Below are 111,968 nucleotides of genomic sequence, written 5' to 3'. Positions count from 1 at the left end.
GTGGCCAGCGGGAGCAGCCCGCGGGGCATCGGGGTGCGCCGGGCCGGCCGGTAGGTCACGTAGACGTCGGGGTGGTCGCTGAACCCCTGCCCCACTCCCGGGACGTCGGCGACGACGGCGACGCCGGTGGCCCGCAGGTGGTCGGCGGGGCCGATCCCGGACAGCAGGAGCAGGTGCGGGGAGCCGACGGCGCCGGCCGACAGCACGACCTCCGCGGCGCGCACCGGGCCGCGGTCGGTCTGCACGCCCACCGCCCGGCCGTGCTCCACCAGCACCCGGGTCACCCGCACGCCGCCCCGCACGGTCAGCCCGGGCTGCCCCCGGCGCGGGGAGAGGTAGGCCATCGCGGTGTTGACCCGCACGCCGTCGGCGACGGTGAACGGCACCGGCCCGTGCCCGGGCGGGCCGTCGGCGTTCTTGTCCGGCTCGGGCGGGAAGCCGAGGGCGTCGCAGGCGCCGGCGAAGGCATCGGTGACCGGGTGCGGCTCGTGCACCCGGGTGACCGGCAGCGGGCCGGTCGAGCCGTGCCCGGGGCGGTCGCCGTAGTCGGCGTCGCTCTCGCACCGGGCGAAGGCCGGGCGCAGCGCGTCGGCCGACCACAGGTCGTTGCCGGCGGCGGCCCAGCCGTCCAGGTCGGCGCGGGTGGCCCGGATGAAGTACGTGCCGTTCAGCGCGCTGGAGCCGCCCAGCACCTTCCCCCGGGGCACCGGCCAGCGCAGGTCGTCGGTGAGCTCTCCGGTGAGCTCCCAGTTGGCGGGGTGGCCGGGGGTCGCGGCCCCCATCGTCGCGGCGTCCCGGATCGTCGCCGGGAAGTCCTCCGGCAGCGGGTGGTCGGCGCCGGCCTCCAGGACCAGCACCCGCCGTCCGGCGTCGACCAGCCGGGCGGCCAGCGCGCACCCGGCGGACCCGGCGCCGACGACCACGACGTCCCACTCCCCGGCCGGCTCCACCCTCGGAACAGTAGGACGGCGGCCGGTCAGGCCAGCCGCACCCGGTCCTCGACGGGCTCCACCCGGCCCTCGGCGGCCAGCTTGGCGAGCGTGGCCCGGGTCGACTGCGCAGCGGCCGGCCGGACGGCCTGCGGCACGCCCGCGTAGACCACGGCGACCAGCTCCTCGACCGTCCGGGCGCCGGCCGCGAGGGCGTCGAGCAGCTGCTGCTCCCGGTACGCCCGGTGGGCCAGGTAGAAACGCAGCACCGCCCCGGGGTCGGTGGTCAGCTCGGGCCCGTGGCCGCAGTACAGCGCCGAGGGCCCCAGGTCGTGCACCCGGCGCAGCGACTCCAGGTAGGCGAGCACGTCGCCCTCGGGGTGGGTGACCACGGAGGTGCCCCGGCCGAGCACGTGGTCGCCGACCAGCACCGCCCCGGAGGCCAGCCGGAAGGCCAGGTGGTCGGCGGTGTGCCCGGGCGTCGGGACGACGTCCAGCGTCGTGCCCGCCAGCTCCAGCCGCTCCCCCGCCCGGAGCAGCCGGCCGCCCGGGCCGGCGACCGCAGGGGTGGCGGCGGCGACCGGTGCACCGAAGTGCCGGCCCCAGGGCAGCGCCGCCTCGGCGTGGTCGGCGTGGTGGTGGGTGACCAGCACGGCCACCACCCGGGCGCCGCGGGCGGCCAGCGCGGCCTCGACGGCGGCCAGGTGGGCGGCGTCGTCCGGGCCGGGGTCGACGACGACGGCCTGACCCGAGCCCGGCTCGCCCACCAGGTGGGTGTTCGTGCCGTCCAGCGTCATCGGCGAGGGGTTCGGGGCCAGCACCCGGGTGACCAGCGGCTCGGGGTCCGCGACCGGGGCCATCTCCCCGGGCGCGGGCAGCGCCCAGCTGGTCCGCGGGTCGACGGGGGCGGTCACGCGGAGCACCGTAACCGGCCCCCCGGCGGGCCTCGGTGCTCACCGCCGGCAGCGGATACCGTCGAGGTCATGCGCGCACTCGCCACCCCCTTCCGCGCCGGTCTCGCCACCGTCGCCGTCGTCCTCCTGTCCGCGTGCAGCAGCGACGACGAGCAACCCGACGCCGCGTCGACGACCAGCAGCCCGACCAGCTCCGCCGCCGCCGAGGCCACCACCTCCGACGAGGAGGTGCAGGCGTTCTGCACCGAGGCCGAGGCCGTGCTCACCGCCCCCGATGCAGCCGAGCTGACCCAGGAGGAGCTGCTCGACCAGACCATCGCCGAGCTGGAGCAGCTGGACCCGCCGGCCGAGATCAGCGCCGACTGGGACGTCCTGGTCGACACGTTCGTCGGCATCCGGGACACCCTCGGCGACGTCGACCTGACCACCCCGGAGGGCCAGGCCAGCGCGGAGCAGGCGCTGGCCGAGATCGAGGCGCAGGCGACCGAGTCCCAGACCCGGCTGGACACCTGGATCACGGAGAACTGCGACAACGCCTGACCCCCGACGCACCGCGGCCCGGCCCCCTCCCCAGGGTGCCGGGCCGCGGTGCGCTGCACCGGTCGTCTCCCCGGGCTCAGCCGCAGCCCCGGATCGTGATGCCGCGGGCCCGCAACCACGGCACCGGGTCGACCTGGCCGCTGTGCATCGCCCCGCCGGGGTGGACCTCGAAGTGCAGGTGCGGCCCGGTCGACTGGCCCCGGTTGCCCACCTCGGCGATCTGCTCACCGGCCGCGACCCGCTCCCCGGCGCGGACGAAGGACCGGTTGACGTGGCCGTACACGGTGATCGCACCGTCGTCGCCGCGGAGGTAGACCGCCAGCCCGAAGCCGGTCGCCGGCCCCGCCCGCTGGACCACCCCGGCCGTGACGGCCCGCACCGGCGTGCCGATCGGCGCGCCGATGTCGACGCCGAAGTGGGTGACCCCCCAGCGTGCGCCGAAGCAGCTGCTGGTGATGCCGACGGCCGGCCGGGCGTAGCCGGAGCCTGCGGTGTCGGCGTCCGCCAGGAGTGCCTGCCGGTCGTCGGCGAGCGCCTGGGCGCGGGCCTGCTCCTCGGCCAGCCGGGCCGCGGCCTCCTCGGCCGCCTTCTGCTGCTGCCAGACCTCGTAGGCGTTGCGGGCTCCCTGCAGGGTGAGCAGCTGCACCTGGGCGTCCTGCAGCTGCTGGTCCAGCGCCGCCTTGTCCGCGGTCACCTGGGTGTACACCGACTGCTGGTTGGCCAGCTGCCGCTCGGCCTCCACCCGGGCCGTCTCGGCCGCCGCCTCGGCCGCCACCTTCTCGTCCCGGGCCGCCCGCGCGGCCGCGTCCGCCTGGGCCTGCGCCACCCGGGCCGCCTCCATCACCCCCAGGACGTCGACCTGGTGGTCGCCGACGTAGGACAGCATCGCGGCCTTCTGCACCAGCTCGGCCGGTCCACCGACGTCCAGCAGCGCCATCTCGCTGGTGAGCTCGCCACCGTTCTTGTAGGTGTCCCGGGAGAACTCGGCGATCCGGGCCTGGGCGGCGGCGACGGCGTCGGCCGCGACCTGCAGGTCCTGCGCCGCCCGTGCGGCCGCGGCCTCGGCCTGCACCCGGGCCTCCTCCGCCGCCAGGTAGACGGTGCCGGCGGACTCGGCCAGCACCTGGACCTGCTCCAGCTGCGCCTCGGCGGCAGCCACCTGCGCGGCGATCCGGCCGACCTCGGCCGCAGCTGCGTCCTGGGCCGACTGGGCACCGGCCAGCTGTTCGTCACTCGGGTTCACCGGTTCGGCCCGCGCGCTGCCGCCGCCGGCCCCGACCAGCACGGCCGCGACCGCTGCGGTCAGCGCACCGGCCAGCAGTCGGGCCGGTCGGCGGCGTCCGGCGCGGACCGGGCAGCCGGCCGCCGTGGCCGGGCGCCGCACGTGCTGCGTCATGGTCGCTCCCTGGGGAAGAGGGATGGACGGGTGGGCTCAGCGAGCGTCCCAGTCGCACCACCAGTCACAGATGCAACACGCGCAGCTACGACGCAGTCCGTCTCAAACAGCTCGGTCACCGCCGCACCCGGTCCCCCTGTGCCCATGTCGACCCGGCAGGTCAGGGTGCGCCCGGCCGCCCCAGCTCCTCGGCGAGCCGGCTGAGCTCGTCCCCGCCGGCCATCATGTCGGTCAACTGCTCCCGGGTCACCTCCGCCTTGGCGAAGTCGCCCATGCTGCGGCCGCGGTTGAGCAGCAGGAAGCGGTCGCCCACCGGGTGCGCGTGGTGCGGGTTGTGGGTGATGAAGACGACGCCGAGCCCTTGGTCGCGCGCCTGGGCGATGTAGCGCAGCACCACGGCGGCCTGCTTGACGCCGAGCGCCGACGTCGGCTCGTCCAGGATCAGCACCCGGGCCCCGAAGTGCACTGCCCGGGCGATCGCCACCGACTGCCGCTCGCCACCGGAGAGCGTGCCGACCGGCTGGTCGGGGTCACGGATGTCGATGCCCATCGCCGCCAGCTCACGCCGGGTGACGTCCTTGGCCGTCGCCCGGTCGAACCGCCGGAACGGGCCCCAGCCGGTCGTCGGCTCCGAGCCGAGGAAGAAGTTCCGCCAGATCGACATCAGCGGGATCATCGCCAGGTCCTGGTAGACGGTGGCGATGCCGGCGTCCAGCGCCTCGCGCGGCGCGTCGAAGTCGACCGGCGCACCGTCCAGGAACAGCTGTCCCCGGGTCGGCCGGTGCACCCCGGAGAGCACCTTGATCAGCGTCGACTTGCCCGCGCCGTTGTCCCCCAGCACGCAGGTGACCTGCCCGGCGCGCACGCTGGTGGAGATGCCGTCGAGCGCGATGACCGAGCCGAAGTCCTTGCCGATGTCGCGCAGCTCCAGCAGCGGGGTGTCCCCGGGCGCGGCCGGCCGGCCGGCTGCCGCGCTCATCGCGGAGCCGCCTCGGCGTAGCGCCGGACCAGCCGGTTGGTGAGCACCGCGAGCAGCAACATGGCCCCGAGGAAGAAGTAGAACCAGTCGGCGTCCCAGTTCAGGTAGACGATGCCCTGCTGGGTCATGCCGAAGATCAGCGCGCCCAGGGCCGCACCGACGGCCGAGCCGTACCCGCCGGTGAGCAGGCAGCCGCCGATCACGGCCGCGACGATGTAGATCAGCTCCTGTCCGGTGCCGGTGTTGGCCTGCACGGAGGTGAGCCGGACGGCGGTGATCGAGCCGACCAGCCACGCGGCGGTCGCGGTGGTCATGAACAGCACGATCGTCGTCCGCCGCGCCGGGACCCCGACGTTGCGGCTGGCGACCTCGTCACCGCCGGTGGCGAAGACCCAGTTGCCGAACCGGGTGCGCAGCAGCACCCAGGCGGCCAGCGCCGTGACCAGCAGCCACCAGAGGACGGCGATCCGGAACGGCTGCCCGAAGACCTCGACCGTGGACGCCAGCACCAGCTCGGCCGAGTGGTAACCGGGCGCATCGGCCAGCCCCCGCACCTGCACCGTGCCGGTGAACGCCTTGGTGAGCCCCAGGTTGAGCCCCTGCAGCATCAGGAAGGTGCCCAGCGTGATGATGAAGCTGGGCAGGCCGGTGCGGGTGACCAGCCAGCCGTTGAAGGCGCCGACCCCCAGCGCCAGCACCAGCGCCGCGGCGATCGCCACCCAGATGTTCTGCTGAAGCTCCACCGCCACGATGCCCACGGTCAGCGCGGTGGTGCCGGTCATCACCCCGGCGGAGAGGTCGAAGTGCCCGCCGATCATCAGCAGGGCGACGGCGACCGCCATGATCCCCAGGATCGAGGCGACGTCCAGCCAGTTGGCCACCCCGGCCAGCGACCGGAAGACGTCGGACTGGGCGGAGAAGAACCCCAGGATGACGACGGCGCCGATCAGCGACCCGAGCTCGGGCTTGACCAGCAGCCGCCGCCACGGGCCGACCCGGGCGACGCGTTCGTCGGCGCGCGCCGGCCCGTCGACGGGCGCCTCCCGGGTCGCGCTCAGCGGGTCCCTGCCGAGGCGAGCTCCGCGATCTCGTCGACGTTCTCGGCGTCGACGATCCCCGGACCGGTCAGCACGGGCTGGCCACCACCGACGGTGTTCAGGTTCTCCGCGTACAGCTTGAGCATCACGATCGGCAGGTAGCCCTGCTCGTACTGCTGCTGGTCCACGGCGAAGGAGATCGTGCCGTCCTGGATGGCGTCGATGACGTCGGCGTTGAGGTCGAAGGTGGCGATCGCGGCGTCGGAGCCGGCGTCGGCGGCGGCGGACGCCGCCACCGGCGCCACCGCGGAGTTCAGGGTCAGCACGGCGTCGATCGAGGAGTCGCTCTGCAGCTGCGAGGTGATCGTCGACTGGGCCGCCTGGATGTCGTTGATGTCCACCTGCAGCAGCCGGACGTCGGTGCCCAGCCCCTGCGAGGCGCCGGCACAGCGCTGTTCCAGGCCGATGTTGCCGGGCTCGTGCACCACGCAGAGCACGTTCTGCGCGCCGTCGGCGGCCAGCTGCTGCCCGGCGCCGATGCCGGCGACCGTCTCGTCCTGGCCGACGTGCCCGATCGCGCCGAACTCCGCCGACCGGTCCGCCCCGGAGTTGATCGTGACCACCGGGATGCCGGCGTCAGCTGCCGCGGTGATCGAGTCCTGCAGCGCGTCCGGGTTCGCCATCGAGACGACGATCCCGTCGACGTCCTGGTTGACCGCGGCCTCGATCAGCTGGGACTGGCGCTGCGGGTCACCGTCGCTCTGGTAGTCGACGCCCACGCCCAGGTCCTCACCGGCGGCCTCGGCACCGTTCTGCACGACGTCCCAGAAGGCGTCACCGGCCGACCCGTGGGTGACGACGGCGAAGTCGAGGTCACCGGAGGCGGTCGCACCGCCGCCGTCCCCGCTCTCGTCGCCCGCGCCGGAGTTCTCCGTGGAGCAGGCGCTCAGCAACAGGGGTGCCGCCAGGGCGAGTGCGAGCAGCCGCTTGGGTCGAGCCATCGTGTGCGTGTCCTCCTGTGTGGCGGCGCAGCGATGCCCCGCTGATGTCCTCCGCCGACCGGGCCTCGACTCGGCCCGCCCGGAGGAGTGTGCGGCACCGGGATCGGCCGGTGCCGTCGTGAGCCCCCGATCATGCCCGCCCGGGGGACCGGACACGGCACGGACCTCCGCACCGAGACCCCGTCGTTGCCGGGGCACGCCACCCGGCACCCCGACCCGGAGGCGGGCGGACGCAGGCGCAGCGACCCGCGGCTGCCTAGGCTGCCGGCGTGGACGTGATGGGCTCCGGGCACGAACAGGTCGTCTTCTGCTCCGATCCCGGGTCGGGGCTGCGCGCGGTGATCGCGGTGTACTCCACCGCGCTCGGCCCGGCGCTCGGCGGCACCCGGTTCTTCCCGTACGCCTCCGAGGAGGCCGCGGTGGCCGACGCGCTGGCGCTGTCGAAGGCGATGGCCTACAAGAACAGCCTGGCCGGCCTCGACCTGGGCGGCGGCAAGGCGGTGATCATCGGCGACCCGCGCACCGACAAGACCGAGGCCCTGCTGCGCGCCTACGGCCGCTTCGTGGAGAGCCTGGGCGGGCGTTACCTCACCGCCTGCGACGTCGGCACCTACAACGCCGACCTGGACGTCGTCGCCCGGGAGACCCGCTTCGCGCACGGTCGGTCCGAGGCCTTCGGCGGCTGTGGCGACTCCTCGGTGCTCACCGCCTTCGGGGTCTTCCAGGGCATGCGGGCCGCGGCCCAGCACCGCTGGGGCTCCCCGACCCTGGCCGGGCGCACCGTCGCCGTGGCCGGCGTGGGCAAGGTCGGCAGCTGGCTGGTCGACCGGCTGGTCACCGACGGCGCGTCCGTCGTCGTCACCGACGTCGACCCGGCCGCGGTCGCGCGGGTCCGGGCCCGGCACCCGCAGGTCTCCGCCGTCGCCGACACCGCCGCGCTGGTGCGCACGCCGCACGACGTCTACGCCCCCTGCGCCCTCGGTGGCGCCCTGGACGACGAGACCGTGGCCGTCCTGCCCGCCCAGATCGTCTGTGGCGGGGCGAACAACCAGCTGGCCCACGAGGGCACCGCCGAGCTGCTGCGCTCCCGGGGAGTCCTCTACGCCCCCGACTACCTGGTGAACGCCGGCGGCGTGATCCAGGTCGAGGACGAACGGCACGGGTTCTCCTTCGCCCGCGCCGAGTCCAAGGCCACCTCGATCTTCGACGTCGCGCTGCGGGTGTTCGCCGCAGCCGACGCCGAGGACGTCTCCCCGGCCGTCGCCGCCGACCGGCTCGCCGAGGAGCGGATGCGCTCGGTCGGGCGGCTGGCGACCATCCGGCTGCCCCGCTGCTGAAGGACCCCCTCACCCCCGGCCCCGTCCCGAGGCTCGTCCCGAGCGTGCGAGGGATGAGGAGGACGGGGTCCTTCCACTCGCGGCGGGCCCCTGCGAGGGGGCCGGGACAGCCGGATCGAGTGAGACCCCGGTCACATCCACCTCCGGATGAGGGTCCTGCGGGGTGCGCCGTGTGCTCGTGACCGATCCGTGTCGTAAGCTCGGCCAAGGACACAGTCACTCAGTCGGGGTCGCCACACGGGCCGTCCAGCCCAGTGCTGGAGACGACCCGCACTCCGTCACGAGGGGGTCGAGCCATGGGGCGCGGCCGAGCGAAGGCCAAGCAGACACGCGTGGCCCGTGAGCTCAAGTACAGCTCACCCAACACCGACCTCACTGCCCTCCAGCGAGAACTGGCTGGACAGCCGTCGTCGTTCCCCTCTCGGGGGCCGAAGGACGACGACGAGGACGACACGCACGCCGGGAGCTGGTCGCAGGAAGACGAGGACGACGACTGGGCTGCCAGTCGTTGACCCGCTGAGCCCGCGACCCATCCCCTGAGACACGGCAGCACCGCTCCTCCTCCGGGAGGAGCGGTGCTGCCGTGCGTGCTGGACCAGCCGGCCCATGCCAGGGCCGGCCGGTGGCCGGCTCAGCGGTAGGAGCCGACCAGCCGGGCCGAGGCCTCTCCGTCGTGTGCGCCGACCGTGCCGCCCACCCATGCCGGGACGCCCCGGGCGACGAGCAGCTCGACCGCCCGGTCGGCGTGCTCGGCAGCGACCGCGGCCACCATGCCGACCCCGCAGTTGAAGGCCCGCTCGGACTCCGCGCGGGGGACGCCGTGCTCCTCCAGCAGCCGCACCACCGCAGGCAGCGCCCAGGTGCCCCGGTCCAGCACCGCCTCCAGCCCGGCCGGGACGACACGGACGGTGTTGCCGGCCAGCCCGCCCCCGGTGATGTGGGCGAAGGCGTGCACCGTCTCCACGCCCAGCTGCTCGACCAGGGCCAGGCAGTCGCGGGCGTAGATGCGGGTGGGCTCGAGCAGTTCGTCCCCGAGCGGGCGTCCCAGGCCGGCCGGGGTGCCGGTCAGGTCCAGCCCGGCCCGGTCGACGACCCGGCGCACCAGCGAGTAGCCGTTGGAGTGCAGCCCGGAGGAGGCCATGGCGACGACGACGTCGCCGGCGCGCACCCGCTCCGGCCCGAGGACGGCGTCGGCCTCCACGACCCCGACCGCGGTGGCGGCCAGGTCGTAGTCGTCCGCGCCCATGAGGTCGCCGTGCTCGGCGGTCTCCCCGCCCACCAGTGCGGCACCGGCCTGCGTGCAGCCCTCGGCGATCCCGGTGACGATGGCGGCGATCCGCTCCGGCACGACGCGACCGCAGGCGACGTAGTCCTGCAGGAACAGCGGCTCGGCCCCGCAGGCGACCAGGTCGTCGACGACCATGGCGACCAGGTCGATCCCGACGGTGTCGTGCCGGTCCAGCGCCCGGGCCAGCGCGATCTTGGTGCCCACGCCGTCGGTCGAGGAGGCCAGCAGCGGCTTGCGGTACTTGGCGGTGTCCAGGGCGAACAGCCCGGCGAACCCGCCCAGCCCGCCGACGACCTCCGGGCGGTTGGTCTTCTCCACCGCCGCCCGCATCAGGGTGACGGCCCGCTCGCCGGCGTCGATGTCCACGCCGGAGGCGGCGTAGGTCAGCTCGCCCTCGGAGGCCGTCACGGCCGGCTCAGCGCGTCGTCGGCCCCGCCGGGGAGCATCGGGCTGCCCGCCTGCTGGCCGGTCCAGCCGGTGACCGCGGTGGCCTCCTCGGTCAGGGCCCGGCGGCCGATGCCCTCGAGGAGGTGCTTGCCCAGCACCTCCGGCTGCCCCAGGGAGATCGGGTACTCGCCGGTGAAGCAGGCCGTGCACAGCCGGTTGGCCGGCTGCTCGGTGGCCGCGATCAGCCCCTGCTCGGAGACGTAGCCCAGCGAGTCGGCGTTGATCGAGGCCCGGACCCCGTCGACGTCCAGCCCGTTGGCGACCAGCTCGGCCCGGCTGGCGAAGTCGATGCCGTAGAAGCACGGCCACTTCACCGGCGGGGAGGCGATCCGCACGTGCACCTCGAGGGCGCCGGCCTCGCGGAGCATCCGGATCAGCGCCCGCTGGGTGTTGCCGCGCACGATCGAGTCGTCGACGACGACCAGGCGCTTGCCCCGGATGACGTCGCGCAGCGGGTTCAGCTTCAGCCGGATGCCCAACTGCCGGATCGTCTGGCTGGGCTGGATGAACGTGCGCCCGACGTAGGAGTTCTTGACCAGGCCCAGGCCGTAGGGGATCCCGGAGGCCTCGGCGTACCCGACCGCGGCCGGCGTGCCGGACTCGGGCACCGGGATGACCAGATCGGCCTCCACCGGGTGCTCCTTGGCGAGCCGGCGGCCGATCTCGACGCGGGCGGCGTGCACGCCGCGGCCGGAGATGGTGGTGTCCGGCCGGGCGAGGTAGACGTACTCGAAGACGCAGCCCTTCGGATCGGCGACGGCGAAGTGCTGGCTGCGCAGGCCGTCCTCGTCGATGGCGATCAGCTCACCGGGCTCGACCTCACGGACGAACGAGGCGCCGCAGATGTCCAGTGCCGCCGTCTCGCTGGCGACGACCCAGCCCCGCTCCAGCCGGCCGAGGACCAGCGGCCGCACGCCCTGCGGGTCACGCGCGGCGTAGAGGGTGTCCTCGTCCATGAAGGTGAAGCTGAACGCCCCTCGCAGGCGTGGGAGCACCTCCATCGCCGCCGCCTCGACCGACATGTCGGGCTTGGCCGCGATCAGCGAGGTGACCAGGTCGGAGTCGTTGGTCGCGACGAACGCCCCGGCCACGCCCTCGTCGGCCGCGGCGCTGGCGAGCTCGGCGGTGTTGACCAGGTTGCCGTTGTGGCACAGCGCCAGCCCGGTGCCCGCCCCGGTGGTGCGGAACGTCGGCTGGGCGTTCTCCCAGGTGGAGGCCCCGGTGGTGGAGTACCGGGCGTGGCCGACGGCGATGTGGCCGCGGAGGCTGCCCAGGGTCGGCTCGTCGAACACCTGGCTGACCAGGCCGAGGTCCTTGTAGACCACGACGGAGGAGCCGTCGGACACCGCGATGCCGGCCGCCTCCTGACCGCGGTGCTGGAGGGCGTACAGGCCGAAATAGGTCAGCTTCGCGACCTCTTCCCCGGGAGCCCAGACCCCGAAGACGCCACAGGCGTCCTGGGGACCAGGGTCGTGGGGGTCGAGGTCGTGCGTCAGCCGTCCGTCACCGCGAGGCACGGGTGCGAGCGTACCGGCTGCGCCGACCTCCCCCGGGTGGGACCGCTCACTCGGGGGAGGACGACGACGCTCGCTCAGGCGATGTTGCCCAGCTCGGCGTTGACCGTGGTGTCGTCGCCGTGACCGGTCTTCACCACGGTGTCACCGTGCAGCGTCATCAGCCGGTCGGTGATCGAGCGCAGGATGGTCGGCTTGTCGCTGAACGACCGGCCGGTGGCCCCGGGACCACCGCAGAACAGCGTGTCGCCGGTGAAGACGGTGGCCAGGTCGGGCGCGTGCAGGCAGGTGCTGCCCGGGGAGTGCCCGGGGGTGTGCAGCGCGTGCAGCTGCACACCCGCCACGGTGAGCCGGGTGCCCTCGACCAGGTCCTCGTCGGGTGCGGTGTCCGGGTGGACGACGTCCCAGAGCATCCGGTCGGCGGGGTTGAACCAGATCGGGGCCCCGGTGGCCTCGCGCAGGGCCACCGCCGCGGTGATGTGGTCGTTGTGCCCGTGGGTGAGCACGATCGCGGTCACCCGGCGCCCGGCGATCGCCTCGATGATCGGGGCGGCGTCGTGCGGGGCGTCGATGACGACCACCTCGTCGTCGTCCCCGACCAGCCAGACGTTGTTGTCGACGTCGAAGTCCTGCCCGTCGAGGCTGAACACCCCGCTGACGACGGCCTGGTCGATCCGGACGCTCACTTCTCGGCCCCCTCGAAGACGACCACGGAGCGCAGCACGTCACCGGCGTGCATCTTGTCGAAGGCGGCTTCGACGTCCCCCAGCCCGATCGTCTCGCTGACGAAGGCGTCGAGGTCGAACCGGCCCTGCAGGTACAGGTCGATGAGCATCGGGAAGTCGCGGCTGGGGAGGCAGTCGCCGTACCAGGAGGACTTCAGCGCCCCGCCGCGGCCGAACACCTCGATCAGCGGCAGCTCGATCGTCATGGTCGGGTTCGGCACGCCGACCAGGACGACGGTGCCGGCCAGGTCCCGGGCGTTGAACGCCTGCTCGTAGACCGCCGGGTGCCCGACTGCGTCGATCGCGACGTCGACCCCGAAGCCGCCGGTGAGGGCCTTGATGGCCTCGACCGGGTCGGTCTCCTTGGAGTTCACCGTGTGGGTGGCGCCCATGCCCTTGGCCCACTCGAGCTTCTTGTCGTCGACGTCGACGGCGATGATCGTGCCCGCACCGGCCAACCGGGAGCCGGCGATCGCCGCGTCGCCCACGCCGCCGCAGCCGAAGACGGCGACGGAGTCGCCGCGGCCCACGCCGCCGGTGTTGATCGCGGCGCCGACGCCGGCCATCACGCCGCAGCCCAGCAGGCCGGCGGCGGTGGGCTTGGCCGCCGGGTCGACCTTGGTGCACTGGCCGGAGTGGACCAGGGTCTTCTCGGCGAACGCGCCGATCCCCAGCGCCGGGGACAGCTCGGTGCCGTCGGCCAGCGTCATCTTCTGCGCGGCGTTGTGCGTGTTGAAGCAGTACCAGGGCTTGCCCTTCGTGCACGCCCGGCACTCGCCACAGACCGCGCGCCAGTTCAGCACCACGTAGTCACCCACCGCCACGTTCGTGACGCCCTCGCCGACCGCGGAGACCACGCCGGCCGCCTCGTGACCCAGCAGGAACGGGAACTCGTCGTTGATCCCGCCCTCCCGGTAGTGCAGGTCGGTGTGGCAGACCCCGCAGGCCTGGACGTCGACCACCGCCTCACCCGGGCCCGGGTCGGGGACGATGATCGTCTCGATGGTGACCGGAGCACCCTTGCTCAGGGCGACGACGCCCTTGACCTCGTACGACATGCGGCCAGCCTAGGGAACAGGACGGCCGTTCCGCGCCCCGCTCCCACACCGTGGAAACAACGGTTGTGCGTGCAACGAATTGGTCTCAGCCTCACCCTGCTGGGGCCCAGGATGCAGCCGGAATCGTCACAGCGTCGTACGGTGCCCTTCGGCCGCGACCTGTGTCACACCTGTGGACGGGCCGCGATCGGGTTGCGTCCGTCCGGGCGCGCCGTTCCCGTACCTCGGAGGTCGTTCCGTGGCAGTACCCAGCTTCCTGGCCCGGGAGCGCATCATCGCGAAGCCCGGGTTCAACCGGTGGCTCATCCCGCCGGCCGCACTCGCCGTGCACCTGTGCATCGGCCAGGCCTACGCCACCAGCGTCTACAAGGCCGCCCTGGTGTCGCACTTCGACTCCACCCTCACGGCCATCGGGATCATCTTCTCGATCGCCATCGTGATGCTCGGGCTCTCGGCCGCCGTCTTCGGCACCTGGGTGGACCGCAACGGCCCGCGCGCGGCGATGTTCACGGCCGCCTGCTTCTGGTCGGTCGGCTTCCTCGTCGGCGCCCTCGGCATCTCGACCAACCAGCTGTGGCTGGTCTACCTCGGCTACGGCGTCATCGGCGGCATCGGCCTGGGCATCGGCTACATCTCGCCGGTCTCCACGCTGATCAAGTGGTTCCCCGACCGCCCGGGCCTGGCCACCGGCATGGCGATCATGGGCTTCGGTGGTGGCGCGCTGATCGCCTCGCCGCTGTCCCGCCAGCTGATGAACTGGTACGACCCGGCCTACGACGGCACCATCGGCACCACCCCGGACGGCGGCGCGGTCGCCGGCCTCTTCGTCACCCTGGGCCTGATCTACCTGGTCTTCATGATGTTCGGCGCCTTCATCGTCCGGGTGCCCGCCGACGACTGGAAGCCGACCGGCTTCGACCCCTCGGCGGCCAAGCCGAAGGCCATGGTCACCAGTGAGAGCGTCTCGGCCGGCAACGCCATCAAGACCCCGCAGTTCTGGCTGCTGTGGACCGTGCTGTTCTGCAACGTGACCGCCGGCATCGGCATCCTGGAGCAGGCCGCGCCGATGATCCAGGACTTCTTCCGCAACGGGGAGACCTCCACGGTCGCCGCTGCCGCCGCCGGCGGCTTCGTCGGGCTGCTCTCGCTGTTCAACATGGCCGGCCGGTTCGTGTGGTCCTCGACCTCGGACTTCATCGGCCGCAAGGGCATCTACATGGTCTACCTGGGCGTCGGCCTGGTGCTCTACGTCCTGCTGGCCACCATCGGCAGCAGCGCCATCTGGCTGTTCGTCGCGCTCGCCGCGATCATCATCAGCTTCTACGGCGGTGGCTTCGCGACCGTCCCGGCCTACCTGCGCGACCTCTTCGGCACCTACCAGGTCGGTGCCATCCACGGCCGGCTGCTGACCGCTTGGGCTGCCGCCGGCATCGCCGGCCCGCTGATCGTCAACGGCGTCCTGGACGCTCAGGGCACCCCGGGCCAGCTCGTCGCCGCCGACTACCGGCCGGCGCTGTTCATCATGGTCGGCCTGCTCGCCGTGGGCTTCGTCGCCAACCTGCTGGTGAAGCCGGTGGCGGACAAGTGGCACGAGCCGCACGCCACCACCCCCGCCACCGCCCGCGCCAACCCCGAACGGAGCACCACCCGATGAGCGAGCAGAGCAGCACCCCGACCGGTCTGGTCGCCTTCGCCTGGGCCCTGGTGGGCCTGCCGCTGGTGTACGGGCTGGTGCAGACCATCCGCACGGCCAGCGCGCTCTTCACCGGCTGAGCCAGCCGCACCACCACACAGCGCCCCCTCTGCCCCTTGGCAGAGGGGGCGCCGTCGTCTCTGTGCCGTCGAGTGCGCAGTACCGGTCGCCCGACACGGCGTGTCCGGCCGTGTCGGCGACCTCAACTGCTCAGTCGGTCAGCGCAGCGGGCGCAGCGGCAGGTGCTCGGAGAGGTCCGCGCGGTTGCCGCTGGCGGTGACCTTCCCGTCGGCGAGCGCCTCCGCCCAGGTGAGCCGGCCGGTGGCCAGCCGCAGCCAGGTCGCCGCGTCGGTCTCCACCACGTTGGGCGGGGTGCCGCGGGTGTGCCGGGGCCCGGGGATGCACTGGACGGCGACGAACGGCGGCACCCGCACCTCGACCGAGCGGCCGGGCACGTGCTGGGCCAGCCAGCGGGCCGAGGTCTTCACCGCCGCCCCCAGCGCGGCCCGGGGCGGCTGCTCGCCCTCGCCGGCCAGCCAGGCGGCGGTGGGGGCCACTGCGGCCTGCAGGTCCTCGGCCGAGATCGGCGGGACGCCGGCCATCAGCCCCGCACCGCCACGGCAGTGACCGCCACGACGGGGTGGGCGCCCAGCGGCTGGACCAGCACGGCAGGCCGCGGGTCAGCTGGTCGGGACGGTGCCCGCCGGCACGGTGCCCACGGCGACCTCCGGGCTGCCGAACAGCGCCGGCAGGGTCGCCGTCCACGCCGCCCGCAGCTCGGCCAGCGGCAGCTCCAGCAGGCCGTCGAGCACCAGGGCGTCACCGCCCGTCGTCCCGAGCTCGGTGACCGGCACGCCCGCCGCATCGGCCGCGGCGCGGACCCCAGCCGGGTCGGTGGTGGTGACGACGACCCTGGCCACGGACTCACCGAACAGCGCCGCCGTCGGGTCACCGGGCACGGTCAGCCGGGCGCCGGTGCCGTACCGCAGCGCCGACTCGGTCAGCGCCTGCGCGAGTCCGCCGTCGGCCAGGTCGTGCGCGGAGCTGACCTGCCCGCCGGCCGACAGGGAGGCCAGCAGCTCGCCCAGAGACCGCTCGGCGGCCAGGTCCAGCCGGGGCGGCAGCCCGCCCAGGTGGCCGTGGACGACCGCGGCCCAGGCCGACCCACCGAACTCCGGCCGGGTCTCCCCCAGCAGCAGCACGGCCTCGCCGTCGGCCCGCCAGCCGGTGGGCACCCGGCGGGTGACGTCGGCGTGCACGCCCAGCACCCCGATCACCGGGGTCGGGTTGATCGCCACGTCGCCGGTCTGGTTGTAGAGGCTCACGTTGCCACCGGTGACCGGCAGGCCGAGCTCGCGGCAGCCGTCGGCCAGACCGCGCACGGCCTCGGCGAACTGCCACATCACCTCGGGGTTCTCCGGAGAGCCGAAGTTCAGGCAGTTGGTGACCGCCAGCGGCCTCGCACCGGAGACGGCGACGTTGCGGTAGGCCTCGGCCAGGTTCAGCTGCGCGCCGGTGTAGGGGTCGAGCCGGGCGAACCGGGCGTTGCCGTCCAGCGACAGCGCGATGCCCAGGTTGCTGGTCTCGTCGATCCGCAGCACGCCGGCGTCCTCGGGCTGGGCGAGCACGGTGTTGCCGCGCACGTAGCGGTCGTACTGCTCGGTGACCCAGCTCTTGTCCGCGCCGTCCGGGCTGGAGACGACGGCGAGCCAGTCGGCGCGCAGGTCGGCCGAGGACGACGGCGGGGTGTCCGCCTGCAGCGCGTCCAGGTCGGCCGGGCGGGCCATCGGCCGCTCGTAGCGCGGCCCCTCCAGGGCGACGGTGCGCGGCGGGACGTCGACGATCCGCTCGCCGTGCCAGTCGATGGTCAGCCGCTCGCCGTCGGTGACCTCACCGATGACGGTGGCCAGCACGTCCCACTTGCGGCAGACGGCGAGGAAGTCCTCGACCTTCGCCGGCTCGACGATCGCGCACATCCGCTCCTGCGACTCGCTCATCAGGATCTCGGCGGGGGTGAGGGTCGAGTCGCGGAGCGGGACGGCGTCCAGGTCGATCGCCATGCCCCCGGAACCGGCGGCGGCCAGCTCGCTGGTCGCGCAGGAGATGCCGGCGCCACCGAGGTCCTGGATGCCGGTGACCAGGCCGGCGGCGAAGATCTCCAGGCAGGCCTCGATCAGCAGCTTCTCGGTGAACGGGTCGCCGACCTGCACGGCCGGCCGCTTGGCCGGGCCCTCGGCGTCGAAGGTCTCCGACGCGAGGACCGAGACGCCGCCGATGCCGTCACCACCGGTGCGGGCCCCGAAGAGCACCACCTTGTTGCCGGTGCCCTCGGCCTTGGCCAGCTGCAGCTCCTCGTGCCGCAGCACGCCGACGCACAGGGCGTTGACCAGCGGGTTGCCCGCGTAGGTCTCGTCGAAGAGCAGCTCGCCGCCGATGTTGGGCAGGCCCAGGCAGTTGCCGTAGCCGCCGACCCCGGCGACCACGCCGGGCAGCACCCGGGCGGTGTCGGGGGCCTCGGCGGCACCGAAGCGCAGCGAGTCCATCACGGCGATCGGGCGGGCGCCCATGGTCAGGATGTCCCGGACGATGCCGCCGACCCCGGTGGCCGCGCCCTGGTAGGGCTCGACGTAGCTGGGGTGGTTGTGCGACTCGACCTTGAAGGTGACCGCCCAGCCCTCGCCGACGTCGACGACGCCGGCGTTCTCGCCCATGCCGACCAGCAGGACGTCGCTCTTCGGCAGGTCACCGAACCTGCTCAGGTGCACCTTGGAGGACTTGTAGGAGCAGTGCTCGCTCCACATCACCGAGTACATCGCCAGCTCGGCGGTGGTCGGCCGGCGGCCGAGGATCTCCCGGATCCGGGCGTACTCGTCGGCCTTCAGGCCGAGCTCGGCGTAGGGCTGCTCGTCGTCGGGGCGCTGGGTGGCCAGCTCGACGGTGTCCAGGCGGTTCGTCCGGCCCGGGGCGGTGTCGAGCTCGGAGAGACCCTCGGTGGCGCTCACGCGGCGACCATCGCGGTGAGCACGGAGGTGAAGAAGCCCAGGCCGTCGGTGCTCGGGCCGGTGAGGGCCTCGACCGCGTGCTCGGGGTGCGGCATCAGCCCGACCACCCGCCCGTCGGCGCTGGTGACCCCGGCGATGTCGCGGGAGCTGCCGTTGGGGTTGCCGTCGACGTAGCGCACCACCACCCGGCCCTCGCCCTCCAGTCGGTCCAGGTCGGCGTCGGCGGCCACGTAGCGGCCCTCGCCGTTCTTCACCGGGACGACGATCCGCTGCCCCTGCTCGAACGACGTCGTCCACGCGGTGTCGGCCCGCTCGACGAGCAGCCCCTGGTCGCGGTTGCGGAAGTGCAGGTGGCTGTTGCGGGTCAGCGCCCCGGGCAGCAGCCCGGCCTCGCAGAGCACCTGGAAGCCGTTGCAGATGCCCAGCACCGGCAGGCCGCCGTGCGCCGCGGCCACGACGTCGGCCATCAGCGGCGAGCGGGCGGCGATCGCCCCGGCGCGCAGGTAGTCGCCGTAGGAGAACCCGCCGGGCAGGACGACGGCGTCGACGTCCTTCAGGTCGTGGTCGCCGTGCCAGAGGGACACGGGCTCGGCGCCGGCGAGCCGCACGGCGCGTGCGGCGTCGACGTCGTCCAGGGAACCCGGGAAGGTGATGACACCGATGCGCACTGGGTCTCTCTCAGTCGGTGGTGCGAGCGGGGAGGTGCAGCTCGACGTCCTCGATGACGGGGTTGGCCAGCAGCGTCTCGGCGATCTGCCGGAGCTCGGCCTCGTCGGGTTCGCCGTCGACCTCGAGCACGAAGTGCTTGCCCTGGCGGACGCTGCGCACCCCGGTGTGGCCGAGCCGGCCGAGGGCGCCGAGCACGGCCTGCCCCTGGGGGTCGGAGATCTCTGGCTTCAGGACGACGTCGACGACCACCTGGGACACGCCGATGAGGGTACCTGGGGGGCCAGGAGCACCTCGACGACCGATCGGCCGGGCATGACACGCCGCGTTCGCGCTCTCCTCCCCAACGGAACGGGTCTGGACCGATACACCATGCGCGAGTGCCCCGGTCCGCCGCAGAGCTGGCCCGGACACCGACTGGGATGGGTCAAACAGCGGCACATCGAGGAGACACGACATGGCAGCAGGCGGCGTTCCGGGCGAGGACCATCCCGAGGAGCGGGGGCTCGTCGAGCTCCTGCTCAGCGACCGGGGCGTCGTCCTGGTCAGCTGGGTGGAGCGGCTCGAGGGCAAGGAGATGGTGGTCACCGCCGGACGGGACCGGAGCCAGCGGTCCGTCCGGCTGGACGTCGGTGACCGGGTCGAGATGATCTGGAAGGGGGCCGGCGAGCTGCGTGCGGTGCCGACCCGGCTGGTGGCCGTCGAGGGGGCGGGCAGCGACACCTCCTGGCGGCTGGCCACCACCGGTCCGGCCGGCCGGGGGCAGCGACGGGCGGCCGTCCGCGCCGCCATCGCACTGCCGGTGACGGCCACCCACGGCGGCACCACCCTGACCGGGACGACGGTGGACATCAGCGAGGGCGGCATGCGGGCCGTCTTCCGGCCACCGGCCACCGGCGGTGTCCGGCTGCGCGGGGTCACCAGGTCCGACGGCCTGCCGGCCGAGCTCGCGGGCGGCGACGCCCCCGCCGCGGGAGTGCGCGCCTTCGGCGTCGGCGACGTCCTGGACGTCGTCGTCCAGCTGGGTGCCGGGGAGGTGGCGGCCCAGGTCGAGACCATCCGCGTCCACCGGCGCGAGGACGAGTGCTCCGAGCTGTCCGTCCGGTTCATCGGGCTGTCCGAGAAGGACCAGGACTCCGTCCGCGCCCGGGTGTTCGCCGGGCTGCGCGAGCTGCGTCAACGCGGGCTGCGCTGACCGGCGGCAGGCCCGGCCGGCGGCCCGACGCCTGACCCGAACGGGTGCGGCCGACCGCCGCGGGCCTGCCCGGACCCGGTCGTGCGGGCGAGGATCCCTCCACGAGAGCACTGCTCCACGTGGAGGAAGGGGGACTGTCAGGCATGGTCGCGGGACAGCCAGGCGTCGACCATCCGGCCACCTGGACGGGGCTCAGCGTGCTGCCCCTGGGCCAGGACGAGGCGCTCACCGCCCGGGTCCGCCGGGAGAGCGAGTCGTTCCTCTTCCTCAGTGCACCGCGCAACGCCCTCGGGGAGATCGCCCCCTTCGTCGAGCGCGACATGCTGGAGGTGTCCTGGCAGGCCGACGACGGACTCCGGTCCGTCCCGGCCGAGGCGGTCGCGGTCGCCGCCGACGGCCTCTGGAAGGTCGAGGTCACCGGCCCGGCCAGCAGGATCCAGCGACGGGAGGCCGTCCGCGCCCCCATCGGGCTGTTGGTGACCCTCTCCTGGGACCGCGCGACGCTGGTCGGGAGCACCGCCGACCTGAGCGAGGGCGGTCTGCTCGCCGTCTTCCGCCCGCACGGCGACCTGGGCGTCAGCATCCCCTTCCCGAGGAAGGGCCAGCCGCTGCTCCTCACGCTCGACCTGTACTCCGACGAGCTCGTCACCGAGGTGGCGGTGGTCCGCCGCCGGCCCCGCGAGGACAACCTGCACGAGTGGTCGCTGCGCTTCGTCGACCTGCCCGAGCGCGCCGCCGACCTGATCCGCTCGCACGTCTTCACCGCGCTGCGCAACGCCCGCGCCCGCGGCATCACCGCCATCTACTGAGCCACCAAAATGGCCATTCTGGTGGCGAGGGTGGCGGGGTGGCTCAGCGCCAGGGGAGGCCGGTGAGCTGTTCGTATGCCCTGACGTAGCGGTCCCGGGTGGCGGCGACGACGTCCTCGGGCAGCTCCGGCGGCGGGGACGCCCGGTCCCAGCCGGAGGTGGTCAGCCAGTCCCGGACGTACTGCTTGTCGAAGGAGGGCTGCGGGGCCCCCGGCGACCAGGTCATCGCCGGCCAGAACCGGGAGGAGTCGGGGGTGAGCACCTCGTCGCCGAGCACCAGGGTCTCCCCCGCCGTCCCGAACTCGAACTTGGTGTCGGCCAGCACGAGCCCCGCCTGCTCGGCGATCTCCGCCCCCCGGCGGTACAGCGCCAGGGTGAGCGACCGCAGCGCCTCTGCCCGCTCGGCGCCGACGGCCTCGACGACCTGGGCGAACCCGATCGCCTCGTCGTGCTCGCCGACCTCGGCCTTGGTCGAGGGGGTGAAGACCGGCTCGGGGAGCCGCGAGCCCTCGACCAGACCGGCCGGCAGCGGGACGTCGACGATCGCGCCCGTGCGCTGGTAGGCGACCGTGCCCGACCCGGACAGGTAGCCGCGGGCCACGCACTCCACCGGCAGCATCTCCAGCCGGCGGACCAGCATCGACCGGCCGGTCAGCTCCTCCGGCACGCCGACGGCGAGCAGTTCGTCGCCGGATGCCAGCAGGTGGTGCTCCGCGCCGTGCTCGGCCAGCACCGGCGCCAGCTGCTCGAACCACCACACCGACAGTGCGGTGAGCACCCGGCCCTTGTCCGGGATCGGCGTGGGGAGCACGTGGTCGTAGGCGGAGACCCGGTCGCTGGCGACCAGCAGCAGCCGGTCGTCGTCGACCGCGTGGACCTCGCGGACCTTGCCCCGGGCGACGAGGTCGAAGGGCAGGCTCACGACAGCGCGGCCAGCCGGTCGAACAGCGGGCCCAGGTTCGCCACGTACTGCTCGGGCCGGCAGATCTCGTCCAGCCGGGCCTCGTCGAGGGCGACGTCGTCGGCCGCTGCCCGCTCGCGCAGCGTCTGCCGGAACGGCGTCCCGTCCTGCCAGGTGCGCATCGCCGCGGACTGGACGAGCGCGTAGGCCTGCTCGCGGCCCATCCCGCCCTCGACCAGCTCCAGCAGCACCGACGAGGTGTAGATGAGCCCGCCGGTGGACTCCAGGTTGGCGCGCATCCGGTCGGCGTCGACGACCAGGTTCTCCACCAGCCCGGCGGTCAGGTCCAACAGGTAGTCGGTGGTGATCGCCGCGTCGGGCAGGAACACCCGCTCGGTGGAGGAGTGCGAGATGTCCCGCTCGTGCCAGAGCGGGATGCCCTCCATCACCGGCACGATCGCCGCGCGCACGACCCGGGCCAGCCCGGCGATCCGCTCGGAGCGGATCGGGTTCTTCTTGTGCGGCATCGCGCTGGAGCCCTTCTGCCCCGCGCCGAACGCCTCGCTCAGTTCCCGCACCTCGGTGCGCTGGCCGTGGCGCACCTCCAGGGCGATCGCCTCGCAGACCGTGGCGATGATGCCCAGCGCGGACACCCACTCGCTGATCCCGTCGCGCAGCACCACCTGCGTGGAGGCGTCGGCGGCGCGCAGGTCCAGCGCCTCGGCGACGGTGACCTCGACCGAGGGGTCGATGAGGGAGTACGTGCCGACGGCGCCGGAGATCGCGACCACGCCGACGGCCTCGCGGGCCCGGCGCAGCCGGTCCCGGGACCGGGCGGCGGCGAAGGCCAGGTCGGCGACCCGGTGGCCCCAGACGTCGGGCTCGGCGTGCACGCCGTGGGTGCGGCCGACCTTGATCGTGCCGCGGTGGGCCAGGCCGTGGTCGCGCAGCGCGACCACCAGCCGGTCGGCCTTGGCCAGCAGCACGTCGGTCGCGTCGGTGAGCTGGACGGCGAGCGCGGTGTCCAGCAGGTCCGAGGAGGTCATGCCGTGGTGCACGTAGGCCGCGGCCGAGCGCGGCTCGGTGTTGTCGGCCCAGGCAGTGAGGAAGGCGATGACGTCGTGCTGCGTCGTCTCCTCGATCTCCGCGACCCGCTCAGGGGTGGGCGGCGGCGCGTTGCGCACCGGCTCGACGACGTCGGCGGGCACCCGCCCGGCGGCCGCGTGCGCCTCCAGCACCAGCGTCTCGACCCGGCACCACAGCTCGTACTTGTGCTGGTCACTCCAGACCCGGCCCATCTCGGGCAGGGTGTACCTGTCGATCATGCGAGTACCGCTTCGGTCTGCTCAGCTCGGCGCACCACGGCCCCATCCTCTCGCACCGCTGCGGGCGGGCCCCCATCAGCTCGGAGGAGAAGGATGTTGCAGCGGGCCAGGCACGTCGTCGACCGAGCCAGGGAGCGCATCCGGGCCGCCGCCGAGCACGACCCGCACGCCTGGCCCGACGGCACCGTGCTCGTCCTCCAGGACGGCAGCCGTGCCGTCGTGGACCACGTGGAGGAGCCGCTCCCGGGCAACGGTCACCACGCCACCAGTGCACCCCGCGACGCCACTCCTCTCGCCCTCGGCAGCCCGCACCCCGACGCCCCGGACGTCGACGTCGCGGGCGGGGTCAGCGGCCCCCCGACCCCCGGTGGTGCACCGCCGGCGCCCGGCCGGGACCGGGCCCGGGGCAGCCTGCTGGCCCCGAGGGAAGCGCCGCGGGCCGTCGAGCGGGACGTCCCCCGCGGGTTGCGGGTCGCCGCGGCCTGGTCCTGGCGGACGGTGGCCGTGGTGGCCGCGCTGTACCTGCTGCTGCGCGCAGCCGGCTACGTCGCCGTCGTCATCGTGCCGGTCATCGTGGCGCTGCTGCTCGCCGCGCTGCTCCAACCGGGAGCGGCCTTCCTGCGGCACCGCGGCTGGCCGACCTCCCTGGCCGCGCTGACCATGCTCGTCGTCGGCGTGGGCGTGGTCGCGGGGATCGTCACGCTCGTGGTCGAGGAGTTCGTCGCCGGCTACGCCGACCTGGTGTCCCAGGTCGACGAGGGGCTCACCCAGGTCCAGGACTTCGTCACCCGCACCTTCCCGGTCACCGACGGCCAGATCACCGATGCGCTGGAGAGCGCGAGCCAGTCCATCGCGGACAACCAGGACGTGCTCACCTCCGGCGCGCTGACCACGGCGGCGACCGTGGGCGGGGTGCTCACCGGCGCGCTGCTGACCCTGTTCACCCTCTTCTTCTTCCTGCTCGACGGCCGGCAGATCTGGCTGTGGGTGGTCGGGCTGACGCCGCTGGACTCGCAGGCCCACCTGGACGAGGCGGCCCGGCGGTCCTGGCGCACGCTGATCTCCTACGTGCGGGCCACCGTCGGGGTCGCCGCCTTCGACGCCGTCTTCATCGGCATCGGCCTGGTCTTCCTCGGGACGCCGCTGGTCGTGCCGCTCGCCGCGCTGGTGTTCCTCGGCGCGTTCGTCCCGATCATCGGGTCGTTCCTGGCCGGCACGGTGTCGGTGCTGGTCACCCTGGTCGCCGTCGGGCCGGTCCGGGCACTGATCGCCCTGGGGATCATCGTGCTGATCATGCAGCTGGAGAGCCACGTGCTCCAGCCGCTGCTGCTGGGCCGCGCGGTCTCGGTGCACCCGCTGGCCGTCGTCCTCGGCATCGCCGCCGGGCTGCTGATCGGCGGGGTCTTCGGTGCGCTGATCGCCGTCCCGGTCATCGCCTGCGGCAACGTGGCGGGCACCTACCTGTCCCGGCGGCACGAGGGCCCCCGGCCACCCCAACCGGACACCCGCCGAGCCCGCCGGCCGGTCACCGCACGCTGACGCCGGCGGTTCGACGGGGGCTGAGCCGGGTCAACCCGCCCGGGACGACGTCGAGCCGCGGCAGCACGCGGCTCAACCCCTGCCCAGGCGGCTCAACCCCTGCCGGCGCGGCTCAACCGCCCTCGCGGAGGACGGCCGACCGTCGCTCAGGTGGTGATGCGGCCCTCGACGGCGGCGAGGGCGATGTCGGTGCGCCAGTGGGCGTCGGCCAGCCGGACCGAGGCCAGCCGCTCGTAGACGGTCTGCCGCGCCGCAGCCAGGTCCTCGCCGACCGCGGTGACCGAGAGCACCCGGCCACCGGCCGAGTGCACCAGGCCGTCGGGACCCAGCGCCGTCCCGGCGTGCAGCACGCCCTCGCCGTCGGCGCCGGTGATCGGGTCGCCGACGCGCGGCCGCTCGGGGTAGCCCGAGGCGGCGACGACGACGGTGACCGCCGCCCCGTCCCGCCAGCGCAGCGGCGGCTGCTCGGCCAGCGTGCCGGTGGCCGCGGCGTACAGCAGCCCGGCCAGCGGGGTCTCCAGCAGCGGCAGCACGACCTGGGTCTCCGGGTCGCCGAACCGGGCGTTGAACTCCACCACCCGCACGCCGCGCGAGGTCAGCGCCAGCCCGGCGTAGAGCAGGCCGCTGAACGGCTCCCCGCGGCGGGCCATCTCGTCGATCGTGGGCTGCAGGACGGTGGCGCGGACCTCTTCGACCAGGCCCGCGGGCGCCCAGGGCAGCGGTGCGTAGGCGCCCATGCCGCCGGTGTTCGGGCCGCCGTCGCCGTCGTCCCGGCGCTTGTGGTCCTGGGCGGGCAGCAGCGGCACCACCGTCGTCCCGTCCGACAGCGCGAACAGCGACACCTCCGGGCCGTCGAGGAACTCCTCGATCAGCACCGAGTGCCCCGCGCCCAGCACGGCCTGCCCGTGTGCGACGGCGGCCGCACGGTCGGTGGTGACCAGCACGCCCTTGCCGGCCGCCAGCCCGTCGTCCTTGACGACGTAGGGGGCGCCCGCCTCGTCCAACGCCGTCTCCAGCTCGGCCTCGCCACCGACGGCCGAGAACTGCGCCGTCGGCACCCCGGCGGCGGTCATCACGTGCTTGGCGAAGGCCTTGGAGCCCTCGATCTGGGCGGCCTGGGCCGAGGGGCCGAAGCAGGCGATGCCCGCCTCGCGCACCGCGTCGGCGGCGCCGGCGACCAGGGGCACCTCCGGGCCGACCACGACCAGGTGGGCCTGCCACTCGACGGCGAGGGCGCTCACCGCGGCCGGGTCGGCGGCGTCGAGGGGGAACGCCTGGGCCAGGGTGACGGTGCCGGCGTTCCCCGGCGCGCAGGCCAGCGCCGTGACGGCGGGGTCGGACTGCAGAGCCACGCACAGGGCGTGCTCCCGGGCACCGGAACCGATCACGAGGACGCGCACCGGGCGAACCTACCCACCCCGCCGCCAAGGGCAGAAATGGCCATTTCTGCCCGGGGGGTCAGCGGCCGGGGCGGGCGCGTCGCTGGCGGTGGAGCGCGCGCACCCGGGCCGACTCGGCCGCGCGGGCCCGTCCGGGACGAGGTCCCGCACGGCGGCGAGCCCGCTGCCGGTGACCGCGCTGACCGGCAGCACGTCGACGCCGACGGCGTCCTCGGCCACCTCGGCGACCGCCGCCGGCACGTCGGTGCACAGGTCGGCCTTGGTGAGGACGACGACCGGCGTCGCCCCGCTGGCCCAGGCCAGGGCGAGGTACCGCTCGATCCGGCGGAGCCGCGCCGCCGCGCCCAGGGCGTCGACCACGAACACGACGTCCACGTTCGCCGCCACCACCTGGGGTGCCGAGCTGCGGCCGGCGGCCGTGCGCACGACGGCGGTGCGTCGCGGCAGCACCCGCACCGCCTGGTCGCCGCGCAGCGGGACCCAGTCCCCGACCGCCGGCGCGGTCCCGTCGTGCAGCCCGCCGGCGCAGCTCACCCGGCGTTCGGCCCCAGCGGTGAGCACGGTGAGCAGGCCCCGGTCGACCCGGGCCACCTCGCTGTCGTCGTCGGCCGCGTGGGCAGGCACGTCGTGGTGTCCGTCGACTGAGAGATCACTCACATGGGGCATGCTCGTCTCCAGGTGAGCGGCTTGTCCCCCGATTTGTCCCCATGAAGTCGGCGCGCGTTCAGACCCCGGACAGGGAACTGGGTTTCCCTGGAGCCATGCAGGAGACCGGCCTGAAGGCCGTTCACTCGCCCCGCCGAGAGCGCTCACCGCGCATCATCGGGCACCGTGGTGCACCCAGCTACCGGCCCGAGCACACCGTGGCCAGCTACGAGCTGGCGATCGACCTCGGTGCCGACCTGATCGAGCCCGACGTCGTGGTGACCCGCGACGGCGTCCTCGTGGCCCGCCACGAGAACGAGCTGTCCCGGTCGACCGACGTGGCGCAGCACCCGGAGTTCGCCGACCGCCGCCGCACCCAGGAGGTGGACGGCGAGGAGCTGACCGGCTGGTTCAGCGAGGACTTCACCCTCGCCGAGCTGCGCACCCTGCGCGCGGTCGAGCGGCTGCCCGGGATGCGGCCGATGAACACCGCCTACGACGGCCGGTTCGGGATCCTCACCCTGGCCGAGGTGGTCGAGGTGGCCCGCCGCCGGTCCACCCCGGGCCACCAGGTGCGGGTGCAGGCGGAGCTGAAGTGCCCGTCCTGGTTCGCCGCGCAGGGGCTGCCGATGACCGAGCTGGTCGCCGCAGAACTGCGCCGGCTGGACGCCGCCCGGGTCGACGGCTCCGTCGTCGTCATGGCGTTCGAGCAGCAGGCGCTGCGCGAGCTGCGGACCGACCTCGGCAGCAACGGCCCCCGGCTGGTGCAGCTCATCGAGGAGGAGGGCATCCAGGACGCCCTGGTCACCCCCGCCGGCCTGCGCGAGGTCTCGACCTACGCCGACGGGATCGCCCCGCACAAGGGCCGGATCCTGCTGCACGGCGCCGACGGCGGTCTCGTCGGCGTCTCGGACCTGATCACCCAGGCGCACCGCGCCGGTCTCACCGTCGAGCCGTGGACGCTGCGGCCGGAGAACGTCTTCCTCCCCAGCCACCTGCGTCGCGGTGGGGACCCTCTCGGGCTGGGCGACGCCCAGACCGAGGCCCGGCTGCTCTTCGCCCTCGGCGTCGACAGCGTGATCACCGATGCTCCGGAGACCGCCCACCGCGCCCGCGCCGAGCTCTCCGCCACCGCCATGGCACCGGTGCGCCCCCGGGTCTGACCGGCCTCGCCCGGCGGGCGGACCGGACGCGGTCGATGGCGGCGGCGATCGTGCGCTGGTTGACTCGCGCCATGACGTCGATCCCGGAGCCGGACTCCCCCCTCGACCCGGACCAGCCCGTGCCCGACGACGCGGGCGAGCTCCTGCCGGACACCCCGGAGACGCTGCCGCCCCCGCCGATCGAGTCCACCCCCGACGACCCCGGCGGCGACCCCGGCAGCGTCCCTGAGCCCGCCTGACGCCGACACACGGGCACGCCGGGCAGCCCGGGGACGGGTCGAGCCAGCCGACGACGCAGGCCGAGGACGCGCGGGTGAGCCGACCCCGGAACGCCACCCCCGCGTCGCCGCGAGGCGACTTTGGGAGGACGGCACGCGGGCCGGAGGCCCCTGCCTTCATCCCACCAAGCGGCCCACCTCAAGCCGGGAACGGCTCGGTTGAGTCGACGCCGAAACGCCACCCCCGGGTCGCCGTGAGGCGACTGTGGGAGGGCGGCACGGGGGCCGGAGGCCTCCTGCCGTCATCCCACGAAGCGGCTCAGCGCGGCCGGGAAACGGCTCCTGGCCGCGGTGCGGCCCGGAGGGTCGCCATGAGCAACGTCGCCGCGAAGCGGCTGTGGGTCGGGGACGCGGGGGCCGGAGGCTCTCCGGCCCCGACTCACTGAGCGGCTCACCGCGGGCCGGGGACGACCGCTGGCCGCGGTGAGGTCCGGAGGACCTCAATCCCCCGTGTCCGGGGTCCCACCGCTGAGGTGGCGCGCGTAGGCCGCCTAACGGCCTAGCTAGCCGCTCGCTGGCCCGGCGGGCCGCTTCACGACCGCGACGTCCGGTAGTACCAGCCCGCTCTCGCCCATCCGCCAGGCTCCGATCTCGACCGCTCGCTCGACGTAATTGTTGGCCCATATCGAACCGCCGGGCCGGTAGGCGCCGTGGTCGCCGCGAGCCTCTAGACCATCCCGGAACCGCGCGGTGTACGTCTCGCGGGCTGCGATGAGGCCAGGGGTCGCCGCGTCATCTGTGGCCGCGCTCATCAGCCGCGCGCGGATCTCGTCGGCCTCGGCCTCGAGCTTCGCCGTTTGAGCGGATTGGGTGCGTACCTGCTCCTCAGCCAGATCGGCTTCTGCCGACTTGGACCGGGCGGCGGCCTCCGCACGTTCCGTCACGCCGATGCTGCGCTCCTGCGCCTCGATCTTCATGGTCGACCCCTCGTGCCAGTCCTTCCGGAACTTCACGAGCGCCGATGCACCGCCTCGACCCGCGCCCAAGAGAGCGACCACCCAGGCGAGTGCCAGCCCGACGGACGGCACCACCTCAAGGTCGATCACGAGTGGGGAGCCGTATCGGATCCTCAGCACCGATGGACGGTCGGTCTCCACGAGAACATCGACCGTGGGCAGGCTCCCCTTCATGGCGCCATCTGGCCAGATTCCGTACCGGCGGCGGGGATCACGCCCGCGGGGTTCGCCTGTCGGGCCGTGCGGGCGCCCCTCGGGCACCGGGGCTGCCTCGTAGCCCGGCAGAGTCGCCAGCGCGCTCAGGGCAAGCAGGCCCTCCACGACGCTTAAGACTTCCGCGACGGCTCGAAGCCCAATCTTGGCCGGAGCACCGGGCCAGCTCAGCCGTAGGGCGTCACGCGGCGCGGTGCCGGTCGCGTCCCGGACAAGGCGAAGCCAGTCGCGTGCCGAGTCGCCTGAGGCCATGGGCCTGAACTCCCCCCGCCGATCCCCAGTCTGGCGGACCGCCGGGGAGCAATCATTATGCGGCGGCGCGCCGCCTGCGGAATACGGCCCGAGGTTGGCATCGCCCTCTCAAGGCGCAAGTCACGACCGCGGCGCCCCGCCGCCAGGTGGCCTGGCGGCGGGGCGCTTCCATGCCGCCAGCATCGTGCGGCCTGCCCCATCGGTCGGAGCAGGTCGAGCGATCACCCGAAGCCCGCGAGGTCGCCCGCGTCTGCGATGCAGATCACACAACCACCCGCTGACCGCCCAGTCCCCCAGTCGGACCGCCTAGTTCCGACACCCCGTGAACGCGTTGACCTGCACGTCTTCGCCGTCATCTGTCACGACGGAGCGACAGTCCGTCATGACAGGTATCTATTCAGCCTGTAGACCAGCGGAAACGCGATCCGTCCACAGGCGCGAAACAGCTCCTGCTTCCTGCTAGCTTCGAGAGGTCAAACAGGGGAGCAGCTGTGTCAGATGACATCGAGGTCGCGGTCGCGGCAGGGGTCACCACCCGCGCCCGCCCGAGATCGCGGCTGTCGCAGGCAGATATGCCGCTCTACCCGCTCCTGGACCTCTACCCCATCCCCGAGGCCCTTCTCCGGCTCGGCGCACCGCATCGCGCGGTGGACCCAGCAGAGCTAGCCCAGGAGATGGGCGAAAGCTCTACTAGCTCTGTGTTCCGCAGCACCACGGCGGCCTGCGTCGCCTACGGGCTGACGGAAGGGGGGGCACAGGCGGACGCGATTAGCCTTACCGACCTCGGACGGCGGTTGATCTTGCCGGCCAGCGCTGAGGAGGCACACGCGGCCGCACTTGAGGCGCTGCAGCGGCCGCGGCTGATGGGCGACATGCTGCGCAAGTACGCAGAACGCCCGTGGCCGCCCGACCGCATTCTTCAGCGGCGGTTGCTCGAAGCTCGCTACCCCGCTCAGCAAATCTCGCGGGCGATCCCGGTGATCAATGGCAACGTCCGCGACTTCCACCTGCTCGACCGATCCGGCGATGGGCAACCCATCCTGCGCATCGACTTCACCGCAGGGGCCACCCCCAAACCGCCAGGAGCCAGCCCCGTGCAGGAGATCGCTAGCTTCACCTCACCCTCCCACTTCTCGGACAGCTTCGCGGAGACCATGGCCCAGCTGGAGCCCCATCACGGCGGATCTCAAGCATCTGAGGCGGCGCTAGCCCGCCGCGCCGGGGAGCCGGAACGCGTATTGGCGACGCGGGCAAGGGTGTATCTGTCGGTCCCGGTGGACAGTCCCCTGATCGGCCAGCTAGGCGAGATACTGGCCTTCGGTGGCTACGTCCCGGTCTTCCCCTCGGAGGAGCCTGGGCCAGCTCTGTCTCCCGAGATCATGAAACGGATGCGCGGCTGCTCTGCGGCGGTCGTAGACCTGCGGCCGAACCTGGAGCGACCGCCTGAGGCCGACGACGAGTCGCTGATGCGCATCGGGGCCGCCGTCGCGCTGTGCGGTGACCGCACCGTCTTCCTGTGCCCGAAGGCGACGGCCATGCCGGCAGCCGTGGAGCACCTGCCGCACGTCCACTACACCGGCGATTCGCTCGACTACGAGTCCACGATGGGCCTCGTGCGCGTCTTCAACAAGATCGGGGGACACTGGTGACCGAAGGCAGCCCGCATGACGAAGCGTCGACGCCTGACAAGCGAAGCGATACCGAGCATGACGCCGACCGCGTCCTTTACTCGGACGGCTTCCGAAGGCTCGGCGGGGTCACTCAGGTGGTGGCGGTTGGCGAGATGCCGCTGTTCCACAACCGCCTCACCCACACGCTGAAGGTGGCGCAGATCGCCCGGCGGCTGGCCCAGCACCTGAGCCGGGCCGACGGCAGCGAGGCGAAGTTGGCCCCGTGGGGCGGCATCGACGTTCCGGCCGCAGAGGCGGCTGGCCTCGGGCACGATCTCGGCCACCCGCCCTTTGGCCATGTCGGCGAGACCGTCCTGAACGAGCGGTGCGAGAAGCACGGTCTCGACGGGTTCGAGGGCAATGCCCAGACGTTCCGACTGGTCACCAAGCTGTTGCGGGGCGGCAATTACGCCACCCCGGGGCTCGATCTCCAGGCCCGCACGTTGAACGGGCTGATCAAGTACCCACGGCTCCGCCCTGAGGGGCAGACCGGGTCTCACTTCAAGTGGAACGCGTACCCCACTGAGCGGCGAGCGTTCGACGACGCGCGGGAGGGCAGCGAGGAGGGCGCGAAGAGCCTGGAAGCTGCCGTAATGGACTGGGCTGACGACGTGACCTACGCGGTGCACGACCTGGAGGACTTCCTGCGCGCTGGAAGGGTCCCGATCGCCAGGCTGCTGGACCCCGACGGCCGGGAGATGACGCGGTTCGTCGCGGCAGCGACCAACCAGCTCTCGCCGCGCGATTCGTCATTCGACCCGGAGCGGGCGGAGGAGTCGTTCCGCTTCGTCGGCAAGACGTTCCTCAGCCGGTCCAAGTACTACCGGGGGACCGCCGGGGACTTGGCAGCCCTCCAGCAGGCCTCGGGCGAAATGATCAACAGCTTCATCGGCGCCGTCCGAGTGGGCGACCTGCATGAGCCGGTGCGGGTTCCTTCGCAGACGCTGTACGCAGTGAAGATGCTTAAGCAGCTGCCGTGGTACTACGTCATCCACGACCCGGCTCTCGCGACCATGCAGGAGGGCAACCGCCGGCTGGTGGGAGAGCTGTTCGACGACCTGCTCGAGTGGCTTCCGCGGGCCCACGCAGACCGCGAGCCCTACCGGATACCGAAGCGGCTGCTCGACCTGTGGTCAGCTTCGGAGGAGGAAGTCGGGAACGAGACCTACCTAGATGAGACGGCGCGGGCAGCACGCTGCGTGGCGGACTACATCGCGATGTTGACCGAGGCCCAGGCCATCGACATGCACGGCCGACTCCGCGGCCGAACCGGCCAGTCCGCTTTGGACTCGTGGATGGCGTACTAGAAGAGAGGCCGGAGCCGGTGGTCGCCCGTGAGCGTGAGGCGCCCCTCAGAGAGAAGGCCGACAATGGCCGCAGCAGCTGCATCAGGACTCGTCTCGGCCGCGACCTGCTCCAAGATGTCGGCGGCGGACTCATTACCAGTTGGTCCAACTAGGCGCAGCGCAAGACCCCGGGCGCGGTCTTCGCGCTCCTCGGCGGCTCGCTCGGCCGCTCGGGGATCCCATCCCCGATCCAGACGGCGGTCGGGCGTGATGCTTGACCGGTCGATCGCTGAGGCAGTCATCTTCTCCATTGGCTCCTTCGGTCTTGACCAACACTATCCGCGTGTCGTCCCAGCTGCGCTCGCCGCCCCAACGGCTGCAGCGGCTTCAACCGCTCGCGGCCTGTGACCTCGCAACGACCCAAGCATGCACGCACGCACTGACACAACTGCTCGAATCACACCCGCCGGTCAATCCCGGCGAGCCGCGCGTCGTCGGCGTGTCACCCGTTTGGGCTAGCGGGTCGCCGGCTGAGGAACCCGACGGCGGGGGACCTCAGATCAGATCGTGCAGGACGACGTTCTCGTCCCGCCCGGGGCCCACGCCGATGACGCTGACCCGCGCACCGGAGAGCTCCTCGAGCCGGCGCACGTAGGCCTGCGCGTTGGCCGGCAGCTCCTCGAAGCGGCGGCAGGCCGTGATGTCCTCGAACCAGCCGGGCATCTCCTCGTAGATCGGCTTCGCGTGGTGGAAGTCGGTCTGCGTCATCGGCATCTCGTCGTGCCGCACGCCGTCGACGTCGTAGGCGACGCAGATCGGCACCGTCTCCAGCCCGGAGAGGACGTCGAGCTTGGTGAGGAAGTAGTCGGTGATGCCGTTGACCCGGCTGGCGTAGCGGGCGACGACGGCGTCGAACCAGCCGCAGCGCCGGTCGCGGCCGGTGGTCACGCCGACCTCGCCGCCGTGCTTGCGGAGGTACTCGCCCCACTGGTCGTGCAGCTCGGTCGGGAACGGGCCGGAGCCGACCCGGGTCGTGTAGGCCTTGAGGATGCCGACGACCCGCTCGATCCGGGTGGGGCCGACGCCGGCGCCGACGGCCGCACCGCCGGCGGTCGGGTTGGACGACGTCACGAACGGATAGGTGCCGTGGTCGACGTCCAGCAGGGTGCCCTGTGAGCCCTCCAGCAGCACCCACTCACCGGCGTCGAGGGCCTTGCCCAGCAGCAGCCGGGTGTCGACGATCCGGTGCTTCAGCTGCTCGGCGTACCCGGCGTACTCCTCGACGACCTCGTCGACGTCGATGGCCTTGCGGTTGTAGACCTTGACCAGGATCTGGTTCTTCTCCTGCAGCGTGCCCTCGAGCTTCTGCCGCAGGATCGACAGGTCGAGCAGGTCCTGCACCCGGATGCCGTTGCGGGCGACCTTGTCGCCGTAGGCCGGGCCGATGCCGCGGCCGGTGGTGCCGATCTTGCGCTGGCCGAGGAAGCGCTCGGTGACCCGGTCCAGGGCGCGGTGGTGCGGCATGATCAGGTGCGCGTCGGAGGAGATCACCAGGCGCGAGGTGTCCACCCCGCGCTCCTCCAGGCCGGCGAGCTCGCCGATGAGCACCTCGGGGTCGATGACCACGCCGTTGCCGATGACCGGCGTGCAACCCGGGGTGAGGATCCCGCTGGGGATCAGGTGCAGCGCGTACTTCTCACCGTCGGGCGTGATCACGGTGTGCCCGGCGTTGTTGCCGCCCTGGTAGCGGACGACGTACGGGACGCGGCCGCCCAGCAGGTCGGTCGCCTTGCCCTTGCCCTCGTCGCCCCACTGGGCGCCGATCAGCACGACTGCCGGCATCGGGGGGTTCTCCTCGTTCGTCGCGTCTGCCCAAGACACCGGCGGTTCCCGGCTGGCCAGGTGGCAGGGTATCGGCATGCCCGCGACTCAGCTCGACCTGCGCGGCCTGGCGGCGGTCCAACCGCCGTCGCGCCGGCACGTCGCCTCGGTGGTGGACGGCGCCGACGCGGTGCACGTGCTGGGCCCGGTGCCCGCGCTGTCGGCGGTGCTGACCCGGTTGTGGAAGACCGAGCGGCTGCCCGCGGTACCGGTGAGCTGGCAGCCCGCCGACGACCCGGCGTCCGCCGGTCTGGCGCGCTCCCTGGGCGTCGGCACCGGGGCCGAGCGCGAGCTGCCGCTGGTCCGCGACGACCACGGCGGGGTGCTGCTGCACACCGGCCTGGTGACCGCGCACGGTGCGCCCCGACGCGCGCTGGCCCGCCGGTTCGGCGCCCGCGCCCACTGCGACGACACCCGGGTCGCCGACGGTCCGATCACCCGGATCGACGTGCGACCGGACTGGACGGCGGTGGACCGGATCCGCGTGGCGGTGGTGACCCTGCCGCTGCGGCCGGTGCGCCGGGCGCACGGCCGGGCCCTGCAGATGGCGTCGGACCCGGCCCAGGTCAGCCGGGACGGCGTGCCGTTCGACCGTCAGGTCACGAAGTGGACCTGGTACGCCGACGACCGGGTGCGCTGGCGCCTGCGCCCCTGACGGGCGGCGGTCCGGCCGCCGGAGATCGTGGACACTGGGGTCTCCGCCCCGCTCGAGGAGGTCTCGCGTCGCCGTGCCACCCCTCCACCCCTTCTCGGCCGCGCCGCCGTCGACCGGCGAGCGACTGACCGGCTTCGGCCCGGCGACGCCCGCCGTCCCCCGCTCGGCCGGTCGCCGGGTGCTGGACCGGCTGCTCGCCCGCCCCGGCGTCGGCGCGCTGTTCGGGGTGCTCGTGCTCGCCGTCTTCTTCGGGCTGCAGGCGCCGGAGCTGATCAGCTCCGGCGGCCTGGCCACCGTGCTCGACATCGCTGCCCCGCTGGGGATCGGGGGCGTGGCGGTCGCGCTGCTGCTGGTCGCCGGTCAGTTCGACCTCTCGATCGGGGTCGTCGCGGTGGGCAGCAGCCTGGTGACCGCCCTCCTGGTGACCCAGCTGGGTCTCGGCATCTGGCCGGCCCTGCTGGTGTCCCTGCTCGCCGCCCTGCTGGTCGGGGCGGCCAACGGGCTGCTGGTGGTCACCACGGGGCTGCCCAGCTTCCTGGTGACCCTGGCGACCTTCCTCGTGCTGCAGGGCGCCTCGCTCGCCGGGGCCGCCGCGATCGCGGGCTCCTCGCGGGTCACCGGCCTCGCGGGGTCACCGGGCTGGGAGTCGGCGCTGGCGGTGTTCGGGGCCACCGCGCAGCTGGGTGACGGACGGTTCCGCATCTCGCTGCTGTGGTGGGTGCTGGCCACCCTGCTGACCACCTGGCTGCTGTGGCGCACCCGCTTCGGCAACGCCGTCTTCGCCAGCGGCGGCGCCAGCCGGGCGGCCCAGGAGCTCGGCGTCCCGGTGGCGCGCACCACGGTGCTGCTGTTCCTGGGCACTGCCGCCGCCGGCTGGCTGATCGGCACGCTGGCGCTGGTCCGGCTCGGTGGCGTGCAGGTGGACCCGGCGCTGGGCACCGAGATCGAGTTCATCGTGGTGGCGGTGATCGGCGGCTGCCTGCTCACCGGCGGGTACGGCTCGACCGTGGGCGCGGCGCTGGGGGCGCTGCTCTACGCCGTGGCCCGGGAGGGCCTCTCGCTGGCCGACTGGGACCCGCGCTGGTTCCAGGCCTTCCTCGGCCTGTTGCTGCTGGTCGCGCTGCTGGTCAACGGCGTGGTCCGCCGCCGGCTGCGCACGGTGCCCCGCTCGTGAGCACGGCCGCCGACCTCTCCCCGCACGGCTCCCCCGCACCGGTGCTGGAGCTGCGGGGCGTGACGGTGCGCTTCGGCAGCGTGCCGGCGCTGTCCCGGGTGTCGCTGGCCCTGCGGGCGGGTGAGGTGGTCTGCGTGCTCGGGGAGAACGGCTCGGGCAAGTCGACGCTGGTCGCCGTCCTCTCCGGCCTGCAACAGCCGGCCGAGGGCGAGCTGCTGGTCGACGGCCGGCCGGAGCGCTTCCGGTCCCCGCGGCGAGCCCGCGCCTGCGGGATCGCCACGGTCTGGCAGGACCTGGCCATCGCACCGCTGATGTCGGTCTGGCGGAACTTCTTCCTCGGCGCCGAACCGACCCGCGGGCTGTGGCCGTTCCGGCGGCTGGACGTCGGACGGGCCGAGGAGGTCACCACCCGGGCGATGGCCCGGGTGGGCGTCCCGGGGCTCGACCCCGGCCAGGCCGCGAGCGCGCTGCAGGCCGGTGAGCGACAGAGCCTGGCCATCGCCCGCGCCCTGCACTTCGGCGCCCGCGCCCTGGTCATCGACGAGCCGACCGCGCCGATGACGGTGGCCCAGCGGGCGCTGGTGCTGCAGTCGGTGGTGGCCGCCCGCGACGCCGGGCTCGCCGTGCTGTTCGTGACCCACAGCCCGCAGCACGCCCACCTGGTCGGCGACCGCTTCCTGCTGCTCGGCGGGGGGCGGGTGGCCGGTGACCTGACCCGGGAGGACGTCGACGTGCACGACCTCACCCGGCTGGTCGCCGGCGGGGACGAGCTCTCCCGGCTCAGCGACTCGCTGCGGGCCGCCGAGCACGACCGCTGAGCGGGCGGTCGCGGGCTACACGGTGATCCGGTACTGGGCGATCTTGCGGTAGAGGGTGGCCCGGGACAGGCCCAGTTCGGCGGCGGCGTGCACCACCGTCGTCCCGGGGCGGCTCAGGCAGCGCACGATCTCGTCCCGCTCCAGCTGCTCCAGTCGGCCGAGCGTCCGGCTGCCGTCGGACAGCACCCCGGGCGGCAGGTGCGCGACGTCGACGAGGTCGGTCCGGGCGGCGGCCGCACGCACCGCCGCCCGCAGCTCCCGCACGTTGCCCGGCCAGCCGTGCGCGGCCAGTGCCCGCAGCGCACGCGCGGTGAACTCGACGTCGCGGTGCCGGAGCTGCCGGGCGAAGGCCCGGGCCAGCGGCTCGACGTCGGCGGGCCGGTCACGCAGGGCGGGCACCTCGACGACCGCCTCCACCAGTGCGGCCAGCGGGCCGGGGAGGGCGGTGAAGGAGGAGCCGGTGAGCACCAGGGGCCCCGGCGCGCCCGTGGTCGTCGGGACGGCGGCGACCTCCGCGGCCAGTTGCTCGGCCGCCCAGACCGGGAGGGTGTCGGCCTCGGCGACCACGACGCAGGTGTCCGGCGCGTGCAGCTCCGGCGTCCACAGGGTGAGCCACTCGCCGACCTCGGCCGGCTCGGGTGGCCGGGCGACCAGCACCCGTTCCCGCAGGCCGGTGGCGCGGCGGGCCAGCGAGGTCGCCGTCGTCCGCCCGGCACCCGGCTCGCCGACCACGGCGACGAGCCGGCCGCCGGTGACCGTGTCGCGCACCGCCCCCACGGCCGCCTGCCAGGCCGGGGACACGCACGGGTCGTCGGCTGCGCCGTCGACGAGCCGGCCGGTCAGCACGTGGAACACCTCCCCGCGCGGCGCCGCACGGAGCAGCTGGCCACCGGCCCGCACCTGCATCAGCGCCGCGGTGTTCCCCGCGGCGGCCTGGGCCAGCGCCAGCAACAGCTCCGAGGAGGCGTCGGACCAGGTGGTGAGGTTGATGCTGCCCACCAGCCCACCGGTGCGCGGGTCCAGGACCGGCACGGCGGCGCAGGTGTAGCGGCGCAGCGGCGCGACGTAGTGCTCCGGACCGTGGACCAGGGTCGGCACCCGGTCGGCGAGAGCGAGGCCGAGCCCGTTGGTGCCCGCGGTCTGCTCGCCGAAGTAGAAGCCCGGCGCCAGGTGCACGCGGTCCAGCGAGCGGTTGATCGTCTCGTCGTCGCACCAGCGGGCCAGGACGAGCCCCTGCGGGTCGGTCAGCATGAAACCGACCGGTTCACCGGCCAGGGTGCCGTGCAGCCCACGGACCACCTCCGCACCGCACTCGTAGAACAGCGAGTCGGTCGGCACCCCGTCGACGTAGACCGGCACCACCTCCTCCGGGGTGACCCCGTAGCGCTCGCTGCGCTGCCAGGAGGCACGGACCCGCGCAGCGCTGCTCGGCCGGTCGAGCCCCGCTGCACCGGCCGGCCGCAGCCGGTCCGGAGGTGGAGGTGACACGGCGGCCCTCCTCGGGACGCTGGCGAGCGGAGCTGCGGGTGTCGACGGGGCGCGGCTGCGGCCGGCGGCGGACCCGGGCCCCAGGTGTCTCAAAGTGAGACAGCAGACCCCCTCATTGTGGTCCATGCCACACCTACCGTCGATCCCGAGGTGCTCCGGCCCGCAACGACGCGGGCGGGAGGGAGTCGAGGAGGACCCATGTACAGCAAGGACGGCGTCGACTACTTCGTGGTGGACGCGCACATCGCGCTGTGGGACGCGCGACCGGAGAACCAGCGGAACGTGCACGGCAAGCAGTTCATCGACTGCTTCTACGACTACCACCGCAACCTCAGCCCCGAGTCCGAGGTCTGGCCGTACGAGGAGTACCTCTACCAGGGCGGCGAGCGGCTGATGCGCGACGTCTTCGGCAACGGCATCGTCGACCACGCGATCTTCCAGCCGGCCCGGCTCGGCGAGTTCTACCACCGGGGGTTCGGTCAGACCGAGGAGGCGTTCGCCCTCACCCAGGCCCACCCGGACCAGCTCACCTACAACCACTGGTGGGACCCGCGGGACGGGGAGAACGGCCTGGACCAGCTGCGTGCGGACGCCGAACGCTTCGGGCTCACGGGCGTGAAGCTCTACACGGCCGACTGGCACGGGGAGTCCCGCGGCTGGAAGCTCACCGACCCGATGGCCTACCGCTACCTGGAGGTCTGCCGCGAGCTCGGGATCCGGAACATCCACATCCACAAGGGCCCGACGATCCGACCGCTGGACCGGGATGCCTTCGACGTCGCCGACGTCGACCACGTGGCCACCGACTTCACCGACCTCAACTTCATCGTCGAGCACTGCGGGCTGCCCCGGCTGGAGGACTTCTGCTGGATCGCCACCCAGGAGCCCAACGTGCACGCGGGTCTGGCGGTGGCGATCCCGTTCATCCACACCCGGCCGCGGTACTTCGCCCAGATCATGGGCGAGCTCGTCTACTGGCTCGGCGAGGACCGGATCCTGTTCTCCAGCGACTACGCGCTCTGGACCCCGACCTGGCTGGTCGAGCGGTTCGTGGACTTCCAGATCCCGGAGGACCTGGCCGAGTACGCGCCGCTGACCACCGACGTGAAGAAGAAGGTGCTCGGGCTCAACGCCGCGAAGCTCTACGACATCCCGGTGCCCGAGCACCTGCGGCTGCCCGACGCCGACGAGCCGGCCACCGGGCCCCGCCAGCCGGACGCCGCCGACCTGGCGATGTCCTGATGACGGCGACCCTGACGGCGGTGGTGACGGAGGCGCAGGTCCGTGCTGCGCTGGGCAGCGTCGTCGACCCGGAGCTCGACGAGCCGGTCACCGACCTCGGCTTCGTCCGGTCGGTGGCCGTCCGGGGCGCGGACGTCGAGGTGCACCTGCGGCTTCCGACGTCGTTCTGCGCCCCGAACTTCGCCTGGCTGATGTGCGCCGACGCCCACGACGCGGTCTCCGCCGTCCCCAGGGTCGGCCGGGTGGTGGTGGAGCTCGACGACCACCACGACTCCGACCTGATCAACCGCGGCCTGGCCGCGGGGGCCGGGTACCGGGGCACGTTCGGGCACGAGGCGGAGGAGTCGCTCGACGAGCTGCGGGCCACCTTCCACCGCAAGGCGCACACCGCGGCGATGGAGCGGGCGCTGACCGCCCTGCTGCGCGCCGACCGCTCGCGCACCGAGGCGGACCTGCTGCACACCACCCTCGGCGACCTCCCCCCGGACGAGCCGACCACCGGTGCGCTGCGGCGCCGGCGGGCCACCCTCGGCCTGCCGACCGACCCGGGCGCCGCGGTGCTGGTCGCCGCCGACGGCACCCGCCCGTCCCCGGCCGACGCCGCCCTGTTCCTGCGGCGGGCGCGGTCGGTGCGCATCTCCGTCGACGGCAACGCGCACTTCTGCCGCGGCCTGCTGGCCACCCGCTACCCCGGCGCCGAGGCCGACCAGTCGCCCCGGCCGGACGCCGACTCCCGTTCCCTGCTCCCCCTGGAGGTCCTGTCATGAGAGCCGTCCGCGTCACCGGGTACCAAGAGCCGCTCCGGCTGGACGACGTCCCGCAGCCGGAGGTCACCGGCCCGCACGACGTCATAGTGAAGATCGGCGGCGCCGGGGTCTGCCGCACCGACCTGCACATCCTGGAAGGGCAGTGGGCGGAGAAGTCCCAGGTCACGCTGCCGTACACGATCGGGCACGAGAACGCCGGCTGGGTGGCGGCCGTGGGCAGCGCCGTCAGCCACGTCGCCGAGGGCGACAAGGTGATCCTGCACCCGCTGGTGACCTGCGGGCTGTGCCGCGCCTGCCGGTCCGGGGACGACGTGCACTGCGAGAACTCGCAGTTCCCCGGCATCGACAGCGACGGCGGGTACGCCGAGTACCTGAAGACCACGGCCCGCAGCGTGGTGCGGATCGACGACTCGCTGGAGCCCGCGGACGTCGCGGCCCTGGCGGACGCCGGGCTCACCGCCTACCACGCGGTGGCCAAGGCGGCCCGCCGGCTGCGGCCGGGATTCCGGTGCGTCATGATCGGCGCCGGCGGGCTCGGGCACATCGGCATCCAGGTGCTCAAGGCGCTCTCGCCGGCCGAGCTGATCGTGGTCGACCGCAACCCCGAGGCGGTGAAGCTGGCCGAGTCGATCGGCGCCGACCGGGGGATCGTCGCCGACGGCAGCCAGGTCGAGCAGGTGCGCGAGCTCACCGGTGGGCACGGCGCCGAGGTGGTCATCGACTTCGTCGGCGAGGGCGGCTCCACCAAGGAGGGCCTGGCGATGACCCGGCGGGCCGGGGACTACCTGGTCGTCGGGTACGGGGAGAACGTCGACGTGCCGACGATCGACCTGGTGTCGGCGGAGATCAACGTGCTGGGCAACCTGGTCGGGAGCTACGACGACCTGGTCGACCTGATGGCGCTGGCGGCGCAGCAGAAGGTCACGCTGCACACCGCGAAGTACGCGCTGACGGATTTCCAGTCGGCGATCGACGACCTCGACGCCGGCCGGGTCCGCGGCCGCGCGATCCTGGTGCCCTGACTCCCCCGGTGGGGCCGAGATGCCTCTCGGCCCCACCGGGGGCAGCTCAGGTGAAGACGCTGACGCCTCCGGGGCCGACCAGCAGCCCGAGGACGATCAGCACGATCCCCCAGATGATCTGCTTGCGGACGATCGCGACGACCCCGGCGACGACCAGGACGACGGCGAGGATCCAGAGCAAGGTGGCCATGGCCTGCCTCTCTTGTCGAGGCGGCGCCCCGTGGCGCCGACTGGATCTTGACGCTAACGAGACCGCCGGGTCTCGGCATCAGGACGATCATGATCCGTATCTCGCCCCGGGCGCCCTGCCTGTGGCCGCGCTGACTGAGCAGTCGTGGTCGCCGACCCGCGCGGACACGCCGCGGGGAGCGACCCGAACTGCTCAGTCGGCAGCAGGGTGCTGCGTCAGGGGGCCAGCGTGGGGTCGCAGTCGCGCAGCAGCTGGGTGCAGCGCTCCTGCTCGTCGACCTCGCCGATCCGCCCGGCCGCCGTGGCCAGCACGGTGACGCAGCGCAGGAACCCGCGGTTCGGCTCGTGCGACCACGGCACGGGGCCGTAGCCCTTCCAGCCGTTGCGGCGCAGCGCGTCCAGCCCGCGGTGGTACCCGGTGCGGGCGTAGGCGTAGGCCTCGATGGTCCGACCGGCCTCCAGCGCGGTCTCGGCCAGGGCGGCCCAGGCGGCGCTGGAGGTGGGGTGCCCGGCGGCGACCTCCGCCGGGTCGGCGCCGGCGGCCAGCGCGTCGTCGGCCGCGGGGATCCCCGGCAGCAGGGTGGGTGCCGGCTCGCCGAGCAGGTTGCGGTGTGCGTGGGTCACGGCTCAGCCCGCCTGCGACTGGCCGGCGGAGAGCAGGTGCTCGCAGGCCTCCACGATCCGGTCGGCCATGCTCACCTCGGCCAGCTTCATGTAGGTGCGCGGGTCGTAGGTCTTCTTGACCCCGACCTCGCCGTCGACCTTGAGGACGCCGTCGTAGTTGCTGAACATGTGGCCGGCGATCGCCCGGGTCAGCGCGTACTGGGTGTCGGTGTCGACGTTCATCTTCACCACGCCGTAGGACAGCGCCTCGCGGATCTCCTCGAGCGCAGAACCCGAACCGCCGTGGAACACCAGGTTGAACGGCTTGGCGCCCTCGCCGAGGCCGAACTGCTCCGCGACGACGGCCTGCCCGCGCTGGAGCACGTCGGGGCGGAGCTTCACGTTGCCCGGCTTGTAGACCCCGTGCACGTTCCCGAAGGTCGCCGCCAGCAGGTAGACGCCCTTCTCCCCGAGCCCGAGGGCCTCGGCCGTGCGGACGAAGTCACCGTCGGCGGTGTAGAGCTTCTCGTTGATCTCGTGGGCGACGCCGTCCTCCTCGCCGCCGACGACGCCGATCTCCACCTCGAGCACGATCTTGGCCGCGGCGCACTTCTCGATGAGCTCCTGGCCGATCTCCAGGTTCTCGGTCAGCTCGATGGCCGAGCCGTCCCACATGTGCGACTGGAACAGCGGCTCCTGGCCGGCGTCGACCCGCTCCTGGGAGACGGCGATCAGCGGGCGTACGTAGCTGTCCAGCTTGTCCTTGGGGCAGTGGTCGGTGTGCAGCGCGACGTTGACCGGGTACTTCGCGGCGACCACGTGGGCGAACTCGGCCAGCGCCACCGCACCGGTCACCATGTCCTTGACCCGGGTGCCCGAGCCGAACTCCGCACCCCCGGTGGAGAACTGGATGATCCCGTCACTGCCGGCGTCGGCGAAGCCGCGCAGCGCGGCGTTGACCGTCTCGGACGAGGTGCAGTTGATCGCCGGGTAGGCGAACCCGCCCTCCTTCGCCCGGGTGATCATGTCGGCGTAGACCTCGGGGGTCGCGATGGGCATGCGGTGCTCTCCTGACGTCGGGACCGGCGGCTCTGCTCGCGGTCAGTATCGCGCCGGGTGGTCACCGGTGGGGCGCCCGGCCCCCGGTCAGCCCTGCTCGATGCGGCTGACGGCGCGGGCGGCGACCACCACCGGGTCGTAGGTGGGCGAGAACGGCGGGGCGTAGGAGAGGTCGCTGCCGGCCAGCTCCTCGGCGGTCAACCCCGCCCAGATCGCCGTGGCCAGCACGTCGATCCGCTTGCCCGACCCCGGCCCGCCCACCACCTGCGCCCCGAGCAGCTGCCCCGAGCCGGCCTCGGTGACCAGCTTGACCGCGATCTGCTCCGCGCCCGGGAAGTAGCCGGCCCGGGTGGTCGCCTCGATGACGTCGGTGCGGTAGGCGAACCCGGCGTCCTCGGCCTGGGTGGTGCACAGCCCGGTCCGCCCGATCTCCAGCTCCCCCACCTTGGTCACCGCGGTGCCGAGCACCCCGGCGAACCGGGCGGGCCGGCCACCGATCACCGAGCCGGCGACCCGGCCCTGCTTGTTGGCGTGCGTGCCCAGCGCGACGTGCGCGACCTCGCCGGTGACCCGGTGGAACGTCTGCGCGCAGTCGCCGGCGGCGAAGACCTCCGGGTGGTCCCGGCAGCGCTGGCTCCGGTCGACGTCGACCGCGCCGGTCGGCCCGATCGCCAGCCCGGCCTCGGCCGCCAGCGACGCCTCGGGCCCCATGCCCAGCCCGAGGACGATCAGGTCGGCCTCGTACGTGCCGACGTCGGTGCGCACCCCGCAGGCCCGGCCGTCCGGGTCCAGGAGCACCTCGCGCACCGCCTGGTCGGTGTGCACGGTCATGCCCATGGCCTCCAGGCCGTCGCAGACCCGCTGGCCCATGTCGGCGTCGAGCAGCTGCATCGGCAGCGGGTCGGCGAGGACGACGGTGACCTCCAGACCCCGGCACTGCAGGGCCTCGGCCATCTCCAGCCCGATGTAGCCACCACCGAGGACCAGCCCGCGCCGTGGCCGGTCGGTGGGCAGCGCGTCGATCGCCGCCCGGACCGCCGCGCCGTCGTCCAGCCGGTGCACGCCGAACACCCCGGGGGCGTCCAGTCCGGGGATCGGGGGGCGGGTGGGCCGTCCCCCGGTGGCCACGACCAGCCGGTCGTAGCCGAACCGCGCGCCCCCGCCGGCGTGCACCACCCCGGCGTCCAGGTCGATCGCCTCGGCCCGCGTCCCGGTGTGCACGGTGATGTCGCTGGCGGCGAACTCGGCCGGCGTCCGGGCGATCAGGTCGTCCCGGTCGCTCACCTGCCCGGCGACCCAGTAGGGGATGCCGCAGGCGGAGTAGGAGACGACGTCGCTCTGCTCCAGGACGACGATCTCCAGGTCGGCCGCCGTGCGCAGGCGCCGGGCCTGGGCGGCCGCCGACATCCCGGCCGCGTCGCCGCCGACCACCACCAGTCGCTCGGTCATGCCCCGCAGCCTCCCACCGCCGGTCGCCTCAGGCGCCGAGGAGCCCCGAGACGGCGGCCAGGTCGCCGGCGGCGGCCCGGCGGAACATCTTCCCGGGGTTCAGCAGCCCCGCCGGGTCGAGCGCGTGCTTGATCGCCTGGTGCACGGAGAGGGACACCGGTCCGATCTCCCGCTCCAGCCAGTCGGCCTTGATCGTGCCGACGCCGTGCTCGCCGGTGATGGTCCCGCCGAGGGACAGCCCGAGCTCCAGGATGGCGTCGAAGGCGGCGTAGGCCCGGGTGCACTGGTCGGGGTCGGCGCCGTCGAACACGACGGTCGGGTGCATGTTGCCGTCACCGGCGTGCCCGACGACCCCGATCACCAGCCCGGCGGAGGCGGCGATGGCGTCGCAGCCGTCGATGAAGGTGGCCACCCGCGACCGCGGGACGGCGACGTCGTCGAGGAGCAGGCTGCTGCCCAGCCGCTCCAGCGCCGGCAGCGCCATCCGCCGGGCGGTCATCAGCAGGTCGCCCTCGGCCGGGTCGTCCGTGGAGTGCACGAAGTCCGCGCCGGCCTCCTCGCACAGCCGGGTCAGCGCGGCGATCTCGGCGAGGGCCACGTCGCCGCCGCTGTCGGACTGGGCCAGCAGCAGCGCCGCCGCGTCACGGTCCAGGTCGGCCTTCATCAGGTCGTCGACCGCGCGGATGCAGGTGCGGTCCATCACCTCGAGCATGCTCGGCACCAGGCCGCTGGTGACCACCCGCTCGACGACCTGGCCGGTCTGCGCGCTCGTGCCGAAGCTGGCGACCAGCGTGACCGGCGGCTGCGGGGCGGGGCGCAGGGCCAGCGTCGCCTCGGTGATCACGCCCAGGGTGCCCTCGGAACCGACGAACAGCCGGGCCAGGTCGTAGCCGGCGACGCCCTTCACCGTGCGCCGTCCGGTGCGCAGCACCCGGCCGTCGGCGAGAACGACCTCCAGGCCGAGCACGTAGTCGGTGGTGACCCCGTACTTGACGCAGCACAGCCCGCCGGAGTTCATCGCCAGGTTGCCGCCGAGGGTGCACCAGTCGTAGCTGGCCGGGTCGGGTGGGTAGAACAGCCCGTGCTCCCGGACGGCGTCGCGCAGCGTCTTGTTCACCACGCCGGCCTGGACGACGGCGAGCCGGTCGGCCGGTGCGACCTCCAGGACGGCGTCCATCCGGGTCAGCGCCAGCGTGATGCACCCGTCGACCGCGTTGGCCGCGCCGACCAGCCCCGAACCGGCGCCGCGCGGCACCACCGGGATCCCGTGCCGGCTGGCCAGCCGCAGCACCGCCGACACCTCCTCGGTGCTGCGCGGCAGCGCCACCGCGGCCGGCAGCCCGGCCTCGGCCAGCATCGCCTGGTCCCGCGCGTAGGCGGCGGTGACGTCGGGGTCGGTGAGCACGCTGTCCGGGCCCAGAGCGTCCTGGAGCTCGCGGACCCACGTCGTCGTGAGGGCGGTCACCCGGTCACCGTACGGCCCTGACGCGGCTGCGGTGCCCTCCCGGAGCGGGGCCTGACGATCAGGAGAGCCCGAGGTCGGCGAGCTCGAACGCCGCGCGGTACTCCAGGCCGGCCGCCTCGACGGCCGCGCGGGCGCCGCGGTCGACGATCACGGCCACGCCCAGCACCTCGGCACCGGCCTCCTGCAGCGCCGCCACGGCGGCGAGCGGGCTGCTCCCGGTGGTGGAGACGTCCTCGACGACCAGCACCGTGCGGCCGGCGACGTCGGGCCCCTCGATCCGCCGCTGCATCCCGTGCGTCTTGGTCGCCTTGCGCACCACGCAGGCGTCCAGGAACCCCTCGCCGCCCGCGGCGGCGTGCAGCATCGCGGTGGCGACCGGGTCGGCGCCCAGGGTCAGCCCACCGACCACGTCGTAGCGCAGGTCGCCGGTGAGCTGGCGCATCACCCGGCCCACCAGCGGGGCGGCCTCGTGGTGCAGCGTCACCCGGCGCAGGTCGATGTACCAGTCGGCCTCCTGGCCGGAGGAGAGCGTGACCTTCCCGTGCACGACGGCGAGGTCGACGATGAGCTCGCGCAGCCGGTCGCGGTCGGGGTGGGCCGGAGCAGGGGCGTTCATCTCGCCGACCCTACTGAGGTCGCCGGAGCGGGTGTCGGTGACCGGGACCCGCTGAGCGCGACCCGGCTCAGCCTGCGGGGGCGAGCACCTGGTCGATGACGTAGACGGTGGCGTTCGCCGTCGGGACGTCGCCGCAGACCACGGTCGCCGGGGCGGCGCCGGCCACGGTGCCCTCCGCGGCGACGGTCGGCGCCTCGGGTGGCCCGGCCACGGTGATCGGGTCGCCGTAGAGGGTGACGTGGTCGCCGACGAGGTCGGCCGGCGCCAGCCGACCGGGCAGGACGTGGTGGGTCAGCAGCGCGGTCAGCCGCGGGACGTCACCGAGCAGCGCGGGCACCGCGTCGGGGCCGAGCGCGTCGAAGGCGGCGTTCGTCGGCGCGAGCACGGTGATGTCCTCCCGGGTGTTGAGGACGTCGACCAGGTTGGCCGCGCCCACGGCCGCGGTGAGGGTGCTCAGCTGCGGGTTGGCGCCCACCGCCGCGCTCACCGACTGGGCCGACAGGTCCGCCGGCGTCCCGTCGGCCGCGGCGGGGAAGACCAGCTCGCACCCGGGTCCGATCGGTCCGGTGGGCGCCGCGGCCGCCTCCGACGTCGGTGCCGCACTGGTCTCGGTGGCCGTGGCGCTGGGGGTGGCGCGTGCGGTCGGTCCGTCGTCGGACCCGCTGCAGCCGGCGATCCCGGCCAGGAGGACGGGGACGGCGAGGAGCCCGCCGATCCGGGACGGGACGGCGGTTCGGGTCTGCCGGGGGGCCATCACTGCGGCTGTCCTCCTGGTGTCGGTCACCGGTCGCCCACGGTGGTGTGGTGCGCCGGCCGCCGCCAGCATCGCACCCGGCGCGGCAGGAGACCGGGGTGCCGCCCCGGCGTGCCACTCTGACGCGGTGAGCAGCAGCCCCACGCCCCCCGGTCCGGCCGGCCCGGAGACCCCGACCTCGGTCAAGGTGTCGATCGCGGTGCTGGCCGCCCTGGGCGTGCTCCTCCTGCTGAACGCGCTGCTCACCTTCGCCGTCCGGGACACCGTGATCGACACCCTCGCCGAGGCGCAGCCCGGTTCGCCGCGCTCCGACGCCGAGCGAGCGGTCCTGCTGAACCTGGGTCAGGCCGTGGTGTTCGGGGTGCTGGCCGCCGTCTCCGCGGTGTTCCTCGCCCGCGGCCGGGCGTGGGCGAGGTGGACCGGGCTGGCGGTCAGCGTGCCGCTGGGCCTGCTCACCCTCGGCGCGACCTTCCTGACCGGTGGGGTGGCGGCCTCGTCGCTGCTGGTGCTGGTGCTCTGCGCGGCCGCCGGGACCAGCCTGCTGGCCCGGACGACGACCGCGTGGGCCTCGTCCGGCCCACGCAGCCGGTCGTCCCGCTGACCTGGGTCAGAAGCGCTTCCGACGCTGGGCCTCGGCGCGGTACCAGTCGTTGGACGGCTTGAGCGCCAGCAGCACGATGCCGGCCAGGACCAACATCAGCTGCAGCACAGCCAGGAAGCCACCGGTCCCCATCGTGCCGGTCAGCCCCGCGAGCAGGCTCAGCCCCCCGAGCACCCAGAGCACGATGCGCGCCCAGTTGCGGCCCTGCCAGGCGAACCAGAGCACGGCCAGGAACGCGACGATGAACACCAGGCTGATGACGAAGCCGACGGTCGCGGCCGTCGAGACCTGCTCGTCGGTGAGGCCACCGATCTCGGCCAGCTCGGCCCGGTACCCCTCCAGGTCGGTGAAGAGCAGGATGCTGCCGAGCGCGTTGAGCAGGGTGTTGACCAGGAAGGCGGCGATGCCGGCCTTGACGGTGGTGGGCCGTTCGGTGGGTGCGCCGACCTCCCCACCGGGATGCCCGGCGGGTGCTGCGGGATAGGACGACTGCTCCGACCCGTCCTGCTCCCACGGGGGGCGACCGCCGTACTGGCGGCTCCCCTGCCCGTACTCGGGGGGCCTGCCCTCCGGCGGCTGCTGCCCGTACCCGCCCTGGTGCGGGTCCTGCGGTCCTGACGTCATGACAGCTCCTCGGTCGACCTGCGCGGATGGACGTCCTCGATCGTCGCGCATCCGCATCCCCTCGGCATCGGATCCGGCACGGTCCCGCCGCCCGGGCCACCCTTCCGGGCGACCTCCGGCGGGCCGCCGTGGCTGCCACCTCCTCGCCGACGCCTTACGCTCGGGAGGGTGACGACGCCCCCAGCACCGCCGCCCGACCCCTCCCGTCCCGGCGACGACCGCCCGGAGCAGGGCGGTGCCCACGGCTACGGCCAGCCCGGAGCCGGCGCCTACGGTGAGCCCGCTGCCTACGGTCAGGCCGCCGCGTACGGCCAGCCGATCCAGTACGGCCAGCCTGACCCCTACGGGCAGCAGCAGAGCGGGTACGGCGCACCCCAGAAGTCCAACGGGCTCGGGATCGCCTCCCTGGTCCTGGGCATCCTGTCCCTGCCGGGGGCCTTCTTCCTCGGCGTCCCCGGCATCGTGCTGGGGCTGTTGGCGATCATCCTGGGCATCGTCGCGCTGCGCCGGGTCAAGGCCCGGCGTGCCGACAACCGCGGCATGCCGATCGGCGGGATCGTGACCGGGGCCATCGGCCTGGTGCTCGGGGCGATCATCCTGGCCGCTGCGGTGTTCTTCGTGACCACCGCCGAGACCTGCATCGACGAGTTCAGCCAGACCGGTGACCAGGCCGCCTACGAGCAGTGCCTCCAGGACGTCACGAACTGACCCGGAGCGGACCGTGCCCGCCGTCGCCGACGGCGGGCACGGCGCCTCACTCGCCGGCGCCGGGACCGAGCGCCGGCGGGGCCGGTGCCGTCGTCGGACCGGGCTCGGTGGCCGGCTCCCCGGGCACCGGTCCCCGGGTGACGGTGAGCCCGGCGTCGCCCTCGGCCACGTCCGCCGCCCAGTCGACGACGACCTCGTCGCCGTCGCGGACCTCGCCGGCGAGCAGGGCCCGGGCGAGCTGGTCACCGATCGCCGACTGCACCAGCCGGCGCAGCGGCCGGGCCCCGTAGACCGGGTCGAAGCCGTTCAGCGCCAGCCACTCCCGGGCGGCGTCGGTCACCCGCAGGGAGAGCCGGCGGGCGGCCAGCCGGCGGGCGAGCACCTCGACCTGGATGTCGACGATCCCGACCAGCTCCTCGGAGCCGAGCGCGCGGAACGTGACCACGTCGTCCAGCCGGTTGAGGAACTCCGGCTTGAAGTGCGACCGCACGACGTCCTGCACGGCCTGCCGCTTCTGCGCGTCGGGGATCGACTGGTCGGCGATCACCTGCGACCCGAGGTTCGACGTCAGGACGAGGATCGTGCTGCGGAAGTCGACCGTGCGGCCCTGCCCGTCGGTGAGCCGGCCGTCGTCGAGGACCTGCAGCAGCACGTCGAAGACGTCGGGGTGGGCCTTCTCGACCTCGTCGAGCAGCACCACCGTGTACGGGCGGCGCCGCACCGCCTCGGTGAGCTGGCCGCCGGCCTCGTAGCCGACGTACCCGGGCGGCGAGCCGACCAGCCGGGCCACCGAGTGCTTCTCGGAGTACTCGCTCATGTCGATCCGGACCATCGCCCGCTCGTCGTCGAAGAGGAACTCCGCCAGCGCCTTGGCCAGCTCCGTCTTGCCGACGCCGGTGGGCCCGAGGAACAGGAAGGAGCCGGTCGGCCGGTCCGGGTCGGCGACGCCGGACCGTGCCCGGCGGACGGCGTCGGAGACGGCCCGGACGGCCTCGGGCTGCCCGACGACCCGGTGGGCGAGCTCCTCCTCCATCCGGAGCAGCTTCTGCGTCTCGCCCTCCAGCAGCCGGCCGGCCGGGATCCCGGTCCAGGCCTGCACGACCTCGGCGATGTCGTCGGCGCCGACCTCCTCCTTCAGCATGGAGTCGCTGGCCGCGACCGACGCCTCGGCCTCGGACAGCGCCCGCTCCAGCGCGGGCATGCGGCCGTAGCGCAGCTCGGCGACCCGGGCCAGGTCGCCGTCCCGCTCGGCGCGCTCGGCCTCCAGCCGCACCCCCTCCAGCTCCTCCTTGGTGTGCTGGATCCGGTCGATGGCGGTCTTGTCCTGCTGCCAGCGGGCGGTCAGCTCGCCCAGCGCCTCCCGACGGTCGGCGAGCTCCGAGCGCAGCGTCTCCAGCCGCTGGAGGGACGCCGGGTCGTCTTCCTTGGCCAGCGCCATCTCCTCGATCTCCAGCCGGCGCACGACCCGCTCGACCTCGTCGACCTCGACCGGCCGGCTGTCGATCTCCATCCGCAGCCGGCTGGCGGCCTCGTCGACGAGGTCGATCGCCTTGTCCGGGAGGAAGCGGGCGGTGACGTAGCGGTCGGACAGGGTCGCGGCCGCCACGATGGCCCCGTCGGTGATCCGCACCCCGTGGTGCACCTCGTAGCGCTCCTTGAGGCCACGCAGGATCCCGATGGTGTCCTCGACCGACGGCTCCCCGACGTAGACCTGCTGGAACCTGCGCTCCAGCGCCGGGTCCTTCTCGATGTGCTCGCGGAACTCGTCGAGCGTCGTCGCGCCGACCATCCGAAGCTCACCACGGGCGAGCATCGGCTTGATCATGTTGCCGGCGTCCATCGCGGAGTCACCGCTGGCGCCGGCGCCGACGATGGTGTGCAGCTCGTCGATGAAGGTGACGACCTGGCCCTCGGCCTCGGTGATCTCCTGGAGGACGGCCTTGAGCCGTTCCTCGAACTCACCGCGGTACTTCGCCCCGGCCACCATCGCGCTGAGGTCCAGCGCCATCAGCCGCTTGCCCTTGAGGCTCTCCGGCACGTCGCCGGCGACGATCCGCTGGGCCAGGCCCTCGACGATCGCGGTCTTCCCGACGCCGGGCTCACCGATCAGGACGGGGTTGTTCTTGGTGCGCCGGGAGAGCACCTGCACCACCCGGCGGATCTCCGTGTCGCGGCCGATGACCGGGTCCATCCGGCCCTCCCGGGCCCGGGCGGTGAGGTCCACGGCGTACTTCTCCAGCGCCTGGAACGTGTTCTCCGGGTCCGGGCTGGTGACCTTGCGGTTGCCACGGACCGTGCGGAACGCCGCGACCAGGGCGTCCCGCGTGGCACCGGCACCGGTCAGGACGGCGCCGGCCTCCCCCTCCGTGGTGGCCAGGCCGACCAGCAGGTGCTCGGTGGAGACGTACTCGTCGCCGAGCGCACCGGCCTGCTCGCCGGCGGCGTTGATCGCCCGCAGCAGCTCCCGGGACGGCGCGGGGGCGGCCACGGTGGAGCCGCTGACGCTCGGCATCCGGCGCACCGCGGCGTCGGCCTTGGCCCGGACGTCGGCCGGGTCGGCGCCGGTGGCCTGCAGGAGCGGCCCGGCGATGCCGTCGGTCTGCTCGAGCAGGGCGACCAGCAGGTGCAGGGGCTCGAGGGCCGCCTGGCCCCGGTCGACCGCCAGCCGCTGAGCGGCGGCGAGGGCCTCCTGCGAACGGGTGGTGAGCTTGCTCTGCATGGCGGGTGGGTCTGTCCTCTCCTGCGGCACGGGACTGTCTCGTCGAGCTCAACGGAGCAGGACTTGAGTCTGTTCCACTCAACCTGGCGGCGTCCAGGGTCGTCCGACCGACTCCCCGCGGCCTCCGACCCTGGCAGAAAACGCGACGACTTGGGCCACACGGCTGCCTACAGCCGGATCGCGCCCTACTCTTGCCACATGACAGACACCCCGTCGCCGAGCGTCGCTCTCGACGATCAGCTCTGTTTCGCGCTCTACGCGGCCTCACGTGCGGTCACCGCCCGATACCGCCCCATGCTGGACGAGCTGGGGGTCACCTATCCCCAGTACCTCGTCCTCATGTTGCTGTGGGAGGAGGACGGGCAGAGCGTCGGGCAGCTGGGCACCCGCCTGGCACTCGACTCCGGCACCCTGTCCCCCCTGCTCAAGCGGCTCACCGCCGCGGGCCTGGTGACCCGGCACCGCCGGGCCGACGACGAGCGGTCGGTCTCCGTCCGGCTGACCGACGCCGGCCGGGCGCTGCAGGGCCCCGCCTGCTCGATCTCCGCGGAGATGATCGACGCCCTGGCCCTGAACCAGGCGCAGTTCGACGAGTTGAAGGCCCAGCTGCGGCTGATCACCGAGCGGGTGGCCGAGACCCGCGCGATCACCCCGGTCTGACGACCTCGAGCCGGGCCGAGCGCGTCCCGGTGGCGGGAACACCGCCGGCCGGGAACGGTTGACCCCGTCAGAACCGGTGTCCGGCCGCGGCGCAGCCCTGCGTCGCGGCCGTCACCGACGAGGAGGAGGTCCGATGCCCACCCGTACCGCACGCACTGCCTGGAACGGCTCCCTGCAGGAGGGCTCCGGCCAGGTCGAGCTCTCCAGCTCGAAGGTCGGCACGTTCGACGTCAGCTTCCCCAAGCGGGCCGCTGACGAGGCCGGGGGCACCACCAGCCCCGAGGAGCTCATCGCCGCCGCCCACTCGTCCTGCTACGCCATGGCGCTCTCCAGCGAGATCGGCAAGGCCGGTGGCACGACGCAGTCGCTCGAGGTGAGTGCGGACGTGACCCTCGGCCAGCAGGACGGCGCCCCGACGATCACCGCGATCGCGCTGACCGTGCGCGGCGAGGTCGACGGGCTCGACGCCGCCGGCTTCGACAAGGCCGCCCAGGCCGCCAAGGCCGGCTGCCCGGTGAGCAAGGCGCTGGCCGCCGTGGACATCACCCTGGACGCCAGCCTCCTCTGAGGCAGCGCCCCCGGGCTCGCCGGGCGCCTGGAACCGCACAGCGGCCCGTCTCCCCGTCGGGGAGACGGGCCTCTGCGCGTCCCGGGCGTCAGCCGCGCCGGCCGGCCAGCTGCCGGTCGACGTCGGCGGTCGTGTCGGGCCCGGCCTCGGTCTGCAGCCGCTCGTCACCGGTCTCGGTGCGCAGCGCGACCTCCCGGATGAGCAGGACGGCCACGATCGTGACGATCGACAGCACCGCCGCGATGAGGAAGACCCGCCCGGTCGCGTCGCCGTAGGAGACCCGGATCAGCGCCTGGATCGGCGCAGGGGCGTCGGCCAGGCTGGCCAGCCCGATGTCCTGGGACCCAGCCGATGCCCCCGGGACGTCGGCCACCCCCGACTGGATCAGCGTGCCCACCCGGCTGGAGAGCACCGCGCCGAGCACCGAGACCCCGATCGTGCCGCCGAGGCTGCGGAAGAACGCCACCGCCGAGCTGGCCGCCCCCAGGTCGGTGGCGGCCACGGTGTTCTGCACGGCCAGTACGAGGTTCTGCATGGTCATGCCGATGCCGGTGCCGAGCACGGTGAGGAAGACGCACAGCACGACCATGTCCGTGGCGTGGTCGATCGTGGCCAGCAGGCCGAACCCGAGGGCCACCAGCAACGAACCGGCGACCAGGTAGCGCTTCCAGAACCCGGTGCGGGTGATCAGGATCCCGGAGACGGTCGAGGAGACGAGCAGGCCGCCGACCATCGGGATGGTGAGCAGGCCGGCTGCCGTCGGCGAGTAGCCACGGGAGATCTGCAGGTACTGGCCGAGGAAGACCGTGGAGCCGAACATCGCGACACCGATGGCGACGCTGGCGATGATCGCCAGGGTCGTCGTCCGGTCCCGGAACAGCCGGAGGGGGACGATCGGCTCCTTCGCCCGCAGCTCGGTGACGACGAAGGCCACGATGGCGAGCACGCCGCCCCCGACGAACAGGGCGGTCTCCACCGACGCCCAGGCGAAGCTGTCCCCGGCCAGGGTCACCCAGATCAACAGGGCCGAGACGCCGGCGGTCAGGAACGCCGCACCCAGGTAGTCGATGGAGACGTCCCGCTTGGTCACCGGCAGGTGCAGGGTGCGCTGCAGCAGCACCAGGGCGACTGCCGCGAACGGGACGCCGACGAAGAAGCACCAGCGCCAGCCCAGCCAGCTGGTGTCGACCAGCAGGCCACCGATCAGCGGGCCGCCGACGGTGGCGACCGCCATCACCGAGCCGAGCAGCCCGGAGTACCGGCCCCGCTCCCGCGGGCTGATCATCGCGGCCATCGCGATCTGCACCAGCGCCTGCAGCCCGCCCAGCCCCAGGCCCTGCAGCACCCGCCAGCCGATCAGCGTCGGCAGCGACCCCGAGAGCCCGGCCAGCATCGAGCCGACGATGAAGACCACGATCGAGATCTGGATCAGCAGCTTCTTGCTGAACAGGTCGGCGAGCTTGCCCCAGATCGGCGTGGAGGCGGTCGAGGCCAGCAGGGTGGCGGTGACCACCCAGGTGTACTGGCTCTGCGTGCCCCGCAGGTCGGTGATGATCGTCGGCAGCGCGTTGGAGACGACGGTCGAGGACAGGAACGCCACGAACATCGCCAGCAACATCCCCGACAGCGCGCTGAGGATCTGCCGGTGGGTCATCCGCCCCTGCTGCTCGACGGGGGCGACCGCCGCCGGACCGGCGGCCGGGTCGACGGTCGCCCCGGCGGCGGACCGGGTGGGTGCAGGGCTGCTCATCGGCGGTTCTCTCCAGGCGTTGCAGGTGCAGGTGCGGGCGTTGTGGACGTGGACGTCGCAGGAGCGCGGGCTGCGGGGACGGGACCGCCGGCCCGGGCGGGACGGCGACCCGCGCGGTCGAGGCCGTCGGCCAGCTTCTCCAGCAGGCCGCTGAACTCGCGCGCCTCACCCTCGGTCCAGTCGGCCAGCGCCTCCACCGCCCACCGGCCGCGGACGCCGCGGGTGTGGAGGAGGGCTGCGGAACCGGCGTCGCTGATGCTGATCAGGCTGGCGCGGCCGTCGAGCGGGTCGGGCCGCCGCTCGACGTAGCCGGCACGTTCCAGCGCCGCCACCTGCCGGCTGGCCACCGAGACGTCGACGCCGACCCGCTCGGCGAGGGCGCTGCACCGCTGGGCGCCGTCCTGCTCCAGCGGCACGAGCAGCGCCCAGCCGAAGGAGGGGAGGTCGCCGTAGAGGTCGGCCGCGGCCCGGGGACCGAGGTGCTTGACGGTGCGCACCAGCCGGGCCACGCCGGCGGTGAGCCGTTCGGAGGTCTCCGGGGTGAGCTGCACGTCGCGTCCCCTGCTGATCCGCCGCCGGGTGGACCACCCGGTACATGTAGACAGCAACCATCGTGCGCTCGTTGGTTGCTGTCTGCAACATGCAGCTCCGGTGACGCGCGTCTCGCAGACGCAGAACGGGCGGCGACCGGACCCGAGGGTCCGCTCGCCGCCCGTTCGGCGGTGGTGTGTCTCAGCCGGCGGTCAGGCCGGCACCTGCGTCGTCGGCACCTCCGGGGAGAGCGCCTCCAGGACCAGCTCCGCCGGGTGCCAGGCGGTGCGCTGGGTGCCGTGGAAGATCTGCTGGCGGCAGGAGACCCCGGTCGCGGCGATGACCGCGTCGGGCGCGGCGGCCCGCACCGCCGGGAAGAGCCGGTCCTCCCCCACCTCCAGGGAGATGTCGTAGTGCTCGGACTCGAAGCCGAACGACCCGGCCATGCCGCAGCAGCCGGCGTCCAGCTCCTGCACCGTGACCCCGGGGATCCGCGACAGCAGCGCGACCGTGGCCGCCGTCCCCGCCTCGGCCTTCTGGTGGCAGTGGCCGTGGAAGACCACGGTCCGCCCGGCCAGCCAGCTGTCCTCGCGCAGCCGCAGGCGACCGGCGTCGATCGCCTCGACCAGCAGCTCCTCGGGCAGCTTCACCCGCGCCGCGACGTCCCGCACGTTCGGGTCGTCGGGCAGCAGCTCCACGTGCTCGGCCCGCAGCGTGAGGATGCAGGAGGGCTCGCAGCCCACGATCGGCGAGCCGGGCTCGGAGCCCTCGCAGAGGTTGGCCGCCAGCTTCTGCGCCTTCCCCCGGGCGTCGTCCAGCAGGCCCTTGGAGATGCTCGCGCGGCCGCAGCAGCCCTTGCTCTCCAGCCGCACCGGGTGCCCGGCCGCCTCCAGCAGCCGCACCACGGCCTGGCCGATGCCCGGCTCGGTGTAGCTGGTGAAGGAGTCGGCCAGCATCGTGACCGGCTGCTGGGTCAGCGCCGCCGGGACCTCGTGCCGCTTGAACCAGCGCATCAGCGTCGTCCGGTGGAAGACCGGCAGGTCACGCTGCCGGGCGATGCCGAGGCGGGCGTCCATCAGCGCCCGCAGCGGCTTGATCCTGCCCGGCAGGTTGGACAGCGGCGCGGTGGCCGAACCCAGCCGGTTGAGCGTCCGGATCGCCCCGAACGCCCGCGACCGCAGCGGGGTGCCGTACACGTCGTGCTTGGCCGCGAGCGCCTCGCTCTTCATCGCCGAGACGTCGACGCCGAGCGGGCACTCGCTCTTGCACGCCTTGCACATCAGGCACAGGTCGAGCACCTCGTGCAGCCGCTCGTCGGCCAGCGCGGTGTGCGGGTCGCCCTCGCTGAGCGCCTTGACCAGCGCACCGGCGCGGCCACGGGTGGAGTGCTCCTCCATCCGGGTGGCGATGTAGGACGGGCACATCGCACCGGTCGTGGACTTGCGGCACAGCCCGATGTTCATGCAGCGGTCGGCGGCACCGAACATCCCCCCGACGACGTCGAACTGCAGGCGGGTGCGCAGCGGGCCGGGCTGCGGCGGGTTCTCGTCCCGCAGGTGCTCGGTCATCGCCGGGGAGTCGACGATCTTGCCGGGGTTCAGCGTGCCCTGCGGGTCGAAGATCCCCTTGACCTGGCGCATCGCCTCGTAGAGGTCGTCGCCGAACAGCTCGCGGTTGAACTCGCTGCGGGCGAGCCCGTCGCCGTGCTCGCTGGAGTTCACCCCGCCGTACTCGCGCACCAGGTCCTTGACCTCGACGGCGACCGAGCGCATCACCTCGACCTGTCCCGGCTGGGAGAGGTCGACGAACGGGCGGATGTGCAGACAGCCCACCGAGCAGTGGCCGTAGAACCCCGCCTCGAGCCCGTGCCGGTCCAGCACGTCGCGGAAGCGGGCGGTGTAGGCGGCCAGGTGCTTGGGGTCGACGGCGGTGTCCTCGACGAACGCCAGCGGCCGGCGGGCACCCACCGAGTTGGCCATCAGCAGGCCCAGGGCGGACTTGCGGACCTTGAGCAGGGCGCCCTGCTGGGCCGGGGTGACCGCCCGCAGGGTGTGGTAGCCGTGGCCGTTGCGCTCCCACAGCTCGACGAGGGCGTTCATCGAGTCGACCAGCTGCGCCTCGTCGTCCCCGGTGAAGGAGACGAACAGCAGCGCCTCCGGGTCGCCCTGCAGGATCTTGCCCAGCCCGGCGTACTCGATCTTCTGCCGGGAGAGGTCCAGGATCGTGCGGTCCAGCAGCTCGACCTGCGCCGGGTCCACCGACAGCGCGTCCTCGGTGGCGTTGATCGCCGCCTGCACGGTCTCGAAGTGGCCCACGGCGAAGACCTGCTTGGACGGCTTGGGCACCAGCCCGACCCGGGCCGAGGTGATGATCGCCAGCGTGCCCTCGGAGCCGACCAGGAACTTCGCCAGGTCGAAGGGCTGCCCCTCGGCCAGCCGGTCCAGCCGGTAGCCACCGGCCCGCCGCCAGAAGGACGGGAACCCGGTGGCGATCGCCTCCGTGTTCGCTGCGACCAGCTCGGGCAGCCGGCGGTAGATCTCCGCCTCCAGCGTGTCCCCCTGGGCACGGCGGGCGCGCTCGGCCTCGTCGACGACCCCGAAGGTGGCGGTCGAGCCGTCGGCCAGGACGACGTCGACCTCCTGGACGTGGTCGATCGTCATGCCGAAGCGCACCGAGCCGCTGCCGGCGGAGTTGTTGCCGATCATCCCGCCGATGGTGGCGCGGTTGGACGTCGAGGTGTCCGGCCCGAACATCAGGCCGGCGTCGGCGGCGGCCCGGTTGAGGTCGTCCTGCACGACACCCGGCTCGACCCGGGCGGTGCGCGCCTCCGGGTCCAGCTCGGTGATCCGGTGCATGTGCCGGGAGAGGTCGAGCACCAGCCCCGGGCCGACGGTCTGGCCGGCCAGGCTGGTGCCCGCCCCGCGGGCCAGCACCGGGATGCCGGCCTCGCGGGCCAGCCGGACCGCGGCGACCACGTCGGCGGTGTGCGCCGGGTAGGCGACCCCGACCGGCGTCATCGTGTACATCGAGGCGTCCTGGCTGAAGATGTGCCGGGTGTAGTCGTCGAAGGCGACCTCGCCGTCCAGCGCCCGGGTCAGCTCCTGCTCCAGGTCCGCCACCCCCACGCGGGGGCGCTCCGGGGCCGCTGTCATGCCTGCTGCAGGCGCTCGAGGGCCGCCTGGATGCCGTTCGGGTCGATCGTCACCCCGCTGCGGACCAGGCCCATCTGCACACCACCCAGCGTGCCGACCAGGGTCAGGTCGTTGAAGTGCCCCAGGTGCCCGATCCGGAACACCTTGTCCGCCAGCTTGCCCAGCCCGGCACCCAGGGACATGTCGTACTCCCGCAGGATGGTCGCCCGGACGGCGTCGGCGCCGCCGTCCGGCATGTGGATGGCGGTCAGCGAGCCGGAGTACTCGCGCTCGTCGAGGGCGAGCACCTCCAGCCCCCAGCCCCGGACGGCGGCCCGGGTGGCCTCCGCGTGCCGGGTGTGCCGGGCGTAGACGTTGGCCAGGCCCTCGTCGTCGAGCATCTCCAGCGCGACCTTCAGCGCGTAGAGCAGGTTGGTGGCCGGCGTGTACGGGAAGAAGCCGCGCTCGTTGGCGGCCAGGATCGGCTGCCAGTCCCAGAACGACCGGGGCAGCCCGGCGGTCTTCGACGCCTGCAGCGCCTTCTCGCTGACCGCGTTGAAGCTCAGCCCCGGCGGGAGCATGAGCCCCTTCTGCGACCCGGCGACGGTGACGTCGACGCCCCACTCGTCGTGCCGGTAGTCGATGCTGCCCAGCGAGGAGATGGTGTCGACCAGCAGCAGGGCGGGGTGCTCGGCGGCGTCGATGGCCTGGCGCACCTCGGGGACCCGGCTGGTCACGCCGGTGGAGGTCTCGTTGTGGACCACCATGACGGCCTTGATCTCGTGGCCGGTGTCGGCGGCGAGCCGTTCCTGGGCCGCGGCCGGATCGGCGCCGTGCCGCCAGTCGCCGGGCACGAACTCGACCTCCAGGCCCAGCCGGGTGGCCATGTCCTGCCAGAGGGTGGCGAAGTGGCCGGTCTCGAAGGCCAGCACCTTGTCCCCGGGCGAGAGCGTGTTGGTCAGCGCCGCCTCCCACGCCCCGGTGCCCGAGGCCGGGTAGATGACGACCGGCTGGGTGGTGCCGAAGACGGGCTTGACGGCCTCGAGGACCTCCAGGCCGAGGGCGGCGAACTCCGGACCGCGGTGGTCGATGGTCGGGGCGGCCATCGCCCGCAGCACCCGGTCGGGCACGTTGGTCGGCCCCGGGATCTGCAGGAAGTGGCGCCCGCCGGTCGTCGTCGTCACTGACATGCCCGTGCCTCCATGAATGTCTCGTCCGGACCACCGGCTCGTCGCCGCAAGTCCACCATGCGGGAGGCTACTACCGGCAGGTGGATTGACGCAGAGACCTCTCGGACGTCTTGTGAGCCTTGACACTGGCCGCGCCACCGCTTCTAATCCCCGCTAGCGAAAGCGCGGTTCCGTATCGCGGAAGCGTGTGGCCGGCGGGTGGCACACCCGCCTCGACCAACCCTGGGGACGCCGGTGTCCGTACAGCTCGTCTTGATCTCGATCCTGTTGGTGGTCTTCCTGATCGCCACGGTGCTGCCCGTGCACATGGGGGCGCTGGCACTGGTAGCGGCGTTCGTCGCCGGCTACTTCATCTACGGCACCGACGGCGACCCGACGTACGACGACGCGGTCTTCGGCTTCTTCCCGGGATCGTTGTTCGTGGTCCTGGTCGGGGTGACGTACCTCTTCGCCATCGCCAAGAACAACGGCACCGTCGACTGGCTGGTGCACGCCGCGGTCACCGCGTCCGGCGGCCGGCTGGCCGCCATCCCGTGGGCGATGTTCGCCGTCACCGGCGTGCTCACCGCCATCGGCGGCGTCGTCCCGGCCGTGGTGGCGATCATCGCCCCGGTCGGCATGTCCTTCGCCCGGCGCTACCAGATCAACCCGGTGCTGATGGGCCTGTTCATCATCAACGGCGCCACCGCCGGCGGGTTCTCCCCGCTGTCGATCTTCGGTGTCATCACCAACACCGTGGTCGCCGACAACGGCCTGGAGGGCAGCCCGCTCTTCCTCTGGGGCGCCTCGATCGTCATCAACATCCTGCTGTCGATCGCCGTCTTCTTCCTCTTCGGTGGCCGCAAGCTGCTCGGCGGCGGCCGGGTCGACCTGACCGACAACCGCGACGACGACTTCGTGGCGGCCTCCGTCGCCGGGGACGCCACCGAGGACACCGGCGAGGACATCCCCGGCGGCGGCGCCTCGGCGTCCCGCACCGCGGTCGGCAGCACCGGCACCGGGGGCGCCGCGCTGGCCGGCGGCCGGGTCACCGAGGCGCGGCACGGGCAGCCCGGTCACCAGCACCCCACGGCCGGCGAGCGCGCCGACCAGCGGTCGTTGCAGACCACCGCCCTGGCCACCGAGGACCACGGCGCGGTCACCACGCTCGACCGGGACCGCACGATGACGCTGATCGGGCTCGTCATCCTGGTCGTCGGGTCGCTGCTCCCGCTCGGTCTCGACATCGGCCTGATGGCGATCACCGTCGGCGTGATCCTCTCGGTCGTCGCCCCGCGCGGCGCCAAGGGCGCCGTCGGCCAGATCGCCTGGCCGACCGTGCTGCTGATCTGCGGCATCGTCACCTTCGTCGGGTTGATGCAGGACCAGGACGTGCCCGGCTGGCTCGGGGACAACGTCGCCCAGATGGGCCTCCCGCTGATCGCCGCGCTGCTGATCTGCTACATCGGCGCCGTCGTCTCGGCCTTCGCCTCCACCACCGGCATCCTCGGTGCGCTGATCCCGCTGGCCGTGCCCTTCCTGCAGGGCGACAACGCGATCGGGGCGATCGGCCTGATCACCGCCCTGGCGATGTCGTCCTCGATCGTCGACTCCAGCCCGTTCTCCACCAGCGGGGCCCTGGTGGTCGCCAACGCCACCGAGGCCGAGCGGGAGCGGACGTTCAAGAACCTCACCGTCTGGGGCTTCTCGATGGTCGCGCTCATCCCGCCGATCACCTGGCTGCTCCTGATCGTGCCCGGCTGGCTCTGAGCACCACCCGCACCACCCGCGCCCCGGACGGTGATCCTGCCGCCGGGGCGCGGTCACGTCCGGAGCACGACGAGACGACCACCACTGCGGAGGCACACGTGAGCACACCCGCACCGGGCGACCAGCCGCCCCTGACCGGCATCACCGTGCTGGAGGTCGGCGTCTTCATGGCGGCGCCCTACGCCGCGATGCAGCTGGCCGACCTGGGCGCCCGGGTGGTCAAGGTGGAGGACCCCCGGTCCGGGGACCCGGTCCGGGCCAGCGGGCCGTTCGTGGACGGCGAGAGCTCGCCCTACCTGCGGCTGAACCGGAACAAGGAGTCCGTCGCGCTGGACCTGAAGTCCGCCGCCGGCAAGCAGGCGTTCCTCGACCTGGTCGCCGCCGCCGACGTGGTGATCGAGAACCTGCGGCCCGGCGCGATGGCCCGACTGGGGCTCGACGCGGCCGCGATCTGGGCGGTCAACCCGCGGGTGGTGCACGCCTCCGGGTCCGGCTGGGGGCAGGACGGGCCGCTCGCCCCGCTGCCCGGGCTGGACATCATGGCCCAGGCGCGCAGCGGGATCATGAGCATCACCGGCACCCCGGGCGGCGAGCCGGTCAAGGTCGGCGTCCCGGTCTGCGACCTGGTCTGCGGCCTCTACCTGGCGCTGGCGGTCACCGCGGCACTGCGCGAGCGGGACCGCACCGGCGTCGGCCAGTCGATCGACGTCTCGCTGTTCGAGGCCGGGGTGAGCCTCGCGGTGTGGGAGGCCGGGAAGTGGTTCGCCACCGGCGAGGTGGGCGGCCCGCTGGGCTCGGCGCACCAGAGCCAGGCGCCGTACCAGGCGTTCCAGACCGCCGACGGCTGGGTGACGATCGGCGCGAACACCCCGAACACCTGGGCCGGGCTGTGCGCCACGCTGGACATGGCCGACGAGCTCGCCGACCCCGGCTACGCCGACGCCAGCCGCCGGCACGCCCGCCGCGGCGAGCTGCTGGACGTCGTGGAGAGCCGCACCCGGACCCGCACCACCGCCGACCTGCTGGCTGCGCTCGGCGCCGCCGGGGTGCCGTGCGCTCCGATCAACGACTACGGCGAGGTGTTCACCGACGAGCACCTGAACGCCCGGGAGTTCTTCTGGGACGCCCCGCACCCCACCCTCGGGCCGGTGCGGCAGATCGGCTCACCGATGCGGTTCTCCCGCACCCCCGCCGTCCGCGGCGTCGCCGGCCCCCCGCTGGGCGCCGACACCCGGGCGGTGCTCACCCGGCACGGCCTCCCGGCCGAGCTCGTCGACGCGATCGCCCCCACCACCGCAGAGGACCGGACATGAGCGAGCTCGAGGTCACCCAGGACGGCGCGGTGCTCACCGTGCTGTTCAACCGTCCCGAGGCCCGCAACGCGATGACCTTCGCGATGTACGAGGGCCTCGAGGAGGCCTGCGCGCGGGCCGACGCCGAGGCGTCGGTGCGGGTGCTGGTGCTGCGTGGCGCCGGCGGCCGGGCCTTCGTCGCCGGCACCGACATCGCCCAGTTCCTGGCGTTCGGCGAGGGGGAGTCCACCAGCGGGGACGACGGGATCGCCTACGAGGCCCGGATCGAGCGGGTGGTCAACCGCCTGGAGGACGTCACCGTGCCGACCGTCGCCGCGGTCGAGGGGTCCTGTGTCGGGGGCGGGCTCGCCCTGGCCGCCGCCTGCGACCTGCGGGTGGCGACGGCGTCGTCCCGGTTCGGCGTCCCGATCGCCCGCACGCTGGGCAACTGCCTGTCGATGAACACCTACTCGCTGCTGGTCCACCACCTGGGCCCGGGCCGCACGCTGGACATGTTGCTGCGCGCGAAGCTGCTGTCCGCCGCAGACGCGGCCGCGGCCGGCTTCGTCGGTGAGGTGGTGCCGGACGGGGAGCTCGACCCGGCGCTGGCCGCGCTCGTCGAGACGCTGCTCGCGCATGCGCCACTGAGCATGAAGGCCGCCGGCCAGGCCGTGGCGCGGCTGCGCCGGGCCGGCCTGCCGGACGGCGACGACCTGGTGCGGGAGGTGTTCGGCAGTGCGGACTTCCGGGCCGGGGTGCGGGCCTTCGTCGACCGTGGGCAGGTCAGCTGGACCGGCCGCTGAGCGCGCGGGCGCTGTCGTCCCGCAGCTCGGCGGCGAGCCCGGCCGCGGCCTGCTGGAGCAGCGCCACGATCTGCGGCACGCTCTCCATCGGCACCCGCCCCTCCGGGCCGGAGACCGAGATCGCGGTCTGTGCCGGGCCGCCGAGCACCGGGACGGCGATGCACCGCACGCCGATCTCCTGCTCGCCGTCGTCCAGCACGTAGCCCTGCTCGGCGATCTGCGGCAGCAGTGCGAGCAGCTCGTCGGGGTCGGTGATGGTCTTGTCGGTGCGGCGGGGCATGCCACCGCGCTCCAGCAGCTCGCGGGCGGTCCCGGGGGGCAGCTGGGAGAGCAGCGCCTTGCCCACCCCGGTGCAGTGCAGGTGCACCCGACGGCCGACCTCGGTGAACATCCGCATCGAGTGCTTGGAGGGCACCTGGGCCACGTAGACCACCCGGTCGCCGTCGAGCATCGCCAGGTTCGCCGTCTCCCCGGTGGAGTCGACCAGGTCGCTCAGGTGTGGCCGGGCCCAGGTGCCCAGGGTCCGCGAGGAGCTCTCGCCGAGGTGGATCAGCCGAGGGCCCAGCACGTAGCGCCGGGAGGGGAGCTGGCGCACGTAACCGCGGGCGACCAGGGTGCGGACCAGGCGGTGGATGGTGGACAGGGGGAGGCCGCTGTCCACCGCGAGCCGGGACAACGCCACCTCGCCGCCGTCCTCGGCCATCAGCTCCAGGAGGAGGAACGCCCGCTCCAGGGACTGCACGCCCCCGTCGGAACCGCCGATCGTGCCGCGCGTCTCGGCCATGCCACTCCTCCGTCGTCCCGTGCGCTCGGGGCCCGCCCTCGTCCTCGTCCGCAGAGCGCCCAGGGCCGGACGCCCGCCGGGTGCCGGAGCACCCGTGATCGTCTTGACCCCGCTGGTGACCGAGGATACGTTTTCCGCATCACAGATGGAACCTTCCGCTTCCCGGAAGTTGGCACCACTTGTACGGCCTGTCCCGCCGGCCCGGGGAACCCCTCGGCGCTGCCGCCGGAGGGCACCGACCCCCAGGGAGAGCAATGAGCACGGTCGACGGCGTGGAGATCACCGGCCCGATGGGCCCGCGGTTCGACGAGGTCCTGACGCCTCAGGCCCTGGGGCTCATCGCACTGCTGCACCGGGAGCTCGACGGCCGCCGGCTGGAGCGGCTGCGGGCACGCACGGAGCGGGTCCAGGCGCTCGCCGACGGCGGCACGCTGGACTTCCTGCCCGAGACCGCCTCGATCCGTGAGGACGACTCCTGGCGGGTGGCCCCGCCGGCTCCCGGCCTGGTCGACCGCCGGGTGGAGATGACCGGCCCGACCGACCGGAAGATGACGATCAACGCGCTCAACTCCGGCGCCAAGTGCTGGCTGGCCGACCAGGAGGACGCCAACTCCCCGCTCTGGGAGAACGTCGTCAACGGCCCGCTCAACCTGATGGACTCGATCGACCGCACGATCGACTTCACCAGCCCGCAGGGCAAGTCCTACGAGCTCAAGCCGGACGACGAGCTGCCGACGATCATCGTCCGCCCCCGCGGCTGGCACCTGCCGGAGAAGCACATCACCGTCGACGGCGAGCAGACCTCGGGCAGCCTCGTCGACTTCGCGCTCTACCTCTCCGCGTGCGGGCAGAAGCAGATCGACCGCGGCCAGGGGCCGTACTTCTACCTGCCGAAGATGGAGAGCCACCTCGAGGCGCGGCTGTGGAACGACGCCTTCGTCCTCGGGCAGGACCACCTGGGCATCCCGCGCGGCACCATCCGGGCCACCTGCCTGATCGAGACCTACCCCGCGGCCTTCGAGATGGAGGAGATCCTCTACGAGCTGCGCGAGCACTCCTCCGGCCTCAACGCCGGCCGCTGGGACTACATGTTCAGCGTCATCAAGACCTTCCGCACCCGCGGTGACGACTTCACCCTCCCCGACCGCAACTCGGTGGGCATGACCGTGCCGTTCATGCGGGCCTACACCGAGCTGCTGGTGCGCACCTGCCACAAGCGCGGCGCGCACGCGATGGGCGGCATGTCCGCGTTCATCCCGAGCAAGGACGCCGCGAAGAACGAGTTCGCCTACAACAAGATCACCGAGGACAAGACCCGCGAGGCCAACGACGGCTTCGACGGCTCCTGGGTCGCCCACCCGGGCATGGTGCAGACCGCGATGGACGCCTTCGACAAGGTGCTCGGCGACCGGCCCAACCAGCTGGACGAGCTGCGCGAGGACGTGCACGTCACCGCGGCCGAGCTGCTCGACGTCAAGTCCACCCCCGGTGAGGCCACCGAGGCCGGGCTGCGGGCCAACGTCAGCGTCGGCATCCAGTACGTGGAGTCCTGGCTGCGCGGCTCCGGCGCCGCTGGCATCAACGGCCTGATGGAGGACGCCGCCACCGCCGAGATCAGCCGCAGCCAGGTCTGGCAGTGGCTGCACAACGGCGTCCGGCTCAGCGACGGCCAGCAGGTCACCACCGAGCTGGTGGAGCGGGTGATCGAGGAGGAGATGGCCGCCATCGCCGAGGCCAAGGGAGATGCGTACGCCTCCGGCCGGTGGGACGATGCCCGTGCGCTCTTCACCGAGATGGCCCTGAGCGACGACTACAACGACTTCCTCACCGTCCCGGCCTACGAGCGCATGCCCTGATCCACTCCCCCGCTGACCACCAGAACGGCCATCGTGATGGTCAGCGGGGACCGCACCACCCTGAACGAACCTGCAGGTCCGGCAGCGAAGGCGGAACCTCCATGAGCGGCACGCACGGCACCCAGACGACGGCCGGCCCGGTCCTCGGCGACACCCCACCCGAGGCGACCTCGGCCACCGGTGAGGCCGGGGACAACGCCGCCGGCATCGCGGCCGTGGGCCGGGTGGCCCGGGCCCTCATGCCCGAGACCGGCGTGATCGCCGACCCCACCCAGCTGCGCACCTACGAGTGCGACGGCCTGGCCCACTACCGGGTCACCCCCGCACTGGTGGTGCTCCCGGAGACCACCGAGCAGCTCGCTGCGGTGGTGCGGGCCTGCTCCGAGCACGGCGTCCCGTTCGTCGCCCGCGGCTCGGGCACCGGGCTCTCCGGCGGGGCGCTCCCCCGGGCCGACGGCGTCCTGCTGGTCACCTCCCGGATGCGGACGATCCGCGAGGTCCGCCGCGCCGACCAGCGCGCGATCGTGGAGCCCGGCGTCATCAACCTCGACGTCACCCGGGCGGCCACCCCCGAGGGCTACTACTACGCCCCCGACCCCAGCAGCCAGCAGATCTGCTCCATCGGCGGCAACCTGGCCGAGAACTCCGGCGGCGCACACTGCCTGAAGTACGGGTTCACCAGCAACCACGTGCTCGGCACCGAGCTGATCACCCCGCAGGGCGACGTCGTGCAGCTGGGCGGCCTGGCGCCGGACTCCCCCGGCTACGACCTGCTCGGCACCGTGGTCGGCTCCGAGGGCACCCTCGGCATCGCCACCACCGCCACCGTCCGGCTGGTGCGGCTGCCCGAGGAGGTCCGCACCCTGCTCGTCGGGTTCCACACCACCGACGACGCCGGCGCCGCCACCTCGGCGATCATCAGCGCGGGCGTCCTGCCCGCCGCGATCGAGATGATGGACGCGCTGGCCATCGAGGCCGCCGAGGCCGCCGTGCACTGCAACTACCCGGACGGCGCCGGCGCGGTGCTGGTCATCGAGCTCGACGGCGCCTCGGCCGAGGTCGAGCACGAGTACGCGCTGGTCGAGCAGTTCTGCCAGCAGAACGGCTCCTTCGAGCTGCGGCTGGCCACCGACGCCACCGAGCGCGCGCTGATCTGGCGCGGCCGCAAGTCCGCCTTCGCCGCCGTGGGCCGGATCAGCCCCGACTACATCGTCCAGGACGGCGTGATCCCGCGGACCGCGCTCCCGGAGGTGCTGCGGGCGATCGCCGAGCTGTCGTCGTCCTCCGGGGTCCGGGTGGCCAACGTCTTCCACGCCGGCGACGGCAACCTGCACCCGCTGGTCCTCTTCGACGGAGAGAAGGACGGCGCCAGCGAGGCAGCCGAACAGGTCAGCGGCGCGATCCTGGACCTCTGCATCACCCACGGCGGGGCGATCACCGGCGAGCACGGGGTGGGCGTGGACAAGGCCGCCTACATGCCGAAGATGTTCACCGACGACGACCTGGACACCATGCAGCTCGTCCGGTGCGCCTTCGACCCCGGCAACATCTCCAACCCCGGCAAGATCTTCCCCACCCCGCGGCTGTGCGGCGAGGTGCCCGGCAAGCGCAAGAAGGCGCACCCGCTGGTCGAGGCCGGGCTGGCGGACGCGTTCTGATGACCACGATCGACCTCGACACCGCCCGCACCCGCCTCTCCGACGCCTGCGGGGAGGTCACCGACGCCACCCCGGCCGACGCCGTCGACGGGGTTACCGCCGCGCTGGTGGCCCGGCCCGGGTCGACGGAGGAGACCGCCGCCGTGCTGCGCGCCGCCGCGGCCGCCGGGCTCACCGTCGTCCCCCGGGGCCGGGGCACCAAGATCAGCTGGGGCCGGCCGCCGGAGTCCGCCGACGTGGTGCTGGACCTGAGCCGGATGGGCCAGGTGCTCGACCACGCCGCCGGTGACCTCATCGTCGACACCCAGGCCGGCGCCCTGCTCTCCGACGTCCAGGAGACCGCCGGCTCGGCCGGCCAGCGGCTGGCCCTGGACGAACCGGTCGCCGGCGGCACCGTCGGCGGCATGCTCGCGACCAACGCCAGCGGCCCCGGCCGGGTCGCCGTCGGCACGGCCCGCGACCTGCTGATCGGCGTCACCGTGGTGCGCGCCGACGGGGTGGTCGCCAAGGCCGGTGGCCGGGTGGTCAAGAACGTGGCCGGCTACGACCTGGGCAAGCTGGTCATCGGCTCGTTCGGCACCCTCGTCGTCGTCACCCAGGCCGTCTTCCGACTGCACCCGGTGCCGGCCGCCCGGCGGTTCGTCTCCGTGCCCTTCGGCACCCCCGAGGACGCCTCCCGGCTGGTCCAGTCGGTGGTGCACGCGCAGGTCGTGCCGGCCGCCGTGGAGGTGGAGTGGCGCGTCGACGGCGCCGGCACGGTCGGGGTCCTGCTGGAGGGCACCCCCGCCGGCGTCGAGGCCCGGACGGCGACCACCCGCCGACTGCTGGGCCTGGGAGCGGACGCCGTCGAGGCCGCACCGCTGGGCTGGGGCGTGCTGCCGTGGACCGACGAGCCGGGGTCGACGGGCCTGAAGCTCACCTGCGCGCTGTCCGGCCTGGCCCCGGTGCTCATCGCCGCCCGCCGGGCCGCGGAGGACGCCGGGATCGCCCTCACGGTCCGCGGCTCCGGCGGGGCCGGCGTCCTCTACGCCGCGCTCGGCGCCGACGCCCCGGTGGAGGCGGTGGCCGACGTGGTCGCCCGCACCCGGGCGGTCTGCACCGAGCACGGCGGCGCACTGGTCGTCGTCGACGGCCCCCCGGCGGTCAAGGCGGCGGTCGACACGTGGGGCCCGGTACCGGCGATCGACCTGATGCGCCGTGTGAAGGAACAGTTCGACCCCGAGCGCCGTCTGGCGCCCGGCCGGTTCGTCGGAGGCATCTGATGGTCGAGTCCACCCGCGCCCGTTCCGACGAGCCGCAGAGCGACCCGCGCAAGACCGACGCCCTCAGCGCCGGCCCGGTGCCCGTGGGCACCCCCACCCTGCGGTCCGCCTTCGACGAGGACCACCCGCCCTCGGCCGAGCTGATCAGTGACTGCGTGCACTGCGGCTTCTGCCTGCCCACCTGCCCCACGTACACGCTGTGGGGCGAGGAGATGGACTCCCCGCGCGGCCGGATCGACCTGATGAAGGCCGGGCTGGAGGGGGCGCCGCTCAGCGACACGATGGTGCAGCACTTCGACGCCTGCCTGGGCTGCATGGCCTGCGTGACCGCCTGCCCCTCCGGCGTCCAGTACGACAAGCTCATCGAGGCCACCCGCGTCCAGGTGGAGCGGCACCACACCCGCAGCCCCGGCGACCGGGCGATGCGCGCGGCGATCTTCGCGCTGTTCCCGTACAAGAAGCGGCTCCGGGCACTGCGCGGACCGCTGCGGGCCTACCAGGCGAGCGGACTGCCGAAGGTCGTGCGGGGCAGCGGCCTGCTGGACCGGCTCGCGCCGAAGCTGGCTGCGATGGAGGGCCTGGCCCCGGTGCTGGAGAAGCGGGAGAAGCTGCCCGAGCGGGTACCGGCCGCCGGCGCCCGGCGGGCCGTGGTGGGCATGCTCACCGGCTGCGTGCAGGGCGAGTTCTTCCCCGGGGTGAACGCCGCGACTGCGCGGGTGCTCGCCGCCGAGGGCTGTGACGTGATCATCCCGCGCAAGCAGGGCTGCTGCGGCGCGCTGTCGGTGCACAACGGCCGGCAGGAGGAGGCGCAGTCCTTCGCCCGGGCCACGATCGACGCGTTCGAGAGCGCCGGCGTCGACGCGGTCGTGGTCAACGCGGCCGGCTGCGGCTCGAGCATGAAGGAGTACGCCGACATCCTCGCCGACGACCCGGACTACGCCGAGCGGGCGACGGCCTTCTCCCGCAAGGTCCGGGACGTCTCGGAGTTCCTCGCCGAGCTCGGCAGCGTCGCCCCGCGGCACCCGCTGGAGGTGACCGTGGCCTACCACGACGCCTGCCACCTCGGGCACGCCCAGGGCATCCGCAGCCAGCCGCGCGGCCTGCTGCGGGAGATCCCCGGCCTGCAGCTGCGGGAGATCGCCGAGGCCGAGGTCTGCTGCGGCTCGGCCGGGATCTGGAACGTGCTCAACCCCGAGCCCGCCCGCGAGCTCGGCGACCGGAAGGCGCGCAACATCGCCGGCACCGGGGCCGAGCTGCTGGTGACCGCGAACCCCGGGTGCCTGATGCAGGTCTCGTCCTCGCTGGAGCGGCAGGGCACCCGCATCGGCCTGGCGCACACCATCGAGGTCATCGACGCCTCGATCCAGGGCCTCCCGGTCACCACCCTGGGACCCCAGCACTGAAAGGACCCCGTTCTCCTCACCCCTCGCACGCTCGGGGCGAGCCTCGGAACGGGGCCTGACCGTTCTCCTCACCCCTCGCACGCTCGGGGCGAGCCTCGGAACGGGGCCGGACGGCCCACCCCCTGCAGGGGTGGGCTGTCCGTGGGTCACTCGGTCTGGGCGGTGACCTCGGCCTCGTGGGCCTCGCCGAGCCGGTTCAGCCGGCCCAGCAGCTGCGCGAGGGTCGCGACGTCGGAGGTCTCCCAGTCGGCGAGGTCGGCCTCCCAGCGCGCCCGTCGGGCGTCACGGAGGCGGCTGAGTCGCCGGTGCCCCTCCTCGGACGTCGACAGCACCTGGGCGCGGCCGTCGTCGGGGTCCGCCACCCGGTCGACCAGGCCGAGGTCGACGAGCGAGGCCACCTGGCGGCTGACCGTGCTCTTGTCCAGCCCCAGCCGCGCGACGACGTCACTGGCCCGCAGCGGGCCGGCGTCGTCCAGCAGCACGAGCAGCCCGTACGCCGCGCCGTCCAGGTCCTGGTGCAGCTGGCCGCCGAGCCGACCGGAGATCGCGCGCGCCCGGCGCAGCAGGAGGGCCACCTCGCGTTCGAGCGCGACGTAGGCGGCGTGCGGGTCCTGCGCGGTGCGCTCCACGTCGGACTCCTCCGGGATGGCGCGGGCTGCGCTGTCGACGGTCACACCGGTATCCACGTCCGGCGCGGACCCGGCGTTCCCGGTGCCGGTCACTGCCGGCCGGCCGGTCGCCACACCACCAGCGCGGAGCTGGCCGTGCGGGGCACCAGGTCGCGGCGGTAGGCAGCCGACACCGCGGCCTCCGCCGCGATCCGGTGGGCCTCGGAGAGCTCCAGCTCGTCGAGCAGCTCGGTGACCCGGGCCTGCAGCGCCTCGACCCGGGACTCCAGCTCGATGATCCGCTTGATCCCGGCCAGGTTGACGCCGTCCTCCTGGCTCAGCCGCTGCACCTCGCGCAGCAGCGCGACGTCCCGCGGGCTGTACCGGCGGCCGCCGCCGGCCGTGCGGCCCGGGCTGACCAGCCCGAGCCGGTCGTACTGGCGCAGCGTCTGGGCGTGCATGCCGGCCAGCTCCGCGGCGACGGAGATGACGAAGACCGGGGCGTCCTCGGCGAAGGCGCGCCCGGGGTCGGGGAGCGTCACCGCGTCGCCCCGTTCCGGAGCGCGGCCGTGACCTCCGGTCGGGGATCGTCGGGCAGCTCGGCAGCGAGCTTCTCGATCGCCTCCCGGGCACCGGGGGTCAACCGGCTGGGGACGGCCACCTCCACGGTGACCAGCAGGTCGCCGGTCACGGCCTTACCCGGCACACCCCGGCCGCGGACCCGGAAGGTACGGCCGCTGGAGGTGCCGGCCGGGACCTTCAGCGACACCGAGCCGTCCAGGGTGGGCACGGTGAGCGTGGTGCCCAGCGCCGCCTCGGCGAAGGACAGCGGCACGGTCAGGGTGAGGTCGTTGCCGCTGCGCCCGAACAGCTCCGAACCGCTGACGTGGACCACGACGAACAGGTCGCCCGCCGGGCCACCGCGACGCCCGGGGGCGCCCTTGCCGGGCAGCCGGATGCGCTGCCCGTCCTTGACCCCGGCCGGGATGCGCACGGTGATGGTGCGGGTCTGGGTGGTGACCCCGCCGCCCTTGCACTCCGGGCAGGGGTCCTCGACCACCGAGCCGGTACCGCGGCACTCCTTGCAGGGCTCGGAGAAGGCGAACGCGCCCTGGCTGCGACTCGTGACGCCGGCGCCGTTGCACACCGGGCAGGTGTGCGGGCTCGTGCCCGGACGGGCGCCGCTGCCGGAGCAGGTCGGGCAGGTGCCCGGGCTCTGCATCCGCAGCGGCACGGTCACGCCGAGCACCGCCTCGTCGAAGGCGAGAGTGGCCTCCGTCTCGACGTCCTGACCTCGGGCCGGTCCGGAGGCAGCCTGGCTGCGACCCCGCGCGGCACCGCCGGGGCTCGCCCCGCCCCCGGTGAAGAGCCCGCCGAACAGGTCGCCCAGCCCACCGGCACGTCCCCCGGTGCCGGGTGCGCCGGCTGCACCGCCGAAGAGGTCACCGAGGTCGAAGGGCTGGCCGGCGCCACCCCCGCCGGGGAAGCCACCGGAGAAGCCGCCGGGCGCGCCGGCACCGGGCCGGAATCCACCGGCACCGAACAGCCGGCGGGCGTCGTCGTACTCCGCCCGACGCTTCGGGTCGGACAGGACGTCGTAGGCCTCCGAGACCTCCTTGAAGCGGGTCTCGGCCTGGCTGTTGCCCGGGTTCTTGTCCGGGTGCAGCTCACGGGCCAGCTGCCGGTAGGCCTTCTTGATGGCCGCGGCATCGGCGTCCTTGGCGACGCCCAGGGCCGCGTAGTAGTCCTTCTCGATGAAGTCCCGGGTGCTGCTCATCGGGCGCCTCCTCTCTGCTGGGCGGGTGACGGGCCGGTCCGGCCTCCGGCGTGCGGAGGCCGGACCGGCCGGGGGGTCGAGCTCAGCCGGCGGCCGGGCCGGAGCCCGGCTGCTCGGCGTCCGTGGCGGTCTCGACCACCTCGGCGTCCACGACCTCCGGTGCACCCGCTGCCGGAGCCGGGGCGGCCGGGGCCTCCGGCTCGGTCACGCCGACCATCGCCGTGCGCAGCACTCGGTCCCCGCGCCGGAAACCCGGCCGGAGCACGGTGGTCGCCGTCGGCTCGGTCACCTCAGTGGAGGTGTCGTGCAGCACCGCCTCGTGCAGGGCCGGGTCGAACGGGTCGCCCGGCTTGCCGAACGAGGTGACCCCGAGGCCGTCGAGCAGCCCCAGCACCCGGTCGGCGACGACCTTGAAGGCGCCGTTGAGGTCGCCGTGGTCCCGGGCGCGCTCGATGTCGTCGACGATCGGGAACAGCTGCCCGGCGAACCGCTCGGCCGCCTGGTCGACGACGAGGACCCGGTCACGCTCCACCCGGCGCCGGTAGTTCGCGTACTCGGCGGTGACCCGCTGCAGGTCCTCCGTCCGCTCGGCCAGCTGCCGCGTGGCGTCGTCCGCCCCGCTCTCGATCCCACCGGTCAGCGGTGGTTCGACGACCGGGCCTGCTCCGTTCCCGGAACCGCTCGTGTCGTTGTCGTGCTCGCTCATCTGCTCTCCCTGCTCCGGCGTGGCACCGGCCGGCTCGTCACCGGCTGGTGCCCGGACCGTGCCGCTGGTCGGGTCGACGCGCCGCCTGTCGCGGATGACGACCCGCGGCGCCTGCTCGTCCTGCTGGCTCATCGTCTCTCCCCCAGGGCACCGGCCCGGTCACCCGGGCCGGTGCACCTGCGCGTGGACGGTGAGGTCACCGCTTGTCGGAGTCGTCGTCCACGATCTCGGCGTCGACGACGTCCTCGTCCCCCGCGGGCCCGGACGAGGTCGCCCCGGTCGCGTCGGTGGCGCCCTCGAAGCCGGCGTCACCTGCCGCACCGCCGGCGGCACCGTCGGTCTGCGCCTGGGCGTAGAGCGCCCCGCCGACCTCCTGGGAGATCCGGGCGACCTTCTCCTGCGCGGTCTTGATCGCGGCGATGTCGGACCCGCCGAGGGAGGAGCGGAGCTCGGTCAGCGCCTCGCCGAGCTCCTCCTTCTTCTCGGCCGGGATCTTGTCGCCGTTCTCGGCCAGGAACTTCTCGGTCTGGTACTGCAGCGACTCGGCCAGGTTGCGGGTCTCGGCCTCGTCACGGCGCTTCTTGTCCTCCTCGGCGTGCGCCTCGGCGTCGGCCATCATCCGCGCGATGTCGTCCTTGGGCAGGGCCGAGCCGCCGGTGATGGTCATCGACTGCTCCTTGCCGGTGCCCAGGTCCTTGGCGTGGACGTGCACGATGCCGTTGGCGTCGATGTCGAAGGCCACCTCGATCTGCGGGACGCCGCGGGGCGCCGGGGGCAGACCGGTCAGCTCGAACATGCCGAGCTTCTTGTTGTAGGAGGCCATCTCGCGCTCGCCCTGGAACACCTGGATCTGCACGGACGGCTGGTTGTCGTCGGCCGTCGTGAAGATCTCCGAGCGCTTGGTCGGGATCGTGGTGTTGCGCTCGATGAGCTTGGTCATGATCCCGCCCTTGGTCTCGATGCCCAGGGACAGCGGGGTGACGTCGAGCAGCAGGACGTCCTTGACCTCACCGCGGAGGACACCGGCCTGCAGCGCGGCACCCACGGCCACGACCTCGTCGGGGTTGACGCCCTTGTTGGGCTCCTTGCCCCCGAGCAGCTCGCGGACGAGCTCGGTGACGGCGGGCATCCGGGTCGAGCCACCGACCAGGACGACGTGGTCGATGTCGCCGACCTTGACGCCGGCGTCGCGGATCGCCTGGTTGAACGGGGCCTTGGTGCGGTCCAGCAGGTCCTGGGTCAGCCGCTGGAACTCGGCGCGGGTGATCGTGACGTCCAGGTGCATCGGGCCGTCGGCGCCGGCGGTGATGTAGGGGAGGTTCACGTTCGTCGACTGCGCGCCGGACAGCTCGATCTTCGCCTTCTCGGCGGCCTCGCGCAGGCGCTGCATGGCCAGCTTGTCCTTGGCCAGGTCGATGCCGGACTGGGCGTTGAAGGTCTGCACCAGGTGCTTGACGACCCGCTCGTCCCAGTCATCGCCGCCGAGCTTGTTGTCACCGGCGGTGGACTTGACCTCGATGACGCCGTCGCCGATCTCCAGCAGGCTGACGTCGAAGGTGCCGCCACCGAGGTCGAAGACCAGGATGGTCTGCTCGGTCTCGCCCTTGTCCAGGCCGTAGGCCAGGGCCGCGGCGGTGGGCTCGTTGACGATGCGCAGGACGTTCAGGCCGGCGATCTCACCGGCCTCCTTGGTGGCCTGGCGCTGGGCGTCCTCGAAGTAGGCGGGGACGGTGATGACGGCCTCGGTGACCGGCTCGCCCAGGTAGGTCTCGGCGTCACGCTTGAGCTTCTGCAGCACCCGGGCGCTGATCTCCTGCGGGGTGTACTGCTTGCCGTCGATGTCGCCGGTCTTCCAGGTGGTGCCGATCTCGCGCTTGACGCTGCGGATCGTGCGGTCGACGTTGGTGACCGCCTGGTTCTTGGCCGACTGGCCGACCAGGACCTCGCCGTTCTTGGCGAACGCGACGACCGAGGGGGTGGTGCGCGCGCCCTCGGAGTTGGCGATGACGGTGGGCTCGCCGCCCTCGAGGACCGACACGACGGAGTTCGTGGTGCCGAGGTCGATTCCGACTGCTCGTGCCATGGAAGGACTCTCCTGTGCGTTGCTGACGGGGTGGTGCTGGTCTGGGAGCCGAGGGCCGGCGCCGTCCTTGCGCCCGGTCCGCTCAACTTTCCTGCCCAGCCTAACGGCAGGGGTGGCGGCTGTGTTCCCAGGGGCCCGACGCGTGACGCGGACCTCATCGACCGAGCGCCGTCCTCTGGCCTTGGCCTCGTCCCGCCGGGATGTCGCGCCGGGATCAGGTCACCTGGTCATGTGGTGACCAACCCCGCGGCCGACCGTGCAGTAGGTGCCCATACGGTCGGGTAGGACGTCGACCTCAGCCTGTCCGGCCGGGACGGCGAACCACCCGGAACCCGCGCGGCCCCACGTACGGAGTGAGCAGCAACGTGCGGAGCCGGCCGCGGACACCAGACCACGGGGCTCCCAGGTCTGCCTTCGCGATCCGCACCGGGCGTGCGCCGGCAGCCCGCATCCGGTCCTCGCGTCGCTTCTCCTCCCAGAGCACCTCACCGGGCGATCGCCCACCGCGTGGGTCCAGGTACTTGACCCTTCCGTCGAACTCGAGAGCGACCGCCGCATCGTCGTACCACCCGTCGACGCGGCCGATGAAGCCCTCGTCGTCCCAGAGCTCCACCTGCAGCTCGGGCGCCGGGAGCCCGCTGGTGACGATCCGGACCCGGCCGGCGCTCTCCAGCGGTGACTCCGCGCGGCCGTCGGCCAACCGCACCGCCCGGGCAGCCTGGGCCGAACCCTCCCAGTGGCGCGCACCGGCCACCGCCTCGCGGAGGAGCAGGGGATCGGTGAGACCGCGGTGGAGGGCATCGTCCAGGGCGACGACCGCGTCAACGAGCTCCCACTCCCGTGCACAGTCGACCAACGTCCGGGCGACGGCGGTGACCGAGAAGGGCCCCCAGCCGGCCACCGCACGGGCGGGCAGGCCACCCTGGGAGACCCGGTAGCCGCGACCCACGCGCCAGTTGTCCGGGTCCGTGAGCCGCACCTCGGCCAGCCCCCGGCGCGGGACGAGCAAGCCGTGCACGGCCGCCGCCGATGCGTGGCTGACCGCCGGGCGCCGCGACAGGGAGACCAGCACGGCGGCGACATCGAGCAGATGACCGAGCCGTGGGTCGCCGGATGCACGGGCTGCCACGTCGCCGGAGCAGTAGACCCCGCGGCGTCGCCGGGTCCACGCACCGGTGCGCAACAGCGTGCGCACCTCGTCGCGGGAGTGACCGGCAGCGAGCGCCTGGGCCGAGCTGAAGACGCCGAACTGGCGCGTGGCGATCTCGTCGAGGACCGGGAGCACGGGTCGAGGGTCACCCCGGGACGGAGACCGAGGCGGGCTCGTGGTCCAGCTGTGGACGGCGGGACCCGATGTGGACAGCGACGTCCTACCTCCGGCCGCAGGCACCTACCTCGCGGCCGGCCACCCGGTAGGTGCCCACGTGACCAGGTGACCTGATCCCAGGGATCAGAAGCTCGCCGGGGCGCAGCGGGTGGGGGTTACCGGCGAGTAGCCTGTGGCCGCCCGGTTAGTGTCCGGTCGGGGTGGGCGATGACGCCCGCGCACGCACGAGAGGGAGCTCATGGGCCCGTTGCAGATCGTCCTCGGCACGCTGGCCGTGATCCTGCTGGTCGTCTCGGTGGTCTACGCCACCAAGGCCGTCCGCGCGATGCTGCGGATCTTCCGCAGCGGCCAGCCCGACCCGACCCGCTCCGGCCCGGTCGGCCCGCGGCTGAAGACGCTGGCGGTCGAGTCGCTGGGGCACACCCGGATGCTCAAGTGGTCGGCCATCGGCGCCGCGCACTGGTTCGTCTTCATCGGGTTCTACGGCCTGTTCCTCACCCTCGTCGAGGCGTTCGGGGAGGTCTTCGACCCGGAGTGGCACCTCCCGCTGATCGGCGAGTGGGCGCTGTGGAACCTCTTCGTCGACCTGATCGGCGCCGCCACGGTGCTCGGCATCCTGTACCTGATCGTCCGGCGGCAGCTCGACCACCCGCGCCGCCAGGGCCGGGCCAGCCGGTTCGCCGGGTCCAACGAGGGGCGCGGCTACTTCGTCGAGGCCGTCGTCCTGACCATCGGCATCTGCATCCTGCTGATCCGCGCGATCAAGGTCTCCGCCGACCTGACCGACGCGCCGGCCTGGTCGCACCCGATCTCCGGGCTGCTGGCCAACGTCGTCCCGGCCAACCCCGACCTGCTGTCGGTCGTCGCGTTCGTCAAGATCGTGGTGAGCCTGGGCTGGCTGATCACCATCTCCCGGGTGCTCAACATGGGCGTCGCGTGGCACCGGTTCAGCGCGTTCTTCAACATCTACTTCAAGCGTGAGGACGACGGCTCCCAGGCCCTCGGCCCGCTGCCGGCGATGACGTCGGGCGGCAAGCCGATCGACTTCGAGGACCCCGGCGAGGACGACGTCTTCGGCCGCGGCAAGATCGAGGACTTCACCTGGAAGGGGATGCTGGACTTCACCACCTGCACCGAGTGCGGGCGGTGCCAGAGCCAGTGCCCGGCCTGGAACACCGGCAAGCCCCTGTCACCGAAGATGGTGATCATGGACCTGCGGGACCACCTGTACGCCAAGGCCCCGTACCTGACCGGCGCGACCAAGGCCTCCGACGAGGCCCCGAACTTCGCCGACTTCACCACCCTGGAGCCCAGCGACGAGCAGGTCTGGGCGTCCGGCTACGCCCGGATCGAGGGCACCAACGACGCCCAGGCGCACCGCCCGCTGGTCGGCACGCTGGAGGAGGGCGGGGTCATCGACCCCGACGTCCTCTGGAGCTGCACCAACTGCGGCGCCTGCGTCGAGCAGTGCCCGGTCGACATCGAGCACGTCGACCACATCATGGACATGCGCCGCTACCAGGTGCTGATCGAGTCCTCCTTCCCCTCCGAGGCCGGCGTGATGATGCGCAACCTGGAGAACCGCGGGAACCCGTGGGGCGTGGGCGGCAACATCCGCGAGGAGTGGATGAAGGAGCTGGACTTCGAGGTCCGGCAGGTCGAGGGCGCCATCGACGACGACGTCGAGTACCTGTTCTGGGTCGGCTGCGCAGGCGCCATCGACGACCGCGCCAAGAAGGTCACCAAGGCCGTCGCCGAGCTGCTGCACATCGCCGACGTGGAGTTCGCCGTCCTGGGCAACGGGGAGACCTGCTCGGGCGACCCGGCCCGCCGGATGGGCAACGAGTTCCTGTTCCAGCAGCTGGCGCAGGAGAACGTCGAGACGCTGAACGCCGTCTTCGAGGAGCGCCCGGCCGGACGGCGGAAGATCGTCGCCACCTGTCCGCACTGCTTCAACTCGATCAACCGCGAGTACCCGCAGCTCGGCGGGGACTACGACGTCGTCCACCACACCCAGCTGCTCGGCCAGCTGGTCGAGGAGGGACGGCTGACCCCGGTCACCCCGATCGACCGCAAGGTCACCTACCACGACCCGTGCTTCCTGGGCCGGCACAACAAGGTCTACACGCCCCCGCGGGAGATCCTCGACTCCGTGCAGGGCCTGACCACCCAGGAGATGCACCGCTGCAAGGACCGCGGTTTCTGCTGCGGCGCCGGCGGCGCGCGGATGTGGATGGAGGAGAAGATCGGCAAGCGGATCAACGTCGAGCGCACCGACGAGGCGCTCGAGCTGGACCCGGACGTCATCTCCACCGCGTGCCCGTTCTGCATCACCATGCTGAGCGACGCGGTGACCAGCAAGCAGCAGGCCGGTGAGGCCAAGCCGCACGTCGAGGTCCTGGACGTCAGCCAGATCCTGCTCCGCTCGATGGCCCCCGCGGGTGCCCCGGGCACGGAGTCCGGCCCCGGCGTCGGCACCGTGCCCGACGACCCGGCCGGCACCGGCTCCGCCGCCACCCAGCACTCCTGAGAGAGGACCCCCGTGCCCCCCGCCACTCGCAAGCTCGCGGCGGGCCCCTGCACGGGGGCCGGAGAGCGGTGACGCAACCGCACGACCGGGGCGGACACTGGGCGGCATGAGCTCTCCGTACGGCGGCGGCCGTCGTCGGGGCGAGGCCGAGCGCGCCGCGGCCTCCCGCAGCACCCGGCTGCACTACGCCCGGGACGTCAACGACGAGCGCGCGCTGGCCGACGACCGCCCGACGATCCGGCGCAGCCGGCACTGGACCTGGCTGGCCGTCGCGATCGTGGTGATGACGGTGCTCGCCGTCGCCGGCGGACGGGGTGTCGAGGACGTGACCCTCACCGCCGACTGCGACGACCCACGGATCGCCGTGGCCAGCAGTGTGGTGGCCGCCGGCCAGCCGCTGCGGTTCCGGGTGACCGGGGCCGAGGACGTCGACTACGTGATGACCCTGGACGGCGAGCCGGTCCGCGGTGACGCCGGCAGCACCGTCAGCTACACCCAGACCGCGGCCGGACCGGCGTTCCGGCTGCCCCAGTGCCTGAGTCCGGTCCTGCAGCTCGCCGCCCCGGCCGGTGATGGCGTCCACGACCTGGTGATGCTGCGGGTGGCCGACGACGGCACGACCGACCAGGTGGCCGAGGTCCCGGTCACGGTGACCGACACCCGCTGACCCGCCCGGGCCCCGACCCGGCTCCCGGGCTGCGGCGGCTCGGGGAGGAAGATGAGCGGACGTGACCCGCGCCGCCGCCCCGCTGCCGCCGCGCACGTCCTCCCGGCAGGGGCTGGTCCTGGTCGGGACGGCGATCGTGCTGACCGGGTTCAACCTGCGCACCGCGGTCAACAGCGTCGGCCCGGTGCTGCAGGAGATCGAGCGCGGCCTGGGCATCTCCTCCGGCCTCGCCGGACTGATCACCAGCATGCCGCTGCTCTGCTTCGCGCTGATCGGCTTCGCCGGCCCGCCGCTGGCCGCCCGGTTCCGCGACGGGCACGTGCTGGCCGCGGCCCTGCTGGTCATGGCGATCGGGCTGCTGCTGCGGGTGTCGGTGCCCAACGTGTGGGTGTTCCTGCTCGGCACGGTGGCCACGATGGTCGGCGGCGCGCTGGGCAACGTGCTGCTGCCCGGCCTGGTCAAGCGGTGGTTCCCGGAGCGCACCGGTCTGCTGGTGGGCGCCTACAGCACCGCACTGGCGATCGGCGGGGCGGTCGCCGCCGTCTCCACGGCGCCGATCGCCGCGGCCGCCGGCGCCGACGGCTGGCGCTGGGGACTGGGCATCTGGGCGGTGTTCGCCCTGCTCGCGGCGTTGCCCTGGCTCGCCGTCCCGGTCCGGCCGGGCGCCTCCCGGGGCGGGCACACCGCGGTGCGGCTGCGGGAGCTGGGGCGCAGCCGGCTGGCCTGGACGATGGCCGCCTTCTTCGGGCTGCAGGCGATGCAGGCCTACGTCATCGTCGGCTGGACGGCGCAGTACCTCCGCGACCAGGGCATGTCCGCGGAGGCAGCCGGGTTCCTCGTCGGGCTGAACGCGTTGATCGTGATCCCGCTCAACGCCGTCGTCCCGCTGGGCACGGTGCGGCCCCGGTGGCAGCGGCCGATGCTGCTGGCCTTCGTCGCCTGTTACCTGGCCGGCTGGACCGGCCTGCTGCTCGCCCCGCTCACCCTGACCTGGCTGTGGGTCTGCCTGCTCGGGCTGGGCATGGGCACGTTCGCGATGATCCTGGCCCTCTTCGGGCTGCGCGGCCGCACCCCGGAGTCGGTGAGCGCCCTGTCCACGGTCGCGCAGGGCTGGGGATACGCGCTGGCCGGGGTGGGCCCACTGCTGGTCGGCCTGCTGCGGGGCGTCACCGGCGGCTACACCGGCATGTTCGTGCTGGTCTACGCCGGGGTCGGGCTGCTGCTGGTCACCGGCTGGAGCATCTGCCGGCCACGGTACGTCGACGACGAGGTGCCCGGGCTCGCCCGCCCGGTCGGTCGCCCCGGCGACTTCCCGGAGACCGAGGTCGCCGGGGCCGAACCGCCGGTCCTCCTCCCCCGGACCGAGCGCTGAGCGACCGGGCTCAGACCGGCAGCTGCAGGGCGCGCAGCAGTTCGGTCGACCGGTCCCGGCGCAGCTCCGGTGACCGGGTCAGCAACGCGACGGCGACGACGTAGGAGTCCTCGCCCGCCCAGCCGTGCCCCTCCGCGGTCAGCGCGGCGATGTGCTGCCGGACCTTCGACTCCCCGCTGTAGGCCCCGAACTCCAGGCCCATCGCCAGGAAGTTGGCCACCTGGTACCCGAGGTCACGCGCCGTCGACAGGGTGGCGGCGGGGTCGGAGTAGCTGGGCAGCGCGACCAGCAGGTGCTCGAATCCGGCCTTGAGCAGCCGGAGGACCATGTCGTTGCCGTACCAGCCGCCCCAGAGCTCGGGCATCAGGATGTCGGCGTCCGGCGCGGGGATGTAGGGCGGGTTGGCGATCACCGTGGAGACGTCCCGCCCGGCCGGGGAGTCGGCCCAGGCGAAGAAGTCACCGTGCTCGACGGTGTAGCGGTCGCTGACGCCGAGGCCGTCGATCGTCTGCCGGGCCCGCTCGACCGACGTCGTGCTGATGTCGGTGCCGTGCACCTGCAACCCGGGCACCGCCCGCACGACGTGCGCGATGGCCCGCGCGTCGCCGCTGCCGAGCTCCGCCACGCCCTCGGCCTGCCAGGGCACCAGGGTCGCGTACTGGGTCAGCAGGAGCTGGACCGAGAACGCGTAGTGCGCCGACTCCTCGGCGCAGTCGAAGAAACCGTCCACGACGTGGTTGCCCGACGGCTGAGGCAGGAGAACAGCGGTGTCCCGGGGGTCCATGGGGCTGGCCCTACCCCGGAAGGCGGCCCGTCATCCGGCCTCGCGCCACCGTTCACCGAGGGGTCGGACACCCGCCACCCGGGAGACGGCTCAGGCCGGGTCGGGGCGGCGGGTCTCGGCCCGGTTGAAGTTGCGGAAGGACCGGGACGGCGTCGGTCCGCGTTGGTCCTGGTAGCGCGAGCCGTAGACCGCCGAGCCGTAGGGGTGCTCGGCGGCCGAGCTCAGCTGGAACAGGCACAGCTGGCCGATCTTCATCCCCGGCCAGAGCGTGATCGGCAGGTTCGCCACGTTGGAGAGCTCCAACGTGATGTGCCCGGAGAAGCCAGGGTCGACGAAGCCCGCCGTCGAGTGGGTGAGCAGGCCCAGCCGCCCCAGGGAGGACTTCCCCTCCAGCCGGGCGGCGAGGTCGTCGGGGATGCGGACGACCTCGAGCGTCGACCCGAGCACGAACTCGCCCGGGTGCAGCACGAAGGCGTCGTCGCCGGTCGGCTCGACCAGCGTGGTGAGGTCGTCCTGCTGCTCCGCCGGGTCGATGTGGGTGTACCGGGCGTTGTTGAAGACCCGGAAGAACCGGTCGAGCCGGACGTCGATGCTCGAGGGCTGCACCATCGCCGGCTCGTAGGGCTCGATCCCGAGCCGGCCGGTCGCCAGGGCCGCTCGGATGTCGCGGTCGGACAGCAGCATGGCGCGGAGTCTAGGGACCGGCCCGACGGGACCTTGGTCCCGTCTCGGCCGACCCAGGTCAACAGCCTCAGCGACCTGCCGATGTAGTCCGGAGACATCGGAGTGCCGGAACGGCAGTGGACGGAAGCAGGGGCCCGTGGTCCTGACGACAGCAACACCGGACAGTCCTCGCACGGGACGCCGTGCCGTGCGGCCGACCGGAGTGGAACGCACGTTCTCCCCCGACGAGCTGATCGTCTCCAAGACGGACGCTCGCGGGGTGATCACCTACGCCAACGACGTGTTCCTGCGGGTCGGCGCGTACTCCCTCGACGAGGTCATCGGGCAGCCGCACAACCTGATCCGGCACCCGGACATGCCGCGTGCGGTGTTCGCCCTGCTGTGGGAGACCCTGGCCCAGCGGCAGGAGCTGTTCGCCTACATCGACAACCTGGCCGCCGACGGCGCCCACTACTGGGTGCTCGCGCACGTCACGCCGTCCTACGGGCCGGACGGCTCCGTCGTGGGCTACCACTCCAACCGGCGCTGCCCCTCCCGGGCCGGGATCGCCGCGGTCGAGCCGCTCTACGACCAGTTGCTCGCCGAGGAGCGACGGCACCCGACCGCGCGGGCCGCGGTCGCTGCGTCGAGCGAGCTGCTGCAGCGGCTGATCGCCGAACGGGCGCCCAGCTACGAGGACTTCATCTGGTCGATCATCAGCGAGAAGGGTGCCTGAGATGGCACGACGCACCCCCCGCAGCGACGCAGCCGAGCTGGAGGTCTACCGAGCGTTCGTCCAGCAGCTCGTGGCCGCATGCGAGAGCGCAGCCGCCGGCGACCTGGAGGCGCGCAGCCGTCCGGTCCCGGGGTCCTGCGACGTCCCCGAGCTGGTCGCGCTGCACAACAGCGTCAACCGGGTGCTGGACGTCTCCGACGCCTTCGTCCGCGAGGCCGGAGCCGCGCTGACCTCGGCAGCGGAGGGCCGGTTCCACCGCACGCTGCTGCTGACCGGTCTCTCCGGCGCCTACCGCCGCGGCGCGGAGGTGATCAACTCTGCCCGAGCAGCGATGCGGGAGTCGGCGTCCCGGGTGGCCGAGGCGCAGACCTCCCGGCTGCAGCTGGCCGACGAGTTCGAGACGGTCGTGCTCGGGATGAGCGAGCAGGTCGCGACGGCGTCCACCGAGCTGTCCGCCTCGGCCCACGGCCTGACCCAGGCGGCGACGGCCGCGAGCACGGAGGTGGCTGCCGCCCGCGGCACCATCGACTCGCTGACCCGCTCGTCGGCGGAGATCAAGGGCATCGTGGCCATGATCGACGCGGTGGCGGCACAGACCCGGCTGCTGGCGCTCAACGCCACCATCGAGGCGGCCCGCGCCGGTGAGGCGGGCAAGGGCTTCGCGGTGGTGGCCTCCGAGGTCAAGGACCTGGCCGACGAGACCGCTCGGTCGACCGAGCGGATCACCGCCCAGGTCGAGTCGATGCGCACCGCGTGCGACGACGTCGCCGCCGGCATGAGCACCGTGGGCACGACGGTGGCGGAGATGAACGGCCTGGTCGACGGGATCGCCGCCGCCGTGGACGGCTCCGCGTCGCTGGGCCCGGCCGGGGACACCACCGGGCTGTCCCGGATGGCGGAGAAGCTGCGTTCGGAGATGACCGGCTTCCTCGGCGCGATGCGGGGCTGATGCCGGGCGCCCGTTCACCCGAGGGGGTGGACCGGCGCCCGGCCCCCTCCAGCCGCGGGCCGGCGAGGCCGATGCACCTCCGTCGAGCACTGCCGTGAGAGCACGGGGTGCGCCGCGGAGGAGGACCGGATGGATCTCGTGGGTCACCAGGGCAGTCGACTGCCCGCGCACCGCCGGGGCGTGCGCGTGGTCGCCGTCGTCGCCGCTGCGCTGACCGGCTTCGGCGGCGCGGCGGCGGTCGACGCGCTGGTCGGTCCGCCGCTCCCCGTGGCCGAGGGCTTCGGCCCCGGCGACGGGCTGACCCGCTACGTGGTCACCGCGGCAGCGGGGGACGCGACACCGGAGTTCCTGGCCGGGCTGGACCAGCAGGACGGCGTCGACTCCGCGCAGCGGCTCTCCGACGGCACCGCGCTCGTCGCCGTGGACCGCACCGCACTGCCCCGGCTGCGCTCCCTGCCCGGCATCGCCGCCGTCGAGGTCTCGCCCTCGGTACCGGTGTCCGGCACCGCCTCGGACCCCTACTACGCGCCGTACGCCTGGCACCTGGAGAACACCGGGGACAACGCCTACGGCCAGTCCCCGGTGCAGCCCGACGCCGACATCGACGGCTCGGCCGGCTGGGACGCCTCCACCGGCGCCGGCATCGTCGTCGCCGTCGTCGACACCGGCTTCGACTCCGACCACCCCGACCTGGCCGGCTCGCTGTGGACCAACCCGGCCGAGCCCTGCGGCTCGGCCGACGTGGACGGCAACGGCCTGGCCGGCGACTGCCACGGCTGGAACTTCGCGACGAACTCCCCCGACGTCGACAACGGCGCCGGGGGCGGGCACGGCACGTCGGTCGCCGGGGTCATCGGCGCGCGCAAGGACAACGGCGCCGGTTCGGTCGGCGTCGCCCCGGACGTGACCCTCATGCCACTGGTGATCGGCACCGGCGGAGACGTCGACGTCCACCTCGGCGCGGAGGCGATCCGCTACGCCGCCGACCACGGCGCCGCCGTCGTCAACGCCTCGTGGGGCGGGCCGGTCACCGGGTCCGCGCTGGACAACCTGCGCGCCGCCGTCGCCTACGCCGAGGCGCGCGGCGTGCTGGTCGCCGCCGCCGCCGGCAACGACGCCGCTGACCGGGACACCTCGCTGGTCTACCCGGCCAGCCTGACCGAGCCGAACGTCGTGACGGTCGGCAACTCGACCGCCGCCGACACCGTCGCCGCCTCCTCGGCCTACGGCGCGACGTCCGTCGACCTCTTCGCCCCCGGCGAGTTCGTCGTCACGACCGCCCACGACGGCGGCTATCAGCTGGTGAGCGGCACCTCGATCGCCGCCCCCCAGGTGGCCGCCGCACTGGCGCTGTACCGGGCCACCCTGCCGACCGCCACCGTCGCCGAGCTGCGGACGGCGCTGTTGGCCGACGTCGACCCGATCGCCGCCTTCACCGGGAAGTCGGTCACCGGTGGCCGGCTGAACGTCAGCCGACTGGACCCCGGTGCGGCCTCCGTCGGCTACCAGTTCACCTCGACGACGGCCCCGACGGGCCCGGCGACGCCGCGGGTCCGGATGACCGGCCCGGAACTGGCCGGGACCTACGAGCTCGTGCTCGGCCTGGGCATGGAGCACGGCGGGGAGGTCTGGGCGCTGTCCGGTGAGCCCGTCACGGTCGCCGGGACGACGCTGACCACCGACGACGCCGGCCAGGTCACCGTCCCGCTGGGCACGCTGACCACGGTGGAGGGCGTGGAGCTCGCCCCGTCGGCCGACCTCGCCCCGGGCCGTTACGCGCTGAGCGCGCAGCTGCTCGTGGACGGTCAGCCGTTCGGCGGCACCTTCGCCGCGCCGCTGCTGGTCGGGGCCACCTCGACCCCGGCACCGGCACCGGACGGCGGGACGACGCCGGGGACCGACCCCGGGACGACGGACCCGGGCACCACCGACCCCGGGACGACCGACCCGGGCACCACCGACCCCGGCACCACCGAGCCCGGGACGCCGGACCCCGGCACGAGCGAGCCCGGCCCGACCGACCCGGGCACCACCGACCCCGGTACGAGCGAGCCCGGCACGAGCGACCCCGGCACGACGGACCCGGGCACCACCGACCCCGGCACGACGGACCCGGAGACCACCGACCCCGGCACGACCGACCCGGAGACCACCGACCCCGGGACGCCGGACCCGGAGACCACCGACCCCGACACCACTGAGCCCGGGACGACCGACCCGGGCACCACAGACCCCGGGACGCCGGACCCGGGCACCACAGACCCCGGGACGCCGGGCCCGGACACCACCGACCCCGGGACGACCGACCCCGGCACCACCGACCCCGCCCCGGACGGCAGCACCCCGCCGCCCGTCGTCACCTACCCCGAGGTCGGGCCGTTCGGCCTGACCAGCATCTCCCCGTCGGTCGTCAGCACCGCCGGCGGGACGCGGGTCACGGTCACCGGCACCGACGTCCCCGACGGCGCACGGGTGCGGATCGGGGACACCCGGGTGGCCATCGTCGTCAGCGCCGACAGCACGTCGGTCGTCTTCACCGCACCGGAGCTGGTGGCGGGCGTGTACGACGTCTTCGTCTTCGGTCCGACCGGCACGGAGTCCTCGGTGCTGGCCGACGGTCTCACCTACGTCGCGGAGCCGACCGGCGGCGGCGGCACGGACCCGGCGCCGGATGCCGGCGACGGGACGGCGCCGGATGCCGGGAGCACCCCGGACACCGGCGGCGGCTCCTCCGTGGTCACCGCGGTCGGGCCGGACGGCGAGCGGCTGGTGCGGTCGGCGACCTTCGGCCGGCTGGGCAGCTCGTTCTGGTCGCTGGACTGCAGCAGCAGCTGCCGAGGCGTGCTGCTCTGAGCCGCTGAGACACAGTCGCCCCCGACCGGGTTCCGGTCGGGGGCGACTGTCTTGCTAAGCTCTCCGACAGGTCACTGACCTGCCGCGGGTGTAGTTCAATGGTAGAACATCAGCTTCCCAAGCTGACAGTGCGAGTTCGATTCTCGTCACCCGCTCTCCTCCTCCAGCAGCCCCCTCAGGGGCGGCACGGCGACGCCTCCGCGAAGCTGGTCCGGTGAGTTCCCCCCGGCCGACGGTCACCGTCCGCAGCGCCCCCACCGCCGACCTCTCCACAGCCGAGCTCGACCGGCTCCGGGGCTTCCTCGACACGGCGTTCACCGGCGGGTTCAGCGACGACGACTGGTCGCACGCCCTCGGGGGTGTGCACGTGCTGGCCACCGTGGACGGCGAGCTGGCGGGGCACGCTGCCGTCGTCGTCCGCCAGCTCATCGCTGCCGGCCGGACGCTGCGGACCGGCTACGTGGAGGCCGTCGCCACCGCGGCCAGTCTGCGCCGCCGCGGCGTCGGCGCAGCCGTGATGGCCGAGGCGGAACGGTTCGTCCGGGGCGGCTTCGAGCTCGGCGCGCTGGCCGCCAGCGAGGACGGCGCCCGGCTGTACGGCGCGCGCGGGTGGCTCTCCTGGTCCGGCGACCTGGCGGCGCTGACCCCCGAAGGGGTGGTCGCCACCCCGGGTGAACCGGTGTTCGTGCTGCCCACCCCGGCCACCCCGGCGCCGCTGGACCCCGCCGTCCGGCTGGTCTGCGACTGGCGCCGGGGCGACCTGTGGTGACGCAGCGAGCCCGGGGCACCCGCCCCGGGCCCGCGTCGTCCTAGGCGGCCTTCTTGCCGACCATCCCGTGCGGGTCGATCACGTACTTCTTCGCCGCACCGGAGTCAAAGTCCTGGTACCCCTGCGGCGCCTCGTCCAGCGAGATGGTGGTGGCGTTGACCGCCTTCGCGATCTGCACCTTGTCGTTGAGGATCGCCTTCATCAGCCCGAGGTTGTAGCGCATCACCGGGCACTGGCCGGTGGTGAAGGAGAGCGACTTCGCCCAGCCGGTGCCCAGGCTCAGCGACAGCGAGCCGACCTTGGCCGCCTCGTCGATGCCACCCGGGTCGCCGGTGACGTAGAGCCCCGGGATGCCGATGGCGCCGCCGGCCGCGGTGACCTCCATCAGCGAGTTCAGCACCGTCGCCGGCGCCTCCTTGCCCGCGCCCTCGCCGTGGCCGCGTGCCTCGAAGCCCACCGCGTCGACGGCGGCGTCCACCTGCGGCTCGCCCAGGATCTGCTCGATCTGGTCCTGCGGCGAGCCCTTGGACACGTCGACGGTCTCGCAGCCGAAGCTGCGCGCCTGGGCCAGCCGTTGCTCGACGAGGTCGGCGACGATGACCACCGATGCGCCCAGCAGCTGGGCGCCGACGGCGGCGGCGAGCCCCACCGGGCCGGCCCCGGCGATGTACACGGTCGAGCCGGGCTTCACCCCGGCGGTGACCGCCCCGTGGAAGCCGGTCGGGAAGATGTCCGACAGCATGGTCAGGTCCAGGATCTTCTCCATGGCCTGGTCCTTGTCCGGGAACTTCAGCAGGTTCCAGTCGGCGTAGGGCACCGTCACGTACTCGGCCTGCCCACCGACCCAGCCGCCCATGTCCACGTACCCGTAGGCCGCTCCGGGGCGGGCCGGGTTCACGTTCAGGCAGATCCCGGTCTTGCCCTCCTTGCAGTTGCGACAGCGCCCGCAGGCGATGTTGAACGGCACCGAGCAGAGGTCGCCGACCTGGATGAACTCGACGTCGGACCCCTTCTCGACGACCTCGCCGAGGATCTCGTGGCCCAGCACCAGGTTCGGCGGCGCCGTCGTCCGGCCGCGGACCATGTGCTGGTCGCTGCCGCAGATGTTGGTGGTGACCACCTTGAGGATCACCCCGTGGTTGAGCTTGCGGCCCACGTTGGCCGGGTTCACCCCCGGTCCGTCCTGCAGTTCCAGCTTCGGGTAGTCGGTCTCGTGCACCTCGACCTTGCCGGGCTCGATGTACGCAACGCCTCTGTTGCCAGCCATCTGGGCATCTCCTCAGTTCTGGGGGACCGGGTTCTGGGTCGTGCGCCCTCCGCCTGCCGCCTCTCGTCCGGCATGCGCCGGAGGGCATGGGAGGCCGAGTGTGCCCCAGGTCACGTCCGTCGCGCAGCCCTGTGCTCGGAGAGGGACGGCGTCCGACGATGCGGACCGCTCCCCGTTGCCCTGAGACGTGGCCCACTCCTACGGTGCGCAGGTCCCCCATGATCAGGAGCCCGCGATGAAGAAGCTCATCAACGACCCGGCAGACGTCGTCGACGACGCCCTGCGCGGCATGGCCGCAGCACACCCGGAGCTGCGGATCGACAGCGAACACCGGGTCGTCTTCCGCGGCGATGCGCCGGTGGCGGGCAAGGTCGGCCTGGTCTCCGGAGGCGGCTCCGGCCACGAGCCGCTGCACGGCGGGTTCGTCGGGCTCGGCATGCTCGACGCCGCCTGCGCCGGCGAGGTGTTCACCTCCCCCGTCCCGGACCAGATGGTCGCGGCGACCCAGGGCGTCGACGCCGGCGCCGGCGTCCTGCACATCGTGAAGAACTACACCGGCGACGTGATGAACTTCGAGATGGCCGCCGAGCTGGTCGCCGCCGAGTCCGGCACCGAGGTGGTCTCCGTGGTCACCGACGACGACGTCGCCGTCCAGGACAGCCTGTACACCGCCGGCCGGCGCGGCGTGGGCGTCACCGTGCTGGTGGAGAAGCTGGCTGGTGCCGCCGCCGAGCAGGGGCGCCCGCTCGCCGAGGTCGCCGAGGTGGCCCGCCGGGTCAACGCGCAGGGCCGCAGCATGGGCATGGCGCTCACCTCCTGCACCGTGCCGTCCGCCGGCAAGCCCACCTTCAACCTGCCCGCGGGGGAGATGGAGCTCGGCGTGGGCATCCACGGCGAGCCCGGCCGCCGCCGGGTGCCGGTCGCCCCGGCGCGCGAGGTCGCCGAGATGCTGCTGGAGCCGGTGCTCAGCGACCTGGACTTCACCGGCGGCGACGGGGTGCTCGCCTTCGTCAACGGGATGGGCGGCACACCGCTGCTCGAGCTCTACGTCGTGTACGCCGAGGTGCAGGCGGTGCTGGCCAAGGCCGGGGTGACGGTGGCCCGCTCGCTGGTCGGCTCGTACATGACCAGCCTCGAGATGGCCGGCTGCTCGATCACCCTGCTCAAGGTGGACGACGAGCTGATCCGGCTCTGGGACGCCCCGGTGCGCACGCCGGCGCTGCGGTGGGGGGTCTGAGCATGGGCACGATGGACGCCGACGCCCTCGGGGCCTGGGTGCGCGAGTACGCCCGCGCCGTCACCGAGCACCGCGACGAGCTGACCGAGCTCGACTCCGCCATCGGCGACGCCGACCACGGCACGAACATGCACCGCGGGATGACCGCGGCCGTCGCCGCCCTCGACGCCAGCCCGCCGACCGACGGTGCGGCGCTGCTGAAGACGGTCGCGATGACCATGATCAGCAAGGTGGGCGGCACCAGCGGCCCCCTCTACGGGACGCTCTTCCTGCGGATGTCCGGCGCCCTGGACGACGGCTCGCCGGCCGCCTTCGCCGCCGCCTTCCGGGCCGGGGTCGAGGGGGTCGTCGCCCGCGGCAAGGCCGAGCTGCAGGACAAGACGATGGTGGACGCCCTGCTGCCCGCGGCCGACGCCCTCACCGAGGCCGTCGGCGCCGGGCAGGAGCTGGACGTGGCGCTGCGCGCGGCCGCGGACGCCGCGGCGAAGGGCCGCGACTCGGTGACGCCACTGGTCGCCCGCAAGGGCCGGGCCAGCTACCTGGGCGAGCGGAGCGCGGACCACGTCGACCCGGGCGCCGAGTCGGCGGTGCTGCTGGTCGAGGCCGCCGCGGCGACGCTGGGGAGGAGCTGACCGTGGCCGCCGTGGGCATCGTCGTCGTCTCGCACAGCCGGCCGCTTGCCGACGCCGCCGTCGAGCTGGCCCGGCAGATGCTGCCGAACTCGACCCTGGCCATCGAGGTGGCCGCCGGCACCGACGACGGCGGGCTGGGCACCGACGCGGTCGCCGTCTCCACGGCCATCACCGCCGCCGACACCGGGGACGGCGTGGTGGTGCTGATGGACCTGGGCAGCGCGGTGATGTCCGCCGAGACGGCACTGGAGCTGCTGGACGACGACGTCCGGGCGCGGGTGGTGCTCAGCGCGGCCCCGCTGGTCGAGGGCCTGGTCGGTGCGGCGGTGGTGGCCGCCGGCGGTGCCGACCGCGACCGGGTGGCCGCCGAGGCGCTGCGCGGCCTGGCGCCCAAGCAAGCCCACCTGGGCTGAGGACGGGCTCGGCGTCGCCGGCCGGGCCGCCGGCGGCCCGCTGCACTGCGGGTTGAGCCGGGTGAGCTGACGTTGAGCCGTGCCGTGGCGCGGCTCAACGTCAGTTCGCCCGGGTTGACCCAGGCGGCGGCCAGCCCAGGGGGAGGCCGGGTCAGGCCGGGAGGAGGAGGGTGGCGTAGAGGGTCAGGCCCGGACCGAAGGCCATCGCGACCACCGGGCCGTCGACGTCGGCGAGCTCGTCGAGCACCAGCAGCACCGTCGCCGACGAGCAGTTGCCGTGCTCGGCGAGCACCCGGCGCGAGGGCGCGATCTGCTCCTCGGTGAGCCCCAGCTCGTCCCGGACGACGTCCAGGATCCGCGGCCCGCCCGGGTGCACCGCCCAGCCCGCGACGTCCTCGACACGCAGGCCCGCCTCGGTGAGCAGCTCCTCGACCACCCCGCCGACGTGCCGGGCCAGCACGTCGGGCACCCGGGGCGACAGCCCCATCCGGAAGCCCAGGTCGGTGACGTCCCAGGTCATGTGGTCGGCGGTGGCGTGGTCGGTGCGGGCGACCATCCCGGCCACCCGCCGGCCCCGGCGGGCGGCGGGCTCGACGACGACCGCGGCCGCGGCGTCGCTGAACAGCGCGTGGGTGACGACCTGCTCCAGGTCGGCGACGGCCGGCTGCACGTGCAGGCTGGTCAGCTCCAGGCACAGCAGCACGGCCGGGCGGGAACGTGCCGTGACGAAGTCGCTCACCGCCGCCAGCCCGGGCAGGGCCGCGTAACAGCCCATGTGGCCCACGAGCAGTCGCTGCAGCCCGAGCGGCATGCCCAGGTCGCTGGCCAGCCGGATGTCCAGACCCGGGGTGGCGTAGCCGGTGCAGGTGGCGACGGCGAACAGCCCGACGTCCCCGGGGGCCAGCCCGGCGGCGTCCAGCGCGGTCGCGACGGCCTGCTTGCCCAGCGGGAGCCCCTCGGTGACGTAGCGCTCCATCCGCGCCCCGGTGCCCCACTGCGACACGTCCTCGTCGACGGGGTTGACCACCGCGTGCCGGCTGCGGACGCCGGCGCCGCGGAACACCCGTTCGGCGGCCCGCAGCCCGGCGTACTTCCCGGCGAAGTACCCGTCCCAGACCTCGCCCTGCTGGTAGCTGGCCGGCAGGGCGCGGCCCGAACCGGTGACGACTGCGGCGGTCACCAGGCCGTTCCCGGCGCGTTCGGGGTCTCGAGGCCGCTGGCGGTCATGCCCCGACCGTACGTGCGGACCCCGGTGCCCGCTGCTCGGCGACGGGCTCCGGGCGCTTGACCGCCGAGCCGGCGAAGAGGATCCCGGTCCAGGGCATGGTGCGCATCCGCACGCCGTCCCGACGGCCCCGCCGCCAGGCGACCAGGTCCCGCACCGAGGGGCGCAGGCCGACCAACCGGAGGTCCAGCCCCAGCCGCTCCGCGGTGGCCAGCAGCGCCCGCCGGTCGACGAACAGCGCCGGGTCGTGGATCCCCGGTGGCGGCCCGCCGGGCAGCCGCTCGGCGATCCGGACCGCCACCAGCGGGGCGAGCCGGGTGGCCGCGATCGAGTCGATGACCAGCAGACCACCGGGCTTGAGCAGCCGGGCGCTCTCGGCGAGCACCTGACCGGGGTCCGCGACGTGCTCGAGGATCTCCCCGGCGGTGACGACGTCGGCACACCCGTCGGCCAGCGGCACCTCCAGCACCGACCCCCGGACGACGGAGACCGCGTGCCGGCGGGCGACCTCCAGCCCGGCGAGGCCGATGTCGACGCCGACGTGCCGGTACCCCAGTCGCTGCACGTGCGGGGCCATCAGGCCACCACCGCAGGCCAGGTCGACCAGGACGGCCCCGGGCGCTGCCGCCGGGGGCACGTGGCCGGCGCGGGAGGCAGCGAGCCACTGGAGCATCGCGAACGCCCCCTGCGGGTCCCACCACTGGTCGGCCAGCTGGTCGTACTGCGCCGGGTCGTTGCGCTGCACGCCGGCGAGGCTACTTGCCCTTGAGCGGGTCGTGACCCCAGTTCATCAGCGAGTACCGCCACCGCGACGTCTCGACGTCCTCCTTGGCGGGCTCCTGGGCCAGGTGCCGCTGCACGTAGCCGTGCACCTTGCGCATGTGGGCCAGGTCGTCATCGGTGAGGTCGCCCTTCTTGGTGCGCAGCAGCTGCACGATCCGCCGGCCCGACTCGTGCCCGGTGGACTCCCCCGACCCGCCGCTCTTCTGCCCCACCGACTGCGACTCCTCGGTCTCCAGCCAGCCCTCCAGCTCCCCGGCGGTCATGTTCACCGCCTCGCCGAACTCACGGCGGATGTTGTCGGCGTCCTCGGCCTGGTGGTCGGGCATGGGCGTCTCCCGGGTGTCGATCGGCTGCACCTGCGGTACCGCAGGCGGGTGGCGGAGAAACGGACCGAGGCCGAAGGGACCGCCCTGGCCCGCGGTGAGACACCGGACGCGGTGCTGGACCGCAACGTCAACGAGGTGTTGCAGGAGATCCGGGTGGCGATCACCGCCGTCCAGGTGCTCTTCGCCTTCCTGCTGACCCTCCCCTTCCAGTCCCGCTTCGCCGACCTGGGCCCCTTCGGGACGACGGTGTACGCGGTCACGATGATCAGCACCGCCACGGCCACGGTGGTCCTCATCGCGCCCGTCTCCTTCCACCGGATGCTGTTCCGGCGGCGGCAGAAGGCGGCGATCGTCCGGTTCGCCGACCGCTCACTGGTGGTCGGGCTGACCCTGCTCCTCATCGGCATCACCAGCGCGGTGCTGCTCGTGCTGGACGTGGTGCTCGGGCGGTGGCCGGCGGTCACGGTGTGCGCGGCGATCGTCCTCATCGGGCTGGTCACCTGGTACGGGCTGCCGCTGCGGCAGCGGCGGACGGCGGGGGCCGACTGAGCTGCCTCTCTAGGCTGGTGCCATGGCGACCACCGGGAGCGTGCCGTGTCCGTGACCGTGGTGGGGAGCCTCAACGAGGACGTCGTGGTGACCGTCGACCGGCTGCCCGGCCGCGGGGAGACCGTCATCGGCTCGGCGGTCGCCGTCCTGCCCGGGGGCAAGGGCGCCAACCAGGCCGCCGCCGCCGGCCGGCTGGGCACCGGGGTGCACATGGTCGGCCGGGTCGGCACCGACCCGGCGGCCGGCCGGCAGCTCGCCGCGCTCGCTGAAGCGCGGGTGAACGTGGGTCGGGTGCACCGCACCGAGGGCGTGCCCACCGGGTCGGCGGTGATCCCGGTCGAGGCGGCCGGCGGGGAGAACCTGATCGTGGTGGTGCCCGGCGCCAACGCCGAGCTGACCCCCGCGGACGTCGACGTGGAGTCGGTGCACCGCGCCGGCGTGCTGCTGCTGCAGCTGGAGACCCCGCTGGACACGGTGCAGGCGGCCGCCGTGGCCACCCGGGGCACCGTCGTCCTCAACCCCGCACCGCCGCAGCCGCTGCCGGCCGACCTGCTGGCCCGGGTCGACGTCCTGGTGCCCAACGAGCACGAGCTGCGCCGGTTGACCGGTGCGCCGTCCGGCGAGCTCTCCCCCGGCGAGCTGGCCGAGCTGGCCCGCGGGCTGGGCGTGCGGTCGGTGGTGGTCACGCTGGGAGCCCGGGGCGCACTGGTGGTGCCGGCGGACGGCCCGGCGCACGTGCAGGGGCCCCCGCCGGTCGAGCCGGTGGACACCACCGGTGCCGGCGACTGCTTCTGCGGTGCGCTGAGCAGCGCCCTGGACCGCGGCGCGACGCTGGCCGACGCGGTCCGCTACGCGGTCACGGCGGCGGCGCTGTCGACGACCGGCGCGGGCGCGCGTGGTGCGCTGCCGGACGACGACGAGGTCCAGGCCCTGCTGCCCCAGACCCCCGCGGCGACGCCCGTCGGCTGATGGTTGCGCCGCGGCGGGCGGGGGCACGGGGCGGGCATGACCGAGAACACCGGACGTACCCCGCACCCCGCTGAGCCGGCCGAGGGCGACCCCATGGAGGAGCCGCAGGAGACCGGTCGCACGCCGCACCCCGAGCAGCCGGCCGAGGGCGGTGACCCGGCGGCGGGCGTGGACCCGGAGAACCGGGTGACCGGGGCCTGACCCCACCCGGGGCCGGGGCGGGGTCCGCTGTGGGAGGACCGACATCGACGCGGGGCACGGCTGGGGTGATACTGATTGTGACGACCATTCCCAGTAGCCCCACCAGTGAGGACCCCCCGTGCCCCGCCACGCCCTGCTCCGCCGCCCGGCGCTCACCGCCCTGGCCGCCACCGCCACGCTGACCCTCGCCGCGTGTGGGGGTTCCGACGCCGGCGCCGGGACCACCACCAGCGCAGCGGACGCGGAGAGCTGCCCCGGCGAGGTGCTCGACGTCGTCGCCTCGGTGAGCCAGTGGGGCTCGATCGTCGAGCAGCTGGGCGGGGACTGCACCAACGTCACCACCGTGCTCGCCTCCTCGGCCGTCGACCCGCACGACTACGAGGCGACGGCCGCCGACATCGCCGCGTTCACCGACGCCGAGCTGGTCGTGCTCAACGGCGCCGACTACGACCACTGGGCCGCCGACGCCGTCGCCACCCTCGACCCCGCGCCGGCCGTCGTCGACGCGGCCGAGGTGGTCGGCATCGAGGGCGAGGAGCACGCCGGAGAAGAGGGCGAGCACGCCGAAGAGGAAGGCGAGCACGCCGGGGAGGAGGGCGAGCACGCCGGGGAAGAGGGCGAGCACGCCGAGGAGGAGGGCGAGCACGCCGAGGAGGGGCACGGCCACGGCGGGGTCAACCCGCACCTGTGGTACTCCCCGGAGTACGTCCAGACCGTCGCCGCCGCGGTGACCGAGCAGCTCAGCGAGCTGTCGCCCGACGCCGCCGACCACTTCGCCGAGCAGGCCGAGGCCTGGGAGGCCGACCTGCAGCCCTACCTGGACGAGCTGGAGAGCCTCCAGTCCTCCGCCGCCGGCCGCTCGTACGCCGCCACGGAGAGCGTGTTCCAGTACACCGGCGAGGCCATCGGCCTGACCGACGCCACGCCCGAGGGCTACCGGGCCGCCGCCAGCAACGAGACCGACCCGGCGCCCGGCGACGTGGCCGCGTTCGAGGCGGCGCTGACCGACGGCTCGGTCGACGTCCTGGTGTACAACTCCCAGACGGAGGGCAGCGTCCCCGAGCAGCTGCGCGCTGCGGCGGAGGCGGCCGATGTGCCGGTCGTCGAGGTCACCGAGTCGGCGCCGGACGGGGAGTCGTCCTTCGTGTCCTGGCAGCTGGACCAGCTGCAGCAGCTGTCGAACGCACTCGGTGGGGGTCAGTGACAGACGTACCGACGGTCGACCGGCCCGCCGCGCGGCCACCGGCGCTCGTCCTCGACGACGTCTCGGTGGTCCGCGGCGGCCGGCTGGTCTGGTCGCAGGGCACGCTGACCGTGCCCACCGGTGCCGTGGTCGGGGTCATCGGCCCCAACGGCGCCGGGAAGACCACGCTGTTCCAGCTCGTCCTCGGCATGCTGCCCCCGGCCGGGGGGAGGGTCGAGGTGCTCGGCCGCACCCCCCAGCCGGGGTGACCGCCGGATCGGTTACGTGCCGCAGAACTACACCGCCGCACTGGGCGAGGCGGTGCGCGCCCGTGACCTGGTCATGCTCGGCCTGACCGGGGGCCGTTTCGGGCTGCGCCGCGCCTCGGCCACCGAGCGGGCCCGGGTCGACGACGCGCTGCGCCGGGTGGGCGCCCAGGACTACGCCGACCGGCGGATGTCGGAGCTGTCCGGTGGGCAGCAGCAGCGGGTCGCGATCGCCCAGGCGATCGTCGACGACGCCGAGCTGCTGCTGCTCGACGAGCCGCTGGCCAACCTGGACCTGCGCAACCAGCACGAGGTGGTCACGCTGCTCGGCGAGCTCACCCGCGAGCGCCGGGTCACGGTGATGGTCGTCGCGCACGACCTCAACCCACTGTTGCCGGTGCTCACCGACGCCGTCTACCTGCTCGACGGGCACCCGCACCACGACCCGATCGACGCCGTCGTCACCGAGGACCTGCTCACCCACCTGTACGGCACCCCGGTCCGGGTGGTGCGCACCGCGCAGGGCGATCTCTTCACCCGGGGCGGTTGAGTCGTGGTCACCTTCCAGGAGAACTGGCTGCAGGTGCTGCAGACCACGTTCATGCAGCACGCGCTGCTCGGCGGTTCGATGGTCGCGCTGGCCGCCGGGCTGATGGGCTGGTTCGTCGTCACCCGGCAGAACGCCTTCGCCGCCCACGCCCTGGCCCACATCGGCTTCCCCGGCGCGACCGGCGCGATCCTGGTCGGTGCCCCGGTGACGCTGGGCCTGGCGGTCTTCTGCGTCGGCGGCGGGCTGCTGATCGGGCTCTTCGGCAAGCGGGTGGCCGACCGGGAGGTGGCCACCGGCACGATCCTCGCCTTCGCCACCGGCCTGGGCGTGCTCTTCGCCTCGCTGGCCACCGCGAACGCCAGCAGCACCACGACCGTGCTGTTCGGCAACCTGCTGGCCATCTCCCGCGACCAGCTGTGGGTCTTCGGCGGGTTCACCGTGCTGGTGGTCGGCGTGCTGGCGGTCATCGCCCGGCCGCTCGTCTTCGCGTCGGTGGACCCGACCGTGGCCGAGGCCCGCGGGGTCCCGGTCCGGGCCCTGGGCGTGGCCTTCGTCGTCCTGCTCGCGCTGACCATCACGATGGCCGTGCAGGTGGTGGGCACCCTGCTGCTGTTCGCGCTGGTGGTGACCCCGGCCGCGGCGGCGCTGCGGATGACCGCCCGGCCCGGGCTGGTGGCCGCGATCGCCGTGGCGATCGCCCTCGGCAGCGTCTGGTTCGGCCTGGTGCTCTCCGCGATGGTCAACCTGCCGCCGAGCTTCTTCGTGACCACCCTCGCCGTCCTGACCTGGGCGGTGACCCTGCTCCTCACCTGGGACCGCGTGCCGCGGGAGACCCCCGCCCCGGTGCTGGACGCCCCCCAGCTGGTCCCCGACCGCTCCAGGTGAGCGAGGTCTCAGCACCCGATGGGGGTCGACCTGGGCCAGGGCTGTTTTCCGGCCCGTCCGGCAGGGGAGGGTGAGGGCATGCACGTAGACGCCCGCGACCAGCAGCTCGACGACACCACCACCTCCGGCGAGGAGCAGACCCCGCAGCAGGCGGCGGTCGCCCGGATGCTGGCCAACCCCCGCCGCACCCGCCGCGCCTGATCGTCGCGGCCGACTCCTGGCGGAGAGTCGCAGCGGAGAGTCACACCGGCCTCACCGTCCCCCACCGCCCCGGGGTGCCCCTCCCGCCCCGGAGGTGCTGGTCAGGGGCCTGCAACCCTCGGCGTGCCGTGGACCGCTCCGTCACGATGTGCTGCACGATCAGACCGTGACCGCCGCAGCCCTCCCCCTCCACGCACCTGAGGACGGCGCCCTGCCGGCCCGTCGCTCCCGTGCGGAACGGCAGGAGATCGTCCTGGACACGGCCGAGCGGCTCTTCTCCGCGCGCAGCTCGCGCAGCGTGGGGATGGACGAGCTCGTCCGCGAGACCGGCCTGGGCAAGATGACGGTCTACCGGCTCTTCAAGAGCAAGGACGACCTGGTCGGCGCCTACCTGTCGCGCAAGGCCGCCACCGTGCTGGCCACCATCGACGCCGGGCTGGACGAGCGCCAGGACGACCCGCGGGCCGCCCTGCTCTCGGTGGTCGACGCCGTCGAGGCCGACGTCACCCGCGTCGGCTTCCGCGGCTGCCCGTTCACCAACGTCAGCAGCGAGTACGACGACCCGCAGCACCCGGCCCGCAGCGCGGCCGCCGACTACAAGTTCGAGCTGCACGCCCGGCTCGAGGGCCTGGCCGACCAGCTCATCCCCGGCGGCGGTGACGACCTCGCCGCCCAGGTGCACCTGATCATCGACGGGATGTACCTCTCCGGCGGCCTGCTCGGCCCGGACGGCCCCGCCTCGCACGGGCGGCAGCTCGCCGAGAAGCTGATCGACGCCGCCATCGCCCACCGCTGACGGGCAGCCTCCTCCCCGGGCGAACGGTCGCCCGCACCCGCACGATGGACGGGTGACCGACCGCTCGCGCCCCGACCTCGACGAGGACACCGTCGCCGCCCTGGGGAAGCTCTCCGAGTCCCTCGAGACCGTCGAGCAGGCCCGCGGCCTCCTCTACGGCTTCCACCAGCTCACCGGCAAGGCCGACCTGCTCCTGCAGGACGCCGTCACCGGCCTCCGCGACGCCGGGCACGCCGAGCTGGCCGCCGACCTCGAGCGTGACCTCGTCGGCCGCAACGTGATCGCCGACCGGTGGACCTTCCAGCTCGTCGAGGACTACGACGAGAACTACTGGAGCACCTACCGGGCCTTCGACCAGCGCGCCCGGGACGAGCTGGTCGGCGGTGACCGGCACGTGTTCGAGGCCCGGATGAAGCAGCGCGAGCGCACCTCGGGGCACCCTCGCCACGAGGCCGGCCCGGCACTGGACGACTGAGCAGCCCGGCTCGCCGCCGGACGGCCCGCGGTCGAGACTCGGGGCATGACCAGCTCCCCGCAGGACCCGCAGGACGACCGGGACGTCGAGCCACTGGGCGGCGCCGCCTCCCCGGCGCGCGGCGACGACGGCGCCGAGGGCATGGCCGGGCCCGTCTACCCGCCCCCCGAGACCGAGCCCGACGCCCACCCCGGCAGCTGACCCCAGCCCCCTTACCCCCCGACGATCATGGCGCCGGCGGGGCAACACACCGGGCCGGAGCGGCATGTCGTCACCGCAGCTCCATGATCGTCGGACGCTTGGGGCGGGCAACTCGGGAGGGCGCCGCGCGGGTGCTTGCTGTGGTTACCGGTCGGTAATACCGTCTTGTTACCCGCGAGTACGACCTGCTCGCGTCCGACCGGCGAGCACGGGAGCACCCCCATGGGCCACTACACGGCGAACCTGCGCGACCTCGAGTTCAACCTGTTCGAGTTCCAGAGCAGCAAGGACCGGTTCGGCACCGGGCCGTTCGAGCAGATGGACGCCGAGACCGCCCGCGGGGTGCTGGCCGAGGTCCGGCGGCTCGCCGAGGGCCCGCTCGCCGCCTCCTTCACCGACGCCGACCGGAACCCGCCGGTGTTCGACCCGGCCACGCACTCCGTGACGCTGCCCGAGTCGTTCAAGGCGTCGGTCCGGGCGGTCAACGCCGGTGAGTGGTGGCGGCTGGACCTGCCCGACGAGCTCGGCGGCTTCGGTGCACCGTTCAGCCTGCGCTGGGCCGCCTTCGAGATGCTGCTCGGCGCCAACCCGGCGGCGTTCATGTACGGGTCCGGCCCCACGTTCGCGGCGATCCTGCACTCCCTCGGCACCCCGGACCAGCAGCGGCTGGCCGAGCTGATGATCGAGCACCTCTGGGGCGCCACCATGGTGCTCACCGAGCCCGAGGCCGGCTCCGACGTCGGTGCCGGGCGGACGAAGGCGGTGCAGCAGCCCGACGGCTCCTGGCACCTCACCGGGGTGAAGCGGTTCATCACCTCCGCCGAGCACGACCTCAGCGACAACATCGTCCACCTGGTGCTGGCCCGGCCCGAGGGCGCCAAGCCGGGCAGCAAGGGGCTGTCGCTCTTCGTCGTCCCCAAGTTCCACGTGGACCTGGCCACCGGCGCGCTCGGCGAGCGCAACGGCGCGTACGTGACCGGCGTGGAGAAGAAGATGGGGCTCAAGGTCTCCACCACCTGCGAGCTGAGCCTCGGCGACGGCCCGGTGCCGGCGCAGGGCTGGCTGGTCGGCGACGTGCACGACGGCATCGCCCAGATGTTCCGGGTGATCGAGTACGCCCGGATGTTCGTCGGCACGAAGGCGATCGCGACCCTCTCCGCCGGCTACCAGGTGGCCCTGGCCTACGCCAAGGAGCGCGTGCAGGGGGCGGACCTCACCGCGACGGCCAAGGACGCGCCGCGGGTCACCATCACCCACCACCCCGACGTCCGGCGCTCGCTGATGCTGCAGAAGGCGTACGCCGAGGGCATGCGCGCGCTCTACCTGTACACCGCCACCTTCCGCGACCAGGTCATGGAGGCCGAGGCGGCCGGCACGGCCGACAGCCCCGAGGCCGTCCTCGCCGCCAAGGTCAACGACCTGCTGCTGCCGATCGTGAAGGCCTACGGCTCCGAGCGGGCCACCCAGCTGCTCACCGCCGAGTCGCTGCAGACCCTCGGCGGCTCGGGCTACCTGCAGGACCACCCGATCGAGCAGTACATCCGGGACGCCAAGATCGACACCCTCTACGAGGGCACCACGGCCATCCAGGGCCAGGACTTCTTCTTCCGCAAGATCGTGCGGGACGGTGGGGTCGCGCTGACCTGGCTGGCCGAGCAGGTCCAGGGGACGATCACGGCCGAGGCCGGCAACGGGCGGCTCAAGGAGGATCGGGCGCTGCTGGCGACCGCGCTCGGTGACGTCCAGGGCATGCTGACCGCGATGTTCGGCCAGCTCGGCGCCGCCCAGACCGACGTCCGCTCGCTCTACCTGGTCGGCCAGAACACCTCCCGGCTGCTGCTGGCCACCGGCGACCTGATCACCGCCTGGCTCCTGGTCCGCCAGTCCGAGGTCGCGCTGGCCGCGCTGGACGGCGAGGTGTCGGAGTCCGACCGGCACTTCTACGAGGGCAAGCTCGCCGCCACCCGGTTCTTCTGCGCCCAGGTGCTGCCCGCGCTGACCAGCGAGCGGTTCATCGTCGAGCACACCGACAACGCGCTCATGGACGTCGACGAAGCCGCGTTCTGAGGAAGGACCCCCGTGCCCCCCACCACTCGCGAGCTCGCGGCGGGCCCCTGCACGGGGGCCGGACCGGGCGGCCGGCGGTGCATGGGGGCCGGGGATCGCGGGCATGGGCGGAGGACGACGTCCACGCGAGGAGGACCGCGATGAGCGAGACCGGCGGCAGCGACCGCATCCAGCAGGACGTGCCCACGGCTTCCGGCACGGGCGACAACAGCGATCTGGGCACCGGTGCCGAGGACACGAACGAGACCGGTACCCGGGAGGGCGTCCCGTTGACCCGGGACGCCGCGCTGGCGCGGGACGCGGAGAGCGACGACCTCCAGCCGGAGCGCACCCCCACCGAGCCCTCGCTGGCGCAGCGCGCCGACCCGTCCTGACCCCCTGATCGAGAGGTCCACCCCATGACAGAGCCCGCCAGCAGCGGATACCACGACTCCCCGGCGACCGACGACCCCGAGGGCGACCTGGTCGACGGCACCTCCGGCCACGACCGCGGGGACGGCGGCGAGAAGGACACCGTCCTGCTCACCGACGACGACGCCCAGACCGAGGACTCCGTCGCCCGCCCCGGCAACTCCTGAGGGAAGACCTCGACCTCCGGCCCCCTCGCAGGGACCCGCGCCGAGCGTGGGGGGCGAGGGGGTCCTTCCTCAGATCCAGCCGTGCCGCCGCGCTGCCTCCACGGCGGCGTGGCGGTTCGGCGCCCCCAGCTTGGCCGCGGCCGCCGACAGGTAGTTGCGCACCGTCCCCGGTGACAGGTGGGCACGGACGGCGATCTCCTCGACGGGCGCCCCGCCCGCGGCGAGCTCCAGCACGTCGGCCTCCCGCGGCGTCAGGGGGCTGTCCCCGGAGCTGATCGCCTCGGCGGCGAGCTCCGGGTCGACGTAGCGCCCACCCCGGTGCACCGTGCGGACCACGTCGCTGAGCACGGCCGCGCCCACCGTCTTCGGCAGGAACCCCCGGACGCCGGCCTCCAGCGCGCGCTTCAGGTGCCCCGGCCGTCCGTGCCCGGTCACGATGACCACGCCGCAGCCGGGCAGGACCGTGGTGAGCTCCCCCGCGACGCTGATCCCGTCCCGGTCGGGCATCTGCAGGTCCAGGACGGCGACGTCCGGGGCGTGCGCGCGGGCCATGGCCAGCGCCTCGGCGCCGGAGGATGCCTGGGCGACCACGTCGAGGTCGTCCTCCAGCCCGAGCAGGGCGGCGAACGCCGAGCGGACCAGGTTCTCGTCGTCGGCCAGCAGCACCCGGATCACCTCGCCGTCCTGGCTCACGTCGCACCTCCGGCGGGCAGCGTGGCGGTCAGGGTGAACCGGTCGCCGTCCCGGGCGGCGTGCAGGGACCCGCCGGCCCCGGCCAGCCGCTCGCGCAGGCCGGTCAGGCCGTTGCCCGCGCCCGGCGCGCCGGTCACCCCGTCGTTGCTCACGGTCAGCTCGACCTCCTCGTCGGTCCGTACCAGCGTGATCCCGCAGTCGGCCGCGGCGCTGTGCCGCAGCACGTTGGTCACCGCCTCGCGGACCACCCAGGCCAGCGCGACCTGGGCGGGCTCGGGGAGCCCGGCGGCGGCGCCCTCACCCTGCACGGTGCAGGCGACCCCGGCCGCGCGCAGCACCGACCGGGCGCCGGCCAGCTCACCGGCCAGGTCGGTGGTCCGGTACCCACGGACCACCTCGCGCACCTCCTTCAGCGACTCCTCGGCGATCCGGCTGATGTCGGCCACCTCGTCGGCGACTCCGGGCCGGGACCGGCGCACCAGCTCTCCGGCCAGCTGGCTCTTCACCGCGATCACCGAGAGGTTGCGGCCCATCACGTCGTGCAGGTCGCGGGCGAACCGCAGCCGCTCCTCGGCCACCGCCAGCTGCAGCTGGACGCCCCGGGTGCGGTCCATCTCCAGCACGACGTCGAGCACCCACACGGTGAACCGGAAGGCGAGCACCACGAACAGGACCGCGGCGACCATCACGACGCCCTGGACCACGGCCGCGGCGGGGTGCACGCCGGTGAACGAGGTGGCGAGGCCGCTGAGCGCCCCGACGCCCACCGCGGGCGCGATGAGCTGCCGGGTGCTCCAGACCGTCGAGCAGGCGAGGAGGACCGCGCCGAGGGGCAGGCTGACCGACCACGGCACCGCGACCGACGCCCCCGACCCGGCGAACGCCCAGACGCCACCGGCCGCCGTCGCCCCGGCGGTGCAGAACGCCAGCACCGTGAGCCGACCGGGGAGCGGCCGTGCGGCCAGGTGCGCCGCCAGCCCCCGCCGGGTCAGCTGTACCGCCACCGCTGCGGTGGCGACCGAGCCGGCCAGGAACAGCCACGAACCCGCCGTGGGGGCGCCCCCCTCCACCGCCGCCCCGATCACCGCGAGGGCGAGCACCGGGAGCCCGGCCAGGAATACGTAGAAGGACCAGCGGGTGTAGAGGTCGATCCGCTGCGGCGCCGTCCGGCTGTTCCACCAGCGCGAGACGGTCGGCACGGCGGTCATGCTGCCGTACCGGCCGTCCCGGGCGTGCCGCCTCACCGGCGGGGAGCCCACCGGAACCCGCGCCGGGCAGCGACCGCGCCGATGACCAGCCAGCCGGCGAGCACCGCCAGCGGGACGCCCGCGTGCGGCCAGACGCTGCCGTCGACGACGTCGCCCTGCCAGGTCTGGCCGGCCAGGCCCAGCTGCAGCAGCTCGACGACCGGGGTGAGCGGCAGGAACCGGGCGATCTCGCCCAGCGTCTCGGGCAGCACGGAGAGCGGGTAGAAGATCCCGGAGAGCCCGGTGGACACCACGATGATCGGCAACGTGGTGATCTGCGCGGACTCCGGCGTCCGGGTGAAGCTGGTGCTCGCCGCGGCCAGCATGACCATCAGCAGCGTCCCCGCGAGCAGGGCGACCAGCGGCAGGACGACGTCGGCCGGGGCCGACCACCCACCGAGCAGGACCACCCCCGCGGCGATGACCACCACCTGGCCGAAGGTGATGAACACGGTCGGCGCTGCCGTGCCGGCCAGCACCTCGACGTCGGTCAGCTCCCCGGTGCGCATCCGCTGCAGCACCAGGTCCTCCCGGCGGGCCACGTAGGTGGTCACCAGGTTGTAGTAGGTCAGCATCACCAGGCTGATGCCGACGGCGGTCACCAGCAGCCGGGCGCCGAAGGGCAGCTCGCCCTCGTCCATGCCCAGCGCCGGGACGGCCGCGACGAAGAGCAGCGGCAGGACGACGGAGTTCACCAGTGCGGTCCGGTTGCGGCCCAGCATCCTGGTCTCGGCCGAGGCCAGGGACCACACCCGGGAGAGCCGGGAGGGTCCGCTCGTGGTGCGGTCGAGGGTCCTGCGATCGGGGGTCACGGCGGTCATCGGTTCTCCTCCGGGGTGACGTGCGGGTCGGTGCCGTCGGCGACGGCGAGGAAGGCCTGCTCCAGGGAGCCGGCGCGGGCCAGCAGGGTCCGCAGCACGACCCCGTGCTCGGCCGCCCAGGCGAGCAGCCCGGCGAGCACGGGCTGCAACGCGCGGGTGTGCCACTCCACCCGCCGCCCGTCCGTGACCACCTGCACGCCGGCGGGGACCGGCGGGCGCGGGGCGTCGTCGTCGAGGCCGAAACGGATGGTGGCCGGCTGGGTCTCGGCGATCTCGGCCTGGGTGCCGGACAGGACGATCTGACCGCCCCGCATGATGGCGACGCGGTCGGCGAGCTCCTCGGCCTCCTCCAGGTGGTGGGTGGTCAGCAGCACCGCGGCGCCGTCGGCCACCAGACCCTGGACCAGCTCCCACACCTGGCGGCGGGACTCCGGGTCCAGCCCCGTGGTCGGCTCGTCCAGGACGACGACGCTGGGCCGGCCGAGCAGCGCCAGCGCCAGGTCCAGGCGCCGTCGCTCGCCGCCGGAGAGGCTGCGCACCCGGACGTCGGCGCGGCCGGCGAGCCCGACCTGCGTCAGCGCCTCCTCGACCGGCCGGGGTGCGGTCAGCGTGCCGGCCCACGTGCGCAGGGTCTCGGCGACGGTGAGGTCGCCGGGCAGGCCGCTGGCCTGCAGCAGCACGCCCAGGTGCGGGCGGACCCGGGCCCGCTCCGCGACCGGGTCCATGCCCAGCACCCGGACGGTGCCGCTGCCGGCGGGGGCGAGCCCCTCCAGCACCTCCAGGGCGGAGGTCTTGCCGGCGCCGTTGACCCCGAGGAGGGCGAGCACCTCGCCCGGGCGGACCTCGAAGGAGACGCCGCGCACGGCCTCGAAGTCGCCGTAGCTGCGCCGCAGGTCCTGGACCTCGATGGCCGGAGCGGCCTCGACGGTCGGGGGTGGGAGCACGGGCGGGGCGCTGGGGTGCACGGTCGACCTCCTCGGTGCGCCGCCGGCCGCCGTCGGGCCGGTCTGTCGGACGCATCCCCCACGTTGCCGCCAGAGGACTGCGGGCACAGGTGCCGGCGTGCACGACTTCTCCCCGCCGGTGCACGGGTGGGCGGTGACACGTGTCATGGGTCCGCGGTGCGCGCCTACCCTGGGCGGGTGCTCCCGCTGCTCGCCCCCGCGCCGACGGTGCTGCCCGAGGCGGCGTGGACGGCCCGGGCTGCAGCCCACCAGCAGCGGATGGAGACCTGGCTGCTGCCGCACCAGGAGCGCCGCCGGGCCGGGGTCGCGCACCCGGTGCTGGACTTCCTCTTCACCTACTACTCCGAGACGCCGGGCCGGTTGCGCCGGTGGCACTCCGGGGTCGGCGTCGTGCTGACCGGCGCGGCCGCCGCCGAGCGGCTGGGCTGGCCGTTCCACGCGGCGGTCGACGTCCAGGACGCCGCCGGGGACCACGTGCGCGGGGTCGGGCTCGACGTGCCGGCGTTCCTGGCCAAGCGGCGGGCGTCCGTCGGCTGGGTCGAGGGCCTGCTGCGCGGGACGGCCGGCCGCCCCGGGCAGTTCGGCTGCTTCGGGATGCACGAGTGGGCGATGCTCTACCGCCCCGAGGACGGCGAGGTCCGCCACCCCCTGCCACTGCGGCTCGGGCAGGCCGGCACGGACGCCGTCGTCGAGTCCCATCGCGTGCAGTGCAGCCACATCGACGCGTTCCGGTTCTTCACCCGGGCCGGCGCCCCGCGGAACACCCTCACGCCGACCCGGGAGACCCAGCAGCAGCTGGAGCAGCCGGGCTGCCTGCACGCCACGATGGACCTCTACAAGTGGGCCTACAAGCTCAGCCCCGCGGTGCCGGGTGAGCTGCTGGCCGACTGCTTCGCGCTGGCCGCCGACGTCCGCGAGCTCGACATGCGCGCCTCCCCGTACGACCTCACGAGCCACGGGTACGCCCCCGTGGCGGTCGAGACGCCGGAGGGCAAGGCCGAGTACGGCGCCGCCCAGCGCGCCTTCGCCGACCGCGGCGCGGTGCTGCGCGCACGGCTGCTCGCGGTGTGCCGGGAGCTGCTGGCGCGCGGCTGACGTCGTACGGTCGAGGGCGTGACTGCCACCCGCACCGACCGCTGGCTGCACCTGGACGGGACGACGAACACCCGTGACCTGGGCGGGCTGCCGACCACCGACGGTGGGACGACGCAGTTCGGTCGGGTCCTGCGCAGCGACAACCTGCAGACCCTCAGCCCGGCCGACGTCGCCGCGCTGGTCGAGGAGGTGGGGCTGACCGAGGTCGTCGACCTGCGGACCACCGCCGAGATCCTGCTGGAGGGGCGCAGCCCGCTGCGCGACGTGGAGACGGTCGGCCACCGGCACTTCACCCTGCTGCCCGAGCGGGGGATGCGCACCGACGTCTTCGCCGCCGAGGAGAGCGACGAGGAGATCCGGGCGCAGCTGCCGGCCGACTGGGCGGAGTCGCTGCTCCCCCGCCAGGTCGCGCCCGGGGACGAGGGCGAGCCGCCCGCCGTCCGGTCCTACCTCGGCTACCTGTCCGACGGCACGGACAACGTGCTGGCCGCGGTCCGGTCACTGGCCGCCGGCGGCCCCGGCGCGGCGGTGGTGCACTGCGCCGCGGGCAAGGACCGGACCGGTGTGGTCTGCGCGCTGGCGCTCGCGGTGGCCGGGGTGACGCCGGAGGCGATCGTCGCCGACTACGCGCAGACCGCCGAGGTCATCGACGCCCTCGTCGCCAAGCTCGCCAACAGCCCCACCTACGCCGAGGACATGATCCGGCGCGACGTGGCCAGCCACACCCCGCGGGCGGAGTCGATGCGCCGGGTGCTGGAGGTGCTCGACGAGCGCTGGGGCGGCCCGGTCGGCTGGCTGGAGCAGCACGGCTTCGGCGCCGAGGAGCAGGCAGCCCTGCGGTCCCGCCTCCGCGACTGAGGGCCCCGCACAGCAGAGGACCCCGGCTCCCATGGGAGTCCGGGGTCACGGTGCGTGCCTGCGTCCGCCCTCGTCGTCGAGAGCGGGGGGTGATCAGCGCAGGACGTTGTTGAACTGGCTGCTGTTGGCCAGGGTCAGCAGCTCGTCCCGCATGGCGGGGCTGCTGGTGCGGGCGACGGCGGCATCCACTGCCCGCCGCGTACGCGACGCCTGCCGACGCTGACGCCAGCTGGAGGTCACGCTGCTCATGTCACTGCCTTCTTCCGGGGGTCCTGAGTGGGTGTTACGCCTGTATTAAACCAGGCAAGGCGACGTCTATTCCAACGGATCTAAGGCCGTGTCACTGGAGGTTCCGACGAAATACTCACTCGAAGGAGGTGTCGGCCATAGATCCTTCACCCGAACGCCACTTGTCCAGCACCAACGGAGTGCAGTCGGTCACCTCTGCTGGGTGAGCGTCCTCACCTGGAGACGACAGCGCCCCGCCGGTCCGTTGCGGACCGACGGGGCGCTGAGCTGGACTCTGATCAGCCGGCGGCGAGCACCTCACGCACCGCAGCGCGCGCGGACTGCGGGTCGGCCGCGGCGAGGGCGGCCTCGGCTGCCCGCTGACACGTCGCCAGGTCCACCGTCGCCAGCCGCGCACCCACCCCGGCCACCGACGAGGCGGCACAGGACAGGGAGGTGATCCCCATGCCCACCAGCACGCACGCCAGCATCGGGTCGGCGGCCGCCTCGCCGCAGACCCCCACGGGCTTCCCGGTGCGCTGACCGGCAGCCGCGGTCGCCTGCACCAGCGCGAGCAGCGCGGGCTGCCACGGGTCGGTCAGGTCGGCCAGGTCGGCGGAGAGCCGGTCGGCGGCGAGCGTGTACTGCGACAGGTCGTTGGTGCCGATCGACAGGAAGTCCAGGTGCTCCAGGAACCGGTCGGCGAGCACGGCGACCGAGGGCACCTCCACCATGACGCCCGGCACCATGCCCCGCTCCCGCACCTGGGCGGCGAACTCCGCCGCCTCGGCCACGGTGGCCACCATCGGGGCCATCACCCACGGCTCGGCACCGGTACGGCTCGCCGCCTGGGCGACCGCGTCCAGCTGGTGGGTGAGCAGGCCGGGGTCGCGGCGGGCAGTGCGCAGCCCGCGGACGCCGAGGGCCGGGTTGGCCTCGTCCGGCGGGGTGGCGAACGGCAGCGGCTTGTCCGAGCCGGCGTCCAGCGTGCGGAGCACCACCTTGCCGCCGGGGAAGGCCTCGAAGACGCCCGCGTAGATCTCCGCCTGCTCCTCGACCGTCGGCTCCTCGGTGCGGCCGAAGAAGGCGAGCTCGGTGCGGAGCAGGCCGACCCCCTCGGCGTGTGCCGCCGCCGCGGCCCGCGCCCCGGCGCCGTCCTGCACGTTGGCCAGCACCTGGACGAGGTGACCGTCGCGGGTCGTACCCGGGCCCCGGTACCCGGCGAGGGCCGCAGCGGCCTCCTGGGCGGCGGCGACCCGGGTGCGGGCCTCCTCCGGGTCGGGGTCGACGGTGACGGTGCCCTGCTCCCCGTCGACGAGCACGAACGACCCCTCGGGGACGTCGGAGAGCCCGCCGACGCCCACCACGCACGGCAGGCCGAGCTGGCGGGCGATGATCGCGGTGTGGCTGGTGGCGCCGCCCAGCCGGGTCGCCAGTGCGATGATCCGGGCGGGGTCCAGGCCGGCGGTGTCGGCCGGGGCGAGGTCGTCGGCCAGCAGCACCGACGGCGTCTCCGGCGCGGGCACCCCCGGCTCCCCCTGGCCGGTCAGCTCGGCGACGATCCGGTCCCGGACGTCGCGGACGTCGGTGGCCCGCTCGGCCATCACGCCGCCCAGGCTGACGAACAGGTCGACGAACTGGGCTGCGGCGCCCACCGTGGCGGCCTCGGCGGAGGAGCCGTCGCCGATGCGCTGCTCCACGGCCGAGAGCAGCCCCCGGTCGCGGGCCAGCTGGGCCGTGGTGTTCAGCACCTCGGCGCTCACCCCGGTCGCCGCCGCAGCCCGGGTGGCCAGCCGCGCGGCCACCGCATCGGCCGCCGTGGTGAACCGTTCCTTCTCAGCCGCGCGCTGCTGCTCCGGGACGACCGGACCCTCCGCGGGCGGCAGCTGGACGGACCCGACCGGACGCACGACCGGGCCGGCGGCCACGCCGGGGACCACCGGAGTCCCGGTGAAGACGGTCGGCCCCGTCAGGGCGTCCGGGGAGATCCGGGTTCCGGTCGGCGTGGTGGACATCGGGACCTCACTGTCTGCTCGCGCCGGGCGGGGTGCCTACCGCCGGCGAGCTCCGTCGTAGATGACTGGGTGGCGACGCAACGACAATGGTGCATCCGGTGACCAGAGTCACCGCGGAGCCTTGACTTGTCAACTGATCCCACGTAGAACAACATGAAAGCAACGGCATAGCCACACGATCGGGCATCGATCGCTCGTGGCACCGGAGCACCAGCCGGGGGTGAGCGTGTACGCAGAGGAGCGTCAGCAGGCGATCGCCGGTCTGGTCACCCAGCGCGGACGGGTCGCGGTGACCGCCGTCGCCGAGCACTTCGGGGTGACCACGGAGACGGTCCGCCGCGACCTGGCCCTCCTCGAGCGCGCCGGGATGTTGCGCCGGGTGCACGGCGGGGCGGTGCCGATCGGGACGCTGACCGCGGTGGAGCCCGCGCTCGGGGTGCGCCGCGGCACCCGCACCGAGGCCAAGCGCCGGATCGCCACCGCGGCGCTCGCTCTCCTGCCGCCCGCCAACGGCAGTCTCATCCTGGACGGCGGCAGCTCGACGGCAGCCCTGGCCGAGCTGCTGCCCGGCGACCGCTCGCTGGTCGCCGCCACCAACTCGGTGCCGATCGCCGCCCGGCTCTCCGGCTCCCCGGGCATCACCCTGCACGTGCTCGGCGGGCGGGTCCGGGGGATCACGCAGTCCGCGGTCGGCGAGTCCACCGTCGCCGCGCTCACCGACCTGCGGGCCGACATCGTCTTCCTGGGCACCAACGGGATCAGCGCGGGGTACGGCTTCTCCACCCCCGA

The 111,968-nt window shown here is 73.5% G+C and carries 109 protein-coding genes and 1 tRNA gene (2 of these 110 cut by a window edge); 57 read left to right on the top strand and 53 right to left on the bottom strand.

The features are described from left to right. Both O2V61_RS12465 and O2V61_RS12460 read right to left on the bottom strand, forming a co-directional pair. Positions 1-950, bottom strand: partial view of a GMC family oxidoreductase gene (locus tag O2V61_RS12465; protein WP_269183626.1) — the 5' portion only. The gene continues 667 nt to the left of window position 1, outside the view; 950 of the gene's 1,617 nt are visible here — the first part of the coding sequence; its start codon is at positions 948-950; its stop codon lies off the left edge, out of view. Positions 951-976: 26 nt separating this feature from the next. Then, entirely contained in the window at positions 977-1,843 is an 867-nt protein-coding gene (locus O2V61_RS12460; protein ID WP_269183625.1) for an MBL fold metallo-hydrolase, read from the bottom strand. A gap of 69 nt (positions 1,844-1,912) precedes the next feature. Between O2V61_RS12460 and O2V61_RS12455 the strand changes: the two genes are divergently transcribed. Next, complete coding sequence (locus tag O2V61_RS12455; protein ID WP_269183624.1) at positions 1,913-2,383, top strand: hypothetical protein; 471 nt, start codon at positions 1,913-1,915, stop codon at positions 2,381-2,383. 76 nt (positions 2,384-2,459) lie between these two features. Here the strand turns inward: O2V61_RS12455 and O2V61_RS12450 are convergent, their stop codons facing one another. The 4 genes from O2V61_RS12450 to O2V61_RS12435 all read right to left on the bottom strand — a co-directional run bounded on the left by O2V61_RS12450 (position 2,460) and on the right by O2V61_RS12435 (position 6,796). Further along, positions 2,460-3,779: a M23 family metallopeptidase gene (locus O2V61_RS12450; RefSeq protein ID WP_269183623.1), complete on the bottom strand. Its 1,320-nt coding sequence runs from the start codon at positions 3,777-3,779 to the stop codon at positions 2,460-2,462. 160 nt (positions 3,780-3,939) lie between these two features. Then, positions 3,940-4,758 carry an ATP-binding cassette domain-containing protein gene (locus tag O2V61_RS12445; protein ID WP_269183622.1) on the bottom strand — a complete coding sequence of 273 codons (819 nt, stop codon included), beginning with the start codon at positions 4,756-4,758 and terminating at the stop codon, positions 3,940-3,942. Next, on the bottom strand, positions 4,755-5,639 hold the full coding sequence (locus O2V61_RS12440) for an ABC transporter permease (protein WP_269183621.1): 885 nt from the start codon (positions 5,637-5,639) through the stop codon (positions 4,755-4,757). The genes O2V61_RS12445 and O2V61_RS12440 overlap by 4 nt, the downstream gene beginning before the upstream one ends. Positions 5,640-5,812: 173 nt before the next feature. Beyond that, positions 5,813-6,796, bottom strand: a complete 984-nt coding sequence (locus O2V61_RS12435; RefSeq protein WP_269183620.1) for a sugar ABC transporter substrate-binding protein — start codon at positions 6,794-6,796, stop codon at positions 5,813-5,815. Between the two features lie 278 nt (positions 6,797-7,074). Here O2V61_RS12435 and O2V61_RS12430 point away from each other — a divergent pair, with 278 nt between their 5' ends. Further along, positions 7,075-8,133: a Glu/Leu/Phe/Val family dehydrogenase gene (locus O2V61_RS12430; RefSeq protein WP_269184266.1), complete on the top strand. Its 1,059-nt coding sequence runs from the start codon at positions 7,075-7,077 to the stop codon at positions 8,131-8,133. Positions 8,134-8,429: 296 nt separating this feature from the next. After that, the gene (locus O2V61_RS12425) at positions 8,430-8,645 is read left to right on the top strand and encodes a DUF3073 domain-containing protein (RefSeq protein WP_269183619.1); all 216 of its coding nucleotides are present in this window, start codon (positions 8,430-8,432) and stop codon (positions 8,643-8,645) included. A 119-nt stretch (positions 8,646-8,764) separates the two neighbouring features. Here O2V61_RS12425 and purM read toward each other — a convergent pair whose 3' ends face one another. The 4 genes from purM to O2V61_RS12405 form a co-directional block, all read right to left on the bottom strand. Then, entirely contained in the window at positions 8,765-9,829 is a 1,065-nt protein-coding gene (gene purM / locus O2V61_RS12420; protein ID WP_269183618.1) for a phosphoribosylformylglycinamidine cyclo-ligase, read from the bottom strand. Continuing rightward, the gene (gene purF, locus O2V61_RS12415) at positions 9,826-11,385 is read right to left on the bottom strand and encodes an amidophosphoribosyltransferase (protein WP_269183617.1); all 1,560 of its coding nucleotides are present in this window, start codon (positions 11,383-11,385) and stop codon (positions 9,826-9,828) included. Before purF ends, purM begins: the two co-directional genes overlap by 4 nt. A gap of 74 nt (positions 11,386-11,459) precedes the next feature. Then, positions 11,460-12,068 carry an MBL fold metallo-hydrolase gene (locus O2V61_RS12410; protein ID WP_269183616.1) on the bottom strand — a complete coding sequence of 203 codons (609 nt, stop codon included), beginning with the start codon at positions 12,066-12,068 and terminating at the stop codon, positions 11,460-11,462. Next, positions 12,065-13,165, bottom strand: a complete 1,101-nt coding sequence (locus O2V61_RS12405; protein ID WP_269183615.1) for an S-(hydroxymethyl)mycothiol dehydrogenase — start codon at positions 13,163-13,165, stop codon at positions 12,065-12,067. Before O2V61_RS12405 ends, O2V61_RS12410 begins: the two co-directional genes overlap by 4 nt. Positions 13,166-13,403: 238 nt before the next feature. Between O2V61_RS12405 and O2V61_RS12400 the strand changes: the two genes are divergently transcribed. Further along, positions 13,404-14,819 carry an OFA family MFS transporter gene (locus O2V61_RS12400; protein ID WP_269183614.1) on the top strand — a complete coding sequence of 472 codons (1,416 nt, stop codon included), beginning with the start codon at positions 13,404-13,406 and terminating at the stop codon, positions 14,817-14,819. After that, the gene (locus O2V61_RS12395; RefSeq protein WP_269183613.1) at positions 14,816-14,938 is read left to right on the top strand and encodes an MFS transporter small subunit; all 123 of its coding nucleotides are present in this window, start codon (positions 14,816-14,818) and stop codon (positions 14,936-14,938) included. Before O2V61_RS12400 ends, O2V61_RS12395 begins: the two co-directional genes overlap by 4 nt. Before the next feature lie 138 nt (positions 14,939-15,076). On the opposite strand, the gene O2V61_RS12390 is transcribed toward O2V61_RS12395, so the two are convergent. From O2V61_RS12390 to purS, 4 genes are all read right to left on the bottom strand, one after another. Then, positions 15,077-15,460: a sterol carrier family protein gene (locus tag O2V61_RS12390; protein WP_269183612.1), complete on the bottom strand. Its 384-nt coding sequence runs from the start codon at positions 15,458-15,460 to the stop codon at positions 15,077-15,079. 78 nt (positions 15,461-15,538) lie between these two features. Then, the gene (gene purL, locus O2V61_RS12385; protein ID WP_269183611.1) at positions 15,539-17,860 is read right to left on the bottom strand and encodes a phosphoribosylformylglycinamidine synthase subunit PurL; all 2,322 of its coding nucleotides are present in this window, start codon (positions 17,858-17,860) and stop codon (positions 15,539-15,541) included. After that, positions 17,857-18,528 (bottom strand): phosphoribosylformylglycinamidine synthase subunit PurQ, encoded by a 672-nt coding sequence (gene purQ / locus O2V61_RS12380; protein ID WP_269183610.1) that lies wholly within the window; start codon positions 18,526-18,528, stop codon positions 17,857-17,859. Before purQ ends, purL begins: the two co-directional genes overlap by 4 nt. 10 nt (positions 18,529-18,538) lie before the next feature. Further along, the gene (gene purS, locus O2V61_RS12375; RefSeq protein WP_036336369.1) at positions 18,539-18,787 is read right to left on the bottom strand and encodes a phosphoribosylformylglycinamidine synthase subunit PurS; all 249 of its coding nucleotides are present in this window, start codon (positions 18,785-18,787) and stop codon (positions 18,539-18,541) included. A gap of 196 nt (positions 18,788-18,983) precedes the next feature. Between purS and O2V61_RS12370 the strand changes: the two genes are divergently transcribed. Then, the gene (locus O2V61_RS12370; protein WP_269183609.1) at positions 18,984-19,721 is read left to right on the top strand and encodes a PilZ domain-containing protein; all 738 of its coding nucleotides are present in this window, start codon (positions 18,984-18,986) and stop codon (positions 19,719-19,721) included. Positions 19,722-19,864: 143 nt separating this feature from the next. Further along, a complete protein-coding gene (locus tag O2V61_RS12365; RefSeq protein ID WP_269183608.1) occupies positions 19,865-20,530 on the top strand; it encodes a PilZ domain-containing protein in 666 nt (221 codons plus the stop codon). Between the two features lie 43 nt (positions 20,531-20,573). Here the strand turns inward: O2V61_RS12365 and O2V61_RS12360 are convergent, their stop codons facing one another. Together O2V61_RS12360 and purB are read right to left on the bottom strand one after the other, a co-directional pair. Continuing rightward, positions 20,574-21,452 carry a phosphoribosylaminoimidazolesuccinocarboxamide synthase gene (locus O2V61_RS12360; RefSeq protein WP_269183607.1) on the bottom strand — a complete coding sequence of 293 codons (879 nt, stop codon included), beginning with the start codon at positions 21,450-21,452 and terminating at the stop codon, positions 20,574-20,576. After that, entirely contained in the window at positions 21,449-22,756 is a 1,308-nt protein-coding gene (gene purB, locus O2V61_RS12355; protein ID WP_269183606.1) for an adenylosuccinate lyase, read from the bottom strand. Before purB ends, O2V61_RS12360 begins: the two co-directional genes overlap by 4 nt. A 93-nt stretch (positions 22,757-22,849) precedes the next feature. Here purB and O2V61_RS12350 point away from each other — a divergent pair, with 93 nt between their 5' ends. Beyond that, on the top strand, positions 22,850-24,295 hold the full coding sequence (locus O2V61_RS12350) for an AI-2E family transporter (protein WP_269183605.1): 1,446 nt from the start codon (positions 22,850-22,852) through the stop codon (positions 24,293-24,295). 146 nt (positions 24,296-24,441) lie between these two features. Here O2V61_RS12350 and purD read toward each other — a convergent pair whose 3' ends face one another. Both purD and rsgA read right to left on the bottom strand, forming a co-directional pair. Next, positions 24,442-25,695 carry a phosphoribosylamine--glycine ligase gene (gene purD / locus O2V61_RS12345; protein WP_269183604.1) on the bottom strand — a complete coding sequence of 418 codons (1,254 nt, stop codon included), beginning with the start codon at positions 25,693-25,695 and terminating at the stop codon, positions 24,442-24,444. 9 nt (positions 25,696-25,704) lie between these two features. Then, positions 25,705-26,352 (bottom strand): GTPase RsgA, encoded by a 648-nt coding sequence (gene rsgA / locus O2V61_RS12340; RefSeq protein ID WP_269183603.1) that lies wholly within the window; start codon positions 26,350-26,352, stop codon positions 25,705-25,707. Between the two features lie 104 nt (positions 26,353-26,456). Between rsgA and O2V61_RS12335 the strand changes: the two genes are divergently transcribed. Together O2V61_RS12335 and O2V61_RS12330 are read left to right on the top strand one after the other, a co-directional pair. After that, a complete protein-coding gene (locus tag O2V61_RS12335; protein ID WP_269183602.1) occupies positions 26,457-27,503 on the top strand; it encodes a glycerophosphodiester phosphodiesterase family protein in 1,047 nt (348 codons plus the stop codon). Between the two features lie 71 nt (positions 27,504-27,574). Continuing rightward, entirely contained in the window at positions 27,575-27,742 is a 168-nt protein-coding gene (locus O2V61_RS12330) for a hypothetical protein (RefSeq protein WP_269170311.1), read from the top strand. Between the two features lie 542 nt (positions 27,743-28,284). On the opposite strand, the gene O2V61_RS12325 is transcribed toward O2V61_RS12330, so the two are convergent. Beyond that, complete coding sequence (locus tag O2V61_RS12325; RefSeq protein ID WP_269183601.1) at positions 28,285-28,911, bottom strand: hypothetical protein; 627 nt, start codon at positions 28,909-28,911, stop codon at positions 28,285-28,287. A 782-nt stretch (positions 28,912-29,693) separates the two neighbouring features. On the opposite strand from O2V61_RS12325, the gene O2V61_RS12320 reads away from it, so the two are divergent. Both O2V61_RS12320 and O2V61_RS12315 read left to right on the top strand, forming a co-directional pair. After that, a complete protein-coding gene (locus O2V61_RS12320) occupies positions 29,694-30,851 on the top strand; it encodes a hypothetical protein (protein ID WP_269183600.1) in 1,158 nt (385 codons plus the stop codon). Further along, positions 30,848-32,179 (top strand): deoxyguanosinetriphosphate triphosphohydrolase family protein, encoded by a 1,332-nt coding sequence (locus tag O2V61_RS12315; RefSeq protein ID WP_269183599.1) that lies wholly within the window; start codon positions 30,848-30,850, stop codon positions 32,177-32,179. The genes O2V61_RS12320 and O2V61_RS12315 overlap by 4 nt, the downstream gene beginning before the upstream one ends. 534 nt (positions 32,180-32,713) lie before the next feature. Here the strand turns inward: O2V61_RS12315 and O2V61_RS12310 are convergent. Then, the gene (locus tag O2V61_RS12310) at positions 32,714-34,000 is read right to left on the bottom strand and encodes an adenylosuccinate synthase (protein ID WP_269183598.1); all 1,287 of its coding nucleotides are present in this window, start codon (positions 33,998-34,000) and stop codon (positions 32,714-32,716) included. Between the two features lie 76 nt (positions 34,001-34,076). Between O2V61_RS12310 and O2V61_RS12305 the strand changes: the two genes are divergently transcribed. The 3 genes from O2V61_RS12305 to O2V61_RS12295 all read left to right on the top strand — a co-directional run bounded on the left by O2V61_RS12305 (position 34,077) and on the right by O2V61_RS12295 (position 36,686). After that, complete coding sequence (locus tag O2V61_RS12305) at positions 34,077-34,694, top strand: hypothetical protein (protein ID WP_269183597.1); 618 nt, start codon at positions 34,077-34,079, stop codon at positions 34,692-34,694. A gap of 73 nt (positions 34,695-34,767) precedes the next feature. After that, complete coding sequence (locus O2V61_RS12300) at positions 34,768-35,868, top strand: ABC transporter permease (protein ID WP_269183596.1); 1,101 nt, start codon at positions 34,768-34,770, stop codon at positions 35,866-35,868. Then, the gene (locus O2V61_RS12295; RefSeq protein WP_269183595.1) at positions 35,865-36,686 is read left to right on the top strand and encodes an ATP-binding cassette domain-containing protein; all 822 of its coding nucleotides are present in this window, start codon (positions 35,865-35,867) and stop codon (positions 36,684-36,686) included. Before O2V61_RS12300 ends, O2V61_RS12295 begins: the two co-directional genes overlap by 4 nt. A gap of 15 nt (positions 36,687-36,701) precedes the next feature. On the opposite strand, the gene O2V61_RS12290 is transcribed toward O2V61_RS12295, so the two are convergent. Next, complete coding sequence (locus tag O2V61_RS12290; RefSeq protein WP_269183594.1) at positions 36,702-38,174, bottom strand: helix-turn-helix domain-containing protein; 1,473 nt, start codon at positions 38,172-38,174, stop codon at positions 36,702-36,704. A 198-nt stretch (positions 38,175-38,372) separates the two neighbouring features. Between O2V61_RS12290 and O2V61_RS12285 the strand changes: the two genes are divergently transcribed. Genes O2V61_RS12285 through O2V61_RS12275 form a run of 3 tightly spaced genes read left to right on the top strand, consistent with a single transcriptional unit; the run spans position 38,373 to position 41,205 of the window. Further along, entirely contained in the window at positions 38,373-39,416 is a 1,044-nt protein-coding gene (locus O2V61_RS12285) for an amidohydrolase family protein (RefSeq protein ID WP_269183593.1), read from the top strand. After that, complete coding sequence (locus O2V61_RS12280) at positions 39,416-40,183, top strand: iron-sulfur cluster assembly protein (protein ID WP_269183592.1); 768 nt, start codon at positions 39,416-39,418, stop codon at positions 40,181-40,183. The genes O2V61_RS12285 and O2V61_RS12280 overlap by 1 nt, the downstream gene beginning before the upstream one ends. After that, the gene (locus tag O2V61_RS12275) at positions 40,180-41,205 is read left to right on the top strand and encodes an NAD(P)-dependent alcohol dehydrogenase (protein WP_269183591.1); all 1,026 of its coding nucleotides are present in this window, start codon (positions 40,180-40,182) and stop codon (positions 41,203-41,205) included. The genes O2V61_RS12280 and O2V61_RS12275 overlap by 4 nt, the downstream gene beginning before the upstream one ends. 46 nt (positions 41,206-41,251) lie before the next feature. Here O2V61_RS12275 and O2V61_RS12270 read toward each other — a convergent pair whose 3' ends face one another. The 7 genes from O2V61_RS12270 to O2V61_RS12240 all read right to left on the bottom strand — a co-directional run bounded on the left by O2V61_RS12270 (position 41,252) and on the right by O2V61_RS12240 (position 47,340). Further along, positions 41,252-41,395: a GPGG-motif small membrane protein gene (locus tag O2V61_RS12270; RefSeq protein WP_269170306.1), complete on the bottom strand. Its 144-nt coding sequence runs from the start codon at positions 41,393-41,395 to the stop codon at positions 41,252-41,254. Between the two features lie 215 nt (positions 41,396-41,610). Next, on the bottom strand, positions 41,611-42,018 hold the full coding sequence (locus O2V61_RS12265) for a DUF3151 domain-containing protein (RefSeq protein WP_269183590.1): 408 nt from the start codon (positions 42,016-42,018) through the stop codon (positions 41,611-41,613). Positions 42,019-42,021: 3 nt separating this feature from the next. Next, complete coding sequence (gene fbaA / locus O2V61_RS12260) at positions 42,022-43,056, bottom strand: class II fructose-bisphosphate aldolase (protein ID WP_269183589.1); 1,035 nt, start codon at positions 43,054-43,056, stop codon at positions 42,022-42,024. Between the two features lie 87 nt (positions 43,057-43,143). Then, entirely contained in the window at positions 43,144-44,505 is a 1,362-nt protein-coding gene (locus tag O2V61_RS12255) for an FAD-dependent oxidoreductase (RefSeq protein WP_269183588.1), read from the bottom strand. 28 nt (positions 44,506-44,533) lie between these two features. Then, on the bottom strand, positions 44,534-45,970 hold the full coding sequence (locus tag O2V61_RS12250) for an FAD-binding oxidoreductase (RefSeq protein ID WP_269183587.1): 1,437 nt from the start codon (positions 45,968-45,970) through the stop codon (positions 44,534-44,536). A gap of 58 nt (positions 45,971-46,028) precedes the next feature. Next, positions 46,029-46,586, bottom strand: coding sequence for an orotate phosphoribosyltransferase (gene pyrE / locus O2V61_RS12245; RefSeq protein ID WP_269183586.1), 558 nt, complete (start codon positions 46,584-46,586; stop codon positions 46,029-46,031). A gap of 67 nt (positions 46,587-46,653) precedes the next feature. Next, positions 46,654-47,340: a fasciclin domain-containing protein gene (locus O2V61_RS12240; RefSeq protein WP_269183585.1), complete on the bottom strand. Its 687-nt coding sequence runs from the start codon at positions 47,338-47,340 to the stop codon at positions 46,654-46,656. Between the two features lie 127 nt (positions 47,341-47,467). Here O2V61_RS12240 and O2V61_RS12235 point away from each other — a divergent pair, with 127 nt between their 5' ends. After that, on the top strand, positions 47,468-47,941 hold the full coding sequence (locus tag O2V61_RS12235) for a hypothetical protein (protein ID WP_269183584.1): 474 nt from the start codon (positions 47,468-47,470) through the stop codon (positions 47,939-47,941). A gap of 6 nt (positions 47,942-47,947) precedes the next feature. On the opposite strand, the gene O2V61_RS12230 is transcribed toward O2V61_RS12235, so the two are convergent. Then, entirely contained in the window at positions 47,948-48,565 is a 618-nt protein-coding gene (locus O2V61_RS12230) for a DUF6264 family protein (protein WP_269183583.1), read from the bottom strand. Between the two features lie 168 nt (positions 48,566-48,733). Between O2V61_RS12230 and O2V61_RS12225 the strand changes: the two genes are divergently transcribed. After that, complete coding sequence (locus tag O2V61_RS12225) at positions 48,734-49,273, top strand: DUF4190 domain-containing protein (protein ID WP_269183582.1); 540 nt, start codon at positions 48,734-48,736, stop codon at positions 49,271-49,273. 46 nt (positions 49,274-49,319) lie between these two features. Here the strand turns inward: O2V61_RS12225 and clpB are convergent, their stop codons facing one another. Next, entirely contained in the window at positions 49,320-51,992 is a 2,673-nt protein-coding gene (clpB, locus tag O2V61_RS12220) for an ATP-dependent chaperone ClpB (protein WP_269183581.1), read from the bottom strand. A 198-nt stretch (positions 51,993-52,190) separates the two neighbouring features. Between clpB and O2V61_RS12215 the strand changes: the two genes are divergently transcribed. Both O2V61_RS12215 and O2V61_RS12210 read left to right on the top strand, forming a co-directional pair. Beyond that, on the top strand, positions 52,191-52,652 hold the full coding sequence (locus O2V61_RS12215) for a MarR family winged helix-turn-helix transcriptional regulator (protein ID WP_269183580.1): 462 nt from the start codon (positions 52,191-52,193) through the stop codon (positions 52,650-52,652). 133 nt (positions 52,653-52,785) lie between these two features. Next, positions 52,786-53,220, top strand: a complete 435-nt coding sequence (locus O2V61_RS12210; RefSeq protein ID WP_269158049.1) for an OsmC family protein — start codon at positions 52,786-52,788, stop codon at positions 53,218-53,220. A gap of 88 nt (positions 53,221-53,308) precedes the next feature. Here O2V61_RS12210 and O2V61_RS12205 read toward each other — a convergent pair whose 3' ends face one another. The 4 genes from O2V61_RS12205 to O2V61_RS12190 form a co-directional block, all read right to left on the bottom strand. Further along, complete coding sequence (locus O2V61_RS12205; RefSeq protein WP_269183579.1) at positions 53,309-54,970, bottom strand: MFS transporter; 1,662 nt, start codon at positions 54,968-54,970, stop codon at positions 53,309-53,311. Then, on the bottom strand, positions 54,967-55,521 hold the full coding sequence (locus O2V61_RS12200; RefSeq protein ID WP_269183578.1) for a MarR family winged helix-turn-helix transcriptional regulator: 555 nt from the start codon (positions 55,519-55,521) through the stop codon (positions 54,967-54,969). The genes O2V61_RS12205 and O2V61_RS12200 overlap by 4 nt, the downstream gene beginning before the upstream one ends. A 192-nt stretch (positions 55,522-55,713) precedes the next feature. Further along, the gene (locus O2V61_RS12195) at positions 55,714-58,653 is read right to left on the bottom strand and encodes an FAD-binding and (Fe-S)-binding domain-containing protein (protein ID WP_269183577.1); all 2,940 of its coding nucleotides are present in this window, start codon (positions 58,651-58,653) and stop codon (positions 55,714-55,716) included. Further along, complete coding sequence (locus O2V61_RS12190; protein WP_269183576.1) at positions 58,650-59,822, bottom strand: pyridoxal-phosphate-dependent aminotransferase family protein; 1,173 nt, start codon at positions 59,820-59,822, stop codon at positions 58,650-58,652. The genes O2V61_RS12195 and O2V61_RS12190 overlap by 4 nt, the downstream gene beginning before the upstream one ends. 234 nt (positions 59,823-60,056) lie before the next feature. On the opposite strand from O2V61_RS12190, the gene O2V61_RS12185 reads away from it, so the two are divergent. From O2V61_RS12185 to O2V61_RS12175, 3 genes are all read left to right on the top strand, one after another. Beyond that, a complete protein-coding gene (locus tag O2V61_RS12185) occupies positions 60,057-61,571 on the top strand; it encodes an SLC13 family permease (RefSeq protein WP_269183575.1) in 1,515 nt (504 codons plus the stop codon). 98 nt (positions 61,572-61,669) lie between these two features. Next, entirely contained in the window at positions 61,670-62,884 is a 1,215-nt protein-coding gene (locus tag O2V61_RS12180) for a CaiB/BaiF CoA transferase family protein (protein ID WP_269183574.1), read from the top strand. After that, complete coding sequence (locus O2V61_RS12175) at positions 62,881-63,666, top strand: enoyl-CoA hydratase/isomerase family protein (RefSeq protein WP_269183573.1); 786 nt, start codon at positions 62,881-62,883, stop codon at positions 63,664-63,666. The genes O2V61_RS12180 and O2V61_RS12175 overlap by 4 nt, the downstream gene beginning before the upstream one ends. Here the strand turns inward: O2V61_RS12175 and O2V61_RS12170 are convergent. Then, complete coding sequence (locus tag O2V61_RS12170; protein WP_269183572.1) at positions 63,647-64,450, bottom strand: IclR family transcriptional regulator; 804 nt, start codon at positions 64,448-64,450, stop codon at positions 63,647-63,649. The two genes, O2V61_RS12175 and O2V61_RS12170, sit on opposite strands and share 20 nt — an antisense overlap. 254 nt (positions 64,451-64,704) lie before the next feature. On the opposite strand from O2V61_RS12170, the gene aceB reads away from it, so the two are divergent. From aceB to glcF, 4 genes are all read left to right on the top strand, one after another. Continuing rightward, positions 64,705-66,306, top strand: a complete 1,602-nt coding sequence (aceB, locus tag O2V61_RS12165) for a malate synthase A (protein WP_269183571.1) — start codon at positions 64,705-64,707, stop codon at positions 66,304-66,306. A gap of 101 nt (positions 66,307-66,407) precedes the next feature. Next, complete coding sequence (locus O2V61_RS12160; protein ID WP_269183570.1) at positions 66,408-67,964, top strand: FAD-linked oxidase C-terminal domain-containing protein; 1,557 nt, start codon at positions 66,408-66,410, stop codon at positions 67,962-67,964. After that, positions 67,964-69,226, top strand: coding sequence for an FAD-binding oxidoreductase (locus tag O2V61_RS12155; protein WP_269183569.1), 1,263 nt, complete (start codon positions 67,964-67,966; stop codon positions 69,224-69,226). Before O2V61_RS12160 ends, O2V61_RS12155 begins: the two co-directional genes overlap by 1 nt. Further along, positions 69,226-70,629 carry a glycolate oxidase subunit GlcF gene (glcF, locus tag O2V61_RS12150; RefSeq protein WP_269183568.1) on the top strand — a complete coding sequence of 468 codons (1,404 nt, stop codon included), beginning with the start codon at positions 69,226-69,228 and terminating at the stop codon, positions 70,627-70,629. Before O2V61_RS12155 ends, glcF begins: the two co-directional genes overlap by 1 nt. A gap of 146 nt (positions 70,630-70,775) precedes the next feature. Here the strand turns inward: glcF and O2V61_RS12145 are convergent, their stop codons facing one another. The 6 genes from O2V61_RS12145 to O2V61_RS12120 all read right to left on the bottom strand — a co-directional run bounded on the left by O2V61_RS12145 (position 70,776) and on the right by O2V61_RS12120 (position 77,088). Next, positions 70,776-71,303: a MarR family winged helix-turn-helix transcriptional regulator gene (locus O2V61_RS12145; RefSeq protein ID WP_269183567.1), complete on the bottom strand. Its 528-nt coding sequence runs from the start codon at positions 71,301-71,303 to the stop codon at positions 70,776-70,778. Positions 71,304-71,347: 44 nt separating this feature from the next. Next, positions 71,348-71,779 carry a heat shock protein transcriptional repressor HspR gene (locus O2V61_RS12140; protein WP_269170280.1) on the bottom strand — a complete coding sequence of 144 codons (432 nt, stop codon included), beginning with the start codon at positions 71,777-71,779 and terminating at the stop codon, positions 71,348-71,350. Beyond that, positions 71,776-73,014, bottom strand: a complete 1,239-nt coding sequence (gene dnaJ / locus O2V61_RS12135) for a molecular chaperone DnaJ (RefSeq protein ID WP_269183566.1) — start codon at positions 73,012-73,014, stop codon at positions 71,776-71,778. Before dnaJ ends, O2V61_RS12140 begins: the two co-directional genes overlap by 4 nt. A gap of 82 nt (positions 73,015-73,096) precedes the next feature. Then, positions 73,097-73,852 carry a nucleotide exchange factor GrpE gene (gene grpE, locus O2V61_RS12130; protein ID WP_269183565.1) on the bottom strand — a complete coding sequence of 252 codons (756 nt, stop codon included), beginning with the start codon at positions 73,850-73,852 and terminating at the stop codon, positions 73,097-73,099. A gap of 64 nt (positions 73,853-73,916) precedes the next feature. Beyond that, a complete protein-coding gene (dnaK, locus tag O2V61_RS12125) occupies positions 73,917-75,803 on the bottom strand; it encodes a molecular chaperone DnaK (RefSeq protein ID WP_269183564.1) in 1,887 nt (628 codons plus the stop codon). A 295-nt stretch (positions 75,804-76,098) separates the two neighbouring features. Continuing rightward, positions 76,099-77,088 (bottom strand): type IV toxin-antitoxin system AbiEi family antitoxin domain-containing protein, encoded by a 990-nt coding sequence (locus O2V61_RS12120; RefSeq protein ID WP_269183563.1) that lies wholly within the window; start codon positions 77,086-77,088, stop codon positions 76,099-76,101. Positions 77,089-77,368: 280 nt separating this feature from the next. On the opposite strand from O2V61_RS12120, the gene O2V61_RS12115 reads away from it, so the two are divergent. From O2V61_RS12115 to O2V61_RS12105, 3 genes are all read left to right on the top strand, one after another. Further along, positions 77,369-79,660, top strand: a complete 2,292-nt coding sequence (locus O2V61_RS12115; protein ID WP_269183562.1) for a (Fe-S)-binding protein — start codon at positions 77,369-77,371, stop codon at positions 79,658-79,660. 106 nt (positions 79,661-79,766) lie between these two features. Then, entirely contained in the window at positions 79,767-80,327 is a 561-nt protein-coding gene (locus O2V61_RS12110) for a hypothetical protein (protein WP_269183561.1), read from the top strand. A 61-nt stretch (positions 80,328-80,388) separates the two neighbouring features. Then, on the top strand, positions 80,389-81,699 hold the full coding sequence (locus O2V61_RS12105) for an MFS transporter (RefSeq protein WP_269183560.1): 1,311 nt from the start codon (positions 80,389-80,391) through the stop codon (positions 81,697-81,699). A 10-nt stretch (positions 81,700-81,709) separates the two neighbouring features. Here O2V61_RS12105 and O2V61_RS12100 read toward each other — a convergent pair whose 3' ends face one another. Both O2V61_RS12100 and dcd read right to left on the bottom strand, forming a co-directional pair. Further along, positions 81,710-82,483 (bottom strand): methyltransferase domain-containing protein, encoded by a 774-nt coding sequence (locus O2V61_RS12100; RefSeq protein ID WP_269183559.1) that lies wholly within the window; start codon positions 82,481-82,483, stop codon positions 81,710-81,712. A gap of 90 nt (positions 82,484-82,573) precedes the next feature. Then, entirely contained in the window at positions 82,574-83,167 is a 594-nt protein-coding gene (gene dcd / locus O2V61_RS12095; RefSeq protein ID WP_269170271.1) for a dCTP deaminase, read from the bottom strand. Between the two features lie 187 nt (positions 83,168-83,354). Between dcd and O2V61_RS12090 the strand changes: the two genes are divergently transcribed. The 5 genes from O2V61_RS12090 (at position 83,355) to O2V61_RS12070 (ending at position 88,453) form a co-directional block, all read left to right on the top strand. Then, on the top strand, positions 83,355-83,882 hold the full coding sequence (locus O2V61_RS12090; RefSeq protein ID WP_269183558.1) for a PAS domain-containing protein: 528 nt from the start codon (positions 83,355-83,357) through the stop codon (positions 83,880-83,882). A 1-nt stretch (position 83,883) separates the two neighbouring features. Continuing rightward, positions 83,884-84,831 (top strand): methyl-accepting chemotaxis protein, encoded by a 948-nt coding sequence (locus tag O2V61_RS12085; protein WP_269183557.1) that lies wholly within the window; start codon positions 83,884-83,886, stop codon positions 84,829-84,831. A gap of 129 nt (positions 84,832-84,960) precedes the next feature. Further along, entirely contained in the window at positions 84,961-87,684 is a 2,724-nt protein-coding gene (locus O2V61_RS12080; RefSeq protein ID WP_269183556.1) for a S8 family serine peptidase, read from the top strand. 84 nt (positions 87,685-87,768) lie between these two features. Continuing rightward, a tRNA-Gly gene (locus O2V61_RS12075) sits at positions 87,769-87,839 on the top strand. A gap of 59 nt (positions 87,840-87,898) precedes the next feature. Further along, positions 87,899-88,453 (top strand): GNAT family N-acetyltransferase, encoded by a 555-nt coding sequence (locus O2V61_RS12070; RefSeq protein WP_269183555.1) that lies wholly within the window; start codon positions 87,899-87,901, stop codon positions 88,451-88,453. 40 nt (positions 88,454-88,493) lie between these two features. Here the strand turns inward: O2V61_RS12070 and fdhA are convergent, their stop codons facing one another. Further along, positions 88,494-89,720 (bottom strand): formaldehyde dehydrogenase, glutathione-independent, encoded by a 1,227-nt coding sequence (fdhA, locus tag O2V61_RS12065; RefSeq protein WP_269183554.1) that lies wholly within the window; start codon positions 89,718-89,720, stop codon positions 88,494-88,496. A gap of 235 nt (positions 89,721-89,955) precedes the next feature. Here fdhA and dhaK point away from each other — a divergent pair, with 235 nt between their 5' ends. The 3 genes from dhaK to dhaM are packed head-to-tail and all read left to right on the top strand — an operon-like array spanning position 89,956 to position 92,002. Then, positions 89,956-90,957: a dihydroxyacetone kinase subunit DhaK gene (dhaK, locus tag O2V61_RS12060; protein ID WP_269183553.1), complete on the top strand. Its 1,002-nt coding sequence runs from the start codon at positions 89,956-89,958 to the stop codon at positions 90,955-90,957. 11 nt (positions 90,958-90,968) lie between these two features. Further along, positions 90,969-91,589 carry a dihydroxyacetone kinase subunit DhaL gene (dhaL, locus tag O2V61_RS12055; protein ID WP_269183552.1) on the top strand — a complete coding sequence of 207 codons (621 nt, stop codon included), beginning with the start codon at positions 90,969-90,971 and terminating at the stop codon, positions 91,587-91,589. 2 nt (positions 91,590-91,591) lie between these two features. Beyond that, positions 91,592-92,002, top strand: a complete 411-nt coding sequence (gene dhaM, locus O2V61_RS12050) for a dihydroxyacetone kinase phosphoryl donor subunit DhaM (protein ID WP_269183551.1) — start codon at positions 91,592-91,594, stop codon at positions 92,000-92,002. Positions 92,003-92,153: 151 nt separating this feature from the next. Here the strand turns inward: dhaM and O2V61_RS12045 are convergent, their stop codons facing one another. From O2V61_RS12045 to O2V61_RS12035, 3 genes are read right to left on the bottom strand one after another with little or no spacing between them, the layout of a single operon-like run. Then, complete coding sequence (locus O2V61_RS12045; RefSeq protein WP_269183550.1) at positions 92,154-93,182, bottom strand: type III polyketide synthase; 1,029 nt, start codon at positions 93,180-93,182, stop codon at positions 92,154-92,156. Positions 93,183-93,225: 43 nt separating this feature from the next. Continuing rightward, positions 93,226-93,972: a methyltransferase domain-containing protein gene (locus tag O2V61_RS12040; RefSeq protein ID WP_269183549.1), complete on the bottom strand. Its 747-nt coding sequence runs from the start codon at positions 93,970-93,972 to the stop codon at positions 93,226-93,228. A 10-nt stretch (positions 93,973-93,982) separates the two neighbouring features. After that, positions 93,983-94,366, bottom strand: coding sequence for a DUF3140 domain-containing protein (locus O2V61_RS12035; RefSeq protein WP_269183548.1), 384 nt, complete (start codon positions 94,364-94,366; stop codon positions 93,983-93,985). A gap of 18 nt (positions 94,367-94,384) precedes the next feature. Here O2V61_RS12035 and O2V61_RS12030 point away from each other — a divergent pair, with 18 nt between their 5' ends. The 14 genes from O2V61_RS12030 to O2V61_RS11965 all read left to right on the top strand — a co-directional run bounded on the left by O2V61_RS12030 (position 94,385) and on the right by O2V61_RS11965 (position 103,257). Beyond that, positions 94,385-94,885, top strand: coding sequence for a DUF6328 family protein (locus O2V61_RS12030; protein WP_269183547.1), 501 nt, complete (start codon positions 94,385-94,387; stop codon positions 94,883-94,885). A 45-nt stretch (positions 94,886-94,930) separates the two neighbouring features. After that, positions 94,931-95,854: a ribokinase gene (locus O2V61_RS12025; protein ID WP_269183546.1), complete on the top strand. Its 924-nt coding sequence runs from the start codon at positions 94,931-94,933 to the stop codon at positions 95,852-95,854. A 36-nt stretch (positions 95,855-95,890) separates the two neighbouring features. Continuing rightward, a complete protein-coding gene (locus O2V61_RS12020; RefSeq protein WP_269170258.1) occupies positions 95,891-96,055 on the top strand; it encodes a hypothetical protein in 165 nt (54 codons plus the stop codon). Between the two features lie 118 nt (positions 96,056-96,173). Continuing rightward, positions 96,174-97,259 (top strand): metal ABC transporter solute-binding protein, Zn/Mn family, encoded by a 1,086-nt coding sequence (locus O2V61_RS12015; RefSeq protein WP_269183545.1) that lies wholly within the window; start codon positions 96,174-96,176, stop codon positions 97,257-97,259. Beyond that, positions 97,256-97,507 (top strand): ATP-binding cassette domain-containing protein, encoded by a 252-nt coding sequence (locus O2V61_RS12010; RefSeq protein ID WP_269183544.1) that lies wholly within the window; start codon positions 97,256-97,258, stop codon positions 97,505-97,507. The genes O2V61_RS12015 and O2V61_RS12010 overlap by 4 nt, the downstream gene beginning before the upstream one ends. A 7-nt stretch (positions 97,508-97,514) precedes the next feature. Continuing rightward, a complete protein-coding gene (locus O2V61_RS12005; RefSeq protein WP_269184265.1) occupies positions 97,515-98,054 on the top strand; it encodes a metal ABC transporter ATP-binding protein in 540 nt (179 codons plus the stop codon). Between the two features lie 3 nt (positions 98,055-98,057). Continuing rightward, on the top strand, positions 98,058-98,939 hold the full coding sequence (locus O2V61_RS12000; protein WP_269183543.1) for a metal ABC transporter permease: 882 nt from the start codon (positions 98,058-98,060) through the stop codon (positions 98,937-98,939). Between the two features lie 78 nt (positions 98,940-99,017). After that, positions 99,018-99,140 carry a hypothetical protein gene (locus O2V61_RS11995; RefSeq protein ID WP_269183542.1) on the top strand — a complete coding sequence of 41 codons (123 nt, stop codon included), beginning with the start codon at positions 99,018-99,020 and terminating at the stop codon, positions 99,138-99,140. A 166-nt stretch (positions 99,141-99,306) separates the two neighbouring features. Then, the gene (locus O2V61_RS11990) at positions 99,307-99,936 is read left to right on the top strand and encodes a TetR/AcrR family transcriptional regulator (RefSeq protein ID WP_269183541.1); all 630 of its coding nucleotides are present in this window, start codon (positions 99,307-99,309) and stop codon (positions 99,934-99,936) included. 52 nt (positions 99,937-99,988) lie between these two features. After that, positions 99,989-100,411, top strand: a complete 423-nt coding sequence (locus O2V61_RS11985; RefSeq protein WP_269183540.1) for a hypothetical protein — start codon at positions 99,989-99,991, stop codon at positions 100,409-100,411. 45 nt (positions 100,412-100,456) lie between these two features. Beyond that, entirely contained in the window at positions 100,457-100,612 is a 156-nt protein-coding gene (locus O2V61_RS11980; RefSeq protein WP_269183539.1) for a hypothetical protein, read from the top strand. 222 nt (positions 100,613-100,834) lie between these two features. Continuing rightward, on the top strand, positions 100,835-102,679 hold the full coding sequence (locus O2V61_RS11975; protein ID WP_269183538.1) for an acyl-CoA dehydrogenase: 1,845 nt from the start codon (positions 100,835-100,837) through the stop codon (positions 102,677-102,679). A gap of 140 nt (positions 102,680-102,819) precedes the next feature. After that, complete coding sequence (locus O2V61_RS11970) at positions 102,820-103,053, top strand: hypothetical protein (RefSeq protein WP_269183537.1); 234 nt, start codon at positions 102,820-102,822, stop codon at positions 103,051-103,053. Positions 103,054-103,077: 24 nt separating this feature from the next. Further along, positions 103,078-103,257, top strand: coding sequence for a hypothetical protein (locus O2V61_RS11965; protein WP_269183536.1), 180 nt, complete (start codon positions 103,078-103,080; stop codon positions 103,255-103,257). A 69-nt stretch (positions 103,258-103,326) separates the two neighbouring features. Here the strand turns inward: O2V61_RS11965 and O2V61_RS11960 are convergent, their stop codons facing one another. Genes O2V61_RS11960 through O2V61_RS11945 form a run of 4 tightly spaced genes read right to left on the bottom strand, consistent with a single transcriptional unit; the run spans position 103,327 to position 106,983 of the window. Then, positions 103,327-103,950 carry a response regulator transcription factor gene (locus tag O2V61_RS11960; RefSeq protein ID WP_269183535.1) on the bottom strand — a complete coding sequence of 208 codons (624 nt, stop codon included), beginning with the start codon at positions 103,948-103,950 and terminating at the stop codon, positions 103,327-103,329. Next, entirely contained in the window at positions 103,947-105,149 is a 1,203-nt protein-coding gene (locus O2V61_RS11955; protein ID WP_269183534.1) for a sensor histidine kinase, read from the bottom strand. The genes O2V61_RS11960 and O2V61_RS11955 overlap by 4 nt, the downstream gene beginning before the upstream one ends. 41 nt (positions 105,150-105,190) lie before the next feature. Next, on the bottom strand, positions 105,191-106,018 hold the full coding sequence (locus O2V61_RS11950) for an ABC transporter permease (RefSeq protein WP_269183533.1): 828 nt from the start codon (positions 106,016-106,018) through the stop codon (positions 105,191-105,193). Then, positions 106,015-106,983: an ABC transporter ATP-binding protein gene (locus tag O2V61_RS11945; RefSeq protein WP_269183532.1), complete on the bottom strand. Its 969-nt coding sequence runs from the start codon at positions 106,981-106,983 to the stop codon at positions 106,015-106,017. Before O2V61_RS11945 ends, O2V61_RS11950 begins: the two co-directional genes overlap by 4 nt. Positions 106,984-107,160: 177 nt before the next feature. On the opposite strand from O2V61_RS11945, the gene O2V61_RS11940 reads away from it, so the two are divergent. Continuing rightward, the gene (locus O2V61_RS11940; protein WP_269183531.1) at positions 107,161-108,078 is read left to right on the top strand and encodes a 3-methyladenine DNA glycosylase; all 918 of its coding nucleotides are present in this window, start codon (positions 107,161-107,163) and stop codon (positions 108,076-108,078) included. 18 nt (positions 108,079-108,096) lie between these two features. After that, positions 108,097-108,936 carry a tyrosine-protein phosphatase gene (locus tag O2V61_RS11935; RefSeq protein ID WP_269183530.1) on the top strand — a complete coding sequence of 280 codons (840 nt, stop codon included), beginning with the start codon at positions 108,097-108,099 and terminating at the stop codon, positions 108,934-108,936. Positions 108,937-109,029: 93 nt separating this feature from the next. On the opposite strand, the gene O2V61_RS11930 is transcribed toward O2V61_RS11935, so the two are convergent. Beyond that, a complete protein-coding gene (locus O2V61_RS11930; RefSeq protein ID WP_156119173.1) occupies positions 109,030-109,185 on the bottom strand; it encodes a hypothetical protein in 156 nt (51 codons plus the stop codon). 278 nt (positions 109,186-109,463) lie between these two features. Continuing rightward, the gene (locus O2V61_RS11925; protein ID WP_269183529.1) at positions 109,464-111,179 is read right to left on the bottom strand and encodes a phosphoenolpyruvate--protein phosphotransferase; all 1,716 of its coding nucleotides are present in this window, start codon (positions 111,177-111,179) and stop codon (positions 109,464-109,466) included. Positions 111,180-111,399: 220 nt separating this feature from the next. Between O2V61_RS11925 and O2V61_RS11920 the strand changes: the two genes are divergently transcribed. Continuing rightward, positions 111,400-111,968: the 5' portion of a DeoR/GlpR family DNA-binding transcription regulator gene (locus tag O2V61_RS11920; RefSeq protein ID WP_269183528.1), read on the top strand. Its footprint extends 205 nt past the window's final position; the window shows 569 of its 774 coding nt (coding positions 1-569); it begins with the start codon at positions 111,400-111,402; its stop codon lies beyond the right edge, outside the window.

Origin of the sequence: Modestobacter sp. VKM Ac-2985 (assembly GCF_026967925.1) — a bacterium.
Taxonomy (GTDB): Bacteria; Actinomycetota; Actinomycetes; order Mycobacteriales; family Geodermatophilaceae; genus Modestobacter.
The sequence above is the reverse complement of the archived record's forward strand: the minus strand, read 5'-3'. Positions and strand labels throughout refer to the sequence as shown.

Excerpts from the sequence above, each read along its gene's own strand:
- dnaJ (WP_269183566.1), bottom strand. The coding sequence starts at position 73,014 with ATGAGCAGCACCCGGGACTTCATCGAGAAGGACTACTACGCGGCCCTG.
- dnaK (WP_269183564.1), bottom strand. The coding sequence starts at position 75,803 with ATGGCACGAGCAGTCGGAATCGACCTCGGCACCACGAACTCCGTCGTG.
- O2V61_RS11975 (WP_269183538.1), top strand. The coding sequence starts at position 100,835 with ATGGGCCACTACACGGCGAACCTGCGCGACCTCGAGTTCAACCTGTTC.
- O2V61_RS12270 (WP_269170306.1), bottom strand. The coding sequence starts at position 41,395 with ATGGCCACCTTGCTCTGGATCCTCGCCGTCGTCCTGGTCGTCGCCGGG.
- O2V61_RS11970 (WP_269183537.1), top strand. The coding sequence starts at position 102,820 with ATGAGCGAGACCGGCGGCAGCGACCGCATCCAGCAGGACGTGCCCACG.
- O2V61_RS12445 (WP_269183622.1), bottom strand. The coding sequence starts at position 4,758 with ATGAGCGCGGCAGCCGGCCGGCCGGCCGCGCCCGGGGACACCCCGCTG.
- dhaK (WP_269183553.1), top strand. The coding sequence starts at position 89,956 with ATGAAGAAGCTCATCAACGACCCGGCAGACGTCGTCGACGACGCCCTG.
- O2V61_RS12405 (WP_269183615.1), bottom strand. The coding sequence starts at position 13,165 with ATGTCGTACGAGGTCAAGGGCGTCGTCGCCCTGAGCAAGGGTGCTCCG.
- O2V61_RS12175 (WP_269183573.1), top strand. The coding sequence starts at position 62,881 with ATGAGCGAGCTCGAGGTCACCCAGGACGGCGCGGTGCTCACCGTGCTG.
- O2V61_RS12310 (WP_269183598.1), bottom strand. The coding sequence starts at position 34,000 with ATGCCGGCAGTCGTGCTGATCGGCGCCCAGTGGGGCGACGAGGGCAAG.
- O2V61_RS12450 (WP_269183623.1), bottom strand. The coding sequence starts at position 3,779 with ATGACGCAGCACGTGCGGCGCCCGGCCACGGCGGCCGGCTGCCCGGTC.
- O2V61_RS11925 (WP_269183529.1), bottom strand. The coding sequence starts at position 111,179 with ATGTCCACCACGCCGACCGGAACCCGGATCTCCCCGGACGCCCTGACG.
- clpB (WP_269183581.1), bottom strand. The coding sequence starts at position 51,992 with ATGCAGAGCAAGCTCACCACCCGTTCGCAGGAGGCCCTCGCCGCCGCT.
- fbaA (WP_269183589.1), bottom strand. The coding sequence starts at position 43,056 with ATGCCCATCGCGACCCCCGAGGTCTACGCCGACATGATCACCCGGGCG.
- O2V61_RS12155 (WP_269183569.1), top strand. The coding sequence starts at position 67,964 with ATGACCACGATCGACCTCGACACCGCCCGCACCCGCCTCTCCGACGCC.
- O2V61_RS12085 (WP_269183557.1), top strand. The coding sequence starts at position 83,884 with ATGGCACGACGCACCCCCCGCAGCGACGCAGCCGAGCTGGAGGTCTAC.
- grpE (WP_269183565.1), bottom strand. The coding sequence starts at position 73,852 with ATGAGCCAGCAGGACGAGCAGGCGCCGCGGGTCGTCATCCGCGACAGG.
- O2V61_RS12195 (WP_269183577.1), bottom strand. The coding sequence starts at position 58,653 with ATGACAGCGGCCCCGGAGCGCCCCCGCGTGGGGGTGGCGGACCTGGAG.
- O2V61_RS12305 (WP_269183597.1), top strand. The coding sequence starts at position 34,077 with ATGCCCGCGACTCAGCTCGACCTGCGCGGCCTGGCGGCGGTCCAACCG.
- O2V61_RS12455 (WP_269183624.1), top strand. The coding sequence starts at position 1,913 with ATGCGCGCACTCGCCACCCCCTTCCGCGCCGGTCTCGCCACCGTCGCC.
- O2V61_RS12370 (WP_269183609.1), top strand. The coding sequence starts at position 18,984 with ATGGCAGCAGGCGGCGTTCCGGGCGAGGACCATCCCGAGGAGCGGGGG.
- O2V61_RS12350 (WP_269183605.1), top strand. The coding sequence starts at position 22,850 with ATGTTGCAGCGGGCCAGGCACGTCGTCGACCGAGCCAGGGAGCGCATC.
- O2V61_RS12335 (WP_269183602.1), top strand. The coding sequence starts at position 26,457 with ATGCAGGAGACCGGCCTGAAGGCCGTTCACTCGCCCCGCCGAGAGCGC.
- O2V61_RS12255 (WP_269183588.1), bottom strand. The coding sequence starts at position 44,505 with ATGACCGAGCGACTGGTGGTGGTCGGCGGCGACGCGGCCGGGATGTCG.
- O2V61_RS12100 (WP_269183559.1), bottom strand. The coding sequence starts at position 82,483 with ATGGACCCCCGGGACACCGCTGTTCTCCTGCCTCAGCCGTCGGGCAAC.
- O2V61_RS12190 (WP_269183576.1), bottom strand. The coding sequence starts at position 59,822 with ATGTCAGTGACGACGACGACCGGCGGGCGCCACTTCCTGCAGATCCCG.
- O2V61_RS12275 (WP_269183591.1), top strand. The coding sequence starts at position 40,180 with ATGAGAGCCGTCCGCGTCACCGGGTACCAAGAGCCGCTCCGGCTGGAC.
- O2V61_RS12160 (WP_269183570.1), top strand. The coding sequence starts at position 66,408 with ATGAGCGGCACGCACGGCACCCAGACGACGGCCGGCCCGGTCCTCGGC.
- aceB (WP_269183571.1), top strand. The coding sequence starts at position 64,705 with ATGAGCACGGTCGACGGCGTGGAGATCACCGGCCCGATGGGCCCGCGG.
- O2V61_RS12080 (WP_269183556.1), top strand. The coding sequence starts at position 84,961 with ATGGATCTCGTGGGTCACCAGGGCAGTCGACTGCCCGCGCACCGCCGG.
- O2V61_RS12230 (WP_269183583.1), bottom strand. The coding sequence starts at position 48,565 with ATGACGTCAGGACCGCAGGACCCGCACCAGGGCGGGTACGGGCAGCAG.
- O2V61_RS12240 (WP_269183585.1), bottom strand. The coding sequence starts at position 47,340 with ATGGCCCCCCGGCAGACCCGAACCGCCGTCCCGTCCCGGATCGGCGGG.
- O2V61_RS12170 (WP_269183572.1), bottom strand. The coding sequence starts at position 64,450 with ATGGCCGAGACGCGCGGCACGATCGGCGGTTCCGACGGGGGCGTGCAG.
- dcd (WP_269170271.1), bottom strand. The coding sequence starts at position 83,167 with ATGCTGCTGTCCGACCGCGACATCCGAGCGGCCCTGGCGACCGGCCGG.
- fdhA (WP_269183554.1), bottom strand. The coding sequence starts at position 89,720 with ATGGCTGGCAACAGAGGCGTTGCGTACATCGAGCCCGGCAAGGTCGAG.
- O2V61_RS12435 (WP_269183620.1), bottom strand. The coding sequence starts at position 6,796 with ATGGCTCGACCCAAGCGGCTGCTCGCACTCGCCCTGGCGGCACCCCTG.
- O2V61_RS12210 (WP_269158049.1), top strand. The coding sequence starts at position 52,786 with ATGCCCACCCGTACCGCACGCACTGCCTGGAACGGCTCCCTGCAGGAG.
- O2V61_RS11995 (WP_269183542.1), top strand. The coding sequence starts at position 99,018 with ATGCACGTAGACGCCCGCGACCAGCAGCTCGACGACACCACCACCTCC.
- O2V61_RS12110 (WP_269183561.1), top strand. The coding sequence starts at position 79,767 with ATGAGCTCTCCGTACGGCGGCGGCCGTCGTCGGGGCGAGGCCGAGCGC.
- O2V61_RS11965 (WP_269183536.1), top strand. The coding sequence starts at position 103,078 with ATGACAGAGCCCGCCAGCAGCGGATACCACGACTCCCCGGCGACCGAC.
- O2V61_RS11980 (WP_269183539.1), top strand. The coding sequence starts at position 100,457 with ATGACCAGCTCCCCGCAGGACCCGCAGGACGACCGGGACGTCGAGCCA.
- O2V61_RS12365 (WP_269183608.1), top strand. The coding sequence starts at position 19,865 with ATGGTCGCGGGACAGCCAGGCGTCGACCATCCGGCCACCTGGACGGGG.
- O2V61_RS12330 (WP_269170311.1), top strand. The coding sequence starts at position 27,575 with ATGACGTCGATCCCGGAGCCGGACTCCCCCCTCGACCCGGACCAGCCC.
- O2V61_RS12020 (WP_269170258.1), top strand. The coding sequence starts at position 95,891 with ATGACCGAGAACACCGGACGTACCCCGCACCCCGCTGAGCCGGCCGAG.
- O2V61_RS12280 (WP_269183592.1), top strand. The coding sequence starts at position 39,416 with ATGACGGCGACCCTGACGGCGGTGGTGACGGAGGCGCAGGTCCGTGCT.
- O2V61_RS12285 (WP_269183593.1), top strand. The coding sequence starts at position 38,373 with ATGTACAGCAAGGACGGCGTCGACTACTTCGTGGTGGACGCGCACATC.
- O2V61_RS11950 (WP_269183533.1), bottom strand. The coding sequence starts at position 106,018 with ATGACCGCCGTGACCCCCGATCGCAGGACCCTCGACCGCACCACGAGC.
- O2V61_RS12390 (WP_269183612.1), bottom strand. The coding sequence starts at position 15,460 with ATGGCCGGCGTCCCGCCGATCTCGGCCGAGGACCTGCAGGCCGCAGTG.
- O2V61_RS11930 (WP_156119173.1), bottom strand. The coding sequence starts at position 109,185 with ATGAGCAGCGTGACCTCCAGCTGGCGTCAGCGTCGGCAGGCGTCGCGT.
- O2V61_RS12430 (WP_269184266.1), top strand. The coding sequence starts at position 7,075 with ATGGGCTCCGGGCACGAACAGGTCGTCTTCTGCTCCGATCCCGGGTCG.
- O2V61_RS12325 (WP_269183601.1), bottom strand. The coding sequence starts at position 28,911 with ATGAAGGGGAGCCTGCCCACGGTCGATGTTCTCGTGGAGACCGACCGT.
- O2V61_RS12215 (WP_269183580.1), top strand. The coding sequence starts at position 52,191 with ATGACAGACACCCCGTCGCCGAGCGTCGCTCTCGACGATCAGCTCTGT.
- pyrE (WP_269183586.1), bottom strand. The coding sequence starts at position 46,586 with ATGAACGCCCCTGCTCCGGCCCACCCCGACCGCGACCGGCTGCGCGAG.
- O2V61_RS12115 (WP_269183562.1), top strand. The coding sequence starts at position 77,369 with ATGGGCCCGTTGCAGATCGTCCTCGGCACGCTGGCCGTGATCCTGCTG.
- O2V61_RS12205 (WP_269183579.1), bottom strand. The coding sequence starts at position 54,970 with ATGAGCAGCCCTGCACCCACCCGGTCCGCCGCCGGGGCGACCGTCGAC.
- glcF (WP_269183568.1), top strand. The coding sequence starts at position 69,226 with ATGGTCGAGTCCACCCGCGCCCGTTCCGACGAGCCGCAGAGCGACCCG.
- dhaL (WP_269183552.1), top strand. The coding sequence starts at position 90,969 with ATGGACGCCGACGCCCTCGGGGCCTGGGTGCGCGAGTACGCCCGCGCC.
- O2V61_RS12425 (WP_269183619.1), top strand. The coding sequence starts at position 8,430 with ATGGGGCGCGGCCGAGCGAAGGCCAAGCAGACACGCGTGGCCCGTGAG.
- O2V61_RS12395 (WP_269183613.1), top strand. The coding sequence starts at position 14,816 with ATGAGCGAGCAGAGCAGCACCCCGACCGGTCTGGTCGCCTTCGCCTGG.
- purB (WP_269183606.1), bottom strand. The coding sequence starts at position 22,756 with ATGATCGACAGGTACACCCTGCCCGAGATGGGCCGGGTCTGGAGTGAC.